We start from the raw sequence: 115,343 nt of genomic DNA, 5'->3' as shown, positions 1-115,343 counted from the left end.
GGGAGTGGCGTTTTGGGCGTAAGCTGGCAGAATAGCGCTGCCGGTCAGGCAGCAGGTAAGCAGGATCTTTTGCATAATCTGGACGGCACAACGTCTCTATACGGTAGAGTTGCCATTATACCAGTTGCATATTCGTGAATTAGCGCCATTTACGCTTCTTTACCTTGGCTTAACATTGAGAGGGAATAAGGTATGGCACGCGGTACAGCTTCCATCGGTAAGGACAATTACACCACCCAAATCGAGGTCAGCGGACACGCGCTGACGGCCGACGAACCGGCCCGCAACGGCGGCCAGGACACCGGTCCGGCGCCATATGATTACCTGCTGGCCAGCCTCGGCGCCTGCACCACCATCACGCTGCGCATGTACGCCGACCGCAAGCAATGGCCGGTGACAGCGGTCGACGTCGCCCTGCACCTGACCCATGCGGAAGACGGCAGCCTGCTGATCCGCCGCACGCTGACCATCGGCGGCGATATCGACGCCGCGCAGCAAGCCCGCATGGCGGAAATCGCCGAAAAGACGCCGGTCACGCTGACGTTGAAAGCCGGCCTGCGCATCGATACCACGCTGGCCTGACGCCACTTCTGTAGCCATCTGGTTGAGATAGGCTTACCGGGTGGAGCTGGTAACTGCAAATTAATTTTATCTCATCGGGAACCTGGGAATACGGCCTGTGGTCTAAACCACAGCAAGTTGAGCCGTATAACCCTTCCCGGGAGATGATATGAAGCCGATCAACCATCTGGCGGGGCTGCTGATGGCCGCCGCCAGTTGCTCCGCCGTTGCTGTGCCCTTGCTGGTCGAGGGTTTTGATGACATCCGCACGCTGCCCGCCAACGGCTGGGTGCTGATCAATAACAGTGCGCCGCCTGGTAGCACCAACTGGTTCCAGGGCAATCCGGGATTCTTCCCGGCTGCCGCCGGGCCCGCCGATTCCTATATCGCGGCCAACTTCAACAATGCCGCGTTCGGCGGCGAAGTCAGCAACTGGTTGCTGACGCCGGAAGTCAACCTCTACAACGGCGAGTCGCTGAACTTCTCGCTGCGCCTGCTGGGCGAGGGCGCGCTGGACCGGGTGGAAGTCTACTTCAGCACCAGCGGCGCCAGCACCGACGTCAGCAACAGTTTCTCTTTGTTGACGGCGTTTGAAGCCGACCTCGATACCGGCTGGCGACAACGTGCCGTGCTGGTTAACGGTCTGACTGCACCGGCCAGCGGCCGCTTCGGCTTCCGCTACGTGGTCGACGATACCAGTCTCAACGGCAACTACATCGGCATCGACAGCGTCAGTATCAACGCCATCCCCGAACCTGCGACGGTGGCGTTGATGTGTATTGGCGCGATGGCCTTACGTTTCCGCAAGCGCTGGTGCCGCCGTTGGCTGTTCGCTGGCGGCATGGCCAGCCTGACGCTGGCGGCGCACGCGGCCGCGCCGGATCAGGACGGCGTGATGCGGTTCCCGCACGTGCAGGTCGTGAATCAGCCAGGCACGCAAGCGGCCCCGTCCGGCGGCGGCCTCATGGCCTATAAAGACCCGGTCACCGGCAAGTTGACCAGTCCCAATCCCGAACAGGCCGCCTTGCTGACTTCGGCAATGCGGGTGGCGGCGCCGTTGGCCAAACAGGCGCCGCCGCAAGTGGCGCGCGCCCGGCATGGCGGGGTGCGCCTGATGCTGGACGAGCGCCACGACCGCTTCGCCGTCGCCCGCAAGGCAGCCGACGGCGGCATCACCGAAACCTGCGAGCCGGCGCCGGGAGAGCAAAAATGAACAAGCTGCTCACCATCTTGCTGGCGCTGCTGCTGTGCTCCAACAGCTGGGCCGCCGCCACCATCACCATCGTCAATGGCGACCCCGCCGGCGTCGGCTTCAACGATCCGACACCAGTGACGCCGGTGGGCGGCAACACTGGCATCACGCTGGGTGCGCAACGCTTGAACGCGTTCCAGGCCGCCGCCAGCAAATGGGGCGAAACGTTGGATAGCAATGTCCCCATCCGCGTGCTGGCCACCTGGGACGCGCTGCCGTGCACCGAGACCGCCGCCGTGCTGGGCAGCGCCGGCGCGCTGGAAGTGTTTTCCGACTTCCCCGGCGCGCCGCAAGCCAACGCCTGGTTCGGCAAGGCCGAGACCAACAAGCTGATCGGCTTCGACGCCGACCCGGACACGCCCGATATCCGCGCCCGTTTCAACGTCAACCTGGGCCTGCCGGGCTGCTTCACCGGTTCGCCGTTCTATCTTGGGCTGGACAACAACCATGGATCGAATACCGACCTGGTGACGGTGCTGCTGCACGAGTTTGCACACGGCCTCGGCTTCCAGACCTACACCGACGACGAGACCGGCGAGCTGCTGGCCGGCATTCCCAGCATCTGGGATTACTTCCTGCTGGATACGACCACTGGCAAGGTGTGGAAGGATATGAACAACGCCGAGCGGGTGGCGTCGGCCATCAAGTCCGGCAAGCTGGTGTGGAATGGCGTGCAGGTCACCAATGCCGCGCAGGTCGTCCTGCAGGCTGGCACCCCGATCCTGACCGTGTTGACGCCGCCGGAAGTGGCGGGGGTTTATCAAGTCGGCACCGCCGCTTTCGGGCCGCCGCTGAGCAGTCCCGGCCTGACCGGCGAGGTGATGCCGGTGGTGGATACGCCGCCGGACTTGGGCCTGGCGTGCGTGCCGCTGTCGGACCTCAATACGCGAGCGGTGCGGGGCAAGATTGCGATGATCGACCGGGGCACGTGTACTTTCGTGGTCAAGATCCGCAACGTGCAGGAGGCGGGCGCCATCGGCACGATCGTGGTCGACAATGTGGCCGGGGCGCCGCCGCCCGGCATTGGCGGCAGCGATCCGGGCATTGTGATCCCGGTGGTGCGCATTACGCTGGAAGACGGGCAGGCGTTGAAGCAGGCCCTCGCCAAGCGCACCCGCACGCATTCCGGCATGTACGCCAACCTCGGCGTCAATCTGGGCGTGCGGGCCGGCACCGATCCGCTGGGCCGGGTGCTGATGTACGCGCCACGGCCCAATCAGCCGGGTTCGTCGGTGTCGCACTACGATACCAGCGCCACGCCCAACCAGTTGATGGAGCCGGCCATCAATGCCGACCTGCGGCATGAGGTCAAGCCGCCGTTCGACCTGACTTATCCGCTGCTGAAGGACATCGGCTGGTGATCAGGCCGGGGCTGTGGTGACGTAATCGACGATGCGGTCGGCGCAGGCTTCCGAAATGGCGATGAAGCGGGCGCCGTTGCGGAAGCGGCCGTGGCTGCCTACCGCGCTGCTATTGACGATGGTGAGGGTGATCTCGTTGCGTATAGCGCTGCCGGGAAAGCAGAAATTCAGTAGCAATTGTTCATCAGTCGGCATGGCATGGTCGCTGACAAATGCTACGCCCATGCGCGAGATATCGATGATCTGCGTCGGTTGTGCGTGTTTTCCTTGCATGTCACTGAGATAAGCGTCTACCTGTAGCAAACGCCGTACATGCTCTCGTCTCGGGTCCATCGTTTTTTGGGATAGCCGCTAAAACCAATAGTATAGTGTGGCGGCGTACATACCGGCGATATGTTTTTTAATACGCTGAGTGCATGACTACACCACTCGACAAGAAGATAGACCGGCTGCTGCACAAGGTATTCGGTATGGAGGCGCTGCGCGATGGCCAGCGCCGCGTGATCGACAGCGTGCTGGCCGGCCGCGATACGCTGGCCGTGATGCCCACCGGGAGCGGAAAATCGCTGTGCTACCAGTTGCCGGCGCGCCTGATGGATGGCATGACGCTGGTGGTGTCGCCGCTGATCTCGCTGATGAAGGACCAGGCGGAGCGGCTGGAGGAGACCGGCATCGCCAGCGCCACGCAGGTCAACAGCAGCCTGTCGCGTGCCGATGAATTAGAGGCGCTGGAGAGCATCGAAAAGGCCGGCAAGGACGTGGTGTTCTGCACCCCCGAGCGGCTGGCCACGGCCGAGTTCCAGGAACTGCTGAAGCTTAAGAAAATTGCACTGGTCGTCATCGACGAAGCGCACTGCATTTCGCAATGGGGGCACGACTTCCGGCCGGCGTTCATGGAAATCGGCGCGGCGCTGGACGCGCTGGGCAAGCCGCAGGTACTGGCGTTGACCGCCACCGCCACCGACGACGTCATTGCCGACATCCGCAGCCAGCTTGGCCGGCCGCGCATGCGGGTGGTGAATACCGGGATTTATCGCCCTAATTTGCAATACCGCGTGCGCCAGGTGACCAATCCGGATGAAAAGAACCAGATGCTGCTCGACCTGGTGCGCGAAACGCCCGGAGTGGGCATCATCTACGCCGCCACCGTCAAGGCGGTGAACGAGACGTACCGGCTGCTGCTGGACGCCGGTGAAAGCGTCACGCTCTACCACGGCCGCCTGAAAGCGGCGGAGCGCAGCGAGAACCAGAACCTGTTCATGGACGGCGAACGGCGCGTGATGGTGGCGACCAACGCCTTCGGCATGGGCATCGACAAAACCGACACCCGCTTCGTCATTCATCTGCAAGTGCCGGGCAACCTGGAAGCCTACTATCAGGAATCCGGCCGCGCCGGCCGCGATGGCGAGGATGCCGAATGCACGCTGCTGTACTACCACGACGACACGCGGCTACAGAAGTTCTTTCTCATGAAGAGCAAGGCGCCCGACGAGAAGCATGAACTCGACCGCGAAAAGCTGGAACGCATGATCAGCTACGCGCAAAGCGGCTTTTGCCGCTGGAAGCTGCTGCTGGATTACTTCGGCGATCCGGTGCCGGGCTTCGAGCATTGCTGCCGTTGCGACAACTGTCTGGCGCCGCCGGTCATTTCCGCCCTAGGGGATAACCTCGAACAGCAGGAACTGGGTCACCTGGGTCTTGCTGAAGTTATCGTCCGAGATCAGCATCAGGCTGGCGTGGCCGTTGGCTAGGCGCGGGCCGAACGAAATCCCTTCCAGGTTATCGATGATCGGCAGGCCGACACTGGCCAGGTCCAGCACCAGGCGCTTCTTCACTTGCGTGAACGTCGCGCCTTGCAGCGTCGGCAGGTGCTGGATGTCGGTGGCGCCGGCGGTGTCGATCTCGTAGATGCGCACATAGGTCTTGTAGCTGTTGTCGTCGGCCTGCACGCCGGAGCGTTCCAGCGTCAGCATGCGGGTGTCGCTCAGGGCCAGCATCTCCGAGATACCATTGTCGGCTTCCTTGCCCTTGCCCGGCGTGGCGGGAATCGCGTCGAGCGGATAGGCGTACTGGCCCAGCACCTTGCCGTCACGGGTAAAGTGGGTGATGCGGTTGACCGCGCCGTGCATCGGGTCAGGCGCGGGACCATCCTGGTACATCGGGCCTTCCAGCGACACCCAGAGCGTGCGGCCGTCCAGTGCAAAGCTCAAGCCTTCAAACGCCTGATTGTCGCGCGGGCCGAACTTGCGCTCCTTCGATACCGTGAACAGCGGCGGCAGCGGCAGTTCCGAGATAAAGCTGCCATCGCGGCGCGCATGACGCACAAATGGATCGAGACCCAGCTTGACGTCACCTTCGCTGGCATACCAGATGCTGCCGTCCTGCGGATCGACACGCATGGTTTCCAGGTCCGGCACCACGCCGACGCCGGCCTTGTAGGCTTCCTTGGATGGATAGACGCTGCCATCCGGCTGCAACAGCAACGATACGCCAGTCAGCTGCGCCGATTTGAACGCGTGCTCGTCGAACGCCAGCTTGGCGCGGTAGTAGCGCGCCGGATTGTGCTGCGAGCGGTCGTCGCTGATCATCACCCATTCGTCATTGGCGGCATCGTAATCGATGCCGGACAGGCCGCCCACCATCGTGCCTTGGTACTGCATGCGGTAGGGCAGGCGCTGTTCGCCGATGAAGCGCAGGCTGGAGATAGTTTCAGGTTGCTGAACCGGCAGCTGCGCGCAGGCTGCAAGCATTAGCGCGCTGATAAGAGTGGCAATGGTCTTTTTCATGGAGGCGCATCATAGCATCACTCGATAAACCACTGCGGGAACGGGTCGGGATAGTGCTGCCAGACCGCTTCGCCGGCGGCGGCTTCCGCATCCGTCAGCACGCAGTAGGAGAAGGCTTCCTCAATCGCGGCGCGGTCGAGATTCTGGCCAATGAACACCACTTCGTTAAAACGGTCGTCATAAGGCTCGGCCCAGCGGCCAACCGGCTCCACCGACGCGATCTTGCCGGCGCGCGAATAGGTCACCGCCCATTCCGGCCGTGTGGCCAGCCACAGATAGCCCTTGGCGCGTATCAGGCCGGGGAAAGCCTGGTCGAGAAAACGGTTGAAGCGCTGCGGATGCAAGGCGCGCGGCTCGCGCAGCACAAAGCTGGAGATGCCGTACTCCTCGGTCTCCGGCGTGTGTTCGCCGGCCAGTTCACGCGCCCAGCCGGCCATTTCGCTGGCTTTCTCCAGATCGAACTTGCCGGTGCCCAGAATTTTATGCAGCGGCACGCGGCCGCGTTCTGCATAAGTAATCGTCGCGCCAGGATTGAGCGCCTTGATCACGGCGCGGACCTCGCCCAGATGCTCCAGCGAGACCAGGTCGGTTTTGCTGACCACCACCACGTCGGCAAACTCGATCTGCTCGGACAGCAGGCCAGCCAGCGAGCGGTCATCGCCTTCGCCGGCGGTTTCGCCGCGCTGCGCCAGGAAATCGGTGCTGTTGTAGTCGGCCAGCAGGTTGAGGGCGTCGACCACCGTCACCATGGTGTCGATGCGCGCCACCTGGTTGAGCGAATGGCCATCTTCATCCTCGAAATCGAAGGTGGCCGCCACCGGCATCGGCTCGCCCACGCCGGTCGATTCGATCAGCAGATAATCGAAGCGGCCCTCGGCGGCCAGCTTGCGTACTTCCAGCAGCAGATCTTCGCGCAGCGTGCAGCAGATGCAGCCGTTGCTCATCTCGACCATTTTCTCTTCGGTGCGCGACAGTTCGGCGCCGGCGTTGGCGCTGCCGTCGCGCAGCAGACTGGCGTCGATATTCACCTCGCTCATGTCGTTGACGATGACGGCCACGCGCAGGCCGTCGCGGTTGGCCAGGATGTGGTTGAGCAGGGTGGTCTTGCCGGCGCCAAGGAAGCCGGAAAGCACGGTGACGGGGAGGCGTGGGTCTGGAACAGGCATGCTGAATCTCGCTTAATAAATGCAATCAAGTTGCATATTAAGTGGATTCAAGTGTTAACGCAACAGGGTTGCGTTAGTTTGGCGTCAAATTATTTCTTGCGGTTGCAGCTGGCGCAGGTGCCCTTGATGAGGAAGTCGATTTCCTGGGTCTGGAAGCCGTCCGGCAGCTTGATCTTGCGCGGCAGCGCCACGTCGGTGAAGCAGGTGACCTGCTCGCACTTGGTGCACTGGAAGTGCGCATGCTCGTGCGCGTGCTGGCCGGCGCCGGCACTGAAGCGCCATACCTGATCGGCGCCGGCGATGCGGTGGATCAGTTCATTTTCGGTCAGCCATTCCAGCACGCGGTACAGCGTAACCGAGTCGAGTTCCTCACGCGTGGTCTTGGCCAGGTGGGCTTGAATCTCGTGATGGGTCAGCGATTTTTTCTGGCCCAGTAAAAAGTCCAGGACCAGGACGCGCTGGCGGGTGACGCGGGCGCCGGTAGCGCGGATTTGTGATTCGGCGATATCTGTGTGCATCCCGCTATGGTAACACGGCGCGTATTGCGGTTAGAATACCGGCCATGAAGTCCCGCCGCCCGTTTGTTCATCTGTTCCTCGCGCTCCTGCTGCTCCTGACGCAGCAGGTCGGGGTAACGCACATCTATTCGCACTGGGATGGGATTGAGCAGCAGCAGAACGTCCAGCTGAGCGACGAGGACCACGCGGAACACCGCAAGCGCGTCGCCGTCCACAAGGTCTGCGCGGAATGCGTGTCGGTGGCGCAGATGGCGGCTGCCATCACCAGTTCGCCGCTGACGCTGGCCATTTCCACCCTCAGCACCGGCCCGGTCACCGTGCCGACCACGCTGCCTGCATGCGAACGCACCACCTGCGTTTTCCAGTCCCGCGCACCACCTCTGGCCTGACACCCAAAATCCGTTTTTACATTTTGAGTTTTTTGCGCCGCTGCGGCCCGCAAGGGTACGTCGTGCGCGACCGTCAATTACATCGCTAGAGGTTTTACAATGAAGATTCAACGCACGCTGCTGGCCGGCGCGATCCTGTCCGCCTATTCCACGCTGGCTTTCGGCCAGGCCGCTGTTCCGCAGGTGATGGTTACCGCATCCCCGTTCAGCAATGCCGCCAGTGACCAGATCCTGACCCCGGCCAAAGTGCTGGCCGGCGACGAACTGCGCGACAAGACCGGCAGCTCGCTGGGCGAAACGCTGTCGCAGGAACTGGGCGTGTCGGCATCGGCGTTCGGCGCCGGCGCTTCGCGTCCGATCATCCGCGGCCTGGAGGGCGCCCGCGTCAAGATGCTGGAAAACGGCATGGCCGTCTCCGACGTCTCCGGCTTGTCCAACGACCACGCGGTGGCGGCGGAAGGCGCGGTGGCGCAGCAGATCGAAATCCTGCGCGGCCCGGCGGCGCTGCTGTATGGCTCGGGCGCCATCGGTGGCCTGGTCAACGTCGTCAACGAACGCATCCCGACTGCGCTGGAGCCCAAGCTCACCGGCCAGCTGGAAGCGCGCGGCAGCACGGTCGACAGCGGCCGCAATCTGTCTGGCACCATTGACGGTTCGGTCGATAAAATGGCGTGGCACATCGACGGTAATTTCCGCAATGCCGACGACTACAAAATCCCCGGCAACCGGGTGCAGGGCGACCCTGATTCGGCGTCCGGCCGCTTGCCGCATTCGGACACGCGTGCGCGCACCGGCGGCATCGGCGGTTCGTGGGTGGATAGCTGGGGCTTTGTCGGCGTGTCGGCATCGCGCCTGTCGAATGTGTACGGCATCCCGAGCGACGAAGGCTCTAAGATCGAACAGAAGCAGACCCGTTACGACATCGACAGCCTGGTAAAAGCGCCGTTTGAAGGCTTCGAGACCTTCAAGTTCAAGGCCGGTTACACCGACTACAAGCACGCCGAAATCGGCGAAGACGGTGCGCCGGAAGTGCTGTTCAAGAACCGCGCCACCGAAACCCGCATGGAACTGACGCACAAGCCGGTCGCCGGCTGGCATGGCACGTTTGGCCTGCAAACCGAGAACACCAACTTCTCGGCATTGAGCGCGGAAGGCGGCCCGGATACCGTGCCGGTCACGCATTCGACCTCCAACGCCGTGTTCATGGTCGAAGAAACCGATTTTGGCCCGGTCAAATTCAACGCCGGCGGCCGCGTGGAGCGCGTCAAGCGTGAGCCGGTGACGGGTGTGGAGCGCTCGTTCAACCTGCAATCGGCGTCGGTGGGCGGCCTGTGGCCGTTCGTGCCGGGCTACGCGATCGGCGCCACGCTGTCGTATGCACAGCGCGCGCCATCGACCGAGGAACTGTATTCCAGCGGTCCGCACGACGCCACCGTCACCTTCGATATCGGCGACGCCGATTTCAAGAAGGAGACCTCGCGCAATATCGAACTGAATCTGCAGAAGACCACGGGCCTGGTGCGCTGGAAGGCCAACGTTTTCCGCAACAAGGTCAGTGACTTCATCTACGGCCACATCACCGGCAACCTGCTGGACGCTGAGGGCAACCCAGGCGACGAACTGCGCGAGCGCATCTTCGAGCAGGCCGACGCCACCATCCAGGGCGCGGAAGCAGAACTGGAATACAACCCGACCGGCGCCGGCTGGTCCGGCCGCGTGTTCGCCGACACCTCGCACGGCAAACTGGAACGTGGCGGCAGCCTGCCGCTGCAACCGGCCAATCGCGTCGGCGTCAGCACCGCGTACAAGATGGGCGCCTGGCGCGCCGGCCTGTCGCTGGTGCACGCGCAATCGCAGGATCGCCTGGCATCGTTCGAGACCAGTGATACACCAAGCTACAACCAGTTGAACGCCAATCTCTCGTACACGCAAAAAGTGGATGGCGCCGACCTGACCTGGTTCCTGCTGGCGAAGAATCTGACCAACGACGAGATCCGCGTTTCGACCTCGGTGCTGAAGGATATCGCGCCGCTGCCGGGCCGTAATGTGGTGTTTGGCGTGCGCGCCAAGTTCTGATGCGTTAGTCGCGCGGCGCGGCGAACTGCTGCTCGACCAATCCAATCAGCGCGGCTTGCATCTGCTGCTTTTCCAGGTCGGAGAAGTGGCGGATGTTGAGCATCTCCAGCATGACGAAGCCGTCCAGCGCTGTCCATACCGACAGCGCCAGGCCGGCACTCTCGGCCACCTGCGCCAGGTCGCCGCTGCGGCTGTCGTACATGCTTTTCACGGGCACCAGCAACGAAGGATAGGTCGAGGCGGCGGCCAGCAGGTTGGCCATGATTTTTTTCTCCTGGGCGCCCATCGTAAACGCGTAGTTGATACGCGCAATCAGGAACTTCTTGATCGCCGAACGCGGTTCCGCCTTGGGATCGACGCAATATGCATCGACCTTGGCGCGCATGCGCTCGACCAGGGCGTGCAGCAAGGCCTCTTTGGATTTGAAGTGGTAAATCAAGCCGCCCTTGGTGATGCCTGCGCGTGCGGCCACGCCATCGAGCGTCACGTCGTGAACGCTGCCCTCCGAGATGATGGATTCGAGGACGTCCAGAAGCGCATCGCGATTGCTGGTGCGCGCTCCGTGAGCTGGGGTCATGACGATTTAGGGATAGGTGATAGTACGTAATTTTACTATACCGGCCCTATACGCAACAAATCATGCATATCAAGTAAATGAAAAGCAATGAACATTTCCAAAGGTTAACCATGTACTATACGTATAGTATAGTTAAAAAAGGAGCCTGTGAGATGCAGTTGAAACATCGATTAATCGTGAGCCTCGGACTACTGACTTTGCTGTCGCTGCTGATCGGCGGTGTCGGGATTGTTGGCGTGCGGACCCTGAACCAGAACCTGGGCGACATCGCGGACGTGAATAATCCGGAGATGTTATTCGCCAGCGCGTTGCAGAACTCCATCCAGGATCGCATGATCGCCATCCGCAACGTGATCCTGCTGACCGACCCGCAAATGGTGGCGCCGGAAGTTGAGCGCATCAAGCGCCAGGAAACCGCCTACCGCGATGCCTACACCCGCCTGGGCAAGATGTTTGAGGCGGAAGCCGGCACCACCGACGAGGAAAAGCGCCTGTTCACCAAGCTGGGAGAACTCGAATCGGCTGCGTTGCCCGCGTTCGATGCGGTGCTGGAAGCAGGGCTGAAGAACGAGCGCGAGCTGGCGACCAGGCTGGCGATCGAACGGCTGCGGCCAGCCCAGCGCGCATGGATCGACGCCGCGCAGGCGCTTAAGGACAAGGAAATCAAGTTGAATGAAGATGCCAGCGCCGTCGCCAAGCGCGGCGCGGATAAAACCTACACCACGATCCTGTTGCTGGTGGCGGTAGCGCTGGTGGTGAGCGTGACCGTGAGCGTGCTGCTGACGCGCGGCGTGATGCGGCAGCTGGGCGGCGACCCCGCCGAAGCGCAGGCCATTGCCGGAGAAATCGCCGCTGGCAACCTGGCGTTCGCGGTCGATACCTCGCAAATGGCCAACGACAGCCTGATCGCCTCCCTCGAACGGATGCGCGTGAGCCTCAACCGCATGGTGGCGGAGATCAAGGGATCAGCCGACACAATCGCCCATGCCGCCGCTGAAATCGCCGACGGCAATAGCGATCTGTCGCGACGCACCGAGGAGCAGGCATCCTCGCTGGAGGAAACCGCCGCCAGTATGGAAGAGATCACGTCGACCATCGGCAACAACAGCAATAACGCGGCGCAGGGACAGGGCGTGGCGGAAAGCGCTTTGCAAATGGCCGTTACCGGCGGCGCCGTCGTGCAGCGTGTGATCGCCGCCATGGACAAGGTGTCGGATGGCAGCACGCGCATGACCGAAGTGATTGCGACCATTGAAGGTATCGCCTTTCAGACCAATATCCTGGCGCTGAACGCCGCAGTGGAAGCCGCGCGCGCCGGTGAGCAGGGGCGCGGTTTTGCCGTCGTGGCCAGCGAGGTGCGCGCGCTGGCGCAGCGCTGCGCGGCAGCGTCGCAGGAGATTCGCAACCTGATCATGGGATCGGTGTGGGATATCGATAGCGGAGCGGCGGCGGTTGACGAAGCCGGGCGCGCGATGTCCGGCATCTCGGATTCGATCGGCCGGGTCAGCGGCATCATGCGTGAAGTGGTGGCGGCGTCGGTCGAGCAGCGCGCCGGCGTGGAGCAGGTCAACGCGGCCATCATCAGCATGGACGACGTTACGCAGCAAAACGCCGCACTGGTGGAGCAGGCGACAGCGGCGGCACACGCATTGGCGGGGCAGGCGGAGGGCTTACGCGCCACCGTTGCCCGTTTCAAGGTGGCGTCGCTGCCGTCTGCCGACAGACAGCCGGTGAAGCTGCTGAATTGATGCGCGCTGTGTTGATTGCCTGGCTGCTGTGCTGCGCCGGGTGGCCGGGCGTGTGCGCCGCTGTGCCAGGCGAAAAATTCAAGCTGCTGGCCTATGATCAGCCCCCCTACACCGAGGCCGATGCTGATGGCACGCCCAAGGGCGCGGCGGTGGAGATGGTGCAGATTGGCAGCGGCATGTTCTCCCGGCTCGATTACGCGTCGCATGACGAGTGGAGTTTTCGCAAGCTGATCATGGGGCGGGTCGATGCGGTGATCACCGGCCGGCAGGCCGGCATGGCGATGCTGAAAAAACTGGATGCCACTGCCAGCGTGCGTATCGTTGGACCGCCGCTGGATGTCACGGAGAGCTATATCATGTTCGACAAGAGCGCCGTCGATGCCGGTTTTCTGCGACGCTTTAACGCGGCCATGGCGCTGATGCGGAAAGACGGCAGCGCACCCCGCATCAGGGTGAAGTACGGTTTGCAGTAAGGTGTCAGACGTGAAGGCTGTCGAGAATCGCGGCCTTCAGATGTGCGGCATCGGCGTCGCCGCGCTTGCGCGGTGAGGGGCCAGGATGGAATTCGGTCAGGCCGCCGTCCAGCAGGACCACGCGGTCGCTCAGGTAGAGCGCTTCGTCGATATCGTGCGTGACCAGCAGCACGGTGAGTTTGTGCTGCTGCGCGACTTTCAGCAGCAGGTCTTGCAGTTTCATGCGGGTGAAGGCGTCTACGGCGGAGAAGGGTTCGTCCAGCAGTAGAACGCGCGGTTGGGTGAACAGACCGCGCGCGATGGCGGCGCGTTGGGCTTGGCCGCCGGACAGCTGCTTCGGCAGCGCTTCTGCATGGTCTTGCAGGCCGACTTCCGCCAGCAGGCGCGTGACCAGCCGTTGCGAGGACAGGGCGTTGTTGCTGTCGAAGGCGACGTTTTCGGACACTGTCAGCCATGGGAACAGGCGCGGTTCCTGGAAGATGAAGCCGATGTCGCGGCTGACGCCGTGCAGCGCTTTGCCATCGAGTTTGATCTCGCCGCTGAAATCCCGATCGAGGCCGGAAGCAATCGATAGCAGGCTGCTTTTGCCGCAGCCGCTGGCGCCGATCAGGCTGACCAGTTCTCCTTCTTGTAGTTGCAGGCTGACGTCGCGCAGCACGGTGCGCGCGACGTAGCGTTTTTCGGTTACGTGAATGTCGAGGGCGATGGTCATGCGTAGCTGTCGCGCCATGCAAGGCTGCGTTTTTCGATGGCGGCCATCAGGCTGTCGCTGATTTTGCCGAGAATGGCCAGCAGGAAGATGGCCGCTAATACGATATCGGCGCGGCTGGTTTCGCGGCCGTCGGAGAGCAGGTATCCGAGGCCTTTGCTGGCGGCGATCAGTTCTGCGGCGACCATGAACATCCACGCCAGACTGAGGCCGTTGCGCAGGCCGGTGAGGATGGCCGGCAGGGCGGCGGGCAGCAGCACTCGCCGCGTTAGCGCGACGTTGGACAGACGGTATAGGCGCGCCACTTCAATCAGTTTGCGGTCCACGCCGCGGATGCCGGAAGCAACGCCCATATAGATGGGGAAGAAGGCGCCGATGGCGATCAGGACGATTTTCGGTGCTTCGTCGATGCCGAGCCAGAGCAGCAGCAAAGGCACCCAGGCCAGCGACGGAATCGCACGCAGGGCCTGGAAGCTTGGATCGAGAATGGCTTCGGCGTGGCGGCTCAGGCCCACGGCGGCGCCCAGCAGCACGGCCAGCACGGCGCCCGCCGCGAAGCCCGCGACCACCCGCAGCGTGCTGGCGACGATATGGCCAGCCAATCCTTGCGCGCCAAGGTCGCGCAATGTATCCAGAATCTGCGATGGCGCAGGCAGCATATTGGCCGGAATCAGCCCGCCACGCACCGATAGCTCGACCGCCACCAGCACGGACACCGGCAACAGCAAACCAAGCAAAGCCCGCCGCCAGCGGCCACCAGCCGCACTTGGCGCGCTGACCCCGGCTGCGGCTGTGTGTGGCGCAGACGTGGTGACGCGCGTTGCTTCGCGGGGCGCGGTGGCGGCGTCTGTGGGCGATGCGGCCAGTTGGCTGCTCATGCTGGCTGCTCCTATGCCTTCGTGATGTAAGGCCGTGCGAAGCGGGTATCGACCAGCTCCGCGATGGCGCGGTTCAAGTCCGTATCGCTCTTGACCAGCGCCTCGGCTTTGAGGATCGGCGCGGCCACCTGCAAGGCCTTCACATGCTCGCTGCCCGGCTGAGGATTGCTGAAATCACTGCGCAGTTTGACCTGCAACAGCGCCACCGGCAACGTCACCTTAGCCTCTTCAGATAAAATCTTGGCCGCCTCGCTCGGATTGGCGATCACCCAGGCGCGTGCACGTTCATATGCCTTGATCACCCGCGCCACTTCCACCGGCCGCGTCGCCAGGAACTCCTCACGGACATTCAGGAAACCGTAGGTATTAAACGCCACATTCCGGTAAATAAGCTTGGAGCCGGCTTCCAGCTCGCTGGCCGCCATGTGCGGATCAAGTCCCGCCCACGCATCCACCTTGCCTTGCTCCAGCGCCGCGCGGCCATCCGCATGCTGCAAGCTCACATGCTCGATATCGCTGCGCTTCAAGCCCGCAGTCTGCAAGGACCGCAGCAGGAACAGATACGGGTCGGTGCCCTTGGTGGCCGCAACCTTCTTGCCCTTCAAATCCGCCACGGAGCGAATCGGCGAATCCTTGCGCACCACCAGCGCCGTCCACTCCGGACGGGAGAAAATGTACGGCGTCTTGATCGGATTGCCATTCGCTTTAGCCAGCAATGCCGCCAGACCCGCAGACGAGCCGATATCGATACTGTTCGCGTTCAGATACTCCAGCGCGCGATTGCTGCCGGCGCTCAGCACCCAGCGCACCTGCACGCCGTCCGCCTTGAACTCCTCCTCCAGCCAGCCAAAGCGCCGCAGCACCAGACTGGTAGGCGAGTAGTAGGCGTAGTCCAGCCGCAGCTCCTTCAGCGGAGCGGCAACCACCAGCGATACAGGAGACAAACCAGACAAGGCGGCACTGCCGGCCAGCTTCAACAGGGTTCTGCGCTTCATGTTTTCCCAAGGTTAGGCGAGGATGCGTAAAGTATTACATCCACGCCTAAGCAGGTACACGAAGAAATCCGGCTTTACATAGTTGAAAAGCGCATCAAGCCAGGGCTTCCGCCGGACCAAAGAACTCGTAATGCGTCTGCGACGCCGGTACGCCCAGCTCCGCCAGATGCGACTTGATCGCTTTCATGAACGGCGTCGGGCCGAGGAAGTAGGCGTCCACATCGCGCGTCTCCGGCAACCACGCGGTCAGCTTCTGCGGATTGAGGTAGCCGGTGGAATGCGGCTGCACCGAACTGGCGTCGGCCAACTCATAGCAGTAAAAGCGCTGCAATTGCGGATGCTTTGCGGCCAGCGCATCGATATGATCGCGGAACGCATGCACGCCGGCGTGGCGCGCCGCGTGAATGAAGTGGACCGGTCGATCGGTGGTCAGCGCCGCCGTCAACATCGCCAGCGTAGGCGTGATGCCGACGCCACCGCTGATCAGCACCAGCGGCTTGTCGCTGTCGGCCAGCACAAAGTCGCCCGATGGTGGGAACAGATCGATGCTGTCGCCGACCTGCACGCCATCATGCAGAAAGTTGGACACCACGCCACCCGGCTCACGCTTCACGCTGATGCGATAGCTTGCGCCATTGGCCGTCGCGGACAGCGAATACTGGCGACGCTGTTCCGCGCCATTCACCGTCAGCAGCACGCCGATGTACTGGCCAGGCTTGTGCGCCACCACCTTGCCGCCATCGGCAGGCGTCAACACGAAGGACGTAATCTCATCGCTTTCCACCGTCTTGGCAGTCACCTTGAAGGCGCGCGCACCGCGCCAGCCGCCTTCGGCCTGCTCGTTTTCCTTGTAGACGTTTTCCTCGGCCCCGATCAGGATATCTGCCAGTTGACCGTAGGCCGCGCCCCAGGCCTCAATCACCGCATCCGTCGCCACCTGGTCGCCCAGCACTTCGCGGATCGCCTTCAACAGCGCGGCGCCGACGATGGGATAGTGCTCCGGCTGGATCTGCAGCGACACATGCTTGTTCACGATGGTGCCGACCAGCGGCCCGAGTTTTTCCAGCTTCTCGATATTCTTCGCATACATCAGCACCGCATTGGCCAACGCGCGCTGCTGGTTGCCGTCTTGCTGGTTGGCCTGATTGAACATGGGCTTCACGTGCGGGTAGTCGCGGAACAGCGATTGATAGAAATGACGGGTCAGGGCTTCGCCGCCTTCTTCCAGGATAGGGACGGTGGCGGTGATGATGGCTTTATGTTCGGTGCTCAGCATGATGATCTCTGTCTTTATGAAGTTTTGACGTAAACAAGTATATCATATGAATGTTTAAATGCGCACGAGACGCCACCGAAAATCCGGCGGCGCCCGCGAGGGTTAGAGATCGAACTTCAGCTCAGCGACGTAAGTACGTTGCGGGTAGGGATGGAAGTTCCAGTACTGGTAGTTATTCAGATTGTCGATGCCGAGCGCCATGCTCCACTGCGCATTGAAGCGATAGCGCACGCGCGCATCGGCAGTGAAGTACTTGCTGGAGCCTTGATAGGCGAAGCCGTTGACATCCGAATTATCCAGCGTCGAATACTGCTTGCCGCTGTAACGCCCTGCCAGCGTCATCGACAGCTTGTCGCTGACGGCGTAAGAGGCGACGCCAGTTGCGCGCCATTCCGGAATGCGCGGTTGCCATTTGCCGATGCTGCTCGGCGCCTTGTCGTTGCGGATGATCTTCGAATCGGTCCACGTCAGACTGGAACTCAGATCGAGGCCGCGCAGCAGCACATCATTGGCGCCATACGACACCTCCAGGCCCTTGGTGCGGATCAGATCCACATTCTGGATATTCGTGACCATCGGCGTGACCAGCACATTGGTCTGCGAGTACAGCGCATCGGCGGTGCGCTCGCCGAACGCGGTCAGGCGCAGATAGCCGGTGGCCAGCTTGCGTTCACCACTCAGCTCTGTGGTCCACGACTTCTCGGGCTTGAGATTCGGATCGTTGTTGGTCAACTGGCCGGCGGCGTTGACGCCGCCCTGGTACAACTCGGATACCGTCGGCATGCGCACCGCGCGGCCCAGCGACGCCTTCAGCACCCAGTCCTCGCTGGCCTGATACGCCAGCGCGGCTTTCGGCGACACATAATTCTCGGTGCGCTCCGCGTACGATGCAGACTTGGTGGCATTGGCAATCACACCGTCATGCGCATGCCAGCGCTCGAAGCGCGCACCCAATACCGTCTTCCACTGCGGCGCAAACTTCCACGTATCCTGCGCATACAGGCTGTTGATTTCCGACTTGCCGCCGAAGCGTGAAGTCGGATTGCCGCTGGCCGCGCCGTTGATCCAGTCGGTAGTGGGCGTCTCGGTGCTGCTTAACTTGTAGGCCTCGCGCTGATAGCCGAATTCCGCTACGTTCCCGGCATCGGGACGCCACACACCCTTGGCCGCAAACGTGTTCCAGCCAGTGCAGCCCTGATTCACCAGCCGTCCCGCGCCGCCGGACAGCGCGGCCGGCATGGCGACTGTGGTGGCCGCGCGCAGCTGGTCCTTGTTGTAGTCATACAGGCTGGCCGCGACTTCCCAGTCGAACACGCCCTTGGTATTGGTCTTCACCGTCAGGCCATGCATGAAGTGCTGCAGGTCTTCGTTGGACAGATTGAAATCGGTCGGCGCCAGCGTGTAGGCGTGACCGTTCACATTGACCGTGCCGGTGTAGACCGGCTGGCCGGCCGCATCGCGCAGATACGTGGTCGGACGGCCTTCGGAATCATTGCGCCACAAGCCGAACGTGTAGGTGGCGCGCATGGTCGGCGAAAAATCGTAGGCCAGCTTGGCTTTCAACTGATCCTGCACTGTGTGGTACTGCGTGGCCGTACCAAGCAGATACCAGGGATTGTTGGTGCGGTCCAGTCCCGCCACCGCGCCGGTGACCGGCGTGCCTGCGCTGCTCAGCGGCGTGTTGGCCGAACGCGTAGGGAAGGTCAGCGGCTGGCCTTCGCTGTCGGTGCGGCTCAACGCCAGCCACCACGACCACGCGCCTTGACGGTCGCCCAGCTCAAAGCTGCCTTGCTTGCCGTCGTAGTTATCGTTGGTGCCGTACAGTTTAGACGGCTGATGCGTCAGCGTCAGCTTGGCGTGCGCTTCAAATTTGGTCGGCATGCGCGTGACGTAATCGACCACCGCGCCGACCGAATTGCCGCCATACGCGGCGGAGAAGGGGCCATACAGCACATCGACCCGTTCGATTTCCTCCGGGCTGACCATGCCCCAGCGCGGCGCGAAGGTGGCGCCGTTGCCCAGATAATTAGACAGCAGGATGCCGTCCGCGTAGACCATCGAGCGCGCACTGTTGCCGGTGCCGGAGGCGCGCGTCGATAGCACGGCGTGGTTGTAGTCGCCGATGTAGCGCTTGCGCACCAGAAGGCTGGGCAGGTATTTAAGCGCGTCCTCGGCATCGGTGGCGTTGATATCGCGTTCGATTTCTTCCTTGGTGATGCCCTCGATGGTGGTCGGGATCTGCGTCGGCAGCGAAGTAGGGCGGTTGCCGGTGACGGTGACCGTACCCAGTTGATGGAGCGGGACGTCTTCGTCTGCGTGGACGTGCGTAGCAAAGGCGGCAAGCAGCGCCAATGCCAATGGAGACAGATTGGTATTCATGGTATTCCTGATGATGCGGACAGATGGCCGCAATCCTTGATAGCGCACCAAGGACAGCGGAAACATAGGCTAACGATCAGGAAAAGGCGGGCGGTCCGCGCGGACTGGCGGCGCGCCACGTTTGAAGCGGCTGCGGCGCGGTGTAGAACAGCGGCGGATACACATCATGGCCGCCGATGATGGCGAAACCATTGATGGGCGACGGCGGCAGCGCCGGTGTCGACGCCTGCATGGCGCAGTAAGCGCAGTGCTCCATGCCATGCATGATATTGGTCGGCGCCTTCTTGGCGCCACTATCGACCGTACACATTTCCGCCAGCGCCGCCGTGGTGGTCGAGGCCAGCGCATGCGACACCGTCGGCGCAAGCGCGGCAAACAGGACGGCCAACATGGCGATCCAGATATGCAGCACTTGGCGTTTGGCGGAATAGAGCATTGGACAATTATAAACGACACAGCGAAATGCTAGTAATCGATAATGAGAACTGTTATCATTCCGCCTGTTTTTCAATACCAACTATTCTTCATATGCCTGAACTGTCCTTGAACGTTGCGCCATTTAAATTGACCGCGTTGGCCGCCGCAGTAGCCCTGTTGACGGCGCCGCTCGCGCTGCATGCCCAGCAAACCGATGACGCGCCGATGGAAACGATTCAAGTCTCGGGCAGCTGGCTCGGCTCCGGCCTGCAAAACAGCGTGAAGAATTTCGCCGGCGCGCGTACCGTGGTCAACAAGGAAGAGATCGAGGAAACCGGCGCCGCCAACATCGGCGACGTGCTGCGCCGCATTCCGGGCGTGCAATCGACCGACAACTCGGGCACGGCCGGCAGCGCGATTTCGCTCAACATCGGCATTCGCGGCCTGACCGGCCGTTACTCGCCGCGCTCGACCGTGCTGCTGGACGGCATTCCGCTGGCGGTGGCGCCATATGGCCAGCCGCAGCTGTCGTTTGCGCCGGTGAGCCTGAACAATATCGAATCGATCGACGTGGTACGTGGCGGCGGCGCGGTGCGCTACGGCCCGCAGAACGTCGGCGGCATCATCAACTTCCGCAGCCGTTCGATCCCGGAAGGCGAGGGCATCAGCGGCGACGCCAGCGTGCGCTACAACCACTTTAGCGAAGGCGACGGCAACCGCCAGTACAGCGCGTTTGTCGGCGGCACCGCCAGCAACGGCCTGGGTGTGGCGCTGATGTATTCGGGCATGGAAGGTTCGGAGTGGCGCCAGGGCAGTGACGAGCGCGTCAACGACGTCGCGATCAAGTTCCGCTATCCGCTGGACAATCACAGCGAGGTGTACGGCAAGGTGTCGTACTACGACGTGCTGTCGCGCACGCCGGGTGGCCTGACCGTGGCGCAATACAAGGCTGACCCGTTCCAGAACACCCGTCCGACCGACTTCTGGAGCGGCGACCGCCACGGCGTCGACGTCGGCTACCTGAATACCATCTCGACCACGCAGGAATTCGAGATCAAGGCCTACTACAACGAAAGCTTCCGCCAGAGCGCGCTGATCAATGCAGCCAAGACCCAGATCACCTGGCAGCCGCGTAACTACGAAGTGCTGGGCATCGAGCCGCGCTACACACAGCGTTTCAACGCCAGCGGCATGGTGCATGACGTCACCGTCGGCTACCGCTACCTGCGCGAGCGCGGCGACGACAACAGCTACCTGCAAACTGTGGCGACTGGCGTGAATGGCGCGATCGGCACCTTCGTCAACAGCACCGACGCGCACGCCGCTTACATCGACGACCGCATCGCGCTAGGCCAGTGGCGCGTTACGCCGGGCGTGCGTTACGAGCAGATCTCGTCGACCCGGAACGACGTCGCCGCCAAATCGACCTTTGAAACCGACAACACCAAGGCGCTGCCATCGCTGAACGTGGCCTACCTGCTGAATCCGGCGCTGACGGTGTTCGTCAACTACACCACCTCGTTTGGACCGGTGCAGAACACCCAGCTCAACTCGCAAACGCCGAACAACCCGCTGAAGCCGGAACTGGCCAAGACAGGAGAGGTGGGAGCGCGCTGGAAGAGCGGCGGCATGAGCGCCGAGGCGACCCTGTTCAAGCTCAAGTTCGACAACCAGATTGTGCAAGTGCCGGGCATCACGCCAGCGACGTTCCAGAACATCGGCGCAACCAACCACGACGGCATCGAAACGGCGGCCGACTACACGTTTGACGACGCCAGCGCGCTGGCCGGCCTGAATGTCTACGCCAACTACACCTACACCAAAGCGCTGCAGGAATCGGGCGCGACGGCAGGGCTGGATGTGCCATTCTACTCGCGCACCACCGACACCATCGGCGCGCGCTACCGCGTCGGCGCGTGGACGGGCAACCTGTCCACCACCCACCAGACCAAGCAGTACTCCGACACCGCCAACACGGTGGCGGAGTCGGCCAATGGCGCGGCCGGCCAGATCCCCGGCTTCCGCTTGTGGAACGCCAACGTCTCGTGGAAGCAGCGCGCCTACGAAGTCGCGGCCGGCGTCAACAACATCGCCGACAAGCGCTACTACACCCGCAACGTCGACGGCAACGCCGGCCGCATGGTCGGCGCTCCCCGCACCGCCTACGTCCAACTGCGCCTCACCTACTAAATCCGGGGTCAGGTCCGGCACTTGGACACGACCTCAGCCTTAATTTGGATTATTACGGCCCGCGCCATCGCTTGATCGCGCGGGCCGTGGTTTTTTGCGAGACCTTGAAGTAGCGCGCAATTGCGGTGACCGAGAAATTACCTGTGGCGTAGGCTCGTGCCATCGCTTCATTCCGATCCGGGAAATTTTTCTCGTAGTCGCTCAACTCCGGACACTGCGCCAGCCGTTGGGTGCGGGAGATGCCTGCTTGCGGATTTGCTGACGGTGTTCTCAATGATGCAGCAAAGGTCTCGTCACCCAGCACTAACTGATGGCGTGTGTGCGTCAACGGACTGGGTGCGCCGATGCCCGCATCGACGAAGGCGCGGTAGGCGGTGATCGCGTCGGCTTGGTCCGATGAAAATCGTGTGAGCAACCATTGAGTGTTCAGCCAGGCTTGGGGCGGTGCTTTGCCAACTGTTAACGAATAACTGCTCCACGGCCAGGCTTCAGGCTGTTGCACCATGCCTGCGCGAACCGGATTGAGGACGATATAACGCGCCAACTCTAATAGATAGCTTTCTTTTTGTACCAAAATTGCCTTGTAGCGGCCTTGGAAGAGGTGGCCAACGACGGAATGCCGTCGATTGAAGTACTGGGAATAGACGCCGTTCAATTGCCGCATTCCCGCTGACAGCCCGCGTGCATTTGTTTCCAGCAGCAAGTGGTAGTGATTACTCATCTGACAGAAGCTGTGCAGAGTGAAATCAAAATGCTGGCAAACCTCGCCGAGTGTCTGCAGCCACACCGACCGGTCGGTGTCATCCAGATAAATTGGCGCTTGGCGATCACCACGAGAGGTGACGTGATAGAGAGCACCAGCAAATTCAAGGCGAAGTGGACGTGTCATTTGCATGACACTAACCTCATGGCAGTACTTTAGATTGACGTAGCGCATACGGAGGCGCGACACCTTTACGGCTGAGTTCCTGTCCAATTGCCGGACCTGACCCCGGAGTGCGTAGGACTAAGATGACATTTTGCAATGTTCGCAGCCTACATAGGGCTGCAGGTTGCTCCTATACCGAAGGATTAGGCTGCTCGATATAGTGTCTACATCAACCAGACAGACACACTATCAAGAGGCCTTACCATGAACGCACTCCACTCCGCTCCAGTCGCTGCTCCACAAATTAGCCTGATCGGTGCTCAGCAGAACGATTTGCTGCGCGCTTTGTCGCGCGACGATCTGCTTGCCCTGTTCGGCGATCTGGAATTGGTGACGTTGCCTGAAGGTAAGCACTTGTTCGACTTCGGTGCGACTGTCGAGTACACCTACTTCCCGACCAACGCGATTATCTCGCTGCAATACGTGATGGAAGACGGCGCCACGACCGAGATCGCCGTGGTTGGCCGTGAAGGCGTGGTAGGTGTGGCGCTGCATCCTACCGAGCGCGCCAGCTACTCGGCCGTGGTGCAAACCGCCGGCTATGGCTACCGTCTGAAAACTTCGGTGCTGCGCGATGTCTTCTACACCGGCGGCCCTCTGGCCCAGCAACTGATGCGCTACACCAGCGCGATGTTCGCCCAACTGGCGCAAAGCGTGGCCGGCAGCCGTCACAGCAGCATCGAGCAGAAACTGTGCCGCTGGTTGCTGGAACGTCTGGACCGTTCGCTGTCCAATGAATTGAAAGTCACGCAGGAAATGATCGCCAATATGCTGGGCGTGCGCCGCGAAAGCATCACCGGCGCGGCAGGCAAGCTGGCCCAGGAAGGCCTGATTATCTACCGCCGCGGTCTGGTCACGGTGCTGGATCGGGATGGTATGGAACGCCGCGCAGGCAGCTGCTACCAGAGCCGCGTCAGCAACACGGCACCGGCACAGCAACGTTACGCAGCTTGATAGAGTACGGAATTAATGCAGGACGCGGGAAGGCGGGTTGATCAGGAAGCCGCCGAAATCCGCCCGCGCCGGCATGCGTGCCGCCAGATCCTGATCCAGCTTGCGCTGCACCAGCTTGTGCCAGGCGCTGGCCCAACGGGCCGCCAGCTGGGATTCTTCGGCCGATCGTGCGTACAGCGTTCTTTCGACGGCGATTTTTTGGCGTTGCAGGGCGTAGGTGGCGGAGATCAGAGTAGTCATGGCGTAGTTTGACTGGCTGGGTTAATCGAATAAGTGTTGCCATTGTGCCCGCGCCACCCCGGTTTTGAATGTGCGCCACTTCACCCATAACGATGAGTATTCCGCACAGCCCGTGTAAAATACGCGACTGTTGCCTTTTCGCATCGCCGTTATTCCGGCTTTTTCCCTTCATGAATTTTTCCAAAAATGCCCTTGCAGGGCTGACCACGTCATTCGCGTTGGTTCCCGAATGCATCGCTTTTGCGCTGGTTGCGCATCTCAATCCGCTGACCGGGCTGTATGGTGCCTTCTTTATTTGCACAATTACCGCGATTTTCGGTGGCAGGCCGGGCATGATTTCGGGCGCCGCCGGTTCGATGGCGGTGGTGATCGTGGCGCTAGTGGCCCAACATGGCCTGCAATATTTCCTGGCGACAGTGGTGCTGAGCGGCGCAATGATGCTGCTGTTCGGCGTGCTGCGGCTGGGCAAGCTGGTGACCATGGTGCCGCACCCGGTGATGTTGGGCTTCGTCAATGGGCTGGCGATTGTGATCGCGTGGTCGCAATTGCAACACTTTAAGGCGGATGGCGCATGGCTCCAGGGCACGTCGCTGGTGTGGATGTGCGGCCTGGTGGTGCTGACGATGCTGATTGTCTATCTGCTGCCGCGTCTGACCAAGGCATTGCCGCCGGCTTTGGTGGCGATTGTCGGTGTCGGCGTGTTGTCCGCCACGCTGGGTCTGCCGGTGCGCACGCTGGGCGACATGGCGCATATCGCCGGCGGCCTGCCGGTCTTCGCGCTGCCTGAGGTGCCGATGACGATGGACACGCTGCGCATCGTCTTTCCCTACGCGCTGCTGATGGCGGTGGTCGGTCTGCTGGAAACGCTGCTGACCTTTAACCTGACCGATGAAATTACCGAGACGCGCGGTTTGCCGAATCGCGAATGCGTGGCGCTAGGTGTGGCGAATGTGGCTTCGGGACTGTTCGGCGGCATGGGCGGTTGCGCGATGATCGGCCAGACCATGATCAACCTGAGTTCCGGTGGCCGCACGCGGGTGTCGGGCGCGGTCAGCGGCATCATGATTTTATTGTTTATACTGTTTTTATCTCCGCTGATCGAACGCATTCCGCTGGCTGCGCTGGTGGGTGTAATGTTCGTGGTGGCGCAGCAGACCTTTGCGTGGAGTTCCTTGCAGGTGCTGGGCAAAGTGCCGCGTCATGATGCGCTGCTGATTGTGGCGGTGACGGCGATTACCGTGGCCACCGACCTGGCGGTCGCCGTGCTGTGCGGGATTGTGATTGCCGCGCTGAGCTTCGCCTGGCGCCACGCACGCGAGATTCGCGCTGATGTAGCGGAGGCCGATGGCGTCAAAACGTACACGCCACACGGCACGTTGTTTTTCGCATCGATCGCGCATTTCAATGAGCTGTTCGATCCGCAGGCCGATCCGCAACAGGTGGCGCTGGATTGCCGTCATCTGCGTCTGGCCGATCACTCTGCAGTTGTGGCGGTCGCTACGCTGAGCGAACGTTACGCCAAGGCTGGCAAGACGCTGCAGGTGCAGCACCTGTCCAAGCGCTGCGAAACGTTGCTGCAGCGTTCCGGCGTGATGGCTACTGCTTAACGTGGACGCAGATCGGACGGCCTGCAAACGCCGTCCGATGGCACAAGACTTACTTGCCTTCCAGCGCCGCGATGGCGGCGGCTACGCCTGCGCCGTAGGCCGGATCGGCCTGGGTGCAGTTGTGGATGTGACGCTCCTGCACCGGCTTCGATACGCCATTGATGGCGCGCGCGGTGTTTTCAAACAGCAGCTGCTTCTTCTCGGCGGTCAGGAGGCGGAACAGATTGCCCGGCTGCGAGTAGTAGTCGGTGTCCACTCGGTGATTCCAGTGGTCGGCTGCGCCTTCCAGCGACAGCGGCGGTTCCTTGAACTGCGGGCTTTCCTGCCACTCGCCACGGCTGTTCGGCTCGTACGGCGTGTGTTCGCCGCCGCTGGCGCCGATGCGCATGGCGCCGTCGCGGTGGTAGCTGTGGAACGGGCATTTCGGCGCATTCACCGGAATCTGGTGATGGTTCACGCCCAGGCGATAACGCGCCGCGTCGCCGTACGAGAACAGGCGCGATTGCAGCATCTTGTCCGGCGAGAAGCTCACGCCCGGCACCACGTTGGCCGGCGAGAAGGCCGATTGCTCCACGTCCGCGAAGTAGTTCTCCGCATTGCGGTTCAGTTCCAGCACGCCGACGTCGATCAGCGGATAGTCGCCGTGCGGCCAGACCTTGGTCAGGTCGAACGGGTGATACGGCACTTTGGAGGCATCGGCTTCCGGCATGATCTGCACCGCCAGTTTCCAGCGCGGGAAGTCCTTGTTCTCGATGGCGTCATACAGGTCGCGCTGCGAGCTTTCGCGGTCCACGCCCACCAGCGCGGTCGCTTCGGCGTCGCTCAGGTTCTCGATGCCTTGCTGCGAGACGAAGTGGAACTTGACCCAGAAGCGCTCATTGGCCGGGCTGATAAAGCTGTAGGTGTGGCTGCCGAAACCGTGCATGTGGCGGTAGCCCTTGGGAATACCGCGGTCGCTCATGACGATGGTGACCTGGTGCAGCGCTTCCGGCAGCAGGGTCCAGAAGTCCCAGTTGTTTTCCGCGCTGCGCAGATTGGTCTTCGGATCGCGCTTGACGACGTGATTCAGGTCAGGGAATTTGAGCGGGTCGCGGAAGAAGAACACCGGCGTGTTGTTGCCGACGACATCCCAGTTGCCTTGCTCGGTGTAGAACTTGACGGCGAAGCCGCGGATATCGCGTTCGGCATCGGCCGCGCCGCGTTCACCGGCCACGGTCGAAAAACGCATGAAGATATCGGTTTTCTTGCCGACTTCCGAGAACAGTGCGGCGCGCGTGTATTGGCTGATGTCGTGGGTGACGGTGAAGGTGCCGAAGGCGCCGGAACCCTTGGCGTGCATGCGGCGTTCCGGGATCACTTCGCGCGCGAAGTGGGCCAGCTTTTCCAGATGCCAGACATCCTGGAGCAGTACCGGGCCGCGTGGGCCCGCAGTCTGGGTGTTTTGATTGTCGACGACCGGTGCACCGGCCGCAGTAGTGAGGTTCTTCATGAAACTTCCTTCGCCTGAATGGGATGAATGGAAACTTCCAGCTTAACTACTACCAGTGACTTCTGCCGCTCTCAAAAGGCAGAGCCACAATGAAAAACGCCCGGCGGTGCCGGGCGTTCGATACGACTGAATTACTTGCTTGGGTAGATGATGTCGTCGCGGCGATCATGTGCGCGCGCTGCATCGTCGGTACCGGTCGATTTTTCTTTACCGTAGCTGACGGCTTCCAGTTGGCCTTCTTTCACGCCTTGTACTTTCAGGGCGGTGATCAGGGCTTGAGCACGTTTCTGACCCAGGGCCAGATTGTATTCTGCGCCGCCGCGGTCATCGGTGTTGCCTTCGACTTTGATCGAGACGTTTGGATTGGCCGACAGGAACTTGGCGTGATCAGCAACCAGTGCATCGAACTCTGGCTTGACGGTGTATTTGTCGAAGTCGAAGTAGACGCTACGATTTTTGTAGATCGAGCTGTTTGGGTCCAGGTAAGCTGGCAGTGGTGCAGCAACTGGTGCTGGCACTGGTGCGGCAACTGGCGCTGGTGCTGGCGCAGCAACTGGCGCTGGCGCCGGTGCTGGTGCAGGGGCCGGAGCTGGGGTCGAGCAAGCGCTCAGCAGGGCGATGGTGCAGGCTGCCAGCAGGATATTGGTTTTAGCTTTCATCGAAATACTCCCGAATTGATTTTGTTGGAGGGACATGGTGTACACGCTAGGTGTGAGGCTGTTCCGCAGCCCGCGACCGGTATTATATAAGGGTTTCCCGTGGAAAGATTGGTCCCTTGCATTATTTTTTCATCCAAGCTAAAAATGGCGTGAGGTCGCTCCCGCTTTCGACATACCACGCGCGGCGGGCGATATCGAATTTGGCGCCGAGCGCCTTGACGTGATCCTTGTCCTGGAAACCGGCAGTTAAGTAACAACGCGTAGGCGGCGTGGCAACAGGCGCGCGCTGGTTGCGCTCCAAAGCGCTGTCGGCGGCTGCCGAAGATTTAGGCAAGCGCATCTGCGCGATGAAGCTGCTGCGGGCGTTCTGCTCGGACGGCGCAATCAGCGTCAGGCGCGCGCGGGCGCGGGTCGCGGCCACGTAGAACAGGTTTTCTTCTTCGCGCCGCGGTTGCGACGGATGGGGAAATTCGCCTTCCTCGAGGAACGGCAGGATCACGTGCTCGAACTCCTTGCCCTTGGCGTTGCCGGCGCATTCGATCAGTACCGACTTGCGGTCGCGCTTGCGGCGGATAAAGGCTTCGCGCGCGTTGACTGCGTTCCAGAACTCGCGCAGGCTCTGGCCGGACGCCGCTGCCGCCGCCAGCAGGCTGGCGATGGATTTGGTGATCACGCTGGCGTCATAGGCGCGCACGAAGATGCGGCGGGCAGTGGCGGCCAGCTGCACGCGGTCGCACAATTCGGTCAGCACGGCGGCGGCTGGCGCGGCCGGGTCCACCGTCGACAACCAGGCCAGCGCTGCGATCACGGCACGCTTGGTGCCGGCGCTGGCGACATCGCGGTAGTCCAGCTCGACGCCGTCGCGGCGCTCGTCCTCGATCATGAACAATTCGCCCAGCAGGTCCGGGCTCTTCATGATCTGCTGCTTGAAGTTGTCCATGCGGTGGGTGGAGAATTTCATTTCGCTGAACGCCACCAGCGCTTCCACCACCGCCACGCGCACCTGTTCCGATTTGACGGCGGAAAAATCCTTGAGCGCGATGCCCAGCAGGCCGCGCAGGAACAGGATCTCGTCGCGCTGCAAATAGCCGGCCATGGGCGGCGTGCGGTAGTCGATGTCGGCTTCGATCAGCGCGTTTTCGATGGCCATCGACTGATGACGGTCGCGGATCAGGATGGCACAGCCGTCGTAGGCATTGCCGTCGGCCTTCCACTGGCGCACCGCCGCCACCACGCGCTGCGCGCATTCGGCGTTATCGTCGGAAGCGGCGTAATGCGCATGCAGGATCTCGGTGCGCAGCGGCAGCGCGGATTCCACCCGCTTCTGTTTGAACTCGGCCATGGCGTAGGCCAGATGCGGGCCGTGGCGCCAGGTTTGCGTCAGCGGATAGCGCACCAGCTTGGTAAAGCGTTCGCTGAAGCGGCGCTTCAGGTAGTCGTCGCTGGCGCCCAGCTTGGCGTGGATCACCTGGTCCTTGTCGCCGGCGCCGACGAAGAAGGCTTGCGGACGGTCGATCAGCGCCTCCAGGATGCGGAACGAGGCTTCGTTCAAATCGTGCAGCTCGTCGCACAGCACCAGCCGGTAGTCGGGGAATTGCTCGGCCAGGCGCGCGCCCTGGTGCAGGTTGCAGGCCAGGTCGTAGCTGGCGTCGAACGGGCCGCGGAACACCGCGCCGGCGCCGCCATCCAGCCGCATGGCTTCGTATTCCAGCGTCGCCAGGTAGTCGCTCAGCGGTATGCCCAGCTGCTCGGCGGCTTCGTCGTGGCCCATGAATTCGACGTCGCTGTCGAGCGCCATGGTGGCTTTCAGGCTTTGCTGGACGTCGAGGAACTGGCTCAGCGCCACGCTGTGGGTGTGCAGTTCCAGGCCGTCGACGCTGCCGGCGTAACGGTCGGCGGTGCGGTCGATAGCGCGCAGCGCGTGCTCTTTCAGCGCGCGCAGGTCGCGGCACTGGCGCACGTCGTCGTTGTCGGCCAGGTCCATCATCCAGGCCGCGAAATCCTCGAAACTCAGCACCGCAACGCGTTCCGCCAGCGCCGACGGCACGCCCACCTCCTGCAGGCGGCGACGCAGCACTTCGCGCGCTTCCGGCGTGAACGTCAGCGCCAGGATCTGTTCCGGCGCCAGCTTGCGCGCCAGCGCCTCGCCGATGCGCAGCGCCAGCGTGGTGGTCTTGGCGGCGCCGGCGTTGGCGTCCACCAGCACCACCTTGTTCTGGGCCAGCTGGATGGCGGTCTGCTCTGCGGTGGGGATCAGGCCTTGCGGGGTGAAACGGGGCGTATTGGTCGTATTGTTGGGCGTAGGCTGGTTCATCCGCTACATTATAGCGATCGGCGGCCGCAAGCTGGGCGTCGCCATCGTCGGTGCTGCCCCGACCGGCGTCAGGCGCGCAGTGGCGCCTTCGATAAATTGCGCGCTGAACACGCGCCGTTCGGTGTCGGTTTCGTGGCGGTCGATGCGGGAGCACAGCAGGTCGGCGGCGGCGGCGGCCATTTTCGGCAGCGGCTGGCGCAGCGTGGTCAGGTTGTAGCTGATCCAGTTGGACGGCTCGACGGCGTCGAAGCCGGCTACCGACAGCTGGCCCGGCACGTCCAGCCCCAGTTCGTGGCGGGCAAAGTCCAGACAGCCGATGGCCATGACGTCACTGCCGCAGATGATGGCGTCCGGCACGCTGCCCAGCTGGGCGATGATGGCTTTCAGGCCCAGCGCGCCGCTGCGGTAATCGTAGGCGCCCGGCACCACCACCGGCGTCGGCAGGCCCAGTTCGGCGATGCGTTCGCAGGCGCCGCGCTGGCGTTCGCTGGCCACGCTGTAGTCGTCATTGCCGGCAATGATGCCGAATTGGCGGTGACCGGCGGCGGCCAGCCGCGAGACCAGCATGCGGCCGGACTCCAGGTGGTCGCAGGTGACGGTGTTGACTGACTGGTCGCGCAGCTTGCGGTTGAACAGCACCAGCGGCATGCGGCGGCGGTCGAATTCGGCCACCTGTTCGGACGTCAGGCGGGCGGCGGCGATCACGCCGTCGACCTGGTATTGCCACACATCGGCCAGCACGCGCTCGACATCGGCTTCGCGTTGCAAGGTGAATAACAGCACGCGTTGGCCGCGCATGGTCAGCTGCTGGCTCAGTTCGGCCAGCAGTTCCGGATAATACAGATTGGCCTGGTTGGTGATGATCAGCGCCACCATATGGGAGCGGCGGGTGATCAGGCTGCGGGCGGCGGCGTTCGGAATATAATCGAGCAGGGCGGCGGCCTTCATCACCAGCGCGTAAGTGGTCTTGGAGACGCTGGCGCCGGGCTTGAAGCAGCGCGACACCGCCGATTGCGACACGCCCGCCAGTTGCGCCACGTCATACGACGTCACGCGGCGGTTTTCGCCGGCGATCACAGCTTTCAGCGTGATTGCGCTATCCTCTATGGTCGGATTCGATTTGCTCATTGTGGAAAGCAGGTCCATTTGATTGTTCTTTTAATAGTCAAACGAGCATAAATAGAAAATTACCCGATGGCAACAACTATCGCATTTCCGCAAAGAAATATCTTCTTTCTTGTGGCTAGGGCGCAATGTTTGCTGCGATGGGGCTTTATCTGATAAACTCCCGCCCCTTTAGCTGAACGGAAAGGGCAAGATGGCCATTGCTTGCGGCGTTGATTTTGGTACGTCCAATTCCACCGTTGGCTGGGTGCGTCCCGGCCATCCGGTGATGCTGGGACTGGAGGAGGGTAAGACCACCTTGCCGTCGGTTGTCTTCTTTAATGCGGACGACGACGAAGTCACCTATGGGCGTGCGGCGCTGGCCGATTACCTGGCCGGCTACGAGGGGCGCTTGATGCGCTCCATGAAGAGTTTGCTCGGCACCAGCCTGATCGACGGCCAGACCGAGGTCGGCGGCCGGGCGCTGCCGTTCCGCATGCTGCTGGCGCAGTTCATCGGCGAGCTGAAGAAGCGTTCCGAACGCGCTGCCGGACGGGAATTCACCTCGGCCGTGTTCGGCCGTCCGGTGTATTTCATCGACGACAGCAAGGACAACGACAAGCTGGCCGAGGATACGCTGGCCGAAGTGGCGCGTTCCGTCGGCTTCAAGGACATTGCTTTCCAGTTCGAGCCGATTGCCGCCGCGTTCGATTACGAGTCGCAGATCGACCGCGAAGAACTGGTGCTGATCGCCGACATCGGCGGCGGTACTTCCGACTTCTCGCTGGTGCGCCTGTCGCCCGAACGCGCCAAAAAGGCCGAGCGGCGCGACGACATCCTGGCCAACGGCGGCGTCCACATCGGCGGCACCGACTTCGATAAATACCTGAGCCTGTCGTCCATCATGCCGCTGCTGGGTTACGGCAGCCGCCTGCGCAACAACAGCGAAGTGCCGTCCAGTTACTTCTTCAACCTGGCCACCTGGCACACCATCAACCAGGTCTACACCAAGAAGATGTGGACCCAGCTGTCTGACCTGATCCGCGATTCGGCCGAGCAGGAAAAGCTGGGCCGCCTGCAACGTCTGATCGACGAGCGCGCTGGCCACTGGCTGGCGATGAAGGCGGAAGAGGGCAAGATCGCGCTGTCCGCCGACGCTGTGGTGCAGCTGGAGCTGGACCGCCTGGCGCCGCCGGTGACGCTGGAGCTGCGCCGCGAGCTGTTTGACGGCGCCATCGACCACCTGGTCGGCTCGGTGGAAACCACGGTGCAGAACTTGCTGCGCGACGCCGGCGTCAAACCGGAAGATGTCGACACGGTGTTCTTCACCGGCGGCTCCAGCGGCGTGCGCAAACTGCGCGAGCGCATCGGCGCCGTGGTGCCGGCCGCGCGCAAGGTCGAAGGCGACCTGTTCGGCAGCATCGGCGCCGGCCTGGCGCTGGACGCCGTACGCAAATTTGGCGGATAAACCATGCTCGACCAACCTATCGTCATGCTCGACTTTGAGACCACCGGCCTGTCGCCCGCCATGGGCGACCGTATCACCGAAGTGGCGGCCTTGCGCATCGTCGGCGGCGAAGTGGTCGAGCGCTATGTGTCGCTGATTAATTGCGGCGTGCGCATTCCATCCTTCATCACCGGCCTGACCGGCATCACCCAGTCCATGGTGGACAACGCGCCGCCGGTGGACGAGGTGGTGCCGCAGTTGCTGGACTTCATCGGCAGCGATCCGCTGTCGGCCCACAACGCCAGCTTCGACGAGAAGTTTTTGCGCGCCGAGGCGGAACGGCTGACGCTGGCCCCGCGCCATGCGTCGCTGGTGTGTTCGCTCAAGCTGTCGCGCCGCGTGTTTCCCACGCTGGGCAGCTACAAGCTGGGCCAGCTGTCCGGCGCGCTCGGCATCCAGTTCCGCAGCGCCGCCCACCGGGCCGAGGCCGATGCGGAAGTCGCCGCCAAGCTGCTGATCCATATCGGTCAGCATCTGCGCTCAACGTACGGCATCCGCCAGGTCGATACCGACCTGCTGGTGTCGGTCAACAAGCTGGCGGCCGCCAAAGTGCCGCAATTCCTGCAAAAGCGCGGCCAGCCCGTTTGAGCGTCGTCAAATCCCTTCCGGGGACGCGTTTTACACTTTAATCAACAGTGTTGTCATGTTGGTCAGAGGTGTATCGTGAAAAAACAATGCACGGCCAAGGAAGGGTACGACGTCTACCGGTGGTTCCTCGACGCTGCTGAGCGTGGCAATCCCTACGCCCAGTTCAATCTCGGCCGCATGTACAAAAGCGGCGACGGCGTGGCGCGCGACGAGGCCCAGGCGTTCGACTGGATGAGCAAGGCTGCCGTCCAGGGACTGGCTTACGCCCAGAATCAGCTGGGCGTGATGTACTACTACGGCCGTGGCACCGACCACAGCGATGATCTGGCCACTTGCTGGTTCCGCCGCGCCGCCCGCCAGGGCGATGCTTCCGCCCAGCAGAATCTCGGACAAATGTACAAGAAGGGACGCGGCGTGCCGCAGAGCGACGAGGTGGCGCTGGCCTGTTTCTGCCGCGCCGCCGAGCAGGGCCTGCCCAGCGCGCAGACGCTGGTCGGCGAGGCCTATTGCAACGGCTACGGCGTGGCGCGCAATTATCCGATGGCGCTGGCATGGTTCCGCAAGGCCGCGCTGCAAAACGACGCCAACGCCCAGCTTCGCCTCGGCCTGATGTACAAGCACGCGCTTGGCGTGGCGCGCAATGAGGCGCAGGCCGTGGCCTGGTTCCGGCAGGCGGCGGCGCAGGAAGATCCGGTGGCGCAGCGGCTGGTGGGCGTGGCCTACGCCGAAGGGCTGGGCGTACAGCGCGATCCGCGTCGCGCCTATGCCTGGCTGTTGCGCGCCGCCGAGCAGGAAGACGCCGACGCCCAGTTCAACCTGGGCGTGATGCTGGCCACCGGCAATGGCGTCGAGCAGGATGACGAGCTGGCCTTCACCTGGTATCACCGCGCTGCCGAGGCCGGCCATGCGCTGGCCCAGTACAACCTCGGCGGCCTGTATGCGCGCGGCCGCGGCGTTGCCCGCGATGAGCGGTTGGCGCTGGAATGGTACCGGCGCGCCGCCGAGCAGGGCATGCCGCATGCGCAATTCAATGTGGCGGTGATGTACGCCAACGGCCATGGCGTGGCCAAGGACGATGTGCTGGCCGCCGCCTGGTACCGCAGCGCCGCCGAGCAGGGCGACGCCAGCGCGCAGAATAATCTGGGCGTGATGTACGCCAACGGCGTAGGCGTCGATCGCGATGATGTGCAGGCCGTCGACTGGTACGGCAAGGCAGCCGAGCAGGGCCATGCGCTGGCGCAGTTCAACCTGGGCGGCATGTATGGCAGGGGCCGCGGCGTGGAGCGCGATCCGGCGCAGTCCTTCATGTGGCTGACGCTAGCGGCGCAGGCGGGCGATGTGGCGGCGGTCAGCAACCGTCGCCGCATGGCGCTGGTGATGACGCCGCAAACCATCGCCGCCGCACAGCAACTGGTGCGCAAGTGGCGCGACAACCATCCGTCATCGTTTTACGTGCCGCACAACCGCGCGGTGGATTAGCGTTAGCCCAGGGCCGGTGGCGGCTGGCGGCGGTCGAGGAACAGGCTGTTGCCGTGGATCTTTTTGGCTTGCTTCTTGGATTCGGTGGCGGCGGTGGCGATCTGGTGGTGCGTGTAGTACTGGCGCGGCTCGACCCGGATCGCGCCGATCGACAAGCTCATCAGCGAATAAAACACTTTCTTGCCTTGGCGGTCTTCGCTGATATAACCGCCGCGCTCGCGGTCGTCGTTGCTGTAGAAGTCCAGCACCAGGTGGCCGAATTCATCCAGCACGGCTTGGCAGCGGCGCTCCCAGTCCTCGCTCTGGAACAGCACCATGAAATCGTCGCCGCCGATGTGGCCGACGAAATCGCGGTCGGGATCGCAGTAGCTGCTGAGGATGTTGCCGGTCAGCTGGATCACATCGTCGCCGCGCCGGTAGCCGTAGACGTCATTGAACGGCTTGAAATGGTCGAGGTCGAAATAGCAGACCCAGAAGCGCGTGCCGCTTTCCAGCAGCCGGTCGATGTGTTCGGTAATCGGTACATTGCCCGGCAGCTGGGTCAGCGGATTGGCGTAGCGCGCGGCGTTGATCTGCATCTGCGTAATCTCGCGCATCAGGTCGTGGCCGGTGCCCATGCCCAGATAGCGGCCCTGTTCGGTGATCATGAAACCGTTGAACAGGTGGCGCGCCTCGGCCTCGGCCATGCGGCAGCTCAGTTCCTGCAAGCTGGTATTGCGGTCGGCGACCAACGGCTGGCGGTCCATGAACTGCTTGCACGACTTCTTGCCGTACAGCTCGCGTTCGTAGGGGCGGGCGAAATGTTCGATCATGTCGAAGCGGTTGATCAGGCCCAGCGGCTGGCCGTCGTCCACTACCGGAATGATCATCAGCTTGGGATTTTTCTGGAAAATCTCGTAGACGTCGTTGTTGTTCATGCTCGGCGGCACGGCCGGCACTTCATGCAGCAGCTTGTGGATGCGGCTGGCGTGCTTGTCCACCGCGCGCTGCGGATACACCGCCACGCCGTTGCGCGCCAGCGCCTTGATCACTTCGGCTGGCGCGGTACGGGCCGGCATCGGATGCGGCCGCCCCAGATGATAGCCCTGGCCGTAAGCGACGCCGACATCGCGCAGTACCAGCAGCTCGGCCTGGGTTTCGATACCCTCGGCAATCACGCGGGTGTTGGATTTTTCGGCGATCTCCTGGATCGAGCGGACAAACTGCAACTTCACCGGATCGTGGTTGATGCCCTGGATGAAGTGCATATCGATCTTGACGTATTCCGGCCGCAATTCCGACCACAGGCGCAGGCTGGAAAAGCCCTCGCCGAGGTCGTCGATAGCGATCTGAAAGCCCATATTGCGGTAATGCAGCACCGCTTCGCGCATCAGGTCGTAGTCGTAGGTGGGCTGGTTTTCGGTCAGCTCGATGATCACGCGCTCGGGGTTGATGCCGATCTGGTGGATCACTTCCAGCGTCTCGCCATGGCGGGCGTCGCGTTGCAGCAGGCATTCCGGGCTGACGTTGAGGAACAGCTTGCCCGGCAGTTCCAGCTCGGCAAAGCGCTCCAGCACCACGCGGCGGCACAGGTGTTCCAGCTGGACCGTCAGGCCGTTGGCGCGCGCCGTCTTGAACAGATTCATCGGCGCATGCAGTGGACTGTCGGATGGTCCGCGTATCAATCCTTCATAGGCGATGATTTCGCCGCTCTGCATGTGTACAATCGGTTGAAACAGCGCGCTCAGCTGCTTGCGCGCGAGGATGTCGTATAAATGCGCGCGCAGCACCGCCTCCTCGTCATCTTCGCGAGGTGTCAGGTAGGTGACTGTGGCGCCACCGGATGGCTGGAGTGCGGAATTCACGATGAATCGTTTGCCAATTGTCGGTTTAACTGTACGATCATAGAGTCAATTTATGACTGGATGATGAATTTGGGAAACAGTTTGTCCTGGACATGCGCTACACTGATGCCGTCGCCGAGAGAACAGGGAACTTATGCAGCATCGTCATTTCGCTTTTTGCCTGGGCCTGATGGGCGCGGCCCACGCCGGCGCCACCGGCATTGCAGTGCAGGTACAGGACGCCACTGGCAAGGTGCTACCGGATACTGTGATTTACATTGAGGCGGAGGGCGGCGGTGGCGGCGCCAAGCCGGGCACCGCGCTGATCGAGCAGAAGGGCTTGAAATTCCTGCCGCTGGTGACCGTGGTACAGACCGGCGCCACCATCAACTTCCCGAACAACGACAAGGTCCGTCACCACATTTATTCGTTCTCGCCGGCGCATAAATTCGACCAGAAGCTATACTCCGGCCAGACGGCGTCGCCGCAGGTATTCGATAAGGCCGGCACGGTTGTCCTGGGTTGCAATATTCATGACAAAATGATCGCCTACGTGAAGATCGTCGACACGCCGTATTTCGCCAAGACCGATGGCGCCGGCGCGGTGCGCATCGACCTGCCGGCGGCCGGCAAGTACGTGGTCAAGGCCTGGCACTACAATACCGTGGGCGGCGCCACGCCGGAACAGGTGTTGACGGTGAAGGCCGGCGAACTCGCCACCGCTGTTTTCAAACTGCCGATGAAACCCATCGCGGCCGACGACGCCGCGCTTTAAATAGGATAGTCCCAGCATGCACTTGCGTTTCCGCAGCCTCGAAAGCCGTATTGTCACCTTGTTCCTGGTGCTGATCGTGGCCGTGCAGGTGGTGGGGCTGCTGGTGATCCAGCGCGGCATCGACAACAACGCGCGGCTGGCGATCGGCAGTGAGCTGACCAATGGCGCCAAGGTGTTCCAGCGACTGCTGGAACAGAATGCGCAAAACCTGCGCTTTGGCGCGCGGCTGCTGGCGCGCGATACGGCCTTCGTGGCCGCCATCGGCAACAATGATGAAAGCGACCGCGCCACGATCGAATCGGCGCTGGCCAACAGCGGCCGGCGCATCAAGGCTTCGCTGACCATGCTGATCGGCGATGACCGCAAGATCAGCGTCTCCACCAATCCGCCGCAGGCGGCGGGGCTGGAGAAAATCGCGCTGTCGATGCTGGACGCGGCCGAAGCAGGCGACGGCGCGATCGGCATCGCCATCGTCGACCACCGGCCATTCCAGATCGTCGCCATGCCGGTCAAGGCGCCGATCACCATCGGCTGGATCGTGATGACTTTCCCGATCGACCGCCAACTGGCCAACGACATGCGCGAAGTCAGTTCGCTGCACACCACGGTGCTGACCCGTGACACGCAAGGAAAATGGCTGTCGGCTGGCTCCACCTTTGTCGGACCGTCGGCGCAGGAAGTGGTCGATCAATTGCAGGCGCTGGGCGGCAAACCGCCGGCCGGACCCTTCGACATCACGGTGGAAACCGCGAAATACAGCACGCGCCTGCTGTCTATCGGCGAAGACAGTGGCCAGACCGCCAGCGTGCTGCTGGCGCGCTCGATCGACGAAGCCACCGCCGAATACCGGCGGCTGGAGCGCTGGCTGATCGGCCTGACGCTGGCCGGCATCTTCATCTCTGCGCTGGCCATCGTGTTCACCGCCAAGCGCATCGCCCAGCCGATCAGCGAACTGGTCACCACCGCCAAACGGCTGGAAGGCGGCGACTACAAGGTGTCGATCGACAGCACGCGCGAAGATGAAATCGGCCAGCTGGCGCACGCCTTCGACGCCATGCGCGAAGGGATCTCCAAGCGCGAACAGGAAATCCGCCGCCTGGCGTACTGGGACACGCTGACCAACCTGCCGAACCGCGCGCAGTTCGTGGTGCAGCTCAACGACGCGCTGCTGGACGCGCGCCGCCGCGAGGAAGCCTTGTTCGTGCTGATGATGGACCTGGACCGCTTCAAGCACGTCAACGACGTCATGGGCCACAGCTTTGGCGACGCGTTGCTGCAGCAGGTGGCGGGCCGCTTGCAGCTGCTGCTGGCCAACCGCCGCCAGTTGTCGGCGCAAGTGGCGCGCCTGGGCGGCGACGAATTCGCCGTGCTGCTGCCGGCCGCGAACATCGACGCCGCGCTGCTGATGGCGGCCGAGATTTTGCAGGCGCTGGAAACCCCGCTGTCGCTGGAAGACCAGATGGTGGACATCGGCGCGGGCCTCGGCATCGCCGCCTATCCGGAACATGCGGACGACGGCGAGACTTTATTGAGCATGGCCGAAGTAGCGATGTACGCCGCCAAGCAGCGCAACGACGGCGCCGTGGTGTACGACGCGGCGATGGACAAATCCAGTGCCAAGAGCCTGTCGCTGCTGACGGAGTTGCGCAACGCCGCCGAGCGCAACGAGTTCCGCCTGCACGTGCAGCCGAAGATCTCGCTGCAAACCGGTAAAGTGGTTGGCATGGAGGCGCTGGTGCGCTGGGTTCATCCGGAGCGCGGCAATGTGTTCCCCGACGAGTTCATTCCGTTCGCCGAGCAGACCGGCTTTATCCGCGTGCTGACGCGCTGGGTGATGGAGCGTTCGGCCGAGTTGTGCCGCGAACTGGCGCTCAAGGGCCATCCGCTCAAAGTGTCGGTCAACCTGTCCACCCGCGATTTGCTGGACCAGGATTTGCCGGCCAAGTTTGCCGACCTGCTGGCGCGTCACAAACTGACGCCTGGCTCGTTCTGCCTGGAGATCACCGAGAGCGCCATCATGGACGATCCGGTGCGCGCGCAGCACACGCTGGAGCGCCTGAGCGCCATGGGCCTCGATTTGTCGATCGACGATTTCGGCACCGGCTACTCGTCGCTGGCTTACCTCAAACGCCTGCCGGTGAATGAGCTGAAGATCGACAAGTCCTTCGTGCTGAATATGGAGAACGACGAAGGCGATACCAAAATTGTGCGCTCCACCATCGACCTTGGCCACAACATGGGCCTGCGCGTGGTGGCGGAGGGCATCGAGAGCGAAGCCGTATGGCGGCTGCTGGCGGAACTGGGCTGCGACCAGGGGCAGGGCTATTTCATGAGCCGTCCTATTCCGGGCGATCAGATGATCCCCTGGCTGGAGAAGTGGCAGGCGCCGATCGCCATCGCGCAAACCGACGACAGCGCGGTGGCTGTCGATAGCTAATTTGCATTTCATCCCACGAAAACTGCATTACGTCGCATTTTATGCGCGCACGCGCGCGTAGCCCCGATAAGCTGGCGGCATCGTAATCGTTCCGGGAGAATGCATGAGCCGTTTGTTTGCCGCCTTGATCGCCGCAGCCTTTGCCAGTCAGGTATCCGCTGCTGAATCCAATGATTTTTCTCCCGGTGCGTTCAAGCTGCAAAACGGCCAGCCGAACCAGTTGCTGGTCCTCGGCACCGCGCACCTGTCGCAGCTGCCCAAGTCATTCGACCCCGCCAATCTGAGCGCGCTTTTGGAACTGCTGGCGAACTGGCAGCCCAAGGCCATCGCCATCGAAGCCTTGTCCGGTCCTCAATGCGCCTACCTGCGCCAGTATCCCGAACGTTATACCGACACCGTCAAGACCTATTGCTTCGACACGATGCCGGCGCGCAGCGCCACCGGCCTCGATGTGCCGACGGCCACCGCGCAGGCGGAGCGCATGCTTGCCGCGTGGCCGGCCACGCCAGCGCCGGCCGAGCGTCGCAAGCTGGCGTCGCTGTTCCTGGCTGGCGGCGAACCTGCATCGGCCACGGTGCAGTGGTTGCGCCTTCCGGTGGAAGAGCGCCGCGCCGGCGATGGCCTGGACCAAGGCCTGGTCGACAGCCTGGAGAAGCTGCGCCAAATGCGCAACGAAGACTACCTGATCGCCGTGCCGCTGGCGGTACGCGGCGGCCATGAACGCGTCTACCCGATGGACGACCACACCTCCGACGCCTCGGCAGGGGACGAAAAAGCCTACGGCGCAGCCGTGATGAAAGCCTGGGACAACCGCTATACAGCGGAACGCAAGCAGGCTTCCGACATCTTGCAATCGCATCTCGACACGCCGGCCGGCGTACTGGCCATGTACCGCGCCTATAACGCGCCGGGCGCGCCGGAGCAGGCCTTCCACAGCGATTTCGGCGCGGCGCTGGAAGAGCCCTCGCCGCAGCACTATGGCCGCAACTACACCGGCTCGTGGGAGACCCGCAACCTGCGCATGGCGTCCAACATCCGCGAGGTAATGATCACGCTACCCGGCAGCCGCATGCTGGTGATCGTCGGCGCGTCGCACAAAGGTTATCTCGATGCGTACCTGAACCAGATGCACGACGTCCGCATCGTCAACACCGAGGCGTTGTTACGCGCCGAATAAAAACCCGCTATGATCCACAGCACTTCTTTGACTACATGGAACCTCGAATGAAGCAATTGAAACACGCAGCCATGGCTGCCGCAGTCCTGGTGGCGCAAGGCGCCATGGCGCAAACCTGCAACGTCGCCGGCGCCGGCCTGACCTATCCGGTCACGCACACAGTGGACCAGCAGGACAACTACCACGGCACCGTCATCGCCGATCCATACCGCTGGCTGGAAGACGCCAACAGCGCCGAGACCAAGGACTGGGTGGTGGCGCAGAATCAGCTGACGCAAAGTTATCTGTCGCAGATTCCCGGCCGCGACGCGCTCAAGGAACGCCTGACCAAGCTGTGGAACTTCGAGCGCTTCAGCGTGCCGTTCAAGGAAGGCGGCCGCTATTTCTACAGCCGTAACGATGGCCTGCAAAATCAGGCGGTGCTGTACACCACCAAGACGCTGGCCGATGTGCCACGCCTGCTGCTCGATCCGAACACGCTGGCCGCCGACGGCACCGTGGCGCTGGCCGGCCTGGCCGTCAGCCCGGATGGCAAATACCTGGCCTATAGCACCGCCGCTTCCGGCTCCGACTGGAACGAAATCAAGGTGCGCGACATCGACAGCGGCAAGGATGTAGAAGACCACATCAAGTGGGTAAAATTCTCCAGCACCGCGTGGCTGCACGACGGTTCCGGCTTCTTCTACAGCCGCTACGACGAGCCGAAGGAAGCCACCAAGCTGGCCGACGTCAATTACTTCCAGAAGCTGTACTTCCACAAACTGGGCACGCAGCAAAGTGCGGACGTGCTGGTGTATGAGCGTCCAGACCACAAGGACTGGGGCTTCGGCGCGCAGGTCACGGAGGATGGCCGCTTCCTGATCATCAGTGCCTCGCAAGGCACGGAGAACAAGAACCGCGTGTTCTACAAGGACTTGAGCAAGAAGGACGCGAAAGTGGTCGGCCTGCTGGAGGACTTTGACGCCGCCTATGATTTCGTCGGCAATGACGGTCCGGTGTTCCTGTTTCGCACCGAGCGCAATGCGCCACGCGGCCGTATTGTCAGCATCGACACCCGCAAGCCGGGTGTGCTGAACTGGAAGCAGATCGTCCCGGAAAGCAGCGACACCATGGTGTCGGCATCGGTGGTCAACAACCAGCTGCTGGTGGACTACCTGAGCGACGCACACAGCCTGGTCAAGGTCTACGACCTGAAAGGCAAGTCGCTGCACGACGTTGAACTGCCAGGCCTGGGCACCGCCGGTGGCTTCAGCGGCAAGCGTGGCGACACCGAAACCTTCTACTCGTACACCAGCTTCACCACGCCGAGCACCATCTACCGCTACGACCTGAAGGCCAACAAGAGCAGCGTGTACCGCCAGCCGAAAGTGGACTTCGATCCGGCCGCGTTTGAAACCCGCCAGGAGTTCTTCACCTCGCGCGATGGTACCAAGGTGCCGATGTTCATCGTCTCGAAAAAAGGCCTGAAGCTGGACGGCAGCAATCCGACCTACCTGTATGGCTACGGCGGTTTCAATATCTCGCTGACGCCGAGCTTCTCGGTGGCCAACCTGGCGTGGCTGGAAATGGGCGGCGTCTATGTGATGGCCAACCTGCGCGGCGGCGGCGAGTACGGCGAATCGTGGCACGCGGCCGGCACCAAGCTGCAAAAGCAGAACGTGTTCGACGATTTTATCGGTGCGGCAGAATGGCTGGTGGCGCACAAGGTAACGTCGCCGGCCAAGCTGTCCATCGGCGGCGGCAGCAACGGCGGCCTGCTGGTCGGTGCGGCGATGACGCAGCGTCCGGACCTGTTTGCGGCGGCGATTCCGCAAGTGGGCGTGATGGATATGCTGCGCTTCCATAAATTCACCATCGGCTGGGCGTGGACCTCGGACTACGGCTCGTCCGACAATGCCGATGAATTCAAGGCGCTGCTCAAGTATTCGCCGCTGCATAACCTGAAGAAGGGCACCTGCTACCCGGCCACCATGATCACCACCGCCGATCATGACGATCGCGTAGTGCCGGCCCACAGCTTCAAGTTTGCCGCCACCGCGCAGGCCGACCAGGCAGCGGGCGGCGCGCCTATCCTGATCCGCATCGAGAGCAAGGCGGGCCACGGCGCCGGCAAGCCGACCACCAAGCAAATCGACGAAGTGGTGGACCGCTGGGGCTTCCTGACCCGTGCGTTGCAGATGGGGTCTGTAAAGGAATAAAGGGCCCTGCACTCAGCAGGCCAGGTTCTGACCCCGTACAGGGGCAGAACCTTTCGTTTTTTTAGGAATTTTATAATTGTTAAATAATTTCCGAAAATATGCCGCTGGACACAGTAATTACCCCTCAAAAACAAGAATTTCCATCAGGGTTGCACATCAATAGTTGATTGTATCTAAATGGTTTTTCCGCTCACCAACGCCTACACAGTTGAAGCTTAAAGTAATTCGTCTATTTAAAGAAATTGGCATAATGCAATCTCTTTTTTATTGATGGAGTACACATGAGTGTGAAACTATCTTATCTGCTGGTGGGGGCACTGGCAGCGGCTGGCGTAATGACGTCAGCCCAAGCGAATGTAGTGGAGGTGGATGGTGCGCATGTCTCGTTTGTGTACAACACCGACTTTTGGGGCTTGGGTACTGCTGTCGTCAACGGCGACAGCATCACGTTTACTGCCGATCCGGCATTCAGCCTGACGCGAACTGTGGCCGCCGGCGGCGACCCGCTTTCGGCATCGCATGTGGCAAGCAGTCCGCAGGCGCTGACGGTTGTGGCCAAATCTGGCTACCAGGTCGGCTTTGGCGTAAGCACCGTCTACAGCGGTAACTTTGCCGTAGCTCCGGCCGTTGAGGGCGGCAATAGCATCGCTGTGTCGGGCAACGGAGCGCTTACCGGTGGCAGCTATGCGAACGGCCTGTTCACCAGCGGCGGCTCGGTGGCGGCGTATGGCGGCGGCATCTCGTTCTACAACGGCACTTCGGGCGTCATCAACCAGACCGACACCCTGCAGACCAAGGGTGCGTTCGAGGCCGTGCAAGCCAGTGTGCGGCTGAACAGCTCGCTGTCGCTGGGCACTGCCGGCACCAGTTCCGTGGCCCTGACGTCGTACCAATACGGCTTCACCGCAACGCCGCTGGCGGCAGCGCCAGTACCGGAACCAGCGACCTACGGTATGTTGCTGGGCGGCCTCGGTTTGATGGGGATGGTGGCGCGTCGCCGCAAGAACGCACCAAAATAACGCCTTGTTTTAGTGCGCACCGGGTCGGTGCGCACTTTTGCACCATTTGAAAAACCATTGAAATCAGTCACTTAAAATTTGCACCAAATTGGAACGATTATTGCTTTTAGCATGAAACGTTTTTAATTTTCGCATTGTTTTGGGGAGTGATTGTTGATGGATGCACACAAAGACGGCGCCAACGCTTTATTCATTTTGCTCGGCGCTATCATGATTCTGGCCATGCACGCGGGCTTTGCTTTCCTTGAGCTGGGCACGGTGCGCAAGAAAAACCAGGTCAACGCGCTGGTGAAAATCCTGGTCGATTTTGCCGTATCGACCATCGCGTATTTCTTCGTCGGCTATAGCATTGCCTACGGCATCAATTTCTTCTCCTCGGCCGACGTGCTGGCTGCCAAAAACGGTTACGAGCTGGTCAAATTCTTCTTCTTGCTGACGTTTGCCGCCGCCATTCCGGCGATCATCTCCGGCGGCATTGCCGAGCGCGCGCGTTTCCACCCGCAGACCATCGCCACCGCGTTGCTGGTCGGCCTGATCTACCCATTCTTTGAGGGCATCGCCTGGAACAACCGTTTTGGCGTGCAGGACTGGCTGACGCACAGCTTCGGCGCCGCCTTCCACGACTTCGCCGGTTCGGTGGTGGTGCACGCGGTCGGCGGCTGGATCGCGCTGCCAGCGGTGCTGCTGCTTGGCGCACGCCGTGGCCGTTATATGAAAAACGGCGCCATCGCCGCCCATCCACCATCGTCGATTCCATTCCTGGCGTTGGGCGCGTGGATTCTGACGGTTGGCTGGTTCGGCTTTAATGTGATGAGCGCGCAGTCGCTGGACAAGATGAACGGCCTGGTCGCCGTCAACTCGCTGATGGCCATGGTGGGCGGCACGCTGGTCGCGCTCATGATGGGCAAGAACGATCCCGGTTTCGCCTACAACGGCCCGCTGGCCGGTCTAGTGGCGGTGTGCGCCGGCTCGGACCTGATGCATCCGCTCGGCGCGCTGGTCACCGGCGGCATTGCCGGCGCAGTGTTTGTCTGGATGTTCACGCTGGCGCAGAACAAATGGAAGATCGACGATGTGCTGGGCGTGTGGCCGCTGCACGGCCTGTGCGGCGCCTGGGGTGGCATCGCGGCCGGCATCTTTGGGCAGAAGGCCCTGGGTGGTATCGGCGGCGTCTCGCTGCTGTCGCAACTGGTCGGCACCTTGATGGGTGTGGCGGTGGCGCTGATCGGCGGCTATGCGGTGTACGGCGTGCTGAAAGCCACGCTGGGCCTGCGCCTGGACCCGGAAGAGGAATTCCAGGGCGCCGACCTGTCGATCCACCGCATCAGCTCCACGCCGGAGCGCGAAGCCAACTGGTAATTCTTAGCGGTGAATCACCACCAGCAGCGCCTTCGCCTCGGTCTTGCCGACGTTGCGGATGATGTGCTGCTGGTCGCCCGGGTAGCGCGCCGTGCTGCCCAGTTTGACCTTCTTCTTGTCGTTACCGACTTCCACTTCGACTGAACCGTGCAGCAGGGTCAGGTGCTCCTGCGCGCCTGGATCGTGGCCTTGCGAGGCCAGCTCGCCGCCCGGCGACAGCGTCAGTTCATACCACTCATATTTACTAGCCAGTTCCAGCGGGCCCAGGATGCGCAGCACATAGCCAGCGTGCAGGCCGGGCAGGGTAGGCGTCTCGTGGGCGTCGATCACGCGGATGGTCTCGGTCTCGCGCTCGGCGGTGGCCAGCAGTTCGCCGATCTGCACGCCCAGCGCATTGGCCAGCCGCCAGGTGATGGCGATGGTGGGGTTAGCCTTCTCGCGTTCAATTTGCGACAACATTGACTTCGATACACCGGCGATGCGCGACAGGTCTTCCAGCGTCAGGCCGCGGGCCAGGCGCAGGCGCTGCAGGGCGGCGCCGACTTCAGGTGGAGCATTGGACGAAACGAGTGTGTTCATTATAGTGGTTGCGGAGTTCACTGGTTCTCTATAAAATTCAATATATCGAATTTGAATTCGACATAACGAATTTCGCATAAGATGGCGGAATCGTATCACAGACCTGAGGACCATCATGAGCAATCCACAAAATACTTTCTATAGCAGCCTCCAGCAAAGCCTGGATCAATTGCGCGAACAGGGCCTGTACAAGCCAGAGCGCGTACTGGCATCCCGCCAGGGCTCGGAAGTGATGAGTGAGGATGGTCGAATGCTGATTAATATGTGCGCCAACAACTACCTCGGCCTGTCGGGCGAGGAGTGGGTGGCGCAGGCGTCCATTGACGCCACTGAAAAATATGGCTACGGCCTGTCGTCGGTGCGCTTTATCTGCGGCACGCAGACCGTGCACAAACAGTTGGAGCAGGCCATCTCCAAGTTCCTCGGCACCGAAGACACGATTCTGTACGCGGCCGCCTTCGACGCCAACGGCGGCGTGTTCGAGCCGCTGTTCGACGAGAACGACGCCATCATCTCCGACGCGCTGAATCACGCCTCGATCATCGACGGCATCCGCCTGTGCAAGGCCGCGCGCTTCCGCTACGCCCACAATGACATGGCCGACCTGGAGAAGCAGCTGCAAGCGGCTGCCGACAAGCGCCATAAAGTCATCGTCACCGACGGCGTGTTCTCGATGGACGGCACCATCGCCCAGCTGGACAAGATTGTTGAACTGGCCGACAAATACGGCGCGCTGGTGATGATCGACGAATGCCACGCCTCCGGCTTCATGGGCAAGACCGGCCGCGGCACGCACGAACACCACAACGTGGTCGGCAAGATCGACATCATCACCGGCACGCTGGGCAAGGCGCTGGGCGGCGCCATGGGCGGCTTCACCTCCGGCCGCAAGGAAGTGATCGAGATGCTGCGCCAGAAGTCGCGTCCTTACCTGTTCTCTAACACGCTGGCGCCGTCGATTGCCGGCGCGTCGCTGGCCGTGCTGCAGCAGCTGTCGCAGTCGACCGAGTTGCGCGACCGTCTGCACGAAAACACCGCGTACTTCCGTAAAGAGATCGAAGCGCTCGGCTTCACCATCAAGCCGGGCACCCACCCTGTGGTTCCTGTGATGTTGTTCGAAGCGCCTGTGGCGCAGAAGTTCGCCGCGCGAATGTATGAACTGGGCGTGCTGCTCAGCGGCTTCTTCTACCCGGTGGTCCCGATGGGCCAGGCGCGCGTGCGCGTCCAGCTGTCTGCCGCGCATACCCGCGAGCAGCTGGACACCGTACTCAAAGCATTCGAACAGGCCGGCCGCGAATTGGGCCTGCTGAAGAACTAATATGAAAATCGTCAGGAACACAGAAATGGAACAACAAAAAATTCTCGTCATCGGCGCCAATGGCCAGATCGGCAGTGAACTGGTGGAAGCACTGGCCACACAACACGGTGCACAGAACGTCATCGCCAGCGATGTCAGCCCGACCAACCTGTATCAGGCAGCGCGCTACACCACGCTGAACGTGCTGGATAAAGTGGCGCTGGCCGCATTGATCACCGACGAAGGCATCACCCAGGTGTACCAGCTGGCGGCAATGCTGTCGGCCACCGGTGAAGCGGCGCCGCTGAAGGCGTGGACGCTGAACATGGACGGCCTGCTGAATATTCTGGAAGTGGCGCGCGAGCGCGGCGCCATCGGCAAGCCGCTGAAGGTGTTCTGGCCATCGTCGATCGCCGCCTTCGGCCCGAACACGCCGCAAACCGATACGCCGCAACTGACAGTGATGGACCCGACCACCATCTACGGCATCAGCAAGCTGGCCGGCGAGCGCCTGTGCGAATACTACTTCCTGAAGTACGGCGTGGACGTGCGTTCGATCCGCTACCCAGGCATCATCAGCTACAAATCGCCTCCGGGCGGCGGCACCACCGATTACGCGATTGCGATCTTCCACTCGGCACTGCGCGGCGAGCGTTATGAATGCTTCCTCGGCCCGCAAACCACGCTGCCGATGATCTACATGCCCGACGCGATCCGCGCCACCATCGAGTTGATGGATGCGCCGGCGGAGCTGGTGAAAGTACGTTCCTCGTACAACGTGGCCGGCGTGTCGTTCAACCCGGAGCAGCTGGCTGCTGCGATTACCCGCAAGCTGCCGGACTTTAAAATCGCCTACCAGCCGGACAGCCGCCAGGCCATTGCCGACTCCTGGCCGCAAAGCCTGGACGACGCCACCGCCACTGCGGACTGGGGCTGGAAAGCCCGCATCGGCGTCGATGAAATGGTCGACAGCATGCTGGCCAATATCGACGTCAGCCTGGGCAAGGCCGCCTGATGGACATGAGCGTCTTCGATCTGTTCAAGATCGGCATCGGCCCATCGAGCTCGCACACCGTGGGCCCGATGGTTGCGGCGCGCCGATTCCTGCTGGATAACGCGCCATTGGAGGACGTGACCGAAGTCAAGGCCGAGCTGTATGGTTCGCTGGCCCTGACCGGCATCGGTCACGCCACCGATAAAGCCGTGCTGCTTGGCCTGATGGGTGAAACGCCGCAGGACGTGGTGCCAACGCGCGTGGATGCGCAGCTGGCGGAAGCCGAAGCGGCCGGCCAGCTCGCGCTGCTTGGCAAGCAGGTGGTGCCGTTCAAGCGCGGCACGCATCTGGTCTTCCATATGGCCGAATCGCTGCCCGAGCATCCGAACGGCATGCGCTTCACGCTGACCCGGAAGGATGGCAGCAGCGTCGCCAAAGTCTACTACTCGGTCGGCGGCGGTTTTATCCGCGAAGAGGGCGAGGAAGCAGCGTCGGTGGCGTCGGTGGTGGTGCCTTACCCGTTCGGCACCATGGACGAACTGCTGGCGCACGGCGTGCGCAGCGGCCTGACCATCCCGCAGATGCTGCGCGCGAATGAGCGTGTGCGCGTCAGCGACGATGAACTGAACGCCGGCCTGGATAAAATCTGGAAGGTGATGCGCGACTGTATCGCCCATGGCCTCGACACGCCGGGCCAGCTGCCGGGCGGCTTGAACGTCAAGCGCCGCGCCGCTGGCCTGTGGAAGCAGGCCAGCACTAGCAGCCCGGCGGACAGCCTGCCGCACGACGCCATGCATCTGGTCAGCCTGTATGCGATGGCGGTCAACGAAGAAAACGCCGCCGGCGGACGCGTGGTCACTGCGCCGACCAACGGCGCGGCCGGCATCATCCCGGCGGTGCTGCGCTACTACGCAGAAGATTGCAAGCCGAGCGACCCGGTCACCGGCGTGCGCGACTTCATGCTGACGGCTGCTGCCATCGGCATGCTGTGCAAGCGGAACGCGTCGATCTCCGGCGCGGAAATCGGCTGCCAGGGCGAAGTGGGCGTCGCTTGCGCGATGGCTGCTGCTGGCCTGGTCGCAGCGCTGGGCGGCAGCAATGGCCAGATCGAGAACGCCGCCGAAATCGGCATCGAACACCATCTGGGCATGACCTGCGATCCGATCGGAGGGCTGGTGCAAATTCCCTGTATCGAGCGTAACGGCATGGGCGCCGTCAAGGCTATCACGGCCGCCTCGCTTGCTCTAAAGGGCGATGGCACGCACTTCGTCAGCCTCGATGAAGTGATCGAGACCATGCGCCAGACCGGCGCAGACATGCAGGCGAAGTACAAAGAGACTTCGCTGGGCGGCCTGGCGATTCACGTCATCACCGTCAATCACGCGGCTTGCTGACGGCCAGTTGTAGTTTGAACTGATCGTCTACGCCGACGGTTGCGGTTTCGCCGATCGGCACCAGCAAGCCTGGGCTGCTGATCACGCGGTCGTCATGCTTGATGACCGCCTTCACAAACACGGAACTGGGGCTGGCCTTGGTCAGCACCAGTTCCGTGCGCCATACACCGTCTTTCCCGGTGCTGGCCACCGCCGCCTGCACGCCTTCCTGTACCAGTAGTGCCGGCGAGGACGACTCGCCGCCGGCGACCAACTTCATATTGACCATGTATTTGTCCGGGCTTTCCACGCCGGCGTTGGCGGCCATGGCGCCGTAGCCGCATGCGGCGACGAGGGCAGTGATGGTGATGCGGCCGAACACGCGGCGAAGCTTGGTGGGTGGCGTTTGCTGCAACTGCATGATGCGCTCCTTCAGTGGGTGAGTGGACTGCCAGTGGCAATGAATCAGTGCTGCCTGGGTGGACATCTGCGTTTTCAGCATGGCGTCGGCGTAGCTGCGCCTCAGGCCCGGATGCGCGTGCATGACGGCGGCGTCGCACGCCAATTCCTGATCCAGCCGGAAGCGGCGCGCGGCCAGATGCACCAGCGGATGGAACCACAGTGCGCATTGCAGCAGTGCGCACAGGGCGTTCATCAAGGGATCGCGGCGGCGCAGATGCACAGCTTCGTGGGCGAGGATCAGTTGCTGCTCTTGCGTTGTATAGCGCGCGCCGAAATCGGCCGGCACCACGATCACGGGCTGCCACAGACCAACCACCGCAGGGCCTTCGTCGGTGCGCATGCTGTGATAGATGCTGCCGTCGCGGAGGAGTGGGCCAAGCTGCTTGCGGTAGCGACTGTGCGCGACGCCATACCACGCCAGCATCGTCACGGCCACCACCAGCCAGGCCGTCACCGCCCACGTCTGCCACTGCTGCCATGGCATGCTGGCGATGCTGGCGGCGGGCAGGCCGGCGCTGGCGAGATGGCGCAACGGCGCCACCACCTGCTGCACCTGTGCCGGCATGCGCACGGCGGACAGCACGGCCAACGCCGTCGCCGTCAGCGTGATCGGCACTGCGGCCCAAGCCAGGTAGGCGATCCGCGCGCCGAACGCCCGTCGCAACGGCACGCGCGCGACGCACAGCAGCAGGATGACAGCGCCGGCAATCAGGCTGGCAGCGAGCAGCGCATGCAGGATGTCATTTGCCATCGCTAAGCTCTTTGACTAAACGCTTCAGGTCTTCAAGATCGTCGGCACTCAGCTTGCCGTGCTGGCCAAAGTGAGCGACCAGCGGCGCGATGCGGCCCCCGAACAGGCGCTGCACCATGCTGCCGCTCTCCGTCACCAGCCACTGGTCACGCGTCAACAGAGGTGAGTAGAGGAAGCGCCGGCCATCCTTCTCGGCGAGCACCGCGCCTTTCTTGAGCAGGCGATTCAGCAGCGTCTTGATGGTGGCGACCTGCCACGCCTGTTGATCGCTGAGCGCCGCCACCACGTCTTCCGCCGTGCGCGGGCTACCGCTCCACAGCACTTCCATGACTTGCGATTCAGCCTCGCTGATTTGGATAGGTTTATTCATGCGGTTAACGATTACATATGTAATCGACGATGTCAACCTGCACAAACTTCAAAATTGACATATAGTCGCCGACTTGGATAAACAATGAGAATAAGAATCATGTTGATTGCGATGAGAATCTGGTCGATAGCGCTGCTTGCCTTTTGCCTGAATGGGACCGTGCACGCGCAGGCGAACGATCCAAACGCCGGCGCAAAGCAGTTATGGCAGCTGATTGATTATGTCGCCGTCGATTACGGCGGCGCGGTAGAGCATGGCGTAGTCGCCAGTGAGTCCGAATATGCGGAAATGCTGGACTTCACCGACAACGCGGTCAAGCAGGCCGCTGGTTTGCCGCCGCATGCATCGCAGGCTGCGGTATCGGCCGCAGTGGCCGACCTGCGGGCCGCCGTCATGCGCAAGGCCGATGCGGCCGAAGTCAAGAATCTTGCGCACCGCGCCAACGCCTTGCTGATCGCGGCCTATCCGATTCCGGTGGCGCCGAAAGCCATGCCGAATCTGGCGCGCGGCGCTTCGCTGTATGCCGCGCAGTGTGCCGCCTGCCACGGCGCGGCGGGTCACGGCGACGGCACGCTCGCCGCTTCGCTCGATCCCAAGCCGATTGCCTTCTCGGACGCTGAGCGCGCGCAGTCGCGTAGCCTGATGGCGCTATACCAGGTGGTGACGCAAGGCGTGGCGGGGACGTCGATGGCCAGTTTCGCCGCCTTGCCTGAGGCGGACCGCTGGGATCTGGCGTTCTTCATCGGCGGCCTGTCGTTCGACGCTGCTGCCCGCGCGCGCGGCGAAAAATTGTGGAAAGATGATCCGGCGCTGCATGCTCAATTCCCCGATCTGGCCGCAGTCACGACGCTGACGCAGGAAGCCATCGCCGCCAAAACCGGCATGCAGACGGCGCGTGATTTGACCGCTTACATTCGCAGCCAACCAGCGCAGGCCGAAGGACAAAAACCATCCGGCCTGGCGCTATCGCGCACGCGCCTGGCGGAAAGCCTGGCCGCCTTGCATGCGGGTGACCGTGCGGCGGCCACTAAGCTTGGCTTGTCCGCCTATCTGGACGGCTTCGAGCCGATCGAACCGGTGGTCGGCGCGCGTAACAAGTCGCTGCTGGCGGCAGTCGAAAGCGCCATGCTGGCGTATCGCTCCGCCGTCGCCAACGGCGATGTCGCCAAGGCCGACGCGGTCGGCAAGGAACTCACGCAGCTATTCACTTTGGTGGAAGCCGAACTGGGTGACGCCAAAGCCGACCCGATGACGACCTTTGTCGGCGCGCTGACCATCCTGCTGCGCGAAGGCGTCGAGGCGCTGTTGATCGTGATCGGCATCATCGCCTTCCTGCGCAAGGCGCAGCGCAAGGATGTACTGCCGCATGTCCACGCCGGCTGGATAGGCGCATTGGTAGCGGGTGTGCTGACCTGGGTAGCGGCGACCTACCTGGTGACGATCAGCGGCGCCAGTCGCGAAGTCAGCGAAGGTGTCGGCTCGGTATTCGCGGCGCTGGTGTTGTTGAGCGTCGGCCTTTGGATGCACCAAAAGAGCAGCGCCGGACGCTGGCAAGAATATCTGAGCGAGAAGCTGTCGGCGGCGATGACCCGCAAGACCGCATGGAGCCTGTTCGCGCTGTCCTTCATCGCCGTGTACCGCGAAGTGTTCGAGACGGTGCTGTTCTACTCCGCGCTGGCGGCGGATGGCAACGGCGGCGCGCTGCTGGGTGGCTTCATCGCAGCGGTGGTGCTGCTGGCGATCATCGGCTGGGTGCTGCTGCGCTCCAGCGCGCGTATGCCGATCGGGAAGTTCTTCTCCTTCACCTCCAGCTTTGTCGCGGTGCTGGCAGTAATCCTGATTGGCAAAGGTGTGGCGGCGTTGCAGGAAGCCGGATGGGTCGGCGTCACGCCGGTCAGCTTCCCGCGCATCGACATGTTGGGCGTGCTGCCGACCGCTGAAACGCTGGGCTCTCAGGCGCTGATACTGGCGATTCTGCTGGCCGGCTTTGGTTTCAACCGGATCTCTGCTGCACGCCGCGTGAAAGCTTAAGCTTCCAGCAGGGCGCGGAAGGCGTCCGGCAGCAATGGCTTGCTGAAGTGATAGCCCTGCATCTCATCGCAGTCCTGCTCGCGCAGGAATTCCAGCTGCGCCGTCGTCTCCACGCCTTCTGCGATGGTGGTCAGCCCGAGGCTGCGCGCCATGTTGATAATGGCGCTGACGATGGCCTTGTCCTCGCTGTCGGTGCTGATGTCGCGCACGAAGGACTGGTCGATCTTCAGTTTGTAGACCTTGAACTTCTTCAGGTGGCTGAGTGACGAGAAGCCGGTGCCGAAATCGTCGATCGACATGCGGATGCCACGGTCATGCAACTGGTTCATGGTGGCGATGGCGCCTTGTGGGTCCTGCACCGCGACGCCCTCGGTCAATTCCAGCTCCAGGTATTCCGGTGGCAGGCCTTCTTCGTACAGCACTTGCGCCACATGCGAAGGCAGGTCGGCGGTGCGGAACTGGATGGCTGACAGGTTCACCGCCATGACCAGCGGCGGCAGGCCGGCGTCCAGCCACTGGCGCGCCTGACGCACGGCCTGGCGCAGCACCCAGTCGCCAATCGACACAATCAGGCCACTTTCCTCGGCGGCCGGAATGAATTCGGCCGGCGACACCACGCCCAGTTCCGGTGTACTCCAGCGCAGCAGTGCCTCCGCGCCGACGATGCGTCCAGTCTTCAGCGATACCTGCGGCTGATACACCACGTGCATCTGGTCGCGCTCCAGCGCATAGCGCAGCGCGTTCACCACTTGCAGATGACGCGCTGCGCGCTGCTGCATGGCGACCGTGAAGAAGCGGAAGTCGTGACGGCCGGCGCGCTTGACCTGGTACATGGCGGCGTCGGCGCGCTGCAACAGCGTCTCGACATCCTGGCCGTCGTCCGGATACATGGCGATGCCAATTGAGGCCGATACCTTGAGGTCGTGCGTGCCCACCGTGTAGGCCTGTCCGGTCAGGTCGAGCAGCTTGCGGGCGACGTCGCTGGCTTCGCCGCCGCCGGCATTCGGCAGTACAAAAATGAATTCATCGCCACCGAGGCGCGCCACCAAGTCGGTGTCGCGCAGGCAGCTGGTCAGGCGCAGCGCTAGTTCGGAAAGGAGGGCGTCGCCCACCGTGTGGCCCAGCGAATCGTTGATGTCCTTGAAGTGATCCAGATCCAGCATCATCAGCGCCATCGAGGTGCGGCTGTTGCGCGCGTGTTCCAGCAGGTGACGCGCTCGCTCGTGCAACTGGGAGCGGTTCGGCAGGCCGGTCAGCACGTCGTAGTGCGCCAGGTATTGTACGCGCTGGTCTGCCTGCTGGCGCACCGCCTCGCGGTCGAAGTTCTTCAACGCGAATTCGATATCCAGCGTCATTTCCAGCAGCAGTTCGCGCACGTCCTGATCGAAGGCGTTGACAGTGCTGGAGTAGGGCGCGAAGAAGCCGATGATTTCGCCGTCGCGGCGCAGCGGAATCGCCGCCGATGCGGCCCAGCCATAGCGGGCGCCGTGGGCGTGCCAGTAAGCCGTCTCCGGCGCGTGCTGGTAGTCCTGGCACCAGTAAGGCTGGCCGCTGTGGTAGGACAGGCCGATCGGCCCGCGTCCTTCCGGCGTATTCGGGTCCAGCGAGACTTCCAGCTGTTCCAGGTATTCGATGCCGCCGCCGAACGATGCGGCGACGTCGATGCGGCCATGTTCCTTGTCGATGATGCCGATCCATGCCATCGCCATGCCGCCGTAGCTGACCACGTCGCGGCAGATGCGCTCGAACAGTTCCCCTTCGCTGTGGCTGCGCACAATCGCCTGGTTGCACTGGCTGAGCGCCGAGTACAGGCGGCTGATGCGCTGGATGCGCTCGACCGCCTCATTGCGCTCGGCGTCCAGCCGCGCGAGGCCTTGCTGTGTGTGCGCCAGCCAGCCCCACACGCTGTCGTGGGCGCTGTCGCTGACGGTCAGCGGATCGGAGAAGTCGCCGCGTCCCAGCTTTTCCATGCTGGCCTGGAGCTGATCGACCGAGCAACCGAGCGAGGCGTCCAGCCGCTGCTTGGCGCGCCACACCAGCAGCACCAGTACCACGGCGCTGAACATGAAGGCGCAGCGGGCCAGGTTGGCATCCCGCGCGGTCTCCTCGACCAGCATGCGGGTGCGGCGGTCGACGCTGTCGTTGACGGCGCCGATGGGGCGCATGATGTCGGCCTTGGCGCGGTGATAGGCGGCGTCGTACAGCATGGCGGTGGCCTTGGCGACATCGCCGCCGGCCGCGCGCATGTCCATGGCGGCGACCTCCAGGCCTACCAGCTTGTCCGATTCGTTCTTGGCGGCGGCCAGCAGCGCCAGTTCTTCCGGCGCGAAGTCGGCCTCGCGCATCAGCTGCATCAACGGCACGGGCGCGTCGCCGGCGCGCGGACGCTGGCCGTTGGCCTGCACCAGATCCCAATACACGTTTTCGTAGTTGTGCGGGCGCGGCGCGCGGCCGTCGCGGATGTCGACGATTTCGTTGTAGTGTGTGCGGTAGTGCGCTTCGCCGGTGGCGACGTAGGTGCGGGCCATGCGCGTCAGGTCATCGGAAGACTGGCGCAATTCCTCGACCAGGTTATGCGAGGCGTAGCGCAGGTCGTTGGCCTGGTCGATGCGTTTTTCAGTCCACACGTAGAACATGAAGGCTGCCGCCACCAGCAGCAGCGTGACAAAACAGGCCCACAGGTAGCTGATGAATTGAGGTTGCGGCGGATGGACGTGGGACTTCATGTGGTTTGCGGCGAGATGCTGGAGTTTGGCTGTAATTCAGCAGTATATGGCCTGACCTCGTCACCAGCCAGCACCGCTGGCGCCGGGCATGACCATAAAACAACGTGAATTTCACGGGAGGCCGCAAGGCGCACTATAATAGTCCCTCGCTTTGTACCGTCCTGCAGCTCAACTGGAATCTCTTCTTATTTATGCAATACGTGTCTACTCGCGCCGCCCAGTCGGCCGCCGCTTCGTCTCCTCAACAATTTTCCGATATTCTTCTCGGTGGCCTGGCCACTGATGGCGGCTTGTTCCTGCCTGCCTCCTACCCGCAAGTGACGGGCGCGGAGCTAGACGCATGGCGCCAGCTGTCGTACGCCGATCTGGCGTTCGAGATCCTGAAGAAGTTTGCGACCGATATTCCGGAAGCGGACCTGCGCGCGCTGACCGCCAAGACCTATACCAAAGAAGTATATAAAAACGTTCGCGAGGGCGAGAAGGCTTCCCAGATTACGCCGCTGCGCGTTCTGGAAGAAGGCGAGAACGGCACCAAGCTGGTGCTGCAAGCGCTGTCCAACGGCCCGACGCTGGCCTTCAAGGATATGGCCATGCAGTTGCTGGGTAATCTGTTTGAATACGCGCTGGTCAAGCAGAACGCGGAACTGAATATTTTCGGCGCCACCTCCGGCGATACCGGCAGCGCCGCCGAATACGCGATGCGCGGCAAGCAGGGCATCCGTGTCTTCATGCTGTCGCCGCACAAGAAGATGAGCGCCTTCCAGACCGCGCAGATGTTCAGCCTTCAGGACCCGAACATCTTCAACATCGCCATCGAAGGCGTGTTCGATGATGCGCAGGATATGGTCAAAGCCGTATCCAACGATCTGGAATTCAAGGCCAAGTACAAGATCGGCACCGTCAACTCGATCAACTGGGCACGCGTGGTGGCGCAGGTGGTGTACTACTTCCGCGGCTATCTGGCGGCGACCACCTCCAACGACCAGAAGGTCTCGTTCACCGTCCCGTCGGGGAACTTCGGCAATATCTGCGCCGGCCATATCGCCCGCATGATGGGCCTCCCGATCGACAAGCTGGTGGCGGCCACCAACGAAAACGACGTGCTGGATGAATTCTTCCGCACCGGCGTGTACCGCGTGCGCAAGTCGGCCGAGACCTACCACACCAGCAGCCCGTCGATGGACATCTCCAAGGCGTCCAACTTCGAGCGCTTCGTGTATGAACTGGTGGGCCGCGACGGCGACCGCACCCGCGCGCTGTTCCAGAAAGTGGACACCCACGGCGGCTTCGACCTGTCCGGCAAGCCTGGCAGCGACGGCGACGAATTCAAGCTGGTGGCCAATTACGGCTTCAAGTCCGGCAAGTCGACCCACGACGACCGCGTGAACACCATCCGCGACGTGGCCGACGATTACGGCATCGTGATCGACACCCACACCGCCGACGGCATCAAGGTCGCCAAGGAAAACCTGGAACCTGGCGTGACCATGATCGTGCTGGAAACCGCGCTGGCGGCCAAGTTCAACGAAACCATCCTGGAAGCGCTGGGCGAGGATGCCGAACGTCCGGACGGCTTTGAGAATATCGAAGACCTGCCGCAGAAGTTCGTGGTCATGAAACCGGATGTCGCGGCCATGAAGGCCTACATCGCCGCCAACACGGGGCTGTAATGAACGAGCCGCGTAAGCCTATGCTGTCGGTCAGCGAGGCGCTGGCGCAGATGCTGGCCGCCGTGCGTCCGGTGGCAGATGAAGAAATCATCTCGACGCTGGCCGCCAATGGCCGCGTGCTGGCCAAGGCGCAGGTCTCCGGCATGAACGTGCCGGGCGCCGACAACACGCAGATGGACGGCTACGCGGTGCGCGCCGCCGATTGCGCCAGCGGCAATGCGTCGCTGACGGTGTCGCAGCGGATTCCGGCCGGCCATGTCGGCCAGCCTTTGCTGCCGGGGACTGCGGCGCGCATTTTCACCGGCGCCATGATTCCGGAGGGCGCGGATGCTGTGGTGATGCAGGAGCAGTGCGAGTTGGCGGGCAATGTGGTCACCATCAAGCATGCGCCGAAGTCCGGCGAGTGGATACGCCGCGCTGGTGAGGACATCACCAGTGGCAGCGTAGTGCTGCCGGCTGGCGCGCGCTTGCGCAGCCAGGAGCTGGGCCTGGCCGCATCGGTCGGACTGGCGGAGCTGCCGGTCAAGCGCAAGCTGAAGGTGGCGGTGTTTTTCACCGGCGACGAGCTGACCATGCCGGGCGAGCCGTTGGCGCCAGGCGCGATCTACAATTCCAACCGCTTTACGCTGCGTGCGCTGCTGGAGAATTTGGGCTGCGAGATCACCGATTTCGGCATCGTGCCGGATTCACTGGAGGCGACGCGCTCGGTGCTGCGCGAGTCGGCGCAGGGGCATGATCTGATCATCACTTCCGGCGGCGTATCGGTCGGCGAGGAAGATCACATCAAGCCGGCGGTGGAAGCCGAGGGCAAGCTGAATATGTGGCAGATCGCCGTCAAGCCGGGCAAGCCGCTGGCGTTCGGCGAAGTGCAGCAGGCGTTCTTTATCGGCCTGCCGGGCAATCCGGTGTCCAGCTTCATCACCTTCATGATGTTTGTGCGGCCGTTCGTGCTGCGCCTGCAAGGCGTCGAGGGGGCGATTGCGCCGCGCGCGTTCCCGATGCGCGCCGATTTCGACTGGCCGAAGGCCGACAAGCGCAATGAGTTCCTGCGCGCGCGCATCAATGATGCGGGTGGCGTGGAGCTGTTCCGCAATCAGAGTTCCGGCGTGCTGACGTCGACCGTGTGGGGCGATGGCGTGATCGACAACCCACCCGGCCAGACCATCGCCGCCGGCGACCTGGTTCGATTTATACCGTTTAACGAGTTATTGTACTGATTGTAAAGATGGTTATTACCGTAAAATTTTTTGCCAGTGTGCGTGAGGCAGTGGGAGCGTCGTCGGAGTCGATGGCGCTGCCGGCTGGCGTGGCGACGGTGGGTGCGCTGCGCCAGCATCTGGCCGCGCGCGGTGAGCAGTGGCAGCAAGCTTTGAGTCATCCGGCGCTGCGCATGGCCTGCAACCAGGTGATGTGCGACGCCGATACGGCGATTGCCGACGGTGCCGAAGTAGCGTTCTTCCCGCCGGTGACCGGCGGCTAGGTCGTCTTTTTAGCCTTGCGCGCGGCGGCCAGGTCGTCGCACATGCCGCAGGCCTTGGCGTGGCGATGACGGCGCCAGGCGGAGTAGGTGAAGATGGCAGCCGCGATCAAGGCCCATGCGCCGGCGCTCAGGTAGTCTTCCCTGGCGGTCGAACCCTTGAACCATTCGACGGCGGCCAGCAGCGCGGCCAGCGGCACCGCCGCCAGCAAAAAGCGTTTAATCCAGAATAGCGCACCCATATTATCTCCCTCGTTTTTATCGGACCGAATGCATGCAGTTTAGTTTGACATCTTTTCGCGTCGCCGTCATCGGCGGCGGCCCCGCCGGGCTGATAGCCGCGCAAACGCTGGCGCAGGGCGGGGCGCAGGTGGACGTCTATGATGCCATGGCTTCGGTCGGCCGCAAGTTTTTGCTGGCGGGACGCAGCGGCATGAACATCACGCACGCGGAACCGTATGCGGATTTTGTCACGCGTTACGGCGCCAGCGCGCAGGCCTTGCGGCCGATGCTGGATGCGTTTGGCCCGCAGGATGTGCGTGATTTCGTCCAGGGCCTAGGACTGGAGACGTTTGTCGGCACCTCGGGCCGCGTGTTCCCGACCGATATGAAGGCGGCGCCGTTGCTGCGCGCGTGGCTGCATCAGTTGCGCGAGAGCGGGATACGCTTCCATATGCGGCATCGCTGGCTGGGCTGGCAGGATGGCGCGCTGCGCTTTGCGGCGCCGGACGACGCGGGCGTGGCCGGCGCGTGCGAGGTGCTGGTGACGCCGGACGCGGTGGTGCTGGCCCTCGGCGGCGGTAGCTGGGCGCGGCTTGGTTCGGATGGCGCGTGGCTGCCGTTGCTGGCGTCACGTGGCGTGGAGGTGGCGCCGCTGGCGCCGGCCAATTGCGGCTTCGATGTGGCGTGGAGCGAGCATTTCAGTGGCCGCCATGCCGGTGAACCGTTGATGACGGTGGCAGTGATCGCGCGCGATGCGCAGGGCCAGGAAATGCGCCGGCAGGGGCAGTTCGTGGTGACGCAGGGCGGTGTGGAGGGGAGCTTGATTTATGCGTTGTCCGCGCCGTTGCGGGATCAGATCGCGGCCGAGGGCCACACGACGATCTGGCTGGACCTGATGCCGGATTGGACGCCGCAGCGCGTGCTAAACGAAGTGTCGCGTCCACGCGGCGCGCGCTCGATGGCCAGCCATCTGCAAAGCCGTTTGGGTATCAAGGGTGTCAAGGCAGGGCTGCTGCGCGAGTGTTTGAGCAAGGAGCAGTTCAGCGACGAGGCCCAATTGGCTGCGGCGATCAAACGGCTGCCGGTGCGGCTGCTGCGGCCACGTCCCATCGATGAGGCGATCAGCACCGCCGGCGGCGTGCGCTGGGATGCTTTGCAGGGCGCCATGCTGAAGGCCCTGCCGGGCGTGTTCGTGGCCGGCGAGATGGTTGACTGGGAAGCGCCAACCGGTGGCTACCTGCTCACCGCCTGTTTTGCCGGCGGCGTGGCCGCGGCGCGCGATGCGCTGACCTGGCGTGCAGCTGCGATCACTCCCAGCTAACGTCGCCGGAACCGGTGCGGCTGACGTTGCGCTGGTCGGGATTACCCAGCACACGGATATCACCGCTGCCGCGCAGCGTCAAATCGGCCGACTGTTTGGCGAAGACGTGGCTGGTGCCCGAACCTTTCAGATTCACGGTGACCTTTTCAGCCGCCAGATGGCGCGCATCCAGGTCGCCGGAGCCGGTCAGTTGCGCATCCAGCGTCTTGCAGCTGCCGGAGGCGGTGATCTGGCCTGAGCCGACCATCTCCAGCTCCACATTTTCGGTACTGCCCGCGCTCAGATTCAGGTTGCCGCTGCCATGCGCGCCAGCCGCCAGCGAACGATAACGGCCGCTGAAGGTCACATTGCCCGAGCCGTGCAGCTGCAACTCCAGCCGCTCGCCGTTAAAGCCGGACACCTTGGTGTCGCCGCTGCTGCTGACCATCAGTTCTTCCAGCGACGGCAGCACCAGCTCCACCTGCAACCGGTGGCGCGGATTGAGCAGCATGCCCTTGGTGCCAATGTGCAGGTCGCGGCCATCCTGCAGGGTCTCGATATTCGCCAGCGAACGCTGTTCACCGCGCACGCGCAGCGAGGCGTTCTGGCCCTGCATCAGAATCAGGTCGATCGGGCCACTTAACTCCACCGAGGTGGCCATGGCGTCGATCTTGCGTGTCTCGCTGCCGAGCGAACGGCCGGCGGTGCTGGTTGGGCTGCTGCTGCCGTAAGCCTTCAGCATGCTGTAGCTGACGCCGATCAGCACAAAGGCCAGTAACAGCAGGCTGGCGCCGATTTTCATTAATGCTCGCATCTCGTCCTCCTCAACGGCCGCGCAGCAGCGAAATATTCATCGCCGCATAGCGTTTCAGGCCGATTACCGTGTAGCGCGTCAGTACGATGCTGATCAGGCACAGGCCGATCCCGCCCAGCACCAGCCCGAGGCCGATCAGCGATTGCGTGGTGCGGGCGCCGTTGTCGAAATCGGTGGTGATCAGCAGGTCGCCGGTGGCCACGGCTTCGGCGCGGTTCAGCAGGCGTCCGCTGCGGCTCAGGCCTTCCTCCTCGGTTGGCGCGCCGGTCTGTTCGTCCTTGTTAAGCTGCACGCCCATGCGGTCGATCGACACGCGCCAGCCTTGAGCGTCTTCTTCCTCTTGCGGAGTGTCGAAGTGCGAGTTGGTGAATTCCATCAGATGGCGCAGCGGGCCTTCCAGCGCCAGTTCGTTCTGGCCTGACAGGCCGCTGGCGGTCAGCGCCACGCCGCCGATGTAGAAGGCGAACGCCGACACGTAAATCGCCCCCAGCAGGCTGGCATACACCAGGGCCGGGATCACCATGAACAGGTTGAAGATCGACAGGCCGACAAACGACACCATCGCCCGCGCCAGGTTGAACGGGGTTTTGTGCTGGCCGAATTCGCTCAGGTGCGCATTGGCGCGCAAGGTCATGGCGATCTTGCGCGGTTCGTCCAGTTCCTGATAGACCTCGGCCTCGCTCCGGCCGGCCACCAAGCCGTCGATGAAGCGTTGCTCGTAGTAGGCCAGGGTCTTGGCCACCGTCTCCGGTGGCAGACCCTGCATCGCTTGCCTGAGCGCGTCGAGGTATGCCTGCTTGGTCATGATGTCAGTTTTCCAATAATTCTCTAAGTCCATCGCAATATACGGCTTTTGCCGATGATGCGACTGTACGCACAGGCCCGTCTACGCGCCATCGGCATGTGACAGGCTGCAAAAACGGCGGCACAGGCGACCAAAAAGGGCTACTGGACGGTGCTCCTCTTGAGCAGGGCAGCGGCGGCGACACCGCTGCGGACCGCCGCTTCCAGCGTGGCCGGGTAGGTTTGGGCGGGATTGGCGGTGGCCGTGTAGTCGCCGGCCAGTACCAGGCCGGGCAGGCCGCTGTCGTTGCCGGGACGGCGCAGACCGGGCGCGCAGGCGTAGGTGGCGCGTTTTTCCGTAATCACCTTGAACCAGTCGGGACGGCCCAGTTCCGGGCGCTGGAAATCGACCGCCAGCTGTACCGCCACCGCTTCCGCCAGTAATTCCTGCGGCTGGGCGGCTGCCGGGCCGGAAGCGCTGATGACCACCGCCAGCAGGCCGGCCTGGCTGGCGTCCAGCTGGCCGCGGTCGAACACGAACTGGCCGTAGTGGTGGTTGTACGGCTCGTCCAGCAGGGCGTAGAACGGCCGGTCCAGCCGGGTGGCGGCGTCGTATTGCAGGTAGACGGTGGTGATGGCTTCCGGCTCGAAGGCGGTCAGCTGGCCGCACAGGGCGGTGGTGTCGTGTTCCGGAATATCGTGCAGCAGGGCGGCGGCCTGGGCAGCGCCGGTGGCCAGCACCACGCCGCCGAAATAGGTGCTCCAGGTGCCGCCGACGGCGGCGCCGCTGATGTCCAGCTGCCACAGGCGGCCTTCGATCGAGTGGATGCCTTGTACCTTGGCGCCGCTGCGGACCGTGCCGCCGCGTGCTCCGATGAAGGCGGCGGCGGCTTCCGGCAACAGCTTGCTCAGGTCGGTGCGCGGCAGCAGCATGTCGGAGGCACGGCGGCGCGCGCCCAGGCTGTCGCGCAGCACGTTGAGGAAGATTTGTGCCGAGGCGCGTTCCGGCGGCGTGTTCAGCGCGGCCAGGCACAGCGGGCGCCACATCAGTTTGGTCAGACGCGGGGTCTGGTCGAAGCGTTCCAGCAGTTCGCTGACGCTGCAATCGGTGTTCAGTTGCCACCCCATCCAGCGGGCGGAGGTCGAGAAGCGGGCCAGACTCAGTTTGTCCTGTGGCGTCAGTCCCTGGGCCTTGAACAGCGCGGCGGCCAGGTGCAGCGGGGCCGGCAGCGGCAGCGCCGGCGCGGCGAAGTCCATGCCGCCGGTGCCGGGCGGATAGCGCATTTGCAGCGGCAGTGTCAGAAGGGCCTGGTCGCGCTCGACGCCGGCCAGCTTCATCAGTCGCAAGGTTTCGCTGTAGGCGCCCAACAAGATGTGCTGGCCGTTGTCGAGGTGGGCGCGGTCGGTGTCGACGCGGCGGGCGCGGCCGCCCAGTGTGCGGGCCGCTTCCAGCAGGGTGACCTTGTAGCCGGCCTGGGCCAGTTCGATGGCCGCCGCGCAGCCAGCCCAGCCGGCGCCGATGACGGCCACCGAGCGGGCGGTCTGGCCCGGCTCGGCCTGGCCGCGCTTGTCTGCCGGAGAACCAGCAATAGCGGCGATGTCCGGCTCAACCACGGATATACGTTTTCCATGCCAGCCACAGCTTGCGCAGCGGCGTCAGCGAGATACGGTGTTGCAGCACGTGGTAGCCGTCGGCTTCCACTTCGGTCAGCAGGGTGCGGTAGATGGCGGCCATCATCAGGCCGGGGCGCTGGGCGCGGCGGTCTTCCTTCGGCAGCAGCGCAAAGGCTTCGTCGTAGACGGTTTGCGCGCGGGCGATCTGGAACGCCATCAGCTTCTCAAACTTGTCGCTGTGCTTGGCGTTGATGATGTCGGCGGCGGTGACGTTGAATTGTTGCAGCTCGTTGATCGGCAGGTAGATACGGCCTTTGCGCGCATCTTCGCCGACGTCGCGGATGATGTTGGTCAGCTGGAAGGCCAGGCCGAGCTTTTCGGCGAATTGCAGCGTCTGCGGATTGGTCACGCCGAAGATGCTGGCCGACAGGATGCCGACCACGCTGGCCACGTGCCAGCAGTATTTGTTGAGCGCCGGGTAATCGAGGTAGCGGGTCTGGTTCAGGTCCATCTCCATGCCGTCGATGATGGCCTGGAAGTGCTCTTGCTTCAGGTCGTACGGTTGCAAGTGCGGCGCCAGCGCCTGCGTCACCGGGTGCGACTGGGTGCCGGCGTACATGTCGCCGATTTCCTTGCGCCACCAGGCCAGCTTGATGCGGGCGATCGATTCGTCGGTGCATTCATCCACCGTATCGTCGACTTCGCGGCAGAACGCGTACAAGGCGGTAATGGCGCGGCGACGCTCCGGCGGCAGGAACAGGAAGCTGTAGTAAAAACTGGAGCCGCTTTGGGCGGTCTTTTGCTGGCAGTAGTCGTCGGGAGACATGGATAAAAAAGCAAGAAGCTGTTCGAAGCCGCTATTCTATAGGAAGGGGCAACAGCGTGGTCTGCAACTTAAGGCGTTTTGCGGATACAATATGTTACCTTTGTCGGAGTCGCTAACGTATGAATCACCAGATTGTTGCAGCCTTGTTCGTCATTCCAGCCCTTGCTGGGTGCCAGGGCTCGTCTGCGGACGATACGGCACCCATGAAAACGGCCACTTATTACATGCAGAATCTGGCGGAGGCGCGCGAAGTGGCGGGCCGCTGCAAGTTGCTGGATGAGCACAAGTTGCGTACGCTGAGCGTGGGGGATTACCAGGAATGGCAGATTTCCAACGAGGGCGTGAATTGCCAGACGGCGTTGTCGGTGTCGGAAGCAGCGTCGGTGCGCGAGCTGGTGTTGAAACAGTCCAAGCCATCGGTGCCGGTGGCGACGCCCAAGGTGTCGGCGCCGCCATCTTCCGCCGTGCCGTCATTGCGCGACCGCAACGACCAGAAACTCAGTTCCGCCCGGACTCTCGCTCCCGTTTGACGCTGCCGCGTTCCGCTTCCACCCGCTGATGCGCTTCGATCGCGTCTAGCCGCTGGTTGATTTTATCCAGAATTTGACGTGTTTCAGCCGCCTGCTGCCGCGTTTCGGCGCGGTTGTCGGCCATCTGTTGTTCCATTCCTGTCATCCGATGTTCCATTTTGCTGCGCCATTCGCCACTTGCCGTGCCGGAGTCGTACATGGCACTCATATTGTTTAGCAGGGCAGCATTGAAACCGGCGACGCCGAAGACTACCGCCAGACCGGCACTGATGATGGTGATGACCATGGTTCTCTTCAGGGTTCTCATCTCGGCGACAATGTCGCGTGTGGTCTCGCGCATTTCCCGTTCAAAGGCGTCCATCCTGGCGATGATAGCGTCGATCTTGGCGAGAATGGCAGCTACCTGCGCGTCGCTACGCGCCTCGTTGGCGAGGATCTTCGCGTCAACTTCTTCTCGGGTCATGTCCGCCATGGCTGTGCTCCGGCTACTGGCTACCCAGTATAGGCGTCTCGCCAGCGGCGTCAATTGAGGGGTGTCAAGCGGTGCGGAGCACGGCTTTCAGGCGTTTCTTCATGCGCAGCGAGGCCCACAAAATGCCCATCCAGTCACGCTTGCTCAGCTTGGGACGGTGCAGGAACACGTCATACTCGGCCGCCTCGATCGCGTCCAGAATGCGCAGGCCGCCTTGCACGACCATGCGCAATTCGAAGCCGATGCGGCCTGGCAGGCGCAAGGCCAGCGGCGCGCCGCTCAGCAGCAGTGCGCGCGCGCGGTGCACTTCAAAGCGCATCAGCGAGCGCCAGCGCGGACGCGCACTGATATGATCCAGCGCCGCCGGCGAAATCGCATGGCGATTCAAATCTTCCAGCGGAATATAGATGCGCTCCTTGTGCAGATCAATCGCCACATCCTGCAAGAAATTGATCAGCTGTAAGGCGGTGCAGATCGCATCCGAATCCCGCACATTTTCCTCGTCCGCCGCGCCGTACAGGTGCAGCATCAGCAGGCCGACGGGATTTGCCGAGCGGGCGCAGTAATCCAGCAGCGCGTCATAGGTCTGATAGCGCGATACCAATACATCTTGCTTGAAGGCCGACAGCAAATCGTACATCGGCTTGAGCGGCAGCTCGAATTCCCGCACCACCTGCGCCAGACGCTCGAACATCGGTTGATGGTCGGTGCTGCCTTGCTCGATGCGGGCCAGCGCGTCTTCGTAGGCGGTCAGCGCTGCCAGCCGTTCTTCGGGCGCCGCGTCGCCTTCGTCGGCCAGATCGTCGGCGCTACGGGCGAAGGCATAGATGGCTTCAACCGCCGGGCGCAAGCGCTTGGGCAACAAAATCGAGGCGACAGGGAAGTTTTCGTAGTGATCAACCGGCATAGAGCGGAGCGAGCGGCAGTTGCCGGGGTATGGTTTCCAGCGCGTAATGGTAGTGCCATCATGAAATAAGAGCAAGGTCAAAATTAATGACGCTTCGGTCATTTGCAAACGAAGTTATTCGGCTTATAATTTATAAATAACTTGATAGTCATTAAAAGGAAGCCGCTGTGTTCACTTTGAAGAATATGCTGGTCGCCACCTCGGCGCTGGTGCTGCTTGGGGCCTGCTCAAAGCACGAGGAGAAAACCGAAGACATGCGCCCGGTGCGCGCCATGCTGCTCGCCAGCAGCGACATTGACGTGAATGCCGAGTTTTCCGGCGAAGTGCGGGCGCGGGTGGAGTCGCGCCTCGGCTTCCGCGTCGGCGGCAAGATCGTCAACCGCAAGGTGGATGTCGGCACGCTGGTGAAAAAAGGCCAGGTGCTGATGCAGCTCGATCCACAGGACTTGCAGTTGTCGCAAGCCCAGGCGCTGGCCAATCTGCGCGCCGCTGAAACCAACCGTGACCTGGCCAAGGCCGATCTCAAGCGCTACCAGGAACTGGTCAGTAAGAGTTTCGTCAGCCAGTCCGTGCTGGATGGAAAAGACTCGACCTTCAAGGCGGCGCAGGCCAATGTGGACGCGTCGCAGGCGGCGTATCGCGGCCAGTCCAACCAGGCGGCCTATGCAGCGCTGCTGTCCGATGTCGACGGCGTGGTGACCGAAGTTGACGCTGAAATCGGCCAGGTGGTGGCGGCCGGCACGCCGGTAGTGCGCGTGGCCAAATCGGGCGAGAAGGAAATCGTCATCGGTCTGCCAGAAGATAAGGTCGACGTGCTGCGCCGTATTCCGGACGTGCAGGTACGCCTGTGGGCTGACCCGAAAAACACCGTGCCCGGCAAGATCCGCGAAATTTCGCCGGTGGCCGATCCATCCACCCGTACCTACACCGTCAAGGTATCGATTCCCGATTCGCTGGCCGAGGCCAAGCTGGGCATGACGGCCGTGGTGCAGTTCGCCTCCAAGACGCCAACGCCACAAATCAAGGTGCCGCTGACGGCACTGTTCTATGAGAAATCCGCTACCTCGGTGTGGCTGGTGGAGCAGGGCGCCGTCAAGCTGGTGCCGGTGACCATCGGCGGCGTGGCCGGCAACGATATCGTGCTGGCCAGCGGCGTCAAGCCAGGTCAGACGGTGGTGACGGCCGGCGTCAACCTGCTCAAGCCGGGCCAGAAAGTGACCATCCTCGGCAATGACCTGCCAAAGGCGGCCAAATGAAGGAAGGATTCAACCTCTCACGCTGGGCGCTGGAGCACATCCCGCTGACGCGTTACCTGATCGCGGTGTTGCTGATCGGCGGCTTCCTCAGCTACAGCAACCTCGGCCAGGATGAAGATCCGCCGTTCACCTTCCGCGCGATGGTGGTGCGCGCCAACTGGCCGGGCGCGACCGCCTTGCAGATGGCCGAGCAGGTCACCGACAAGCTGGAGAAAAAGCTGCAGGAAACGCCGGGCATCGACGAGATTTCCAGCTATTCCAAGCCGGGCGAGACCACCATCATCCTCAAGCTGCGCGAATCGACGCCGCCCAAGAGTGTGGCCGATGCCTGGTACCAGGTGCGCAAGAAGATCAGCGATATCCAGTTGACGCTGCCTTCCGGCGTGCAGGGACCGTTCTTCAACGATGAATTCGGCGATACCTACGGCTCGATCTTCGCGCTGTCCGGCGACGGCTTTACCTATGCCGAAATGAAGGATTACGCGGATTTCGTGCGCCAGCAGATGCTGGGTGTTCCGCTGGTGTCCAAAGTGGAATTGTTCGGCGTGCAGGATGAGAAGATCAACATCGAGTTCTCGCACCAGAAGTTTGCGCAGCTGGGCATTCCGATCGAGACCATCGCCAACCAGATCGCCACGCAGAATTCGGTGGAAGCCACCGGCGTGCTGGTGACGCCGACCGATAACCTGCAAGTCCGCGTGACCGGCGCGCTGAAGACCGTTAAAGATCTGGAAGAGCTGGAACTGCGCGCCAACGGCACCACTTTCCGCCTGGGCGACTTTGCCACCATCAAGCGCGAATACCAGGACCCGCCGGGCAACAAGATGCGCTTCAATGGCAAGGAAGTGATCGGTCTGGGCGTGTCGATGGAGAAGGGCGGCAACATCATCGAGCTGGGCAAGCACATGGAGAAAACCGTGCGCATGCTGAAGGCCAAGCTGCCGGTCGGCATCGAGCTGGAGCGCGTGTCGGACCAGCCGGAAGCGGTCAAAGCCTCGGTGGGCGAGTTCGTCCACACGCTGATTGAGGCGGTGCTGATTGTGCTGGGTGTCAGCTTTGTCGCGCTGGGTCTGCACAGCAAGCCGAAGCTGCGGCTGGACGTACGTCCCGGTCTGGTGGTGGCGCTGAGTATTCCGCTGGTGCTGTCGGTCACCTTCCTGTTCATGCGCGTGCTGGACATCGACCTGCACAAGATTTCGCTGGGTGCGCTGATCATCGCCTTGGGCCTGCTGGTGGACGACGCCATTATCGCGGTCGAAATGATGGTGCGCAAGATGGAAGAGGGCATGTCGCGCTTCGACGCCGCTACCTTCGCCTACAAGTCCACTGCGATCCCGATGCTGACCGGCACCTTGATCACAGTAGCGGGATTCCTGCCGATCGGCCTGGCCAAATCGGCGGCCGGTGAGTACACCTTCTCGCTGTTCTCGGTCAACGCGCTGGCGCTGGTGATTTCGTGGGTGGTGGCGGTGACTTTCACGCCTTACCTCGGCTATGTGCTGTTGAAGGTCAAGCCACACGCCGAAGGTGGCGGCGAGCACGAGTTGTTCGATACGCCAGGTTTCCGCAAGTTCCGCGCGCTGGTCAACTGGTGCGTGGAGTACCGCTGGATCACCATCGCCGCAACCTTGGCCGTGTTTGCGCTGGGCGTGTACGGCTTCAAGTTCATCGAGAAGCAATTCTTCCCGGATTCCAGCCGTCCTGAATTGATGGTGGAACTGTGGACGCCGGAAGGCACGACCTTCGCCGCCAATGAGGCGCAGGTGAAGAAGTTCGAAGCCTTCATCCGCAAGCAGGATGGGGTGGTCAGCGTGACCAGCTACGTCGGCACCGGTTCGCCGCGTTTCTACCTGCCGCTGGACCAGATTTTCCCGCAGACCAACGTGTCGCAGATCGTGGTGCTGCCGAAAGACCTGAAGGCGCGCGCTGCTTTGCGCGACAAGATCGTCGACGTCTTCAAGCATGATTTCCCGGAAGTGCGCGGCCGAGTCAAGCTGCTGCCGAACGGGCCGCCGGTGCCGTATCCGGTGCAGTTCCGCGTCACGGGCACCGAAGTGGCCAAGGTGCGGGCGATTGCCGACCAGGTCAAGGACATCATGCGCGCCAATCCGAATACGATCGGCGTCAATGACAACTGGAATGAATCGATCAAGGTGCTGCGGCTGGACCTGGATCAGGACAAGATGCGGGCGCTGGGCGTGACCTCGCAAACCGTGATGCGCGCGGCTAACACCATCCTGTCCGGCACCAAGATCGGCCAGTTCCGCGAAGGCATCCAGCTGATCGATATCCAGATCCGCCAGCCGCTCGATGAGCGTTCGACGATTTCGGTGCTGAACGACACCAATATCCCGACTGCCAGCGGCAAGTCTGTGCCGATCAGCCAGCTGGCGCGTGCGCACTTCGTGTGGGAACCGGGTGTGGTATGGCGGGAAGGGCGCGACTGGGCAATCACGGTGCAGTCGGACGTGGGCGACCATATCCAGGGCCCAACCGTTTCCGGCCAAATCGAGCCGCAACTGAAGGCGTTGCGCGACGCGCTGCCGGCCGGCTACGCGATCACCGTCAAAGGCGCCGCTTCGGACAGCGGCGCAGCGGAGGCCTCGATTGCGGCCAACCTGCCGCTGGCGATCTTCCTGATCTTCACGCTGCTGATGTTGCAACTGCATAGCTTCTCGCGGGCGCTGCTGGTTTTCCTGACCGGCCCGCTGGGCGTGGCGGGGGCGGCGATGGCGCTGCTGTTGCTGGGACGTCCGCTGGGCTTCGTGGCCAACCTGGGCATCATCGCGCTGTTCGGCATGATCATCCGCAACTCCGTGATCCTGGTCGACCAGATCGAGCAGGACATCAAGGCCGGCCACGATCCTTGGACCGCGATCGTGGAATCGGCGGTGCGCCGCTGCCGTCCGATTATCCTGACGGCCGCTGCGGCGGCGCTGGCGATGATCCCTTTATCGCGTTCCGTATTCTGGGGACCGATGGCGGTGGCGATTATGGGCGGGCTTATTTTGGCGACGGCGCTGACTTTATTGTTCCTTCCAGCGCTGTATGCGGCCTGGTTTAGAGTTAAAAAGCCTCTAAAACAGGCAAATAATTAGAAATTTGAGCGGAATGTTGGCGACATACTAAAAATCGTCACCATTCCGCGAAAAACCCGTTAGAATATCGCGTTGAAGTTGAAAGCTCCTGCATCAAAGAGCAGGAATAGGGCGACCGTTTTCACTTACGGGTCGCCCTTTGCTTTTGTGCAAACATGCCGCGAGGATGGCGAAATTGGTAGACGCACCAGGTTTAGGTCCTGACGCCAGCAATGGTGTGGGGGTTCGAGTCCCCCTCCTCGCACCAACTGTACTTTTTATTTTTTGGACGATTTTTACATGGCAACTGCAGTCGAAACCTTGGGCAAACTCGAACGTCGTATCACGATCTCCTTCCCGCTGACCGAAGTCCGCGCTGAAGTTGAGAAGCGCCTGAAAGTGCAAGCCAAAACGGCTAAGGCACCAGGCTTCCGTCCGGGTAAAGTTCCTCTGAAAATGGTCGCAGCACAATACGGTTATCAGATCGAGACCGAAGTGCTGAACGATAAAGTTGGCCGCGCTTTCAACGACGCCGCAAACGAAAACCAGCTGCGCGTTGCTGGTTTCCCGAACATTGAGCCGAAGGCCGAATCGCCAGCCGGCGTCCTGGCCTTCGACGCAACCTTCGAAATCTACCCAGAAGTCGAAATCGGCGATCTGACCAAGGTAGAAATCGAAACCGTCAAAGCCGACGTCAGCGAAGCTGAAATCGACAAGACCATCGACATCCTGCGCAAACAGCGCGTGCACTTCCACACCAAAGGCGAAGCCGGCGAACACGGCGACGGCGGCGAAGCTGTTGCTGCCAACGGCGACCGCGTAACGGTGGACTTCGTCGGTTCGATCGACGGCGTGGAATTCCCAGGCGGCAAAGCTGAAGGCTACCCGTTCGTGCTGGGCGAAGGCCGCATGCTGCCAGAATTCGAAGCCGCGACCGTCGGCCTGAAAGTCGGCGAAGCGAAGACCTTCCCACTGGCCTTCCCAGAGGACTACCATGGTAAAGACGTGGCCGGCAAAACCGCCTCGTTCACGATCACCCTGCAAAAACTGGAATGGGCGCACCTGCCGGAAGTCGACGGCGAATTCGCCAAGTCGCTGGGCGTGGCCGATGGCGACGTCGCTAAAATGCGCGAAGACATCAAAGTCAACCTGGAACGTGAAGTCGCTGGCCGCGTGAAAGCACGCAACAAAGAAGCCGTGATGGACACCCTGGTCAAGACCGCCACCCTGGACGTGCCGAAATCGCTGATCGCTCAGGACACCGAGCGTCTGGCCGAAATCACCCGTCAAGACATGGCGCAGCGTGGCATGAACGTCAAGGACGTGCCATTCCCACCAGAACTGTTCGCAGAAAAAGCCGAGCGTCGCGTACGCCTGGGCCTGATTCTGTCGCAACTGGTGACCGAGAACAACCTGCAAGCCCAGCCTGAGCAAGTTAAAGCCCAGATCGAAGACTTCGCCCAAAGCTACGAAGATCCACGCGAAGTGCTGAAGTACTACTACAGCGACCGTCGTCGTCTGGCAGAAGTCGAAGCCCTTGTATTGGAAGAAAACGTCGTCAACTACGTCCTGGGCCTGTCGAAGACGTCGTCCAAGGCCATCGCCTTTGACGAACTGATGGGAAGCAACGCACAAGCGTAATTCAGTTTGGGCCGGATGATGTATTATTTACATACCGGCCCTTTAAGCTGCTTCACAAGGAAATAGAATGACTGGTATGAACCGAAATCCGGCGCTGGACACCGAAATGCTCGGCCTGGTGCCGATGGTGGTGGAACAAAGCGGCCGCGGCGAGCGCTCTTATGACATCTACTCGCGTCTGCTGAAGGAACGTATTATCTTCATGGTCGGTCCGGTCAACGACCAGATGGCCAATCTGGTGGTCGCCCAGCTGCTGTTCCTGGAAAGCGAAAACCCGGACAAGGACATCTCGCTGTACATCAATTCGCCTGGTGGTTCGGTTTCGGCCGGTCTGGCGATCTTCGATACGATGCAGTTCATCAAGCCTGACGTATCGACGCTGTGCACCGGTATCGCCGCTTCGATGGGCGCCTTCCTGCTGGCCGCTGGCGCCAAGGGCAAGCGCTTCTCGCTGCCGAACTCGCGCATCATGATTCACCAGCCGTCGGGCGGCTCGCAGGGCATGGCTTCGGACATCGAGATCCAGGCCAAGGAAATCCTGTACCTGCGCCACCGTCTGAACTCGATCATGGCGGAACGCACCGGCCAAACCGTCGAGCAGATCGCCAAAGACACCGATCGCGACCGCTTCATGTCGGCGGAAGAGGCGGTAGAGTACGGTCTGATCGACAAAGTGTTGACCAACCGGGCTTAATGCTTTACCCGCAGCATTGCTAAAAAGACGCCCGGACGATTAATCGTTCGGGCGTTTCGTTTTTATTTCGGGTAGCATGTGGTGTAGGCGGATTTTTTCCAGTCTTCAAACTTGCTAGCCGGCAATGGCCAAGCCATTCTGTAACCAAAGAAAACTGCCCATGTCAGACAAAAAATCCTCCAGCGGCGAAAAACTTCTGTACTGCTCGTTCTGCGGCAAAAGCCAGCACGAGGTGAAGAAGCTTATCGCCGGCCCGTCGGTATTCATCTGCGACGAGTGTATCGATCTGTGCAATGACATCATCCGCGACGAAACCTCGGCCATCGAGTCGGTTTCGGGCGCCAAATCGGACCTGCCGACCCCGCACGAAATCAAGGACTTGCTGGACCAGTACGTGATTGGCCAGCAAACCGCCAAGCGCATCCTGTCGGTGGCGGTGTACAACCACTACAAGCGCCTCAAGCACCTGGGTAAAAAAGACGAGGTCGAACTGGCCAAGTCCAACATCCTGCTGGTCGGTCCAACCGGCTCGGGTAAAACCTTGCTGGCGCAGACCCTGGCGCGCATGCTGAACGTGCCGTTCGTAATCGCCGACGCCACCACGCTGACCGAAGCCGGCTACGTGGGTGAAGACGTCGAGAATATCATCCAGAAACTGTTGCAAAGCTGCAACTACGATGTGGACAAGGCGCAACGCGGCATCGTCTATATCGATGAGATCGATAAGATCTCCCGTAAGTCGGACAACCCGTCAATCACCCGCGACGTATCGGGCGAGGGCGTGCAGCAGGCGCTGCTGAAACTGATCGAGGGCACCATGGCCTCGGTGCCGCCACAAGGCGGCCGCAAGCATCCTAACCAGGACTTCGTGCAGATCGACACCACCAACATCATGTTCATCTGCGGCGGCGCGTTTGACGGCCTGGCCAAGGTGATCGAGAACCGTTCGGAGAAGTCCGGCATCGGTTTCGGCGCCTCGGTGAAGAGCAAGTCCGAGCGCAACGTCAGCGACGTGCTGATGGAAGCGGAACCGGAAGATCTGATCAAGTTCGGCCTGATCCCTGAGCTGGTGGGCCGTCTGCCGGTGGTGGCGACCCTGGCCGAGCTGACCGAAGAAGCGCTGATCCAGATTCTGGTCGAGCCGAAGAATGCGCTGATCAAGCAATATTCGAAGCTGCTGGAAATGGAAGGCGCGGAACTGGAGATTCGTCCGGCTGCGCTGCACGCGATCGCCAAGAAAGCCCTGGCGCGCAAAACCGGCGCCCGAGGTCTGCGTTCGATCCTGGAACACGCGCTGCTCGATACCATGTATGAGCTGCCAAATGAAACCAACGTTACTAAAGTGGTTATTGATGAGAATACCATTACCAGTGGCGCGAAACCTTTGTTGATTTATCAGGAGCAGCCTAAGGCTTCTGGTGAGAATTAAATAACGAGTGCACACTTGCCCCGCGCGACAGCAAAATTCATTTCGCATCCGTGGGGCAAGGCGGTACAATCAAAATCAATAAAAGAATACAGGCTTCAGTCGGAAAGCCACTCGTGACGGCTGTCGCGCGTGGCTTTTTTTATTAGCGATTCTTTTAGAGTGCAGAAAATATTCTTTTATATGAGGAATATTTCTTGCAGGTCGGTCTTGTGATTTGACGGAACAGCGCCATTTCATAATCACGCTTTCACATAAGGTACGCCATGACAACTTCCAAATTAACTGAGCAAACTCAACTGCCGTTATTGCCGCTGCGGGACGTCGTCGTATTTCCGCATATGGTGATACCGCTGTTCGTAGGACGCCCAAAATCGATCAAGGCGCTGGAAGCCGCGATGGAGCAAGGCAAGAGCATCATGCTTGCCGCCCAAAAAGCCGCTGCCAAGGACGAACCTTCTGCTTCCGATATCTACGAAATCGGCTGCGTGGCCAACATTCTGCAAATGCTGAAACTGCCGGACGGCACCGTCAAGGTACTGGTCGAAGGTGCCCAGCGCGCCCGCATCAACAAAATTACCGATACGCCGACGCACTTCGTGGCCGATCTGACGCCGCTCGATTCCGAGCTGGGCGACGATTCGGAAATCGAAGCGATGCGCCGCGCGATCGTTCAGCAATTTGACCAGTACGTCAAACTGAACAAGAAAATCCCACCAGAGATCCTGGCATCGCTGTCGGGCATCGACGACGCCGGCCGCCTGGCCGACACCGTGGCCGCCCATCTGCCGCTGAAGCTGGAGCAGAAACAGGTGATCCTGGAGATCTTCAGTGTCGCCAAGCGCCTGGAGCATCTGCTGGGCCAGCTGGAAGGCGAGCTGGACATTCTGCAAGTCGAGAAACGGATCCGTGGCCGCGTCAAGCGCCAGATGGAGAAGTCGCAGCGCGAGTATTACCTGAACGAACAGGTCAAAGCCATCCAGAAAGAACTGGGCGAGGGCGAAGACGGCGCCGACCTGGACGAGCTGGAGAAGAAAGTCGCGCTGGCCAAGATGCCGAAAGAGGCGCTGGACAAAGCCACCGCCGAGCTGAAGAAACTCAAGCTGATGTCGCCGATGTCGGCTGAAGCCACCGTGGTGCGCAACTACATCGATACGCTGGTCAGCCTGCCTTGGAAGAAAAAATCCAAGGTCAACAACGATCTGACCAACGCTGAAAAAGTGCTGGAAGGCGACCACTATGGCCTGGACAAGGTCAAAGAACGCATCCTGGAATACCTCGCAGTGCAACAACGCGTCGACAAGCTGAAAGCGCCGATCCTGTGCTTCGTCGGTCCTCCGGGCGTGGGTAAAACCTCGCTGGGTCAGTCGATCGCCCGCGCCACGAACCGCAAGTTCGTGCGCATGGCGCTCGGCGGGGTGCGGGACGAGGCCGAGATTCGCGGTCACCGTCGTACCTACATCGGCTCGATGCCGGGCAAGGTGCTGCAATCGCTGGCGAAAGTCGGCGTGCGCAACCCGCTGTTCCTGCTGGACGAGATCGACAAGATGGGTGCGGACTTCCGCGGCGATCCATCGTCGGCGCTGCTGGAGGTGCTGGATCCTGAGCAGAACCACACCTTCTCGGACCACTACATCGAGGTCGATTTCGACCTGTCGGATGTGATGTTCGTGGCGACTTCGAACTCGTTCAACATCCCGCCGGCGCTGCTGGACCGCATGGAAGTGATCCGCCTGTCGGGTTACACCGAGGACGAAAAAGCCAGCATCGCTCAGCGTTACCTGCTGCCGAAGCAGATCAAGAACAACGGCCTGAAAGAGGACGAGATCTCGGTCAGCGACGCCGCCATCCGCGACATCGTGCGCTACTACACCCGTGAAGCCGGCGTGCGTTCGCTGGAACGCGAAGTGTCGAAGATCTGCCGCAAGGTGGTCAAGATGCTGCTGCTGAAAAAGTCGGAGAAGAAAGTGATCGTCACGCCGAAAAACCTGGACAAGTTCCTGGGCGTGCGCCGCTACGACTTCGGCGTGGCCGAGAAAGAGAATCAGGTTGGCCAGGTGGTCGGTCTGGCATGGACCGAAGTGGGCGGCGATCTGCTGACCATCGAAGCCGTGCAGATGCCGGGCAAGGGCAACGTCATCCGTACCGGTACGCTGGGCGATGTGATGAAGGAATCGATCGAAGCCGCCCGCACCGTGGTGCGCAGCCGCGCGCAGCGCCTGGGCATCAAGAATGAAGTGTTCGAAAAAGCGGACATCCACATTCACGTGCCGGAAGGTGCAACGCCGAAAGACGGTCCGTCCGCCGGCGCTGCCATGACGGTGGCCATGGTGTCGGTCTTCACCGGGATTCCGGTGCGCGCCGATGTGGCGATGACGGGCGAGATCACTCTGCGCGGCGAAGTGTTGCCGATCGGCGGCTTGAAGGAAAAACTGCTGGCAGCGCAGCGTGGTGGCATCAAAACCGTGCTGATCCCTGAGCAGAACGTCAAGGATCTGGCCGACATTCCGGACAATGTCAAAAACAAACTGGAGATCGTGCCGGTGCGTTGGATCGACAAAGTGCTGGAAATCGCCCTCGAACGCCAGCCGGAACCGCTGGTGGAAACTGCTCCGGTGGAGGCCGTTGCGGCGGCCGCCACCAAGGTTGATGGCCAGGTCGAAGTGGTAAAACACTAACGCTTTAGCTGTAATACCCATAAAACAGGCGCTTATATAGCGCCTGTTTTTTTATTTTTACTTATTTTTCTATTGTGTAGCCTTGACACGATAGTGGGCTGGCTTGTTTAATACGGCCTGAGTTTTTTGCGTTGCCGTATTTTAAGCGGGAACAGATATAACCTTTGTGACGGGGAATTGCTTTGAATAAGACTGAATTGATCGACCATATTGCCACTACCGCTGATATTTCCAAAGCGGCTGCTGCTCGCGCACTGGATGCAGTGATTGACGGCGTGACCACCACCCTGCAAAAGAACGACAGCGTGACCCTGGTTGGCTTTGGTACCTTCTCGGTAAGCGAGCGCGCAGCCCGTACCGGCCGCAACCCACGCACCAAAGAAGAGATCACCATTGAAGCAGCTAAAGTTCCTAAATTTAAAGCTGGTAAAGCTTTGAAAGATGCTGTAAACTAACGCACTTCAGTGAGCAGCAGCGGTTAAACAGCTGTTCACTGCGGCAAATGGGCGGTTAGCTCAGTTGGTAGAGCGGAGCCCTTACAAGGCTTAGGTCGGGAGTTCGAGCCTCTCACCGCCCACCAAAGATTGATTATCAATCACATTTGCCAGGTAGTAAATGTTAGTGTAAAATGTAGCACCTTGTATTTTGCTGGAGCGGTAGTTCAGTTGGTTAGAATACCGGCCTGTCACGCCGGGGGTCGCGGGTTCGAGTCCCGTCCGCTCCGCCAACAAAATACAAACAGCAGTAATACCGTTTAGGAGCGGTAGTTCAGTTGGTTAGAATACCGGCCTGTCACGCCGGGGGTCGCGGGTTCGAGTCCCGTCCGCTCCGCCAGATCAAGATACCCCGCAGCTTATATTTAAGCTGCGGGGTTTTTCTTTTTCGGCGTCAATATTGAGATAATCTATTCTCCCCGCTATCAAACTGGCAAGCGAATGCTTGCTAAGCCAACGGTGCTTCTGTAGAATCGTGCGATACTGATTTTTTCGGCATACTCAGGCTTCACTTTGCAGTGCAAGCCATTGAATAAAAAAGAGAATTGGCGAACACGAGTTCGCCATTTTTGTATGTGCAAGTAATAACCATCCGAATTGGCAGACCATGTTTGAATTTATTCGTACCCACCAGCGTTTGATGCAAATCTTCCTGGCCATCATCATCGTGCCATCGTTTGCCTTTGTCGGCATCGGCAGCTACAAGAGCTTCGGCGATGACGCCAGCACCATCGCCAAAATCGATGGCAAGCCGCTGACCCAGCAAGAGTTCGACAATGCCGTGCGCAACCAGCTGGACAACTACCGCCAGCGTATGGGCGCGCAGTTCGACCAGAAAATGTTCGACACGCCGGAGTTCAAGCAAAACGTGCTGGACCAGCTGATCGCGCAACGCGCCATCGCTGCTGAAGTCGGCCACAGCCATCTGAGCATCGGCGATGCACAGCTGCAAAAAGCCATCATGGACATGTTCGGCGGCCCAGCCAACTTTGATAAAGAGCGCTACATTGCCATCCTGGCCGCACAAGGCCTGCGTCCGGAGCAGAACGACGCCCGCATGCGTCAGGAACTGGCGCTGCAACAACTGGCGATCGCGGTCGAAGGCACCGGCTTTGCACCACGCACCGTGGCCAAAACCCTGTCCGACATCGCCGCCCAGGAGCGCGACGTGCAGGAACTGCTGCTGCCGGTGGCTGATTTCGTGCCACAGGTCAAAGTGACCGACGAAATGGTCAAGGCCTTCTACGACAAGAACAGCAAGTTCTTCGAAGTGCCGGAACAAGCCAAGATCGAATACGTGGTGCTGAACAACGACGCCGTCGCCGCGCAAGTCAGCGTGACCGATGCCGAAGTATCGGATTACTACAGCAAGAATGTGGCCCAGTTCACCACGCCGGAAACCCGTCGTGCCAGCCACATCCTGATCACCCTGAAAAAGGGCGCCAGCGCCGCTGACACCGCCGCCGCCAAGGCCAAGGCCGAAGCCATCGTGGCCGAACTGCGCAAGACCCCTGGCGATTTCGCCAAAGTGGCCAAGGCCAAGTCGGAAGATCCAGGCTCGGCAGAGCAGGGCGGCGATCTGGGCGTGATCGAAAAAGGCGTGCTGGTGGCGCCGGTCGAAAACGCTATCGCCAAGCTGAAGCTGGGCGAGATCAGCGATCCGGTGCAGTCGGACTTCGGTTTCCACGTGCTGACCGTGACCGAGCTGAAGCCAGCCGTGGTCAAGCCGCTGGACGTGGTGAAAGCCGACGTGACCGATCTGCTGAAGAAGCAGAAAGCCGCCAAGAAGTATTCGGAAATGGCTGAAGCCTTCACCAATACCGTCTACGAACAATCGGACAGCCTGAAGCCAGTGGCTGACAAGCTGGGCCTGAAGATCGAGACCGCAAGCAATGTGTCGCGCAATCCATCGCCGGCTCCTGGCGCTGCCGCGTACAACAACGCCAAGTTCCTGACCGCGCTGTTCTCGAATGATTCGATCAGCAGCAAGCGCAATACCGAAGCTGTCGAGACCGCGCCGAGTACCCTGGTATCGGGCCGTATCGTTGAATTCAAACCAGCAAGCAAGCGTCCGCTGGCCGAAGTCGATGCGCAGATCCGTCAGCGCGTGACGATGGAAGAAGCCGCCAAGCTGGCCGTCAAAGCCGGCGAAGAGAAACTGGCAGCCTTCAAGAAGTCGGGCGATGCGACCGGTTTCGGCGCTGCCAAACTGGTGTCGCGTCAGAAGCCTGAAGGTATCAACGGTCTGGCCATGCAGTCGATCATGAAAGCCGATACGAGCAAGCTGCCAGCCTACGTTGGCGTGGACCTGCCAGGCATGGGCTACGGCCTGTACCGCATCGACAAGGTGCAGCAGCCTGCGGCGGCCGACGAGGCCGAGCGCAAATCCCAGGCCGAACAGATCGGCAACGTGATTGCCCAGCAGGAGATGGCACAGTACATCGAGTTCCTGAAGCAAAAGGCCAAGGTGAAGATCCTGAAGCCGATCACGACGACGACCGTGACTGAAGTGAAGTAATCCAGCAAGGGCCGCGAATAGCGGCCCTTTCTACATATGACGCAGACAAAAGGGACTTTGCTTGGGCTGGCGGCGATTGGCCTGTGGAGCACGGCGCCGTCGCTGATACGGTTGTTCAGCGAAACGGCGGGCGCGGTGGCCGGGGCGGCGATGATTTATACGCTGGCCTCGGTGATGCTGGTGGCGTTGCGCGGCTGGACGCCGCTGCGGCAGTATCCGCGCCGCTATCTGCTGATCGGCGGCGCGCTGTTCGCCGGCTATGAAGTGGCGCTGGCATTGGCCCTCGGCTACGCGCAGGACCGCACGCAGGCGATTGAGGTCGGGCTGTTGAATTATCTGTGGCCGTGCCTTACGGTGGCGTTGATGGTGCTCAGCGGCCGCCAGCGCGCGACCGTGTGGCTGGCGCCGGGGCTGCTGCTGTCGCTGTTGGGCGTGGCGTGGATTCTGAGTGGCGGCGAGGGCTTGTCGCTGGCGCACATCGCCGCCAATGCGGCGCGCAATCCGGTGAGCTATGGCCTGGCCGCCGGCGGCGCGTTGCTGTGGGCCACGTACTGCTGCGCCGCCAAGCCGCTGTCGCAGGGCACGGATGCGATTGCGCCGTTCTTTGTATTGACCAGTGTGGTGCTGTGGCTGAAGTTTGCGCTGAGCGGCATGTCCGTGGACGCAGCCAGCTCGTCGGCCTCGCTCTGGCCCGCCGCCGGCTTGTTGTGCGCGGCGGCTGCGGTGATGGCGCTGGGCTATGCCAGCTGGAATCGCGCCCTGGCGCACGGCAACCTGGCCTTGCTGGCTGCCGTGTCGTACGCCGCGCCGGTACTGTCGTCCGCCTTCAGCGCGGCCATCCTGCGCACCGCGCTGACCGCCAGTTTCTGGCAGGGCGCTGCGCTGGTGACGGCCGGTTCGCTATGCTGCTGGTGGGCTACACGCAAGTAGCGATCAACTGGCGCGCTGCGGCGACGAACGCATCCGCGCTGATGTCATCCAGCTCCAACGGCAGCGCCTGGCCATAGCGGCTGAAATTACGGTCGATCGAGCGCAAATACGCCGGATCGTAATGATCGGCCAGCAATTGCTCGACCAGCTCCGGCATCTGCCCTGCATCCGACATCGCATGCCAGCGGGCGATCTTTTCGCGGCCGTGTAGCTGCGTCAGATGATCCAACTGACCATTGAGCGACGATGGATCAGCCAGGAAATGCTGATAATCCTCCATCAGCAAGCGCACCCGGTTCTCTCGCGACAACGTCAGCGCGATGCAATCAGCCGCGCGCATGGTGTCCATCAAGGCCGCCGGCACGCGTACATTGCCGACCTTCTTGCTTTCCGCCTCCACAAACACCGGCCGCGACGGATCGAAACGGCGCAGCACCTGCCACACGCGCGTCTCAAACGCCTTCTGGCTTGGCTGCGGCTGGCTAGGCAAATGCCCCAGCACCGAACCGCGATGCATGGCCAGCTGCTCCAGATCCAGCACCTGCGCGCCTTGCGCATGCAACACCTCCAGCAAACGGCTCTTGCCGCTGCCCGTAGTGCCGCACACCACCTTGAAGCGCAAGGACGGCGCGTGTTCCAGCGCCGCGTTCACTTCCTGACGAAACGCCTTGTAGCCGCCGTCCAGCTGCACCACCGGCCAGCCGATCTTGGCCAGGATATGCACCATGGAGCCACTGCGGGCGCCGCCACGCCAGCAATACACCAGCGGCCGCCACTCGCGCGGCTTGTCGATCCACAATTCTTCAATATGCCGCGCGATGTTCCTGGCCACCAGCGCGGCGCCTAGCTTCTTTGCTTCAAACGACCCCACCTGCTTGTACATGGTGCCGACGCGGATGCGCTGCTCGTCGTCCAGCACCGGCGCGTTGATGGCGCCGGGCAAGTGGTCGAGTGCGAACTCGCCCGGACTGCGGGCGTCAATGATGGCGTCGAAGGTGTCGAGCTGGTCCAGCACCTGATCGATGCTTAATACTTCCGGATACTTCATTTGGCCTTAATGGTTTTTTGCAGCGTCGGCCAGATATTGGCCAGGATGGTTGGATGGGCCTCGGCCAGCGGATGCAAGCGGTCCGGCTGGAACAGTTGCGGCTTGTCGGCTATGCCATCGAGCATGAACGGCACCAGCGGCGCCTTGATATCCTTGCTCAGCGCGCCATACATGGCGAAGAATTTGTCGGCGTAGTCGCGGCCGTAGTTGGGCGGCATGCGCATGCCGATCAGCATCACCTTGGCGTCGGCCTTGCTGGCGGCGTCGCTCATGGCGCGCAGATTGGCCTCGGCGGCCGGCACCGGCAGGCCGCGCAAGCCGTCGTTGGCGCCCAGCTCGATCACCACCAGGTCCGGTTTGTACTTGGTCAGCAGGGCCGGCAGGCGCGAACGGCCGCCGCTGGTGGTCTCGCCGCTGACACTGGCGTTGACCACCACCGCATCGATGTTATTCTGCTTGAGTTTCTGCTCCGCCAGCGCGACCCAGCCGGTGCCGCGCGACAAACCGTATTCGGCTGACAAACTATCACCGAGCACAAGCACGGTTTTTGGTGCAGAATAGGCGCTCGCCGCTGCCGACAGCAGGAGCAGGGCGGCCAGTGATTTTCCAGATAAACGTTTAAACATATTCAGCATGCCCGATTTCCCTAATGCGTCAACTCATTTCATGCCGGAAGGCCCGGCCCTGGCGTCGTCGCCTGTGACGGCGTCTGGCGTGCAGCCGGCCATTGCCGTCAAAGGCCTGGCCAAGCGGGTCGCCGACGCCGCTGGCGAACTGACGATCCTGCACGAGGTAGATTTTACCGTGCAAAAGGCTGAGACGTTGGCCATCGTTGGCGCTTCCGGTTCCGGCAAGTCAACTTTGCTCGGTTTGCTGGCCGGTCTGGACACCCCCAGCGCCGGCACCGTGGTGCTCGATGGTGTAGACATTTATGCACTAGATGAAGATGGCCGCGCCGCCCTGCGCAAGGAAAAACTGGGCTTTGTGTTCCAGTCGTTCCAGCTGCTGGCGCATTTGACGGCGGTGGAAAACGTCATGCTGCCGCTGGAACTGGCCGGCGTGGCCGGCGCCCGCGAGAAGGCCGAGGCGATGCTGGCGCGGGTTGGCCTGTCGAGCCGCCTCAAGCATTATCCGAAATACCTGTCCGGCGGCGAACAGCAGCGCGTGGCGTTGGCGCGCGCCTTCGTCAGCGAACCGCCGCTGCTGTTTGCCGACGAACCGACCGGCAGCCTGGACGCCGCCACCGGCGAAGCGGTGATCCAGCTGATGTTCGAGCTGAATCGCCAACACGGCTCGACTTTGGTGCTGGTCACCCACGACCAGGCCATGGCCGCCCGCTGCGGCCGCACCATTACAATCGCAGCGGGTCGCCTGGTCTGATGCGCCGCCTCGCTGCGGCCTGCCTGCTGGCGGCAGGCGTCGTCACGGCTGCCGACCTGCCGCAGACGCCGGAACAGTGGCAGCGCGCTGCCAGCGCCGATATCGAAGCCGCCTATCAAATCACGCTGGACAACCACCCCGGCACCTACGACCCGGCCAATCCCGGCTTTGCTACCCGTCTAGCCGAGGCGCGCAAGGCGGGCCTGCAACTGGCCGCGCAGGTGCGCGATGGCGCCGGGTATCAAGCCGCGCTCCTACGTTTTAATACCGTTATCCACGATGGTCACGCGGGTGTGGCGTTCACCATGCCTCCGGCGGTGGAATGGCGTTGGCCCGGTTTTGTCGCCGCCTGGCGTGGCGACAGCATGTATGTCTATGCCACCGTGCCCGGCGGTCCGGCAGCCGGCAGCCGGATTGATGCCTGCGATGGCGAGTCGATTACCACACTGGTGCAAACCAACGTCTTTGCATTCCAGGGACGCAGCGATGAGCCTGGCAACTGGTGGATAGAAGCGCCCGATGTGTTTGTCGACAAGGGCAATCCGTTTATCAAGCGGCCGCAGGTGTGCACCTTCACGCTGGATGGCAAACAGTTTGCGATGACGCTGGCGTGGAGTCAGTACACCAACGAGATGCTGCAATGGCGCCAGCAAAGCTACAACGGCATCACGTTGCCGGTCGGCTTGACCGAGCCGCGTCCGCGCCTGTATTGGGCCGCCATGCCGGAGTTCCAGCCGGACGAAGCGCAGCGTACAGCCTATCGCGCGATGTCGGCGGAACTGCGCGCGCATCCGCAACGCTATCAGCAGGCGGATGCCGTGGTGATCGACCTGCGCGGCAATCATGGCGGCTCATCGCTGTGGAGCCTGGATTTCGCCGGCGCCTTGTGGGGCGATGCCGAGATGGCGCGGCGCGACCAGCAGCGCACTGGCAAGCAACAGGTCTGGTGGCGTACCTCGGCCGGTAATGTGGCGCATGTGCGCTGGATGGTCGGCTTTTTGAAGGAGCAAGGCAATGCCGAGCTGGCGCAAGGCATCAACGCACTCGCCAACGTCATGCAGGAAGCGCTGGAGCGCGGTGACAAGTTTTACGTGAGCAGCAGCGACGCACCGGCTGCCGACACTGCCACTTTGGCGACGCCTGCGTTCAACCGTCCGGTGTACGTCATCGTGCCGGGCCAATGCGCCAGCGCCTGTCTGGATGCGGTGGACTACTTCACCATGTTCCCGAATACGAAACTGATCGGCGCGCCGAGCTCGGCGGACAGCAATTACATGGAAGTGCGCTACCAGTCGCTGTTCTCCGGCGCCGCGAAAGTAGTCATTCCAAACAAGGTCTACGTGGGCCGCCCGCGCGCGGCAGGGCAGTTCTACACGCCGCAGATTGTTGTGCGCGATCTGGAATGGTCGACTGAGAACTTCCTGAAAATCATTGAGGCCGACCTTAAACGCTAGCGGCCATGGTGCTGCACCATGCGGTTGAGGGCGGTGCGGATGGCGGGAATCAGTTCGGCGGCGGTCAGGCCGATCGGCCCGCAGCCTTCGCTGACCAGCACATCGGCCGCCATGCCGTGCAGCCAGACCGCCGCCAGCGCGGCTTCCCAATGCGGCCAGCCTTGCGCCAGTAGTGCGCCGCACAGGCCCGCCAGCACGTCGCCGGTGCCAGCTGTGGCCAATGCCGGATTGCCGGTGGTGTTGATGACAGCCTTGCCGTCCGGCGCGGCGATGACCGTGCCCGATCCTTTCAAGACGACGACGGCGTTGAGGCGCGCGGCCAGCGTGCGCGCTGCGGCCAGACGGTCGGCCTGCACGGCGCCGATGCTGCTGCCCAGCAGGCGCGCGGCTTCCAGCGGATGCGGCGTCAGCACGGTCGGCTTGCTGCGCTGGGCCAGCACGGTTTGCAGTGCGGTGTCGGCGGCCAGCAGGTTGAGGGCGTCGGCGTCGGCCAGCAGCGGGCTGCCGCTGGCGATGGAACTTGCCAGCAAGGCTTGCGCGGCGGTCGAGTCGCCCAATCCGGGCCCAATCACCAGCGTGGCCTGATCCAGGTCGTAATCGCCGGCGGGGCGGCACATCAGTTCCGGCTGGCCGGGATCGCATGGCAGTGCGTCTTCCACAAACAAAGCGTAGACCCGGCCGGCGCCGCTGTTAAGCGCCGCGCGCGCGGCCAAAATCGGCGCGCCGCTCATGCCGCGCGCGCCGCCGATCACCGCCACATTACCGTAACTGCCTTTGTGCGAGTTGTGCCGCCGCGCCTTCAGATGGCGGGCGAAAAACTTGACCTCATTCAGGTGCAGCGACGCCGGCGCAAAGTGGCTGGCGTCGATTTCCAGCCGCGAGATGTCGACCAGGCCCGCATAGTCGCGGCCATCGCAAGTGTGCAGTCCCGGCTTGTTGCCGATGAACGTGATGGTGTGGGTGGCGTGCAGCGCCACGCCGTCCGGACCTACAACGCAGCCGGTGTCGGCATCCAGTCCGCTCGGCACGTCCAGCGCCAGCACGCTGCAACGCAGCTGGTTGACTGTCTCCACCAGCGCCCGCAGCGCGCCGCTGAGCGGCCGTTTCAAACCGATGCCGAACAGGCCGTCCACCACCAGATGCCATTCGGTGCCGGCGATGTTGGCGTCTTCCACCGCGCGGAAGCGTGCGTCGCTGGCCTTGGCGCGTTGCAGCGCGGCCTGGCGTTCGGTCGAGGACTGGCTATCGTCGATCGGGCCGAAATGGATCAGCGTGACCTGCGCACCGGTGTACGACAGGTGCGCGGCCGCTTCCAGCGCGTCTCCGCCGTTGTCGCCGGGACCGGCCAGCACCAGTACCCTGGCCTGGTTGGTGGTCAGCGGCAGCAGATCCAGCGCGGCGTTGGCGCTGGCCTGGCCGGCGCGCTGCATCAGGGCGCCCGGCGGCAGGGTAGCGGCGGCAGCGCGCTCGATGGCGCGGATTTCGGCAACGGTGTAGAGTGGGTTCATCGTGTCATTTTAGCATCGATATTTGTGTGGGCGCGTCCACTGCGTCGGCACTACAATACACGCTTCACAGCTTAGCGAGGCACGCATGGATTGGGAATTCTGGATCGACCGTGGCGGTACGTTCACCGACATCGTGGCGCGCGCGCCAGATGGCCGGCTGCGCACGCTCAAGCTGCTGTCCGAGAATCCCGAACACTATGCGGATGCGGCCATTGCCGGAATACGCCAGCTGATGGGCGTGGCGAAGGGCAAGCCGATTCCGGTAGAGCAGATCGGCGCCGTCAAGATGGGCACCACGGTGGCCACCAATGCGCTGTTGGAGCGCAAGGGCGAACCGACTGCGCTAGCCATCACGCGTGGCTTCCGCGATGCGCTGCGCATCGCCTATCAAAATCGTCCGCGCCTGTTCGACCGCCGCATCCTGCTGCCGGAACTGCTGTACAGCCATGTGATCGAAATCGATGAACGCATCGGCGCGCACGGTGAAATGGTGACTGCACTGGATCTCGACACTGCGCGCGCCGGTCTGGAGCAAGCGTATGCGACCGGCCTGCGGTCGCTGGCGGTGGTCTTCATGCACGGCTACCGTTATCACGCGCACGAAACCCGCGTGGCCAGTATCGCCCGTGAAATTGGCTTCACGCAGGTATCGGTGTCGCACGACATCAGCCCGATGATGAAGCTGGTGGCACGCGGCGATACCACCGTGGTCGATGCCTATCTGTCGCCGATCCTGCGCCGCTATGTTGAGCAAGTGGCCAGTGAACTGCCGGGCGTGAACCTGCAATTTATGCAATCCAACGGCGGCCTCACTGACGCCCGCGCCTTCCAGGGAAAGGACTCGATCCTGAGCGGCCCGGCCGGCGGCATCGTCGGCATGGTGCGTGCCTCCAAGCTGGCCGGCTTCGACAAGGTGATCGGCTTCGATATGGGCGGCACCTCGACCGACGTGTCGCACTACTCGGGCGAATTCGAGCGCGTGTTCGAGACCCAGGTGGCCGGCGTGCGCATGCGCGCGCCGATGATGAGCATTCATACCGTGGCTGCCGGCGGCGGCTCGGTGCTGCATTTCGACGGCAGCCGCTATCGCGTAGGCCCGGACAGCGCCGGCGCCAATCCCGGCCCGGCCAGCTATCGCCGCGGCGGGCCGCTGGCGGTCACCGACTGCAACGTCATGCTGGGCAAGATCCAGCCGCATCATTTTCCGCAGTTGTTCGGCGCCGACGGCAAGCAGGCGCTGGACGCCGCCACGGTGCGTGAGCGCTTCGGCGACATGGCCAATGACATCGCCGCCGCCACCGGCACGCCCACCACGGCGGAGCAGGTGGCAGAAGGCTTTCTCGATATCGCGGTTGGCAATATGGCCAACGCCATCAAGCAGATTTCCGTCCAGCGCGGGCACGATGTTACCGAATATGCGCTGACCAGTTTCGGCGGCGCCGGCGGCCAGCATGCCTGTCTGGTGGCCGATGCGCTGGGCATGAAGACGGTGTTCGTGCATTCGCTGGCCGGCGTGATGTCGGCCTACGGCATGGGCCTGGCCGACCAGACGGCGATGCGCGAGGCGGCCATCGAAACGCATTTGAGCGAAGAGGCGCACGCCGAACTGGAAGCACGCCTGCATGCGCTGGGCCGCCACGCGCGCGCGGACCTGCATCACCAGCAGGTGGACGATGACCGCATTACGCTGATCCGCCGCGTACACCTGCGCTACGAAGGCACCGATACTGCGCTGATCGTGTTGTTCGATACGGTGGCGTCGATGCAGCAGCAATTTGAAGCGGCCTACCGCAAGCGCTATTCCTTCCTGATGCAATCGCGCGCGCTGATTGTGGAGGCGGTGTCGGTGGAGGCGGTCGGCAAGTCCGATGCGCCGCAAGAGACGGTGGAGCCGGCGGCGCGCCGCGTGTCCGGCCTGATGCCGCATGCGGTGGTGCCGATGTACACCGGCGGTAAATGGCGCCAAACCAGTTTGTACCAGCGCGGGGCCACGCGCATCGGTGACGTGATCAAAGGCCCGGCGATCATCGCCGAAGCCAACGCCACCACCATCGTGGAAGCGGGCTGGCAGGCCGAGGTCACGCTGCACGACCATCTGGTGCTGAAGCGCGTGGCGGCGTTGCCGGAGCGACGCGCCATCGGCACCACGGCCGATCCGGTGATGCTGGAGATTTTCAATAACCTGTTCATGTCGATCGCCGAGCAAATGGGGCTGCGCCTGCAGAACACCGCGTACTCGGTCAACATCAAGGAGCGGCTGGACTTCAGCTGCGCCATCTTCGACGCCGACGGCAATCTGATCGCCAACGCGCCGCACATGCCGGTGCATCTGGGCTCGATGGGCGAGAGCATCAAGACCGTGATGCGCGAAAACGCCGGCCGCATGCGCGCCGGAGATGTCTTCATGCTGAACGACCCGTACAACGGCGGCACCCACCTGCCGGACGTCACGGTGATTACACCGGTGTTCGACGCCACCGGCGCGCGCATCCTGTTCTACGTCGGCTCGCGCGGCCACCATGCGGACATCGGCGGCACCACGCCGGGATCGATGCCGCCGGATTCGCGCGTGATCGAAGAAGAGGGCGTGTTAATCAATAACTTCAAACTGGTGGACGGCGGCCAGTTGCGCGAAGCGGAAACGCGCGCCTTGCTGGCCAGCGCGCAGTACCCGGCGCGCAATCCGGACCAGAACCTGGCCGACCTTCGCGCGCAAGTCGCCGCCAACCAGAAAGGCGTCGACGAGCTGCATAAAATGGTGGCGCATTTCGGGCTGGATGTGGTGCAGGCTTACATGGGCCATGTGCAGGACAATGCCGAGGAAGCGGTGCGGCGCGTCATCAGCGCCTTGAAGGATGGCGCCTTCACGCTGCCGCTGGATAACGGCGCGCAGATTCAGGTGGCGGTGCGCGTGGACCAGGAAGCGCGCAGCGCGGAGATCGACTTCACCGGCACCTCGCCGCAGCTGGAGAATAACTTCAACGCGCCGTCGGCGGTGTGCATGGCGGCGGTGCTGTACGTGTTCCGCACGCTGGTGGATGACGAGATTCCACTCAACGCCGGCTGCCTCAAGCCGCTGAAGGTGCTGATTCCAAACGGCTCGATGCTCAATCCGCACTATCCGGCGTCTGTCGTCTCCGGCAACGTGGAGACCTCGACCTGCATCACCAATGCGCTATACGGCGCACTGGGCGTGATGGCGGCGGCGCAGGGCACCATGAACAACTTCACCTTCGGAAATGCCAAGTACCAGTATTACGAGACTATCAGCGGCGGCTCCGGCGCCGGTGACGGCTTCGACGGCACGTCGGTGGTGCAGACCAATATGACCAACTCGCGCCTGACCGACCCCGAAATCCTGGAGTTCCGCTTCCCGGTGCGGCTGGAGAGCTACGAAATCCGCGCCGGCAGTGGTGGAGCAGGGCACTGGCACGGCGGCAACGGCGGCGTGCGCAAGGTGCGCTTCCTGGAACCGATGACGGCGGCCATCCTGTCCAATAACCGCATTTACGCGCCATTCGGCATGGCTGGCGGCTGGCCGGGCGCGTTGGGCCGCAACAGCGTGCAGCGCGCAGACGGCAGCGTGGACGTGCTGGGCCACATCGGCAAGACCGATATGCAGCCGGGCGATGTGTTCATTATTGAAACGCCGGGCGGTGGCGGTTTTGGCACGCCCTTACCTCCATCAGCCGATTAGGCGATACCCCTGGCATCGGATTGCGCCACCTCCCAATCGGGTCTTGTCTGGTAATTGTCAGCAACGTACAGTTGAACTTTAGACAGGTTGGGAGGACATCATGCGCACTCTATTGAGGATTTTTCAATCCCGCAGCTCACCGCGCGCCGCGATTGTGTCCGCCTTCCTGCTGTGCGGTTTGTATTTTGTCTCCTGGTACTTCATCAGCCACTGCCTCGCCAACGGCCTCATCGCTTTCTGAATCGGACCTATGCTCAAACGCCTGCTGCCCACGATTTGCCTGCTTTTGCCCCTGACCGCCGCGCTGGCGCAAGAGGCCACACCACCGGCCCCAACCGAGGAGGCCGCGTCGGAAACCGAAACCATCTTGCTGGTGGGGCAGCGTCCCGGTCCGGGCTTGTGGAAGGTCAGCAAGGGCGATCATGTGCTGTGGGTGTTCGGTAGTTATTCGCCATTGCCGGTAAAGATGGAATGGCGTTCGCAGCAGGTGGAGTCGATTCTGGCGCAGTCGCAGGAATACCTGGCGCCGCCGCTGGCGCATGCCGGCGTGGGTTTCTGGCGCGGCCTGACCTTGTTGCCCAGCCTGATCGGGATGAAAAAGAATCCGGACGGCGCCACGCTGCAGGATGTGCTGCCGGCCGATGTCTACGCCCGCTGGCAGCCGCTCAAAGCCAAGTACATCGGCAAGGACAGCGGCATCGAACGCGAACGCCCCATCTTCGTGGCGGATACGCTATTTTCCGCCGGCCTCAAGCAAGCTGGCCTGACCAGTGGCAATGACGTTGGCCGGAAGATCGACGACATCGTGAAGCAGCGCAAGATCAAGGTGACCTCCAGTAGCATTGAATTGCCGATGGACGACGCCTCCAGCATGCTCAGCGATTTCAAGAAGTCGCAGCTGGCCGACACCGAATGCTTCAGCAAAACGCTGGCGCGGCTGGAAAGCGATATCGACGCCATGCGGGTGCGCGCCAACGCCTGGTCCAAGGGTGACATTGAAGCGATTCAAAAGCTCAGCTATCCGGACCAGGAAAGCGCCTGTGGCGACGCCATTCGCAACGCCGAATTCGTCAAGAACCGGCCGGGCTGGCAGAACGTTGCGGAGCGCAAGAAGGCGTTATGGCTGAAGTCTGCGGAGGGCGCACTTGGCGCCAACACCACCAGCTTCGCCATGCTGCGCCTGTCCGACATCGTCGGCCCGGACAGTTATCTGACCGCGCTGAAAGCCAAGGGCTACGAAGTGGTCAGTCCCGACTGATGCTGTCGTTCCCGCGCAGGCGGGAACCTATACTGAGCCGTATCAGCATGGATTCCCGCTTGCGCGGGAATGACGGTGGCTCAGGCGACTGCCGAAATACCGTATTTGCGCTGGGTGTGGTTGTACTGCGCCGTCAGCGTTTCCAGTGACGGGTGCGCCGGGTCGAGCCGGCGCATGCGCTCCAGCAGGAACTGGCAGTGCTCGGCCAGCGGCGCTTCCCAGCCCAGATCGTCCAGCTGCTTGAGGATGGCCGACGCGGCCGCCGGCAGCAGCGCCATATTGCCGGGCGCCTTGCGCAGGCCGGCGCTCAGCGTATCCACCGCCGCCCTCAGATCGCCGTGCGAACGCTGTTCGCTGGCGTGCGCGATGAGTTCGTCCACCTGAATCTTGATCTGTTCGCCCATGCCTTGCGCCAGGTCGTGGCGGCCGGCTTTTTCAAACACCTGCACCGCGTCGTCCATCGAGACGCCGCTATCGGTATCGTTCATCAGGTTCAGCATCAGGTCGGACGCCTGCTGGTCCAGCTTGACGGCCAGGCAGCTGTGCACCAGTCCCACCTTGAGGCCGGTCGACAGGCCACGGCTGCCGGCCACGGCGTTGACCGCGTTGGTCAGCTCGGTGGCGGCGGCGGTCAGGTTGCCGGTCATTTCCTGCAGCAGGCCGGCGGCGATGGCGCGGCACACGTCCACATTCGGGCCGCTGCGCAGCGAGCGTTCCATGTCGCGGATCACGCCGCTGGCCTGGTGGGCGTCGCCTTTCTTGACCAGCGTCTTGACCAGCTTGACGTGGTCTTCGGGGTCGCGGAATTCAGAATACTTGGCCTTGGCCACTACCTGCTTGAAGGCTTTCTCGGCCACGCCGACATCGCCGGTCTCGAAGGCGACATCACCCAGATGACGCAGGCGGCGCACCATGTGCGGCGAAATCGCTACCGCATCCTCCAGGATCTTCTTGGCGGCCTCTTGCTGGCCCAGTGCCTGGTGGCAGCGCGCCAGCAGGTCGTAGGCGGCCATGTAGCGCGGATTTTGTTCCAGCAGCAGCGACAGGGTTTCCTGCGCTTCCAGGTGTTTCTGCAAGCCGAAGCGGCAGCGCGCCAGGCCCAGGTGCGCCCAGGCCACCGGCCGCGTCATCAGTATCCACAGGTAGGCGGTTTCTGCTTCGGCCAGTTCGTCGATGGAAAACAGCAGCTCGGCGCGCAGGCGGGCGAAGTCGACGGCGTAGCGCGGGGTTTTTTCCTCGGCCGCCTTGGCCTCGGTAATCGCCCGGCGCACATTGCCCATTTCAACCAGTTGATAGATCGGCAAGAATGAGGCGCGGCGGTCGACCGCGCGTTGCAGGCGCTGGAGCAGGGCGTCGACAGTAAACGGCTTCAGCACGTAGTCGGTCGGTGTCAGTTCGGCCGCGCCGATCACCTTGCCGTACTCGCCCTCCGAGGTCAGCATGATGAAAATCGTCCACGGCGTGATCAATTTATGATGACGCAAGTCTTCCAGCAACTGCTGGCCGTCCTGGCCGTTCGCTTCGCCGCTGCCGTTGCCGAGGTCGTATTCGCACAAGATGATGTCGAACGGTTTTTTCGTGAGCTGGCGGATGGCCGTGCCCGAACTGACCGCGTAATCGATCTTGGTGATCGATGCCTGGCTGAGCATATTGTGCAGGTTGCCGCGCATCCCCGGATTGGGGTCGACGATCAGCACTGACAAGTCGCTATATTCTGCCATTCTTCTACATCCAAGCTAAGTTTCGTCCAGCATACTCCAAGGCAAGTGAAAATAGATGATTTTCGGCGCAAAATGTTGCTTCCGTGGCAGCTTTTGCACGGCAGTGGCACTATATGGCAACGCTGATAGCGGGTATAATGCGCGCAAAGGAAAATCTCGCAACACAGTATCTAGTGCCCCATCTCCCTTTAAACCGCAGCCCAGCTGCATCAACTCTCTTCCAATCATGCTGATTCTGCCGGGCTCTAACGCCCTGTCCGCATTCCGTAGCCAACGCCTGTTGAACCAACTGCAAGCGGTGCTGCCTTCCGTTGCCGCCGTACAGGCGCGCTATGTCCACTTCATCGATGCCGGCGCGCCCTTGTCGGCCGACGACACCCAGCGCCTGCAAGGCTTGCTGACCTACGGTGAGCCGGCGCATGCCGACAACACCGAAGGCCACGCCGAGGAATTCTTCGTGATTCCGCGCTTCGGCACGATTTCGCCGTGGGCCTCCAAGGCCACCGACATCGTCCACAACTGCGGCATGGTGCACATCAAGCGCGTTGAGCGCGGCGTGGCGTATCGCATCAACCTGAAGACCGGCATCCTGGGCACCGCGCTGGGCGCGACCAAAAAGCTCAGCGATGAGGAATTGCAGGCCGTGGCCGCGCTGCTGCACGACCGCATGACCGAGTCGGTGCTGCGCTCGCCGGACGACGCTGCCGGCCTGTTCCGCGAACTGCAAGCCCGTCCGCTGGAGTCGGTGGACGTGATCGGCAGCGGCAAGGCTGCGCTGGACAAGGCGAATACCGACCTCGGCCTGGCCATGTCGGACGATGAAGTAGAGTACCTGGACGCCGCCTTCACCAAGGCCGGCCGCAACCCGACCGACGTCGAGCTGATGATGTTCGCGCAGGCGAACTCGGAGCACTGCCGCCACAAGATCTTCAACGCCGACTGGACCATCGACGGCGTCGCCCAGCCGAAGTCGCTGTTCGGCATGATCAAGAACACCCACCAGTTGCAGCCGAAAGGCACCGTGGTCGCCTACAGCGACAACTCGTCGATCATGGAAGGCGCGGAAGTGATGCGCTTCTTCCCGCAAGGCGAAGGCCAGCAGTACGCGCCGATGACCGAGCTGACCCACACGCTGATGAAAGTGGAAACCCACAATCACCCGACCGCGATCTCGCCGTTCCCTGGCGCCTCGACCGGCGCCGGCGGTGAAATCCGCGACGAAGGCGCAACCGGCCGCGGCGCCAAGCCGAAGGCTGGCCTGGCTGGCTTTACCGTGTCCAACCTGCTGCTGCCGGGCGCCGTGCGTCCGTGGGAAAGCGATGCGGTCGTCACCGCCCCGATCAAGGATGGCGACTACCGCGACACCGGCAATCCATACGGCAAGCCGGAGCGTATCGCTTCGCCGCTGCAAATCATGATCGACGGCCCGCTGGGCGGCGCTGCGTTCAGCAATGAATTCGGCCGTCCGGTGCTGGGCGGTTACTTCCGTACCTACGAACAGAACATCGGCAAGCAGTTCGCCGGCGCCCACGACACCGTGTTCGGCTATCACAAGCCGATCATGATTGCTGGCGGCATCGGCAACATCTCGTCGCAGCACACGCACAAGGATGACATTCCGGTCGGCAGCCTGCTGGTGCAGCTGGGTGGTCCAGGCATGCGCATCGGCATGGGCGGTTCGGCTGCCTCTTCGATGGCGACCGGCACCAACACCGCCGACCTGGACTTCGACTCGGTTCAGCGCGGCAACCCGGAAATGGAACGCCGCGCGCAGGAAGTGATCAACGCTTGCTGGCAGTTGGGCGCCAAGAATCCGATCATCTCGATCCACGACGTCGGCGCTGGTGGCCTGTCGAACGCCTTCCCGGAAATCACCAACGACGCCAAGCGCGGCGCGATTTTCGATCTGCGCAAGATTCCGCTGGAAGAAAGCGGCATGGCGCCGAAAGAAATCTGGTCCAACGAATCACAAGAGCGTTATGTGCTGGCGATTGCGCCGGCCGATCTTCCGCTGTTCCAGGCGATTTGCGAACGCGAGCGCAGCCTGTTTGCCGTGGTCGGCACCGCCACCGAAGAACGTCAGCTGAAGCTGATCGATCCGGAACTGGGCAACGAGCCGGTCGATATGCCGATGGATGTACTGCTGGGCAAACCGCCAAAAATGCAGCGCGACGTGCATCACGTGCAAAACGATTTCCCGGCGATTGACCTGACCGGTGTGGACTTGGCGGACGCCGCCGAGCGCGTGCTGCTGCTGCCGACCGTCGGCGACAAATCGTTCCTGATCACCATCGGCGACCGTACCGTGGGCGGCATGTCCGTGCGCGACCAGATGGTTGGTCCTTGGCAGGTGCCGGTGGCCGACTGCGCCGTCACCGCAATGAGCTTTGAAGGCTACAAGGGCGAAGCGATGGCCATGGGCGAACGCACGCCGCTGGCCGTGATCAACGCCGCCGCGTCGGGGCGCATGGCTGTGGCTGAGGCGGTACTGAACATCGCCGCCGCGCCGATCCGTTCGATCGAAGACATCAAGCTGTCGGCCAACTGGATGGCGGCCTGCGGCCAGCCAGGCCAGGACGCAGCGCTGTACGACACCGTCAAGGCAGTCGGCATGGAACTGTGCCCGGCGCTGGGTATTTCTATCCCGGTCGGCAAAGATTCGCTGTCGATGCGCACCACCTGGAAAGAGGGCGACGAAGCCAAGGCCGTGCTGTCGCCGGTCTCGCTGATCGTATCGTCGTTTGCGCCCGTGTATGATGTGCGTAAATCGCTGACCCCGCAAATCTGCATGGATGCCGGCGACACCGCCATCATCCTGATCGACCTGGGCCGCGGCAAGAACCGCCTCGGCGCCTCGTCGCTGGCGCAAGTCATGGGCCAGCTGGGCAACTCGGTGCCGGACGTGGACAGCGCGGAAGACATCAAAGGCTTCTTCGCCGCCATCCAGCAATTGAACGCCGATGGCAAGCTGCTGGCTTACCACGACCGTTCGGACGGCGGCCTGTACGGCACGCTGACCGAAATGGCCTTCGCCGGCCGCGCCGGCTTGTCGATCAACCTCGACATCCTGACGCTGGAAGAGGGCCATGGCGCCGACCAGGGCGACGCCAAGAACTGGGCGACGCAAATCGCCGAGCGCCGCAACGAGCAAACGCTGCGCGCGCTGTTCTCGGAAGAGCTGGGTGCTGTGATCCAGGTGCGCGCCGATGAAAAATCGCTGGTGATGGACGTGCTGCGTTCGTTTAACCTGGGCGCCTGCAGCCACATCATCGGCAAGCCGAACGACCGTGGCGTGATCGAATTCACCCGCGATGCCAAAATCATCTACAACAAGTCGCGTGCCGAACTGCACCGCCTGTGGAGCGAAACCAGCTGGCGCATCGCCCGTCTGCGTGACAATCCAGCCTGCGCCGATGCGGAATACGACCGTCTGCTGGACGAACAAGATCCAGGCATCACGCCGAAGATCACGTTCGACCTGAACGACAACGTTGCCGCGCCGTTCCTGGCGACCGGCGTGCGTCCACGCGTTGCCATCCTGCGCGAGCAGGGCGTCAACTCGCACATCGAAACCGCCTACGTCATGCACCAGGCCGGCTTTGCAGCGATCGATGTCCACATGAGCGACCTGATCTCGGGTCGCGCCAAGCTGGCAGACTTCCAGGGCATCATCGCCGTGGGCGGCTTCTCGTACGGCGACGTGCTAGGCGCCGGTGAAGGCTGGGCCAAGACCATTCTGTTCAACGATGCGCTGTCGGACCAGTTTGCCACGTTCTTTGCGCGCAAAGACACCTTCGGCCTGGGCGTCTGCAACGGCTGCCAGATGATGAGCAACCTGAAACCGCTGATTCCTGGCGCGCAAGCGTGGCCGAAGTTCACCACCAACAAGTCGGAGAAATTCGAAGCGCGCTTTGCCATGGTGGAAGTGCTGGACTCGCCGTCGATCTTCTTCAGCGGCATGGCCGGCACCCAGACCCCGATCGCTATCGCCCACGGCGAAGGTTATGCCGACTTCTCGCAGACCGGCAACATCGGCGAAGCCGTGGCCGCCATGCGCTTCGTCGACAACCGTGGCGCCGCGACCGAAGCCTACCCGTACAACCCGAACGGCTCGCCGCAAGGCCTGACTTCGGTCACGACGGCGGACGGCCGCTTCACGGTAATGATGCCGCACGCCGAGCGCGTATTCCGCACCGTCCAGCAATCGTGGGCGCCGGAAGCGTGGGGCGAGGAATCGCCGTGGATGCGCATGTTCCGCAATGCCCGTAAATTCGTCGGGTAATTAATTAGAGGTGTTTATTCGCCTCACGAAAAGAGAGCGGCGCAAGCCGCTCTTTTTCTTTGTGGGTGAATATGCGTACAGCGATTCAATAAGGTTTCGGCATCGCTGCCATTTAAAGCGACCAGCAGCGGTTTGCAGGCGGCGCGCCGTTGCGACGCCAAGGAACTCGAATTGATCGCGCATGTAGGCGCGCATGGCGGGTGCACGGCTAGTGTCGGCGGCAGAGGCGAGGGCAGTGCTTATGGCGGGAAGGAAGTCTGGATCCATGCTCGTTGTTGGCGCGAATGCGCCATTTTCCGGCTTGCAGAGGACGTAAAAAAAGCGCCTGCAGGCAGGCGCTTCTTGCGGAGCAATCCAGCTTACTGGACTTTGGCTTTCTTCACCAATTCTTCGCGGTAGGCGACGATCTTGCGCTGTTGCAGCGCTTCGGCGACCTGTGGCTTTACTTCTTCCAGCGAAGGCAGTTTTACTGGACGGGATTCTTCCATTTTGATCACGTGATAGCCAAATTCGGTTTTCACTGGAGTCTGGGTGATTTCACCGTTTTTCAGTGCGACCATGGCATCAGCGAATGGTTTCACCAGTTTGCCTGGCGTCATCCAGCCCAGATCGCCGCCATTGGCGGCCGAACCGTCTTTCGATACTTTGGCCAGTTCTTCGAATTTAGCGCCGCCTTTCAGCTTGGCGATAATATCTTTGGCTTCCTGTTCGGTTGCAACCAGAATATGACGCGAGTGATATTCGGTGCCGCCCATGGCAGCTTTATATTTGTCGTATTCAGCTTTGATTTCCGCATCCGATACCGGATTTTTCTTTACGTAATCAGCCAGCATCGCATTGATAATAATGCTTTGACGGGCGTTGTCGATCGCAGCGGTTACATCAGGCTTCTTGCCATAACCCTGTTTATCGGCTTCCTGCAGCAGTACTTCGCGGCCGATCAGTTCTTTCTTGACCATGTCACGCAGTTGCGGCGAATCAGGCTGCTGACCCTGGGCTACCACTTGCTTGACCATTTGATCGACGCGGGCGGCAGGAATCGCCTTGCCATTCACGGTCGCGGCATTTTGCGCGAACGCTGGTACGGCAACCATGGCGATCAGGGCTAACATCAGACGGGCTGGCTTCAACATCATTATCTAAATCCTTAAAAAATTACACTCTGAAGGTGCATCATACCAACGCGGAATTAAAAACGGCGCCCCGTAGGGCGCCGCCTTTCATAACATTACTGCACTTTTGCTTTCTTTACCAGTTCTTCCTGATACGCCTGCAGTTTCTTCTGGGTCAGCGCTTCCGCGATTTGCGGTTTCACTTCTTCCAGGGTCGGCAGCTTGGCGGCACGGATGTCGTCCACTTTGATCACGTGGAAGCCGTTCGGCGTCTGCACAGGCTTCTCGGTCACTTGGCCTTTGCCCAGTGCGACGAACGCTTGCGAGAATACTGGTGGGAACGACGAAGGCGAGGCCCAGTCCAGATCGCCGCCATTGGCAGCCGAACCGGTGTCTTTCGACAGCTTGGCCAGATCTTCAAACTTGGCGCCGCCCTTGATCTTGGCGATCACGTCGTTGGCTTCCGCTTCGGTGCCCAGCAGGATGTGGCGCACGTGGTATTCCTTGTCGCCAGCCTGGGCAACGAATTTGTCGTACTCAGCCTTGATGTCGGCGTCCGATACCGGATTTTTCTTGACGTAGTCGGCGATCATGGCGTTGATGATGATGGCCTGACGCGCGTTTTCAATTGCGGTCTTGACGTCGGCGTTCTTGCCATAACCTTGCTTTTCCGCTTCCTGCATCATCACTTCGCGGCCGATCAGGTCTTTCTTGATCAGATCGCGCAACTGCGGCGAATCCGGCTGCTGGCCCTGGGCCACGACTTGCTTAACGACGGCGTCCACGCGGGAGGTCGGGATCGCCTTGCCATTCACGACGGCAACGTTTTGCGCAAAAGCTGGTACAGCGATAACGAGAAGTGCAATCAGCAACTTGGCTGGCTTGAAGGTCATTATTAATTCCTGTATTTGGAAAAGTGTTATTTTAAAATCCCGACGGCATTCATTTGCAGACGCGGCCCAAAATCATACTTCGGACGGCGCCAGTGCGGTAATGGCCAATGCATGAATTTCTTTATGCATCATATCGTGCACGGAATCATACACGAGTCGATGTCTTGTGACGAGTTTCAGCCCTTCGAATTGTAACGAAACAATTCTGACGTTGTAGTGACCGCCGCCAGAGGCCGCGCCGGCATGTCCGGCATGGGCTGCCGAGTCGTCGTCGACCACCAGTTCGACCGGCGCCAGCCGGGCTTCCAGCGCTGCGCGGATGCGTGCCAGACGGGTATCTTGAATCTGATTCATGCCTGGTCCTTCATGTGACGCGACAAATAAACGGTTTGTGCCACGATAAACACAAACATGATGGCGGTGGCGCCGAATGCTTTAAAACTGACCCACGAATCGGTATCGCCTTTGAACAACACAAACGCCAGATACCAGTTCAATACACCCATAAAGGCGAAGAAGGCGATCCAGGCCAGATTCAAGCGGGTCCAGATCTGGTCCGGCAATTCGATGATTTCGCCCATCGACTTGCGCATCAGGTTCTTTTTGAATACCAGGTCGCTGACCAGCAGCGCGCCGGCAAACAGCCAATACACAATACTCAGCTTCCATTTAATGAAGTCTTCGTCGTGCAGATAAATGGTCAGGCCGCCGAAGACGACGAACATGCCCAGCGACAGCCATAAAATCCCGTCGACCTTGCGCCCGCGCAGCTTGATCCAGGCAATCTGCGCCATCGTCGCCAGAATGCCGACCAGCGTGGCGATGACGATGGGCGACTGCTCGGCGGTGACGGAACCGCCGGAAATCATGCCGCTCATGTGGGTGTTGATGAAGTGCTGCGTCGCTTCGGCGTTCCAGCCAGCCAGCTTGTAGGAGCCGAAGAACAGCAGTACGGGAATCAGGTCGAACAGGAATTTCATGGTGTCTTATTAGTCTTGTGGGTCAAAGCGCAAGGACGCCGAGTTGATGCAATAGCGCAGCCCGGTTGGCGGCGGACCGTCCGGGAACACGTGGCCAAGGTGTGCATCGCATACGGCGCAAATGATTTCGGTGCGCAGCATACCATGCGTACGGTCAACCTTCTCGGTCACATTGGCCGGATCGATCGGTTCAAAGTAGCTCGGCCAGCCGCAGCCGGAATCAAACTTGGCGTCGGAACGGAACAACGGCGTGTTGCAGCAGACGCAGGTGTAAGTGCCGTGCTCATGATGATCCCAGAATTTGCCGGTAAAAGCACGTTCGGTGGCGGCGTGACGCGTAACCTGGTACTCCATCGGGTCCAGCTGGTCGCGCCATTCGGCGTCGGGTTTGACAACTTTATTGCTCATGGCTTATTTCTCGCTTAAGAAGAACAGCTGACTTCCAGGTGACTTGCCCAGTCCGGCGGCAAGGCGGCGTAGTGCTCGTGCTCGGGCTGTTCGTCGTAGGGGCGCTGCAAAACCGCCAGCAAGCGCTCCACCTCGGAAAAGTCCTTATTTTGCGCCTTTTCAATGGCCACTTGGGCCAGATAGTTTCGCAGCACGTATTTGGGGTTGACTTGATTCATCGCAAGCGCGCGCGCCTGGTCGTCGCTCTGTTCGGCACGCAGGCGGGCGCGGTAACGCTCGGCCCAGGCGTCGAAGGCGGCACGGTCGATGAACAGGTCGCGCAATGGTTCGTCGCCGCTGGCGTCGGCTGCGCGCACGCCGCTCAGGCGCCGGAAGAACAGCGTGAAATCCACGCCTTCCAGCATGGCGAACATATCGTCCAGCAGCGCGCGGTCGGTGTCGAAGTGCTCATCCAGCACGGACAGGCCCAGCTTGGCGTGCAGCAGCTCGTCCAGCTTGGCGGCGAATTCCGGCTGGTAGACGTCCAGCGCGGCTTGCGTCTCGTCCACTTCGCCGATCAGCGGCAGCAGCGCCTGCGCCAGCGCGTAGCAATTCCAGTGGCCCACCTGCGGCTGGTTGGCGTAGGAATAGCGGCCTTGCTGGTCGGTGTGATTGCAGATGTGATTGGCGTCGAACGCTTCCATGAAGCCATACGGGCCGTAATCCAGCGTTAGGCCGAGGATCGACATATTGTCGGTGTTCATCACGCCATGCATGAAGCCGACTGCTTGCCAGTGGGCGATCATATGGGCGGTGCGGCGCGTGACTTCCTCCAGCAATGCGCGATAAGGATTGGCTTCCGCGCGCAACGCCGGATAAAAGCGGTCGATCACATAATCGGCCAGCACTTTCAGCTCATCGTTTTTCTTGCGGTAGTACCAATGCTCGAACGAGCCGAAGCGCACGAACGACGGCGCCATGCGCACCACCACGGCCGAGGTTTCGGCGGTTTCGCGCATCACGCCCTGGTCCGAACCGGCCACCGTCAGCGCGCGCGAGGTCGGAATGCCCAGCGCGTTCATGGCTTCCGAGCACAGGAATTCGCGGATCGACGAACGCAGCACGGCACGGCCGTCGCCCATACGCGAGTAGGGCGTCAGGCCGGCGCCTTTCCATTGCAGCTCCAGCGGACCTTGTTCGGTGGCGACATCGCCGAACAGGATGGCGCGGCCGTCGCCCAACTGGCCGGCCCAGACGCCGAACTGGTGGCCGGAATACACGGCCGCCAGCGGCAGCGCGCGTTCGGGCACGGTATTGCCGATCAGGACATCGAGGCTGGCAGCCACATCGGCCGGCGTCAGGCCGAGCAGCTGCGCGGCCGGCGCGCTGACGCCCACCAGGTAAGGGGACGGCAGCGGGGTCGGCATCAAGCGGGTGTAAAAAGCAGGCGGCAAAGACGCAAAAGAATTGTCCAGCGGCAGGGTAGAGGCAGTAATGATGTGCTCCAGTTTAACTAAGCTTCGGATTTTACCGCAGCGAGCGAATGCGGCAGTGCAGCATCGAAAACCGTTGACGCTGTTCAGGCGCGCGGCCGACACTCTTTCTCATATATAGGAGACATGCATGCAATCACAAGTACCTCTGATGGGACAGATGATGGACCAGCCGTTGCTGATTTCCACCATCATCGACTTTGCCGCCCGCCACTACGCCAATGGCGAGATCGTCTCGCAGCGCGTCGAAGGCGACCTGCACCGCTACACCTTCCGCGACTGCCAGCGGCGCGCCAAGCAGCTGGCGCAAGCCTTGCAGCAACTGGGCGTGCGCATGGGCGAGCGCGTGGCGACGCTGGCGTGGAACGGCTACCGTCACCTGGAAGCGTACTACGCGGTGTCCGGCAGCGGCGCCGTGCTGCACACCATCAATCCGCGCCTGCATCCGGAACAGCTGGCCTACATCTGCAACCACGCGGAAGACCAGTACCTGCTGTTCGATTTCTGCTTCTTGCCACTGGTCGAGGCCATCGCGCCGCACTGTAAGACCGTCAAAGGCTGGATTTTGCTGGGCGCGGCCGACCGCATGCCGGCCGAGAGCAAGATTCCCAACCTGTTGTGCTACGAAAACCTGCTGGCTGCGCAGAGCGGCGACTACACCTGGCCGGTGTTCGACGAAAACGCCGCCGCCACCCTGTGCTACACCTCCGGCACCACCGGCAATCCCAAAGGCGCGCTGTACTCGCACCGCTCGACCGTGCTGCACGCGTACGCCTCGGCCTTGCCGAACGTGCTCAATGTGTCGTCGCGCGATGCGGTGATGCCGGTGGTGCCAATGTTTCACGTCAATGCCTGGGGCCTGCCATACTCGGTGCCGCTGTCGGGCGCAAAAATGGTGTTCCCCGGCCCGGCGCTGGACGGCAAATCCGTCTACGAGCTGATGGAGAGCGAAAAGGTAACGTTCTCGGCCGGCGTGCCGACCGTCTGGCTGGGCTTGATCAATTATTGCTTGCAGCATCAGCTGAAGTTTTCCACCTTCCGCCGCACGGTGATCGGTGGCTCGGCCTGTCCGCCGGCGATGATGAATACTCTGATCGAGGAGTTTGGCGTGGAAGTCATCCACGGCTGGGGCATGACCGAAATGTCGCCGCTGGGCACGACGGGCGGGCTGCTGTCCAGGCACATGGCGCTGCCGAAAGAGGAGCAGCGCAAGATCCTGCAGAAGCAGGGCCACGCCATCTACGGCGTCGACATGAAGATTGTCGACGAGCTGGGCGCGGAATTGCCGTGGGACGGCGTCAGCGCCGGCGACTTGCTGGTGAAAGGGCCCTGGATCATCGCCAGCTATTTCAAGCTCGAAGGCGGCGATGTGCTGCAAGACGGCTGGTTCCCGACCGGCGACGTCGCCACCATCGACCCCGACGGCTTCATGCAGATCACCGACCGCGCCAAGGACGTCATCAAGTCCGGCGGCGAATGGATCGGCACCATCGACCTGGAGAATATCGCCATGTCGCACCCGGCGGTGATGCAGGCTGCCTGCATCGGCGTATCCCATCCGAAGTGGGATGAGCGGCCGCTGCTGGTAGTGGTGCGCAGGCCGGGGCAAGAGGTCAGCCGCGAGCAGCTGCTGGCGCATTTCGACGGCAAGGTCGCCAGGTGGTGGCGGCCGGATGATGTGGTGTTTGCCGACGCCCTGCCAGTCGGCGGCACCGGCAAAATCCAGAAAAACAAGCTGCGCGAACAATATCGCGATTATTGCCTGCCAACTGCGTAATTGGCTGACAATGTTGCCTCAAAGCCCGGCCCCGCGCCGGTTTTTTTGTTGCCGTAGAACATGAAACCTGTTTCATTTCAGAAATAAATAGTTTGACTGCTAACGGTCAATGCCATTACATTATTGCCCTACAGCACTTTTAGGCCGCACCGGCCAACCCAGGCGCGCACCCCGGTAAAGCAACTCCCCGGCGATAGGTTATCTATTCGACACGCTCCCGGTCCATTCTACAGACGAGAAAACGATATGTTCAATAGCATAACCATCCGCACGCGCCTGATCGCGACCATGTCCGTCATCGGCATCCTGATGCTGGTACTGGGCGTCCTCAGCATCTTCGGCATGAACACCGTGAACGCCGCACTGAAAGACGTGTACTCCAACCAGATGGCCTCGACCATCGCACTGGGCAACGCCAAGAACTTCATGAACCGCTCGCGTTTCGTCATCGACCGCGGTGTGTTCCATCCGGAAGCACCGGACCTGGACAAAACCCTGTCGCGTGCCGAGGGCTTCCTGGTCGATTCCGACAAGTCGTGGAAAGAATACCTGGCGCTGCCGCTGGGCGACGACGAAAAAGTGCTGGCCGACGACCTGAACGGCAAGCGCACGCTGTACCGCGCGGAACTGGTGAGCCTGATCAACGCGTTGCGCGCCAATGACAGCGCCAAGATTGAAGACCTGTCGATGAAGACGCTGTCGGCCCAGTTCGGCATCTTCGACGCCGCCTCGGTCAAGCTGGAAGGCTATCAGCTGACCTCGGCCAAGGAACACTACGACGAAAGCCAGTCCTTCTTCTCCAGCTTCACCAAAGGCTACACTGTGGCGCTGATATTCGGCGCGGCGCTGATCATCTTCTCGGCGGTGCGCCTGCTGGCCGCCATCCTGCGCCCGCTGGAACACGCGCTGGGCCACTTCGACCAGATCGCCGCCGGCAACTTGGCGAACCAGATCGACGTCTCGCGCAACGATGAAATGGGCAAGCTGATGAAGGGCCTGACCAAGATGCAGGACCAGATGTCCAGCACCGTCAGCAGCATCCGTACCGGCAGCAGCGCGATTGCCACCGCCAGCGCCGAAATCGCTTCGGGCAACCTGGACCTGTCGCGCCGCACTGAGAACCAGGCGGCCGCGCTGGAAGAAACCGCGTCGTCGCTGGAAGAGCTGACCTCGACCGTGCGTCAGAACGCCGACAACGCCCGCCAGGCCAACCAACTGGCGCTGAGCGCGCAGGACGTGGCAGGCAAGGGCGGTCAGCTGGTGTCGCAAGTGGTCGACACCATGGGCAACATCAACACCTCGTCGCGCAAGATTGCCGACATTATCGGCGTGATCGATGGCATCGCCTTCCAGACCAACATCCTGGCGCTGAATGCGGCGGTGGAAGCGGCCCGTGCCGGTGAACAAGGCCGTGGTTTTGCGGTGGTGGCGACTGAAGTGCGTAATTTGGCGCAACGTTCGGCCGCAGCGGCCAAGGAGATCAAGGAACTGATCACGGAGTCGGTATCGCAGGTTGACGCCGGCAATCAGCTGGTCGACAAGGCCGGCGCCACGATGGGGGAAATCGTCAGCAGTGTGGAGCGCGTGACCAGCATCATGACCGAGATCATGGTCGCCGGCGAAGAGCAAAGCGAAGGCATCAACCAGATCAACCAGGCCATCGTGTCGATGGACGAAGTGACGCAGCAAAATGCCGCGCTGGTGGAAGAGGCGGCAGCAGCAGCCAACGCCATGCAGGAGCAGGCAGCGCAGCTGGAAGAAATGGTCAGCACCTTCAAGCTCGACACCAACACCACGCAGCGCCTCGGCGGCGGCAACCGTCCGGCCTTGCGCCGACCGGCACTGGCGCTGGGCGAGTAATATTCGCCTGCGCGGGAGTGACGGGCTAGCGCTTGACGGTCGTGGCCGTCGCCAGCGGCACTTCCGGCAGGAAGGCCAGCATCAGCAGTCCCAATCCCACCATCCCCGTGCCGACGCCGAAGATCTGGCCGATGGCGTGACGGTATAGCGCGGCGTTAGCCGCATTCGCAGCCTGGCCGTGCAGCTGCTGCGCCAGGATCGCGCCGGAACCGGTTACGCCGATCAGCCCGCCCAGCGAACGGAAGAAGCCCAGCATCGCCGTGCCGACGCCGCGTCGCGCTGCGGGCAGGGCATTTTGCACCGCCATCGTCATATTCGGCATCACCAGACCGAGGCCCATGCCCAGTACGAAGATCGCCGGCTCCAGCACCGCGTAGCCGGCCGAGGCGGCAATACCCCAGGCCAGCACGCCGAACGACAGCGTGGCCAGCGCCAGGCCGACCACCTGCGCCGGCTTGTAGCGGCCGGACTTGGCCAGCACGCGGCCGCCCAGCGCGGACGAGATCACCAGTCCGACCATCATCGGCATGGTCAGCAAACCAGAGCTGGCTGGCGACACGCCCATCACCAATTGGAACAGCAGCGGGAAGAATACGCTGGAACCCATCATGCCCACAAAGGTCAGCGCCAGCACCACGCTGGCGACGTTGAACACGCGGTTGTCGAACAGGTCCGGCGGCAGCACCGGCTCCGGCACGCGCCGCACATGCCACACCAGCACCGCAGCCAGCAGCACTGCCAGCGCGCCCAGCCAGCGCACCTGCTGACCATCCCACGGCCATTCGGTGCCGCCCAGCGCCAGCACCAGCAGCGCCGCCGTAATCGCGCCGGTCAGCAGCACGGAGCCGAGATAGTCGATCTTGTGCGCATTGTGCGGCTTATCATGCGGCATCGATTTGGCGATCAGGTACAGCGCCACCGCGCCGATCGGCAGGTTGACGTAGAAAATCCAGTGCCACGACAGCCAGTCGGTCAGCAACCCGCCCAGTACCGGGCCCAGCACGCTGGTCAGCGCATACACGGCGGCGATGCTGCCCTGGCGCTTGCCGCGCTCGGCCGGCGGCACCAGGTCGCCGATGACGATTTGCGCCAGCGGCATGAAGCCGCCCGCGCCCAGGCCTTGAATGGCGCGGAAGGCGATCAGCTCGGCCATGTTCTGCGCCAGCCCGCACAGCGCCGAGCCGACCAGGAAGGTGATGATGGCGGTGTACAGCAGCGGCTTGCGGCCATATTGGTCGCTCAGCTTGCCGTACAGCGGCATGGTGGCGGTCGATGCCAGCACGTAGGCGGTAACCACCCACGACAGGTGCGCCACGCCGCCCAGCTCGGACACGATGCGCGGCAGCGCGGTGGCGACGATGCTCTGGTCGAGCGCCGCCAGGCCGATCATGGTGACCAGGCCGAAATAGATTTTACGGATGGAAGTGTTCATTTATTCGCCGATTTCATTCAGGTAGACCAGGGCATTGCGCAGCGCATCCGCGCCTTCCGGCGGCAGTTGCGATAGCCGCCGTGCCAGCCAATCGAGGCGCCGGGCACGGATTTCTGTCAACAACGCCGTGCCGTGGTCGGTCAGCAGCAGGCCGCTGCGGCGGCGGTCGTCCGGATCGGGGGCGTCGCGCTTGACCAGGTTGAGCGCTTCCAGCGCCTTGATGTGGCCGCTCATGGTCGGCCCGCGCAGCTTTTCCTGCCGCGCCAGCTCGGCCACGCCAATGCCGGGCTGGAGGCTGATCGTCGAAATCAGCATTTTCTGCTGCAAGGTCAGCCCGGAAGGATCGTTGTCGCTCTCCTGGCGCAGGCGGCGGAATACGTGGTGCAGGGCGGTGCGCAACTCGTCGGCCAGTGCGATCGCTTGGGGGGAGATGTCGGTGGTCATGGATAAGATGATAGGTAGGCTACCTATCTATACTAATCCGATCCTTTGGCAAATTCAAGGCGAAAAAAAAAGCCCGGCTAACCGGGCTGAGGGGAGGAGGCAACTTATTTGAGGGCGCCGAACACTTTGCCGATCAGCTTGCTGCCAGTGCCGAGCGGGTCGGCGCGGATAGCTTTTTCCTCTTCAGCGATCATGGTGTAGAGGCCATCCAGCGCGCGCTGGGTGACGTAGCCTTCGACGGTGGCCTGGTCTTTGGCCAGCATGCCCATCTTCGGCGCCAGGCTCATGGCGGCGTTGTACTTGGTGGCGACACCGGAGCGGTCGGTGACTTTCTTCACCACCGGCAGGAACTGCACCGCCAGTTTGTCCTGCGTCTTGGCGCGGAAGAAATCGGTCACCGAGGTGTCGCCGCCGGTCAGGATGTTCTTTGCGTCGCTGATGGACATCGACTTGACGGCGTCGATCAGCAGCGGCTTGGCCATTGGCACGGCGGATTCAGCGGCGCGGTTCATCTGCACCACCAGGTCGTCGAGCTGCTGGCCCTTGCCGGTCATCTTCAAAATCGGCCGCGCCTGCTCCAGGATCTTGGGCAGCGGGATGCGCACCTTGGCGTTGTCGAGGAAGCCGCCTTCGGCGCCCAGCTTGCTGACGGCGGCGTTCGAGCCGGTCTCCAGCGCCGCTTTCAGGCCGCTGGATGCATCCTGGTTGCTGAGGTCGGACAGCGAGATCGCATACGCGCTGGCGGCCAGCAGGCTCATCGGAATCAACAGGGCGATCGTACGGCGGGATATTGGCATGGTTAGTGACGCTGTGGGTTGGCAATGCTGCTACTGTACTCCTCCCGCACTCATGCCGCCAGCGCCGGGATTTCGCGCGCCAGCCGTTCCAGCAGGCGGCCGCACTGGAACACGCTTAACGTGCGGCGCGTATCGCCTTCGCCGATGTCGATCACTTCATCCATTTCGCTGCGCGGATCGCCTTGGGCGCCGGCATTGCGCATCATCTTCGGCGCGCCGAAGCGGTGGCTGTCCTCGATGGTCATGATGTTTTCCACCGCATCCACCATCAGGCCGTAGCATTCGTCGCCGCGCTCCACCACCAGGATTTTCGCCAGCCCGCTGTCTTCCAGCGGCGCCATCTGGTACAGACTGCGCAGGTCGATCACGCTGACCATCTGCTGGCGCAGGTTCAGCATGCCGCGCATGAAGCCTGGCAGGCCGGGCGGCCGGGTCAGCTCGCCCATGCTGAGATCGATGATCTCGCGCACCTGCTTGATTTCCACCGCATAGCTGTTTTCCAGCGCAAAGGTGATATAGACCTGGCGCTGGCTGCGGCGGGCGTCGCGGCGGTCGTTCTTGGCCAGCAGTTCCTCATCCTTGGGATACAGGTTGGCGTGGCCGGTGCGCATTTCCTTGATTTCGTTGCTGGAGAAAATTTGCCGGTGATCGAGGAAGAAGATATCGCCCAGTTGCGGCCGCGACAGGCAGCCGCCGAACATGCCGGCGCGCGCCTTGCTCAGCAGCGGAATCGGCATCACTTCTTCGCTGTAGAAATTGATGATGTTGTCGACCGAGTCGACCAGGAAGCCGATGGTGGCGTCGTCGATGCGGGCCACGATGATGCGCTGGTCCGGGCTGGCGGCCGCTGCAGCGGCTTCCTCTCGGGTCGGCGCGGCGTTCAGCAGCGTGGCGAAATCGACCACCGCCACCGGCGCACCACGGAAGTTGATGCGGCCGAGGCACAGTGCGCTGTTCAGCACCGACGCCTGCAATTCCGGCACGCGGATGATTTCCTGGATGGCCGCCATCTCGAACGCAAACGACGACGGGCCGGCACGGAAGCTGACACACTGGCGCCGTTCGCCGTGATGGCGCCGGGTTTCCTTGTCGGCACACTGGATGGCGCGCACCTGCGGCACGTTTTCGATGTGGATCAGCGTGTCGGGATCGAGTATCTGCAATAGCCGCGCACCGTTGTCGAGCAGGATGGTGCCGGCCACCACACCGCGCGGCTCGCCGTCGGCATAGGCCAGCCGGCTGCGTTGTTCGGGCCGCACGCGCAGGATTTCGCCGGTGGCGTCGAACAGGATGCCGATCAGTACGCCCTCGTAATCGAGGATGGCGATCTTGTCGGTCGCAAGCGCGCCGCGAGCGCCCGGATCGAACACCCGGCCCAGGTTGACCACCGGGATCACGCTGCCGCGCAAGGTGAACACGCCTTCCAGGAATTTCGGCGACAGCGGCAGCGCCGATACCTTGTCCGGGTAGTTGACCACTTCGCGGAAGCAACTGGCGGGCAGGGCGAATTCATCGCCGCCGAGCACGAAAGAGCCAAACAATTCAGTACAGGTAACCGCCGAGGCATCAGGCATGCGTGGCTCCGGAGCAATTGGTGACGATTTCCTGCACGGCGTAGGTGCAGGTGGCGCAATCGACGGTCAGCGTGCGGCCGCACTTGCCGCCGATGCGGCAATAGCTGACGTTCAGTCCATATTTGCGCAGGTGCTTGCGGGCCGCTTCGGCGTTCTGCTGGCCGATTTGCAGACGACTGGAGCAGCTGTTGAGCATGGTGGCGCCGCCGGCGATCACCACTTCGATATCGGCATAGTCGGCCTGGCTGGCGCCCAGCAGGCGCAGCAGCGACGGCACGGCCTGGTTGACGTAGCGGGCGCCGAACTCGTCGGCCATCTGCGGGCATTCCGGCAGCAGGCAGTGCGCCAACGCGCATTGGCCGCGTTTTTTCCAGATCAAAGCGATGCCGACGCAGGAACCCAGCAGCGCCTGCAACTGATCGGTGCGGGCGCCCAGCTTGAGCTGGCCCATGGCCACTTGCAGCGGTGCGCGCAGGCCGAAGTCGGCGCGCTCGGGCATGCCCCATGGCATGGCAGCGCCCGGCATGGGCTGCTGGACGGGAGTGTTGAAGATCGCTTGCATGTTGACCGCCTATTCCATTCGATAAATCATCGGCCGGTCGAACTGGTAGGCGGTGTTGAGGCCCGTGATCGATTCGGATTCGCCCACAATCATGACTGCGTGGGACGCCATACTCAAACGCGCTTGCTGGAGGATGGTCTGCTGCTGTTCTTGATCAAAATAGATCAGGACATTGCGCAGGAACACCAGGTCAAACTGTTTGGCGGGCTTTAAAGGAGTCAGCAAATTATGTTGGGCTAACTCCACGTTTTTTTTCAGTGCATCGACTACCCGCAAGCCATTGCTGCTTGGGCGGAAATACTTTTTGACCCAGTCCGGATGGGTGGACTGGATGCGCTCGACCGAGCGGCCGGTGTACTGGCCGTCGCGCGCCAGCGCCAGGATCTGCTGCGAAATATCGGTGGCGTGGATCTGGTAGCTGAAGCCGGCATTGGTAGCAGCGAATTCCTCGCACAGAATCGCCATCGAATACAGCTCCTCGCCGCTGGACGAGGCCGCCGACCACACTTTCAGGCGCTTGCCCGGATGCGCGGCCCACCACTGCGGCAGAAATTCCTTCTCGACGTAATCCCACACTTGCGGCGTGCGGAAGAACAGCGTGTCGTTGGTGGTCACCAGATCGATAAAGTGCGGCACCTCGGCGCGGTCCTGTTCCACCTTGTCGAGATACGCCTGGTAGCTGCCCAGGTTGAGCGCCTGCACGCGCGGGCGCAGCCGCCGTTCCAGCAGCACGCTCTTGCGTTCGGTCATGGCGATGCCGGTGTGCTTGCGCACCAGCGCAATCAGCGCGCTCAGCGTCGCCGGAGAAAATCCGGTGGCTTCCATGATTACACCAGGAAGCCGGAAACCGTTTTATTCAGATCGCCTGCGCGCTGGTTCAAGCCTTCCGTCGAGCGGGCGATGCTGTCGCAGGCGGCGGCCGATTTTTCGGCCTCCTCGGCGATGTACTGCACCGCGGTGCTGACTTCGCGCGCGGTGAGCAGCTGCTCGTTGGTGGCCTTGGAAATGTCGGAAATCGCCTCGGTGGTGCGATGCACCCCGGTCAGGATCTTGTCGAAGGCGTCGCTGGCCTGGCGCGAAATCTCGCTGCCGGCCGAAACCCGCTTGACCGACTCGTTGATCAGCTTGGAAATCTCCTTGGTCGCCTGCGACGAGCGCTCTGCCAGCTTGCGCACCTCGTCGGCCACCACGGAGAAGCCGAGGCCGTGTTCACCGGCGCGTGCAGCCTCGATGGCGGCGTTGAAGGCCAGCATATTGGTCTGGTTGGCGATGTCGCTGATGACTTTGACGATTTCGCCGATGTCTTCCGACGAGCGGTTGATCAGGTCCATCGCCTCGATCGACTTGGCCACCGCCTTGGCGCCGATTTCCGCCTCGTGCTGGGTCTGCTTGGCCATGGTGTCGGCGTCGGTGGTGTTGCCGGCGATGATGTTGATCGAGCTGGTCAGGCCGTCGATGGAGGCGTTCATTTCCTCCACGGTGGCGCCCAGCGCCTGGGTGCCGACCGCGACGCCATTGCTGCGCTCGGAAATGGTGGTGGAGGCGTCGGCCAGCCCGCTGGCCGACATCACCACATCACTGATTACTTTACGCAAGTCGGCGATCATCTTGCTGATGCCGCCGGCCAGCAGGTCCAGCGGTTCGTCGCCTTCGACCAGCACTTTGCTGGTCAGGTCGCCGTTGGCCGCGTGCTCGACCGAGTCCAGCAGGCGGGCGATTTTTTCGCCGTCCGACTTGGCCTTGGCGGACACGGATTCCTCCAGCGCGACCTGGGCGGTAATATCGCTTGCATATTTAACTATTTTGTATGGTTTGCCATTTAAATCCAGGATGGGATTATAAGTGGCTTGAATCCATATCGTTTTCTTATTATTGCCGATCCGTTTATATCGGCCACTATCAAACTCGCCACGATTCAATTTCTGCCAGAAACGTTTATATTCGGCACTCGCTGCAAATTCCGGATCGCAGAACATACGGTGATGCTCGCCTTTAATATCATCAAGGAAGTAACCCATGACGTCGAGGAAGTTTTCGTTGGCGGCCAGCACGTGGCCGCCCATGTCGAACTCGATCACGGCCTGGGCCTTGCCGATGGCGCTGACCTTGCCTTCGTACTCGGCATTGCGCATGCGGGTGTCGGTGATGTCGGTGGCGAACTTGATCACCTTGTACGGCTTGCCGTCGGCGTCCATGATCGGGTTGTACGAGGCGTTGATCCAGATTTCACGGCCGCCCTTGGCCAGCCGCTTGTATTCGCCGTGTTCGTACTCGCCGGCGCCCAGCTTGGCCCAGAACTGTTTGTAGGTGGGGCTGGCGGCAAATTCCGGTTCGCAGAACATCGAGTGGTGACGGCCCTGGACCTCGGCCAGCGAGTAGCCGAGCACGCGCAGGAAGTTCTCGTTGGCATGCAGGATCTTGCCTTCCAGGTCGAATTCAATCACCGCCTGCACCCGGTTCAGTGCCGCGTGAATGGCTTGTAATTCAATATCCTGGACGTTGATGATCTGGCTCGGAGCGTTCATGGAAATCCCTATCCAATATATAAAATAAATGCCCAAATATCATTGATAGTTATTTATGGTGATATTTGGTGAGAATTAATATGATATTCGGGGGCGGGGAATATGCGGCGTTGGTTTATTATTTCGTCTAATTAAATTCGAAGCAAGCTGAGCACAATATAACCGGGGTAAATTGTCCCTTCGTAGCAACAGCTGGGGCCGTAGTTCGCGGCGTTACAAAGTTTCCTCTCAGCATGCAAAACCCATGAAAATAATAATACGATCGTTCTTTTTATGCGGTATAGTTATCGGGTAGCCCACCCTACTAAAATCATAAGGAAGAGACATGACTGCTGAATACCAAGTGCACGGCGCAGTGGCCGTCATTACGCTGAACAATCCGCCGGTCAACGGCATGGGTCTGGTGACGCGCACCGCCGCCGTCAACGGCATCCAGCGCGCGCTGGCCGATGATGCGGTCAAGGCGATCGTCATCACCGGCGCCGGCAAGGCCTTCTCGGGCGGCGCCGACATCAAAGAATTCAATACGCCGAAAGCGCTGGCCGAGCCCAGCCTGCACACCTTTATCGCCACCGCCGAAAATTCGACCAAGCCGGTGGTGGCGGCCATCCACACCGTCTGCATGGGCGGCGGCCTGGAGCTGTCGCTCGGCTGCCACTATCGCGTGGCGCTGCCGGGCGCGCAAATCGCGCTGCCGGAAGTGAAGCTGGGCCTGCTGCCGGGCGCCGGCGGCACCCAGCGCCTGCCGCGCGTGCTGGGCCTGGAGCCGGCACTGAACATGATCGTGTCCGGCAACCCGGTGCTGTCGGAAAAACTGCCGGCGCTGTTTGACGAACTCTTTGCCGCCGATGCCGACCTGCTGACCTCGGCGGTGGCCTTTGCCGAAAAAATCGCCGATGTGCGCCCGCTGCCGAAAGTGCGCGACCGCAAAGTCGATTACCCGAATTACGAGGCCTTCCTGCAGTTCTCGCGCAACACCGTCAAGGCCATGGCCGGCCCGTTCCCGGCGCCGCTGGAGTGCGTGGAAACCGTCGCCGCCTCGGTGACGATGAAGTTTGAAGACGGCCTGAAATTCGAGCGCGACCGTTTCCTGCACCTGATCCAGACCACTGAATCGAAGGCGCTGCGCCATGCCTTCTTTGCCGAACGTGTCGCCAGCAAAGTACCCGATGTGCCGGCCGATACGCCGGTACGCCCGATCAAGTCGGCTGCCATCATCGGCGCCGGCACCATGGGCGGCGGCATCGCCATGAACTTCCTCAATGCCGGCATTCCGGTCAAGCTGCTGGAAACCAGGCAGGAAGCGCTGGACAAAGGCATCGCCACCATCCGCAAGAACTACGAAAACACGCTGAAGAAAGGCAAGCTGACCCAGGAAAAACTGGACCAGCGCATGGGCCTGCTGAGCAGCACGCTGTCCTATGAAGAGATCGGCCAGGCCGACATCGTGGTGGAAGCGGTGTTCGAGGAGATCGGCGTCAAGGAAGCGGTGTTCCGCAAGCTGGACGAGGTGATGAAGCCGGGCGCCATCCTGGCCACCAATACCTCGACGCTGGACGTCGACAAGATCGCCAGCTTCACCAAGCGCCCGCAAGATGTGATCGGCACCCACTTCTTCTCGCCGGCCAATGTGATGAAGCTGCTGGAAATCGTGCGCGGCAAGGAAACCGCCAAGGACGTGCTGGCGACGGCGCTGGCCTTGTCCAAGAAACTGAAGAAGACCGGCGTGGTGTCGGGCGTGTGCGACGGCTTCATCGGCAACCGCATGATCGAGCAGTACAGCCGCCAGGCCGGCTTCCTGCTGGAAGAGGGCGCGCTGCCCGAGCAGATCGACAAGGC

95 protein-coding genes, 4 tRNA genes and 1 pseudogene (2 of these 100 running past the window's edge) are annotated in these 115,343 nt (G+C 62.0%); 51 read left to right on the top strand and 49 right to left on the bottom strand.

What is annotated here, in order from left to right:
* Nucleotides 1-75: the 5' end (the start) of an outer membrane beta-barrel family protein gene (locus GTP69_RS02780; RefSeq protein WP_161053419.1), read on the bottom strand. It extends 2,193 nt beyond the left edge of the window; 75 of the gene's 2,268 nt are visible here — the first part of the coding sequence; the start codon lies at nt 73-75; its stop codon lies beyond the left edge, outside the window.
* Nucleotides 76-192: 117 nt separating this feature from the next.
* On the opposite strand from GTP69_RS02780, the gene GTP69_RS02775 reads away from it, so the two are divergent.
* The 3 genes from GTP69_RS02775 (at nt 193) to GTP69_RS02765 (ending at nt 3,174) form a co-directional block, all read left to right on the top strand.
* Nucleotides 193-582 carry an OsmC family protein gene (locus tag GTP69_RS02775; RefSeq protein ID WP_161053418.1) on the top strand — a complete coding sequence of 130 codons (390 nt, stop codon included), beginning with the start codon at nt 193-195 and terminating at the stop codon, nt 580-582.
* Between the two features lie 148 nt (nt 583-730).
* Nucleotides 731-1,774 (top strand): choice-of-anchor J family PEP-CTERM protein, encoded by a 1,044-nt coding sequence (locus GTP69_RS02770; protein WP_161053417.1) that lies wholly within the window; start codon nt 731-733, stop codon nt 1,772-1,774.
* On the top strand, nt 1,771-3,174 hold the full coding sequence (locus tag GTP69_RS02765) for a PA domain-containing protein (protein WP_161053416.1): 1,404 nt from the start codon (nt 1,771-1,773) through the stop codon (nt 3,172-3,174). Before GTP69_RS02770 ends, GTP69_RS02765 begins: the two co-directional genes overlap by 4 nt.
* Here GTP69_RS02765 and GTP69_RS02760 read toward each other — a convergent pair whose 3' ends face one another.
* Nucleotides 3,175-3,507, bottom strand: a complete 333-nt coding sequence (locus tag GTP69_RS02760; RefSeq protein ID WP_161053415.1) for a PilZ domain-containing protein — start codon at nt 3,505-3,507, stop codon at nt 3,175-3,177.
* An 83-nt stretch (nt 3,508-3,590) separates the two neighbouring features.
* Between GTP69_RS02760 and GTP69_RS02755 the strand changes: the two genes are divergently transcribed.
* Nucleotides 3,591-4,925: a RecQ family ATP-dependent DNA helicase gene (locus GTP69_RS02755; RefSeq protein ID WP_161053414.1), complete on the top strand. Its 1,335-nt coding sequence runs from the start codon at nt 3,591-3,593 to the stop codon at nt 4,923-4,925.
* Here the strand turns inward: GTP69_RS02755 and GTP69_RS02750 are convergent.
* The 3 genes from GTP69_RS02750 to GTP69_RS02740 all read right to left on the bottom strand — a co-directional run bounded on the left by GTP69_RS02750 (nt 4,830) and on the right by GTP69_RS02740 (nt 7,644).
* Nucleotides 4,830-5,960 (bottom strand): esterase-like activity of phytase family protein, encoded by a 1,131-nt coding sequence (locus tag GTP69_RS02750; protein ID WP_161053413.1) that lies wholly within the window; start codon nt 5,958-5,960, stop codon nt 4,830-4,832. The two genes, GTP69_RS02755 and GTP69_RS02750, sit on opposite strands and share 96 nt — an antisense overlap.
* A 17-nt stretch (nt 5,961-5,977) precedes the next feature.
* Entirely contained in the window at nt 5,978-7,126 is a 1,149-nt protein-coding gene (locus GTP69_RS02745; RefSeq protein ID WP_161053412.1) for a GTP-binding protein, read from the bottom strand.
* An 89-nt stretch (nt 7,127-7,215) separates the two neighbouring features.
* A complete protein-coding gene (locus tag GTP69_RS02740) occupies nt 7,216-7,644 on the bottom strand; it encodes a Fur family transcriptional regulator (RefSeq protein WP_110847770.1) in 429 nt (142 codons plus the stop codon).
* A 44-nt stretch (nt 7,645-7,688) separates the two neighbouring features.
* Here GTP69_RS02740 and GTP69_RS02735 point away from each other — a divergent pair, with 44 nt between their 5' ends.
* Nucleotides 7,689-8,033: a hypothetical protein gene (locus tag GTP69_RS02735; protein ID WP_161053411.1), complete on the top strand. Its 345-nt coding sequence runs from the start codon at nt 7,689-7,691 to the stop codon at nt 8,031-8,033.
* 99 nt (nt 8,034-8,132) lie between these two features.
* The gene (locus GTP69_RS02730; RefSeq protein WP_161053410.1) at nt 8,133-10,109 is read left to right on the top strand and encodes a TonB-dependent receptor; all 1,977 of its coding nucleotides are present in this window, start codon (nt 8,133-8,135) and stop codon (nt 10,107-10,109) included.
* 4 nt (nt 10,110-10,113) lie between these two features.
* Here GTP69_RS02730 and GTP69_RS02725 read toward each other — a convergent pair whose 3' ends face one another.
* Complete coding sequence (locus GTP69_RS02725; RefSeq protein ID WP_161053409.1) at nt 10,114-10,686, bottom strand: TetR/AcrR family transcriptional regulator; 573 nt, start codon at nt 10,684-10,686, stop codon at nt 10,114-10,116.
* A gap of 77 nt (nt 10,687-10,763) precedes the next feature.
* Here GTP69_RS02725 and GTP69_RS02720 point away from each other — a divergent pair, with 77 nt between their 5' ends.
* Together GTP69_RS02720 and GTP69_RS02715 are read left to right on the top strand one after the other, a co-directional pair.
* Nucleotides 10,764-12,434: a methyl-accepting chemotaxis protein gene (locus tag GTP69_RS02720; RefSeq protein ID WP_308494404.1), complete on the top strand. Its 1,671-nt coding sequence runs from the start codon at nt 10,764-10,766 to the stop codon at nt 12,432-12,434.
* Nucleotides 12,434-12,907 (top strand): substrate-binding periplasmic protein, encoded by a 474-nt coding sequence (locus tag GTP69_RS02715; protein ID WP_161053407.1) that lies wholly within the window; start codon nt 12,434-12,436, stop codon nt 12,905-12,907. The genes GTP69_RS02720 and GTP69_RS02715 overlap by 1 nt, the downstream gene beginning before the upstream one ends.
* A gap of 4 nt (nt 12,908-12,911) precedes the next feature.
* Here GTP69_RS02715 and GTP69_RS02710 read toward each other — a convergent pair whose 3' ends face one another.
* The 6 genes from GTP69_RS02710 to GTP69_RS02685 all read right to left on the bottom strand — a co-directional run bounded on the left by GTP69_RS02710 (nt 12,912) and on the right by GTP69_RS02685 (nt 19,535).
* Nucleotides 12,912-13,637 (bottom strand): ABC transporter ATP-binding protein, encoded by a 726-nt coding sequence (locus GTP69_RS02710; protein ID WP_229260769.1) that lies wholly within the window; start codon nt 13,635-13,637, stop codon nt 12,912-12,914.
* Entirely contained in the window at nt 13,616-14,494 is an 879-nt protein-coding gene (locus GTP69_RS02705; protein WP_161053406.1) for an ABC transporter permease, read from the bottom strand. The genes GTP69_RS02710 and GTP69_RS02705 overlap by 22 nt, the downstream gene beginning before the upstream one ends.
* A gap of 11 nt (nt 14,495-14,505) precedes the next feature.
* The gene (locus GTP69_RS02700; RefSeq protein ID WP_161053405.1) at nt 14,506-15,489 is read right to left on the bottom strand and encodes an aliphatic sulfonate ABC transporter substrate-binding protein; all 984 of its coding nucleotides are present in this window, start codon (nt 15,487-15,489) and stop codon (nt 14,506-14,508) included.
* A gap of 94 nt (nt 15,490-15,583) precedes the next feature.
* Nucleotides 15,584-16,765, bottom strand: coding sequence for an NO-inducible flavohemoprotein (gene hmpA / locus GTP69_RS02695; RefSeq protein WP_161053404.1), 1,182 nt, complete (start codon nt 16,763-16,765; stop codon nt 15,584-15,586).
* A gap of 102 nt (nt 16,766-16,867) precedes the next feature.
* On the bottom strand, nt 16,868-19,144 hold the full coding sequence (locus GTP69_RS02690) for a TonB-dependent receptor (protein ID WP_161053403.1): 2,277 nt from the start codon (nt 19,142-19,144) through the stop codon (nt 16,868-16,870).
* A gap of 76 nt (nt 19,145-19,220) precedes the next feature.
* Nucleotides 19,221-19,535 (bottom strand): DUF2946 family protein, encoded by a 315-nt coding sequence (locus GTP69_RS02685; RefSeq protein ID WP_229260768.1) that lies wholly within the window; start codon nt 19,533-19,535, stop codon nt 19,221-19,223.
* A 137-nt stretch (nt 19,536-19,672) separates the two neighbouring features.
* Here GTP69_RS02685 and GTP69_RS02680 point away from each other — a divergent pair, with 137 nt between their 5' ends.
* Nucleotides 19,673-21,751, top strand: a complete 2,079-nt coding sequence (locus tag GTP69_RS02680) for a TonB-dependent receptor family protein (protein WP_161053401.1) — start codon at nt 19,673-19,675, stop codon at nt 21,749-21,751.
* A gap of 52 nt (nt 21,752-21,803) precedes the next feature.
* Here the strand turns inward: GTP69_RS02680 and GTP69_RS02675 are convergent, their stop codons facing one another.
* Nucleotides 21,804-22,646: a transposase gene (locus GTP69_RS02675; protein ID WP_229260767.1), complete on the bottom strand. Its 843-nt coding sequence runs from the start codon at nt 22,644-22,646 to the stop codon at nt 21,804-21,806.
* Between the two features lie 237 nt (nt 22,647-22,883).
* Here GTP69_RS02675 and GTP69_RS02670 point away from each other — a divergent pair, with 237 nt between their 5' ends.
* On the top strand, nt 22,884-23,633 hold the full coding sequence (locus GTP69_RS02670) for a Crp/Fnr family transcriptional regulator (protein ID WP_161053400.1): 750 nt from the start codon (nt 22,884-22,886) through the stop codon (nt 23,631-23,633).
* 12 nt (nt 23,634-23,645) lie between these two features.
* On the opposite strand, the gene GTP69_RS02665 is transcribed toward GTP69_RS02670, so the two are convergent.
* Entirely contained in the window at nt 23,646-23,873 is a 228-nt protein-coding gene (locus GTP69_RS02665) for a hypothetical protein (protein WP_110847781.1), read from the bottom strand.
* Between the two features lie 170 nt (nt 23,874-24,043).
* On the opposite strand from GTP69_RS02665, the gene GTP69_RS02660 reads away from it, so the two are divergent.
* The gene (locus GTP69_RS02660; protein WP_161053399.1) at nt 24,044-25,480 is read left to right on the top strand and encodes a SulP family inorganic anion transporter; all 1,437 of its coding nucleotides are present in this window, start codon (nt 24,044-24,046) and stop codon (nt 25,478-25,480) included.
* A 49-nt stretch (nt 25,481-25,529) separates the two neighbouring features.
* Here the strand turns inward: GTP69_RS02660 and GTP69_RS02655 are convergent, their stop codons facing one another.
* The 4 genes from GTP69_RS02655 to GTP69_RS02640 form a co-directional block, all read right to left on the bottom strand.
* Complete coding sequence (locus GTP69_RS02655) at nt 25,530-26,969, bottom strand: catalase (protein WP_161053398.1); 1,440 nt, start codon at nt 26,967-26,969, stop codon at nt 25,530-25,532.
* A 131-nt stretch (nt 26,970-27,100) separates the two neighbouring features.
* Nucleotides 27,101-27,628 (bottom strand): OmpA family protein, encoded by a 528-nt coding sequence (locus tag GTP69_RS02650; protein ID WP_161053397.1) that lies wholly within the window; start codon nt 27,626-27,628, stop codon nt 27,101-27,103.
* Between the two features lie 121 nt (nt 27,629-27,749).
* Nucleotides 27,750-29,942: an ATP-dependent helicase gene (locus tag GTP69_RS02645; protein WP_161053396.1), complete on the bottom strand. Its 2,193-nt coding sequence runs from the start codon at nt 29,940-29,942 to the stop codon at nt 27,750-27,752.
* Nucleotides 29,943-29,945: 3 nt separating this feature from the next.
* Nucleotides 29,946-31,070, bottom strand: coding sequence for a LacI family DNA-binding transcriptional regulator (locus GTP69_RS02640; protein ID WP_161053395.1), 1,125 nt, complete (start codon nt 31,068-31,070; stop codon nt 29,946-29,948).
* Between the two features lie 190 nt (nt 31,071-31,260).
* Between GTP69_RS02640 and GTP69_RS02635 the strand changes: the two genes are divergently transcribed.
* The 3 genes from GTP69_RS02635 to GTP69_RS02625 all read left to right on the top strand — a co-directional run bounded on the left by GTP69_RS02635 (nt 31,261) and on the right by GTP69_RS02625 (nt 34,620).
* Entirely contained in the window at nt 31,261-32,514 is a 1,254-nt protein-coding gene (locus GTP69_RS02635; protein ID WP_161053394.1) for an Hsp70 family protein, read from the top strand.
* Between the two features lie 3 nt (nt 32,515-32,517).
* A complete protein-coding gene (locus tag GTP69_RS02630) occupies nt 32,518-33,141 on the top strand; it encodes a 3'-5' exonuclease (RefSeq protein WP_161053393.1) in 624 nt (207 codons plus the stop codon).
* 75 nt (nt 33,142-33,216) lie between these two features.
* Nucleotides 33,217-34,620 (top strand): tetratricopeptide repeat protein, encoded by a 1,404-nt coding sequence (locus GTP69_RS02625; RefSeq protein WP_161053392.1) that lies wholly within the window; start codon nt 33,217-33,219, stop codon nt 34,618-34,620.
* A 2-nt stretch (nt 34,621-34,622) separates the two neighbouring features.
* On the opposite strand, the gene GTP69_RS02620 is transcribed toward GTP69_RS02625, so the two are convergent.
* On the bottom strand, nt 34,623-36,386 hold the full coding sequence (locus tag GTP69_RS02620; protein ID WP_161053494.1) for a GGDEF domain-containing protein: 1,764 nt from the start codon (nt 36,384-36,386) through the stop codon (nt 34,623-34,625).
* 211 nt (nt 36,387-36,597) lie between these two features.
* Between GTP69_RS02620 and GTP69_RS02615 the strand changes: the two genes are divergently transcribed.
* The 6 genes from GTP69_RS02615 (at nt 36,598) to GTP69_RS02590 (ending at nt 45,408) form a co-directional block, all read left to right on the top strand.
* Nucleotides 36,598-37,218 carry a methylamine utilization protein gene (locus GTP69_RS02615; protein ID WP_161053391.1) on the top strand — a complete coding sequence of 207 codons (621 nt, stop codon included), beginning with the start codon at nt 36,598-36,600 and terminating at the stop codon, nt 37,216-37,218.
* 16 nt (nt 37,219-37,234) lie between these two features.
* Nucleotides 37,235-39,655 carry a putative bifunctional diguanylate cyclase/phosphodiesterase gene (locus tag GTP69_RS02610; protein ID WP_161053390.1) on the top strand — a complete coding sequence of 807 codons (2,421 nt, stop codon included), beginning with the start codon at nt 37,235-37,237 and terminating at the stop codon, nt 39,653-39,655.
* 103 nt (nt 39,656-39,758) lie between these two features.
* Nucleotides 39,759-40,832: a DUF5694 domain-containing protein gene (locus GTP69_RS02605; RefSeq protein WP_161053389.1), complete on the top strand. Its 1,074-nt coding sequence runs from the start codon at nt 39,759-39,761 to the stop codon at nt 40,830-40,832.
* A gap of 47 nt (nt 40,833-40,879) precedes the next feature.
* Nucleotides 40,880-43,030: a prolyl oligopeptidase family serine peptidase gene (locus GTP69_RS02600; RefSeq protein WP_202424265.1), complete on the top strand. Its 2,151-nt coding sequence runs from the start codon at nt 40,880-40,882 to the stop codon at nt 43,028-43,030.
* A gap of 281 nt (nt 43,031-43,311) precedes the next feature.
* Nucleotides 43,312-44,049: an FxDxF family PEP-CTERM protein gene (locus tag GTP69_RS02595; protein ID WP_161053388.1), complete on the top strand. Its 738-nt coding sequence runs from the start codon at nt 43,312-43,314 to the stop codon at nt 44,047-44,049.
* A gap of 156 nt (nt 44,050-44,205) precedes the next feature.
* A complete protein-coding gene (locus tag GTP69_RS02590) occupies nt 44,206-45,408 on the top strand; it encodes an ammonium transporter (protein WP_161053387.1) in 1,203 nt (400 codons plus the stop codon).
* Nucleotides 45,409-45,411: 3 nt separating this feature from the next.
* Here the strand turns inward: GTP69_RS02590 and GTP69_RS02585 are convergent, their stop codons facing one another.
* Nucleotides 45,412-45,987 (bottom strand): helix-turn-helix domain-containing protein, encoded by a 576-nt coding sequence (locus GTP69_RS02585; RefSeq protein WP_110847796.1) that lies wholly within the window; start codon nt 45,985-45,987, stop codon nt 45,412-45,414.
* A gap of 115 nt (nt 45,988-46,102) precedes the next feature.
* Between GTP69_RS02585 and kbl the strand changes: the two genes are divergently transcribed.
* The 3 genes from kbl to GTP69_RS02570 are packed head-to-tail and all read left to right on the top strand — an operon-like array spanning nt 46,103 to nt 49,672.
* On the top strand, nt 46,103-47,305 hold the full coding sequence (gene kbl, locus GTP69_RS02580) for a glycine C-acetyltransferase (protein WP_161053386.1): 1,203 nt from the start codon (nt 46,103-46,105) through the stop codon (nt 47,303-47,305).
* A gap of 25 nt (nt 47,306-47,330) precedes the next feature.
* Nucleotides 47,331-48,299 (top strand): NAD-dependent epimerase/dehydratase family protein, encoded by a 969-nt coding sequence (locus tag GTP69_RS02575; protein WP_110847798.1) that lies wholly within the window; start codon nt 47,331-47,333, stop codon nt 48,297-48,299.
* A complete protein-coding gene (locus GTP69_RS02570; protein WP_161053385.1) occupies nt 48,299-49,672 on the top strand; it encodes an L-serine ammonia-lyase in 1,374 nt (457 codons plus the stop codon). The genes GTP69_RS02575 and GTP69_RS02570 overlap by 1 nt, the downstream gene beginning before the upstream one ends.
* On the opposite strand, the gene GTP69_RS02565 is transcribed toward GTP69_RS02570, so the two are convergent.
* Nucleotides 49,653-50,864, bottom strand: a complete 1,212-nt coding sequence (locus tag GTP69_RS02565; protein WP_161053384.1) for a M56 family metallopeptidase — start codon at nt 50,862-50,864, stop codon at nt 49,653-49,655. The genes GTP69_RS02570 and GTP69_RS02565 overlap by 20 nt on opposite strands.
* Nucleotides 50,854-51,234, bottom strand: coding sequence for a BlaI/MecI/CopY family transcriptional regulator (locus GTP69_RS02560; RefSeq protein WP_202424264.1), 381 nt, complete (start codon nt 51,232-51,234; stop codon nt 50,854-50,856). The genes GTP69_RS02565 and GTP69_RS02560 overlap by 11 nt, the downstream gene beginning before the upstream one ends.
* A 99-nt stretch (nt 51,235-51,333) precedes the next feature.
* Between GTP69_RS02560 and GTP69_RS02555 the strand changes: the two genes are divergently transcribed.
* Nucleotides 51,334-53,265 (top strand): cytochrome c/FTR1 family iron permease, encoded by a 1,932-nt coding sequence (locus GTP69_RS02555; protein ID WP_229260766.1) that lies wholly within the window; start codon nt 51,334-51,336, stop codon nt 53,263-53,265.
* On the opposite strand, the gene GTP69_RS02550 is transcribed toward GTP69_RS02555, so the two are convergent.
* Nucleotides 53,262-55,991, bottom strand: a complete 2,730-nt coding sequence (locus GTP69_RS02550) for a putative bifunctional diguanylate cyclase/phosphodiesterase (RefSeq protein ID WP_161053382.1) — start codon at nt 55,989-55,991, stop codon at nt 53,262-53,264. The genes GTP69_RS02555 and GTP69_RS02550 overlap by 4 nt on opposite strands.
* Before the next feature lie 191 nt (nt 55,992-56,182).
* Here GTP69_RS02550 and thrC point away from each other — a divergent pair, with 191 nt between their 5' ends.
* From thrC to moaD, 3 genes are read left to right on the top strand one after another with little or no spacing between them, the layout of a single operon-like run.
* Nucleotides 56,183-57,661: a threonine synthase gene (gene thrC / locus GTP69_RS02545; protein WP_161053381.1), complete on the top strand. Its 1,479-nt coding sequence runs from the start codon at nt 56,183-56,185 to the stop codon at nt 57,659-57,661.
* Nucleotides 57,661-58,878, top strand: coding sequence for a molybdopterin molybdotransferase MoeA (locus GTP69_RS02540; RefSeq protein ID WP_161053380.1), 1,218 nt, complete (start codon nt 57,661-57,663; stop codon nt 58,876-58,878). Before thrC ends, GTP69_RS02540 begins: the two co-directional genes overlap by 1 nt.
* An 8-nt stretch (nt 58,879-58,886) precedes the next feature.
* A complete protein-coding gene (moaD, locus tag GTP69_RS02535) occupies nt 58,887-59,141 on the top strand; it encodes a molybdopterin converting factor subunit 1 (RefSeq protein ID WP_161053379.1) in 255 nt (84 codons plus the stop codon).
* Here moaD and GTP69_RS02530 read toward each other — a convergent pair.
* Complete coding sequence (locus GTP69_RS02530; protein ID WP_110847805.1) at nt 59,138-59,380, bottom strand: hypothetical protein; 243 nt, start codon at nt 59,378-59,380, stop codon at nt 59,138-59,140. The genes moaD and GTP69_RS02530 overlap by 4 nt on opposite strands.
* Before the next feature lie 32 nt (nt 59,381-59,412).
* Here GTP69_RS02530 and GTP69_RS02525 point away from each other — a divergent pair, with 32 nt between their 5' ends.
* The gene (locus tag GTP69_RS02525; protein WP_161053378.1) at nt 59,413-60,681 is read left to right on the top strand and encodes a TIGR03862 family flavoprotein; all 1,269 of its coding nucleotides are present in this window, start codon (nt 59,413-59,415) and stop codon (nt 60,679-60,681) included.
* Here GTP69_RS02525 and GTP69_RS02520 read toward each other — a convergent pair.
* From GTP69_RS02520 to hpnD, 4 genes are all read right to left on the bottom strand, one after another.
* Nucleotides 60,668-61,474 (bottom strand): head GIN domain-containing protein, encoded by an 807-nt coding sequence (locus GTP69_RS02520; protein ID WP_161053377.1) that lies wholly within the window; start codon nt 61,472-61,474, stop codon nt 60,668-60,670. The genes GTP69_RS02525 and GTP69_RS02520 overlap by 14 nt on opposite strands.
* Nucleotides 61,475-61,484: 10 nt before the next feature.
* On the bottom strand, nt 61,485-62,279 hold the full coding sequence (locus tag GTP69_RS02515) for a DUF1700 domain-containing protein (protein ID WP_161053376.1): 795 nt from the start codon (nt 62,277-62,279) through the stop codon (nt 61,485-61,487).
* 140 nt (nt 62,280-62,419) lie between these two features.
* On the bottom strand, nt 62,420-63,847 hold the full coding sequence (gene hpnE / locus GTP69_RS02510; RefSeq protein WP_371867780.1) for a hydroxysqualene dehydroxylase HpnE: 1,428 nt from the start codon (nt 63,845-63,847) through the stop codon (nt 62,420-62,422).
* A 16-nt stretch (nt 63,848-63,863) separates the two neighbouring features.
* Nucleotides 63,864-64,697, bottom strand: coding sequence for a presqualene diphosphate synthase HpnD (hpnD, locus tag GTP69_RS02505; protein ID WP_161053375.1), 834 nt, complete (start codon nt 64,695-64,697; stop codon nt 63,864-63,866).
* 203 nt (nt 64,698-64,900) lie between these two features.
* On the opposite strand from hpnD, the gene GTP69_RS02500 reads away from it, so the two are divergent.
* On the top strand, nt 64,901-65,227 hold the full coding sequence (locus GTP69_RS02500; RefSeq protein WP_161053374.1) for a hypothetical protein: 327 nt from the start codon (nt 64,901-64,903) through the stop codon (nt 65,225-65,227).
* Here GTP69_RS02500 and GTP69_RS02495 read toward each other — a convergent pair.
* Nucleotides 65,196-65,699, bottom strand: coding sequence for a hypothetical protein (locus GTP69_RS02495; protein ID WP_161053373.1), 504 nt, complete (start codon nt 65,697-65,699; stop codon nt 65,196-65,198). The genes GTP69_RS02500 and GTP69_RS02495 overlap by 32 nt on opposite strands.
* A 64-nt stretch (nt 65,700-65,763) precedes the next feature.
* A complete protein-coding gene (gene hpnC / locus GTP69_RS02490) occupies nt 65,764-66,606 on the bottom strand; it encodes a squalene synthase HpnC (RefSeq protein ID WP_161053372.1) in 843 nt (280 codons plus the stop codon).
* 167 nt (nt 66,607-66,773) lie between these two features.
* Here hpnC and GTP69_RS02485 point away from each other — a divergent pair, with 167 nt between their 5' ends.
* The 13 genes from GTP69_RS02485 to yddG all read left to right on the top strand — a co-directional run bounded on the left by GTP69_RS02485 (nt 66,774) and on the right by yddG (nt 81,320).
* Complete coding sequence (locus GTP69_RS02485) at nt 66,774-67,862, top strand: efflux RND transporter periplasmic adaptor subunit (protein ID WP_371867771.1); 1,089 nt, start codon at nt 66,774-66,776, stop codon at nt 67,860-67,862.
* Nucleotides 67,859-70,960, top strand: coding sequence for an efflux RND transporter permease subunit (locus GTP69_RS02480; protein ID WP_161053371.1), 3,102 nt, complete (start codon nt 67,859-67,861; stop codon nt 70,958-70,960). The genes GTP69_RS02485 and GTP69_RS02480 overlap by 4 nt, the downstream gene beginning before the upstream one ends.
* A gap of 160 nt (nt 70,961-71,120) precedes the next feature.
* A tRNA-Leu gene (locus GTP69_RS02475) sits at nt 71,121-71,207 on the top strand.
* 32 nt (nt 71,208-71,239) lie between these two features.
* Complete coding sequence (gene tig / locus GTP69_RS02470) at nt 71,240-72,580, top strand: trigger factor (RefSeq protein WP_161053370.1); 1,341 nt, start codon at nt 71,240-71,242, stop codon at nt 72,578-72,580.
* A 76-nt stretch (nt 72,581-72,656) separates the two neighbouring features.
* Nucleotides 72,657-73,274: an ATP-dependent Clp endopeptidase proteolytic subunit ClpP gene (clpP, locus tag GTP69_RS02465; protein ID WP_371867769.1), complete on the top strand. Its 618-nt coding sequence runs from the start codon at nt 72,657-72,659 to the stop codon at nt 73,272-73,274.
* Nucleotides 73,275-73,434: 160 nt separating this feature from the next.
* Nucleotides 73,435-74,703, top strand: a complete 1,269-nt coding sequence (clpX, locus tag GTP69_RS02460; protein WP_110847814.1) for an ATP-dependent Clp protease ATP-binding subunit ClpX — start codon at nt 73,435-73,437, stop codon at nt 74,701-74,703.
* Nucleotides 74,704-74,966: 263 nt separating this feature from the next.
* On the top strand, nt 74,967-77,378 hold the full coding sequence (gene lon, locus GTP69_RS02455; protein ID WP_161053368.1) for an endopeptidase La: 2,412 nt from the start codon (nt 74,967-74,969) through the stop codon (nt 77,376-77,378).
* A gap of 182 nt (nt 77,379-77,560) precedes the next feature.
* Complete coding sequence (gene hbs / locus GTP69_RS02450; protein ID WP_070266615.1) at nt 77,561-77,833, top strand: non-specific DNA-binding protein Hbs; 273 nt, start codon at nt 77,561-77,563, stop codon at nt 77,831-77,833.
* A gap of 49 nt (nt 77,834-77,882) precedes the next feature.
* Nucleotides 77,883-77,958: transfer RNA gene (locus tag GTP69_RS02445), tRNA-Val, on the top strand.
* A gap of 70 nt (nt 77,959-78,028) precedes the next feature.
* A tRNA-Asp gene (locus GTP69_RS02440) sits at nt 78,029-78,105 on the top strand.
* A 30-nt stretch (nt 78,106-78,135) separates the two neighbouring features.
* Nucleotides 78,136-78,212, top strand: a tRNA-Asp gene (locus GTP69_RS02435).
* A 267-nt stretch (nt 78,213-78,479) separates the two neighbouring features.
* On the top strand, nt 78,480-80,390 hold the full coding sequence (locus GTP69_RS02430) for a SurA N-terminal domain-containing protein (RefSeq protein ID WP_161053367.1): 1,911 nt from the start codon (nt 78,480-78,482) through the stop codon (nt 80,388-80,390).
* A 36-nt stretch (nt 80,391-80,426) separates the two neighbouring features.
* On the top strand, nt 80,427-81,320 hold the full coding sequence (gene yddG / locus GTP69_RS02425; RefSeq protein ID WP_161053366.1) for an aromatic amino acid DMT transporter YddG: 894 nt from the start codon (nt 80,427-80,429) through the stop codon (nt 81,318-81,320).
* Here yddG and mnmH read toward each other — a convergent pair.
* Nucleotides 81,307-82,368 carry a tRNA 2-selenouridine(34) synthase MnmH gene (gene mnmH / locus GTP69_RS02420; protein ID WP_161053365.1) on the bottom strand — a complete coding sequence of 354 codons (1,062 nt, stop codon included), beginning with the start codon at nt 82,366-82,368 and terminating at the stop codon, nt 81,307-81,309. The two genes, yddG and mnmH, sit on opposite strands and share 14 nt — an antisense overlap.
* Nucleotides 82,365-82,994, bottom strand: coding sequence for an arylesterase (locus GTP69_RS02415; RefSeq protein WP_202424278.1), 630 nt, complete (start codon nt 82,992-82,994; stop codon nt 82,365-82,367). The genes mnmH and GTP69_RS02415 overlap by 4 nt, the downstream gene beginning before the upstream one ends.
* Nucleotides 82,995-83,034: 40 nt before the next feature.
* Here GTP69_RS02415 and GTP69_RS02410 point away from each other — a divergent pair, with 40 nt between their 5' ends.
* Both GTP69_RS02410 and GTP69_RS02405 read left to right on the top strand, forming a co-directional pair.
* Nucleotides 83,035-83,748 (top strand): ABC transporter ATP-binding protein, encoded by a 714-nt coding sequence (locus tag GTP69_RS02410; protein WP_161053489.1) that lies wholly within the window; start codon nt 83,035-83,037, stop codon nt 83,746-83,748.
* Nucleotides 83,748-85,202 carry a S41 family peptidase gene (locus GTP69_RS02405; protein ID WP_161053363.1) on the top strand — a complete coding sequence of 485 codons (1,455 nt, stop codon included), beginning with the start codon at nt 83,748-83,750 and terminating at the stop codon, nt 85,200-85,202. Before GTP69_RS02410 ends, GTP69_RS02405 begins: the two co-directional genes overlap by 1 nt.
* Here GTP69_RS02405 and GTP69_RS02400 read toward each other — a convergent pair.
* Nucleotides 85,199-86,710 carry an NAD(P)H-hydrate dehydratase gene (locus GTP69_RS02400; RefSeq protein ID WP_161053362.1) on the bottom strand — a complete coding sequence of 504 codons (1,512 nt, stop codon included), beginning with the start codon at nt 86,708-86,710 and terminating at the stop codon, nt 85,199-85,201. The two genes, GTP69_RS02405 and GTP69_RS02400, sit on opposite strands and share 4 nt — an antisense overlap.
* A gap of 85 nt (nt 86,711-86,795) precedes the next feature.
* Between GTP69_RS02400 and GTP69_RS02395 the strand changes: the two genes are divergently transcribed.
* The 3 genes from GTP69_RS02395 (at nt 86,796) to GTP69_RS02390 (ending at nt 91,665) form a co-directional block, all read left to right on the top strand.
* A complete protein-coding gene (locus GTP69_RS02395; RefSeq protein ID WP_161053361.1) occupies nt 86,796-90,407 on the top strand; it encodes a hydantoinase B/oxoprolinase family protein in 3,612 nt (1,203 codons plus the stop codon).
* Nucleotides 90,408-90,507: 100 nt separating this feature from the next.
* Nucleotides 90,508-90,648, top strand: a complete 141-nt coding sequence (locus GTP69_RS31015; protein ID WP_202423741.1) for a hypothetical protein — start codon at nt 90,508-90,510, stop codon at nt 90,646-90,648.
* Nucleotides 90,649-90,657: 9 nt separating this feature from the next.
* Nucleotides 90,658-91,665: a TraB/GumN family protein gene (locus tag GTP69_RS02390; protein WP_161053360.1), complete on the top strand. Its 1,008-nt coding sequence runs from the start codon at nt 90,658-90,660 to the stop codon at nt 91,663-91,665.
* 80 nt (nt 91,666-91,745) lie between these two features.
* On the opposite strand, the gene GTP69_RS02385 is transcribed toward GTP69_RS02390, so the two are convergent.
* Nucleotides 91,746-93,386 carry a tetratricopeptide repeat-containing response regulator gene (locus GTP69_RS02385; RefSeq protein ID WP_161053359.1) on the bottom strand — a complete coding sequence of 547 codons (1,641 nt, stop codon included), beginning with the start codon at nt 93,384-93,386 and terminating at the stop codon, nt 91,746-91,748.
* A 226-nt stretch (nt 93,387-93,612) separates the two neighbouring features.
* Between GTP69_RS02385 and purL the strand changes: the two genes are divergently transcribed.
* Nucleotides 93,613-97,668, top strand: a complete 4,056-nt coding sequence (gene purL, locus GTP69_RS02380) for a phosphoribosylformylglycinamidine synthase (protein WP_161053358.1) — start codon at nt 93,613-93,615, stop codon at nt 97,666-97,668.
* Here the strand turns inward: purL and GTP69_RS02375 are convergent, their stop codons facing one another.
* The 7 genes from GTP69_RS02375 to GTP69_RS02345 form a co-directional block, all read right to left on the bottom strand.
* Nucleotides 97,669-97,851, bottom strand: coding sequence for a hypothetical protein (locus tag GTP69_RS02375; RefSeq protein WP_229260791.1), 183 nt, complete (start codon nt 97,849-97,851; stop codon nt 97,669-97,671).
* A gap of 176 nt (nt 97,852-98,027) precedes the next feature.
* A complete protein-coding gene (locus tag GTP69_RS02370; protein ID WP_161053356.1) occupies nt 98,028-98,804 on the bottom strand; it encodes a foldase protein PrsA in 777 nt (258 codons plus the stop codon).
* A 92-nt stretch (nt 98,805-98,896) separates the two neighbouring features.
* Nucleotides 98,897-99,673 (bottom strand): peptidylprolyl isomerase, encoded by a 777-nt coding sequence (locus GTP69_RS02365; protein ID WP_161053355.1) that lies wholly within the window; start codon nt 99,671-99,673, stop codon nt 98,897-98,899.
* A gap of 72 nt (nt 99,674-99,745) precedes the next feature.
* The gene (locus GTP69_RS02360; protein ID WP_161053354.1) at nt 99,746-100,027 is read right to left on the bottom strand and encodes a BolA family protein; all 282 of its coding nucleotides are present in this window, start codon (nt 100,025-100,027) and stop codon (nt 99,746-99,748) included.
* A complete protein-coding gene (locus tag GTP69_RS02355; protein WP_161053353.1) occupies nt 100,024-100,653 on the bottom strand; it encodes a septation protein A in 630 nt (209 codons plus the stop codon). The genes GTP69_RS02360 and GTP69_RS02355 overlap by 4 nt, the downstream gene beginning before the upstream one ends.
* A gap of 9 nt (nt 100,654-100,662) precedes the next feature.
* Nucleotides 100,663-101,061, bottom strand: a complete 399-nt coding sequence (gene msrB / locus GTP69_RS02350; protein WP_161053352.1) for a peptide-methionine (R)-S-oxide reductase MsrB — start codon at nt 101,059-101,061, stop codon at nt 100,663-100,665.
* A 14-nt stretch (nt 101,062-101,075) separates the two neighbouring features.
* Entirely contained in the window at nt 101,076-102,548 is a 1,473-nt protein-coding gene (locus GTP69_RS02345) for a protein adenylyltransferase SelO (RefSeq protein ID WP_202424277.1), read from the bottom strand.
* A 115-nt stretch (nt 102,549-102,663) separates the two neighbouring features.
* On the opposite strand from GTP69_RS02345, the gene GTP69_RS02340 reads away from it, so the two are divergent.
* Complete coding sequence (locus tag GTP69_RS02340; RefSeq protein WP_161053351.1) at nt 102,664-104,310, top strand: 3-(methylthio)propionyl-CoA ligase; 1,647 nt, start codon at nt 102,664-102,666, stop codon at nt 104,308-104,310.
* Between the two features lie 246 nt (nt 104,311-104,556).
* Nucleotides 104,557-106,170, top strand: a complete 1,614-nt coding sequence (locus tag GTP69_RS31695; protein ID WP_161053350.1) for a methyl-accepting chemotaxis protein — start codon at nt 104,557-104,559, stop codon at nt 106,168-106,170.
* Nucleotides 106,171-106,195: 25 nt separating this feature from the next.
* On the opposite strand, the gene GTP69_RS02330 is transcribed toward GTP69_RS31695, so the two are convergent.
* The 8 genes and pseudogenes from GTP69_RS02330 to GTP69_RS02300 form a co-directional block, all read right to left on the bottom strand.
* Entirely contained in the window at nt 106,196-107,602 is a 1,407-nt protein-coding gene (locus GTP69_RS02330; protein WP_161053349.1) for an MDR family MFS transporter, read from the bottom strand.
* A complete protein-coding gene (locus tag GTP69_RS02325) occupies nt 107,603-108,046 on the bottom strand; it encodes a MarR family winged helix-turn-helix transcriptional regulator (RefSeq protein ID WP_161053348.1) in 444 nt (147 codons plus the stop codon). It abuts the gene before it with no gap.
* A 104-nt stretch (nt 108,047-108,150) separates the two neighbouring features.
* The gene (locus GTP69_RS02320; RefSeq protein WP_161053347.1) at nt 108,151-108,843 is read right to left on the bottom strand and encodes a DUF4197 domain-containing protein; all 693 of its coding nucleotides are present in this window, start codon (nt 108,841-108,843) and stop codon (nt 108,151-108,153) included.
* 50 nt (nt 108,844-108,893) lie between these two features.
* Nucleotides 108,894-109,346: a chemotaxis protein CheW gene (locus GTP69_RS31805; protein ID WP_371867779.1), complete on the bottom strand. Its 453-nt coding sequence runs from the start codon at nt 109,344-109,346 to the stop codon at nt 108,894-108,896.
* Between the two features lie 135 nt (nt 109,347-109,481).
* Nucleotides 109,482-110,417 (bottom strand): annotated as a pseudogene (locus tag GTP69_RS31800) (chemotaxis protein CheW); the annotation flags it as partial.
* Complete coding sequence (locus GTP69_RS02310; protein WP_229260765.1) at nt 110,410-110,979, bottom strand: chemotaxis protein CheD; 570 nt, start codon at nt 110,977-110,979, stop codon at nt 110,410-110,412. The pseudogene GTP69_RS31800 and the gene GTP69_RS02310, both read right to left, overlap by 8 nt.
* Nucleotides 110,980-110,988: 9 nt before the next feature.
* Nucleotides 110,989-111,804: a CheR family methyltransferase gene (locus GTP69_RS02305; RefSeq protein WP_161053345.1), complete on the bottom strand. Its 816-nt coding sequence runs from the start codon at nt 111,802-111,804 to the stop codon at nt 110,989-110,991.
* Nucleotides 111,805-111,806: 2 nt separating this feature from the next.
* Complete coding sequence (locus tag GTP69_RS02300) at nt 111,807-113,504, bottom strand: methyl-accepting chemotaxis protein (protein WP_161053344.1); 1,698 nt, start codon at nt 113,502-113,504, stop codon at nt 111,807-111,809.
* Nucleotides 113,505-113,829: 325 nt separating this feature from the next.
* Here GTP69_RS02300 and GTP69_RS02295 point away from each other — a divergent pair, with 325 nt between their 5' ends.
* Nucleotides 113,830-115,343, top strand: the 5' portion of a protein-coding gene (locus tag GTP69_RS02295; RefSeq protein WP_161053343.1) for a 3-hydroxyacyl-CoA dehydrogenase NAD-binding domain-containing protein. It continues 568 nt past the right edge of the window; 1,514 of the gene's 2,082 nt are visible here — the first part of the coding sequence; its start codon is at nt 113,830-113,832; its stop codon lies beyond the right edge, outside the window.

It is taken from the genome of Duganella levis (assembly GCF_009857605.1).
In the GTDB taxonomy this organism is placed as follows: domain Bacteria; phylum Pseudomonadota; class Gammaproteobacteria; order Burkholderiales; family Burkholderiaceae_D; genus Rugamonas; species Rugamonas levis.
The sequence above is the reverse complement of the archived record's forward strand: the minus strand, read 5'-3'. Positions and strand labels throughout refer to the sequence as shown.

Bases quoted from the DNA above. Each gene is read 5' to 3' on its own strand.
- GTP69_RS02735 (WP_161053411.1), top strand. From the start codon at position 7,689: ATGAAGTCCCGCCGCCCGTTTGTTCATCTGTTCCTCGCGCTCCTGCTG.
- GTP69_RS02565 (WP_161053384.1), bottom strand. From the start codon at position 50,864: ATGGCAAATGACATCCTGCATGCGCTGCTCGCTGCCAGCCTGATTGCC.
- lon (WP_161053368.1), top strand. From the start codon at position 74,967: ATGACAACTTCCAAATTAACTGAGCAAACTCAACTGCCGTTATTGCCG.
- GTP69_RS02660 (WP_161053399.1), top strand. From the start codon at position 24,044: ATGAATTTTTCCAAAAATGCCCTTGCAGGGCTGACCACGTCATTCGCG.
- GTP69_RS02515 (WP_161053376.1), bottom strand. From the start codon at position 62,279: ATGACCAAGCAGGCATACCTCGACGCGCTCAGGCAAGCGATGCAGGGT.
- hpnC (WP_161053372.1), bottom strand. From the start codon at position 66,606: ATGCCGGTTGATCACTACGAAAACTTCCCTGTCGCCTCGATTTTGTTG.
- GTP69_RS02300 (WP_161053344.1), bottom strand. From the start codon at position 113,504: ATGAACGCTCCGAGCCAGATCATCAACGTCCAGGATATTGAATTACAA.
- GTP69_RS02560 (WP_202424264.1), bottom strand. From the start codon at position 51,234: ATGAATAAACCTATCCAAATCAGCGAGGCTGAATCGCAAGTCATGGAA.
- GTP69_RS02680 (WP_161053401.1), top strand. From the start codon at position 19,673: ATGCCTGAACTGTCCTTGAACGTTGCGCCATTTAAATTGACCGCGTTG.
- GTP69_RS02550 (WP_161053382.1), bottom strand. From the start codon at position 55,991: ATGAAGTCCCACGTCCATCCGCCGCAACCTCAATTCATCAGCTACCTG.
- GTP69_RS02365 (WP_161053355.1), bottom strand. From the start codon at position 99,673: ATGACCTTCAAGCCAGCCAAGTTGCTGATTGCACTTCTCGTTATCGCT.
- GTP69_RS02600 (WP_202424265.1), top strand. From the start codon at position 40,880: ATGAAGCAATTGAAACACGCAGCCATGGCTGCCGCAGTCCTGGTGGCG.
- GTP69_RS02500 (WP_161053374.1), top strand. From the start codon at position 64,901: ATGAAAACGGCCACTTATTACATGCAGAATCTGGCGGAGGCGCGCGAA.
- GTP69_RS02495 (WP_161053373.1), bottom strand. From the start codon at position 65,699: ATGGCGGACATGACCCGAGAAGAAGTTGACGCGAAGATCCTCGCCAAC.
- GTP69_RS02330 (WP_161053349.1), bottom strand. From the start codon at position 107,602: ATGAACACTTCCATCCGTAAAATCTATTTCGGCCTGGTCACCATGATC.
- GTP69_RS02760 (WP_161053415.1), bottom strand. From the start codon at position 3,507: ATGGACCCGAGACGAGAGCATGTACGGCGTTTGCTACAGGTAGACGCT.
- GTP69_RS02395 (WP_161053361.1), top strand. From the start codon at position 86,796: ATGGATTGGGAATTCTGGATCGACCGTGGCGGTACGTTCACCGACATC.
- GTP69_RS02520 (WP_161053377.1), bottom strand. From the start codon at position 61,474: ATGCGAGCATTAATGAAAATCGGCGCCAGCCTGCTGTTACTGGCCTTT.
- GTP69_RS02770 (WP_161053417.1), top strand. From the start codon at position 731: ATGAAGCCGATCAACCATCTGGCGGGGCTGCTGATGGCCGCCGCCAGT.
- GTP69_RS02405 (WP_161053363.1), top strand. From the start codon at position 83,748: ATGCGCCGCCTCGCTGCGGCCTGCCTGCTGGCGGCAGGCGTCGTCACG.
- GTP69_RS02410 (WP_161053489.1), top strand. From the start codon at position 83,035: ATGCCGGAAGGCCCGGCCCTGGCGTCGTCGCCTGTGACGGCGTCTGGC.
- GTP69_RS02745 (WP_161053412.1), bottom strand. From the start codon at position 7,126: ATGCCTGTTCCAGACCCACGCCTCCCCGTCACCGTGCTTTCCGGCTTC.
- tig (WP_161053370.1), top strand. From the start codon at position 71,240: ATGGCAACTGCAGTCGAAACCTTGGGCAAACTCGAACGTCGTATCACG.
- purL (WP_161053358.1), top strand. From the start codon at position 93,613: ATGCTGATTCTGCCGGGCTCTAACGCCCTGTCCGCATTCCGTAGCCAA.
- kbl (WP_161053386.1), top strand. From the start codon at position 46,103: ATGAGCAATCCACAAAATACTTTCTATAGCAGCCTCCAGCAAAGCCTG.
- GTP69_RS02720 (WP_308494404.1), top strand. From the start codon at position 10,764: ATGAAAAGCAATGAACATTTCCAAAGGTTAACCATGTACTATACGTAT.
- GTP69_RS02325 (WP_161053348.1), bottom strand. From the start codon at position 108,046: ATGACCACCGACATCTCCCCCCAAGCGATCGCACTGGCCGACGAGTTG.
- GTP69_RS02665 (WP_110847781.1), bottom strand. From the start codon at position 23,873: ATGACTACTCTGATCTCCGCCACCTACGCCCTGCAACGCCAAAAAATC.
- msrB (WP_161053352.1), bottom strand. From the start codon at position 101,061: ATGAGCAATAAAGTTGTCAAACCCGACGCCGAATGGCGCGACCAGCTG.
- GTP69_RS02750 (WP_161053413.1), bottom strand. From the start codon at position 5,960: ATGAAAAAGACCATTGCCACTCTTATCAGCGCGCTAATGCTTGCAGCC.
- GTP69_RS02555 (WP_229260766.1), top strand. From the start codon at position 51,334: ATGTTGATTGCGATGAGAATCTGGTCGATAGCGCTGCTTGCCTTTTGC.
- GTP69_RS02740 (WP_110847770.1), bottom strand. From the start codon at position 7,644: ATGCACACAGATATCGCCGAATCACAAATCCGCGCTACCGGCGCCCGC.
- GTP69_RS02480 (WP_161053371.1), top strand. From the start codon at position 67,859: ATGAAGGAAGGATTCAACCTCTCACGCTGGGCGCTGGAGCACATCCCG.
- GTP69_RS02320 (WP_161053347.1), bottom strand. From the start codon at position 108,843: ATGCCAATATCCCGCCGTACGATCGCCCTGTTGATTCCGATGAGCCTG.
- GTP69_RS02610 (WP_161053390.1), top strand. From the start codon at position 37,235: ATGCACTTGCGTTTCCGCAGCCTCGAAAGCCGTATTGTCACCTTGTTC.
- GTP69_RS02765 (WP_161053416.1), top strand. From the start codon at position 1,771: ATGAACAAGCTGCTCACCATCTTGCTGGCGCTGCTGCTGTGCTCCAAC.
- GTP69_RS02525 (WP_161053378.1), top strand. From the start codon at position 59,413: ATGCAGTTTAGTTTGACATCTTTTCGCGTCGCCGTCATCGGCGGCGGC.
- GTP69_RS02360 (WP_161053354.1), bottom strand. From the start codon at position 100,027: ATGAATCAGATTCAAGATACCCGTCTGGCACGCATCCGCGCAGCGCTG.
- GTP69_RS02340 (WP_161053351.1), top strand. From the start codon at position 102,664: ATGCAATCACAAGTACCTCTGATGGGACAGATGATGGACCAGCCGTTG.
- GTP69_RS02655 (WP_161053398.1), bottom strand. From the start codon at position 26,969: ATGAAGAACCTCACTACTGCGGCCGGTGCACCGGTCGTCGACAATCAA.
- GTP69_RS02670 (WP_161053400.1), top strand. From the start codon at position 22,884: ATGAACGCACTCCACTCCGCTCCAGTCGCTGCTCCACAAATTAGCCTG.
- GTP69_RS02685 (WP_229260768.1), bottom strand. From the start codon at position 19,535: ATGTTGGCCGTCCTGTTTGCCGCGCTTGCGCCGACGGTGTCGCATGCG.
- GTP69_RS02355 (WP_161053353.1), bottom strand. From the start codon at position 100,653: ATGAAATTCCTGTTCGACCTGATTCCCGTACTGCTGTTCTTCGGCTCC.
- GTP69_RS02390 (WP_161053360.1), top strand. From the start codon at position 90,658: ATGCTCAAACGCCTGCTGCCCACGATTTGCCTGCTTTTGCCCCTGACC.
- thrC (WP_161053381.1), top strand. From the start codon at position 56,183: ATGCAATACGTGTCTACTCGCGCCGCCCAGTCGGCCGCCGCTTCGTCT.
- GTP69_RS02305 (WP_161053345.1), bottom strand. From the start codon at position 111,804: ATGGAAGCCACCGGATTTTCTCCGGCGACGCTGAGCGCGCTGATTGCG.
- GTP69_RS02730 (WP_161053410.1), top strand. From the start codon at position 8,133: ATGAAGATTCAACGCACGCTGCTGGCCGGCGCGATCCTGTCCGCCTAT.
- GTP69_RS02690 (WP_161053403.1), bottom strand. From the start codon at position 19,144: ATGAATACCAATCTGTCTCCATTGGCATTGGCGCTGCTTGCCGCCTTT.
- hmpA (WP_161053404.1), bottom strand. From the start codon at position 16,765: ATGCTGAGCACCGAACATAAAGCCATCATCACCGCCACCGTCCCTATC.
- GTP69_RS02370 (WP_161053356.1), bottom strand. From the start codon at position 98,804: ATGATGTTGAAGCCAGCCCGTCTGATGTTAGCCCTGATCGCCATGGTT.
- GTP69_RS02725 (WP_161053409.1), bottom strand. From the start codon at position 10,686: ATGACCCCAGCTCACGGAGCGCGCACCAGCAATCGCGATGCGCTTCTG.
- moaD (WP_161053379.1), top strand. From the start codon at position 58,887: ATGGTTATTACCGTAAAATTTTTTGCCAGTGTGCGTGAGGCAGTGGGA.
- GTP69_RS02605 (WP_161053389.1), top strand. From the start codon at position 39,759: ATGAGCCGTTTGTTTGCCGCCTTGATCGCCGCAGCCTTTGCCAGTCAG.
- GTP69_RS02430 (WP_161053367.1), top strand. From the start codon at position 78,480: ATGTTTGAATTTATTCGTACCCACCAGCGTTTGATGCAAATCTTCCTG.
- GTP69_RS02755 (WP_161053414.1), top strand. From the start codon at position 3,591: ATGACTACACCACTCGACAAGAAGATAGACCGGCTGCTGCACAAGGTA.
- clpX (WP_110847814.1), top strand. From the start codon at position 73,435: ATGTCAGACAAAAAATCCTCCAGCGGCGAAAAACTTCTGTACTGCTCG.
- GTP69_RS02575 (WP_110847798.1), top strand. From the start codon at position 47,331: ATGGAACAACAAAAAATTCTCGTCATCGGCGCCAATGGCCAGATCGGC.
- clpP (WP_371867769.1), top strand. From the start codon at position 72,657: ATGAACCGAAATCCGGCGCTGGACACCGAAATGCTCGGCCTGGTGCCG.
- GTP69_RS02530 (WP_110847805.1), bottom strand. From the start codon at position 59,380: ATGGGTGCGCTATTCTGGATTAAACGCTTTTTGCTGGCGGCGGTGCCG.
- yddG (WP_161053366.1), top strand. From the start codon at position 80,427: ATGACGCAGACAAAAGGGACTTTGCTTGGGCTGGCGGCGATTGGCCTG.
- GTP69_RS31015 (WP_202423741.1), top strand. From the start codon at position 90,508: ATGCGCACTCTATTGAGGATTTTTCAATCCCGCAGCTCACCGCGCGCC.
- GTP69_RS31695 (WP_161053350.1), top strand. From the start codon at position 104,557: ATGTTCAATAGCATAACCATCCGCACGCGCCTGATCGCGACCATGTCC.
- GTP69_RS02375 (WP_229260791.1), bottom strand. From the start codon at position 97,851: ATGCGCGATCAATTCGAGTTCCTTGGCGTCGCAACGGCGCGCCGCCTG.
- GTP69_RS02675 (WP_229260767.1), bottom strand. From the start codon at position 22,646: ATGCAAATGACACGTCCACTTCGCCTTGAATTTGCTGGTGCTCTCTAT.
- GTP69_RS02635 (WP_161053394.1), top strand. From the start codon at position 31,261: ATGGCCATTGCTTGCGGCGTTGATTTTGGTACGTCCAATTCCACCGTT.
- GTP69_RS02715 (WP_161053407.1), top strand. From the start codon at position 12,434: ATGCGCGCTGTGTTGATTGCCTGGCTGCTGTGCTGCGCCGGGTGGCCG.
- GTP69_RS02650 (WP_161053397.1), bottom strand. From the start codon at position 27,628: ATGAAAGCTAAAACCAATATCCTGCTGGCAGCCTGCACCATCGCCCTG.
- GTP69_RS02645 (WP_161053396.1), bottom strand. From the start codon at position 29,942: ATGAACCAGCCTACGCCCAACAATACGACCAATACGCCCCGTTTCACC.
- GTP69_RS02775 (WP_161053418.1), top strand. From the start codon at position 193: ATGGCACGCGGTACAGCTTCCATCGGTAAGGACAATTACACCACCCAA.
- GTP69_RS02590 (WP_161053387.1), top strand. From the start codon at position 44,206: ATGGATGCACACAAAGACGGCGCCAACGCTTTATTCATTTTGCTCGGC.
- GTP69_RS02585 (WP_110847796.1), bottom strand. From the start codon at position 45,987: ATGAACACACTCGTTTCGTCCAATGCTCCACCTGAAGTCGGCGCCGCC.
- GTP69_RS02310 (WP_229260765.1), bottom strand. From the start codon at position 110,979: ATGCAAGCGATCTTCAACACTCCCGTCCAGCAGCCCATGCCGGGCGCT.
- GTP69_RS02615 (WP_161053391.1), top strand. From the start codon at position 36,598: ATGCAGCATCGTCATTTCGCTTTTTGCCTGGGCCTGATGGGCGCGGCC.
- mnmH (WP_161053365.1), bottom strand. From the start codon at position 82,368: ATGAAGTATCCGGAAGTATTAAGCATCGATCAGGTGCTGGACCAGCTC.
- GTP69_RS02705 (WP_161053406.1), bottom strand. From the start codon at position 14,494: ATGAGCAGCCAACTGGCCGCATCGCCCACAGACGCCGCCACCGCGCCC.
- hpnD (WP_161053375.1), bottom strand. From the start codon at position 64,697: ATGTCTCCCGACGACTACTGCCAGCAAAAGACCGCCCAAAGCGGCTCC.
- GTP69_RS02400 (WP_161053362.1), bottom strand. From the start codon at position 86,710: ATGAACCCACTCTACACCGTTGCCGAAATCCGCGCCATCGAGCGCGCT.
- GTP69_RS02540 (WP_161053380.1), top strand. From the start codon at position 57,661: ATGAACGAGCCGCGTAAGCCTATGCTGTCGGTCAGCGAGGCGCTGGCG.
- GTP69_RS02640 (WP_161053395.1), bottom strand. From the start codon at position 31,070: ATGAGCAAATCGAATCCGACCATAGAGGATAGCGCAATCACGCTGAAA.
- GTP69_RS02385 (WP_161053359.1), bottom strand. From the start codon at position 93,386: ATGGCAGAATATAGCGACTTGTCAGTGCTGATCGTCGACCCCAATCCG.
- GTP69_RS02570 (WP_161053385.1), top strand. From the start codon at position 48,299: ATGGACATGAGCGTCTTCGATCTGTTCAAGATCGGCATCGGCCCATCG.
- GTP69_RS02700 (WP_161053405.1), bottom strand. From the start codon at position 15,489: ATGAAGCGCAGAACCCTGTTGAAGCTGGCCGGCAGTGCCGCCTTGTCT.
- GTP69_RS02595 (WP_161053388.1), top strand. From the start codon at position 43,312: ATGAGTGTGAAACTATCTTATCTGCTGGTGGGGGCACTGGCAGCGGCT.
- GTP69_RS02710 (WP_229260769.1), bottom strand. From the start codon at position 13,637: ATGGCGCGACAGCTACGCATGACCATCGCCCTCGACATTCACGTAACC.
- GTP69_RS02630 (WP_161053393.1), top strand. From the start codon at position 32,518: ATGCTCGACCAACCTATCGTCATGCTCGACTTTGAGACCACCGGCCTG.
- GTP69_RS02415 (WP_202424278.1), bottom strand. From the start codon at position 82,994: ATGTTTAAACGTTTATCTGGAAAATCACTGGCCGCCCTGCTCCTGCTG.